Consider the following 115,343-nt stretch of genomic DNA (forward strand, 5'->3'; position numbering starts at 1 on the left):
TAATGCAAAATCAAATGTTAATTTTACAATTAAATTTTCTTTATCGTTTCTCATCTTCAAATTAAAGAATTGTCAAATTATTTTTGTCTTACTGTACGTTGCTCAATTCTTTTTTCAAACTTCTCTCCTTGGAAAATTCGGTTGACCATAATTCCCGGGATATGAATTTCATTAGGATCTAAGGTTCCTACAGGCACTAATTCTTCTACCTCGGCGATAGTGATTTTAGCTGCTCCGGCCATTGGTGCGTTGAAGTTTCGAGCCGTTCCTTTAAAGATTAGGTTTCCGGCTTCGTCGCCTTTCCAAGCTTTTACGATGGCAAAATCAGCCTTGTAAGCATGTTCTAAAACGTGCATTTTTCCGTTAAATTCACGTACTTCCTTCCCTTCGGCTACTTCGGTTCCATAACCGGCAGGGGTAAAAAAGGCAGGAATTCCCGCTTGTGCGGCACGGCATTTTTCAGCTAAGGTTCCTTGTGGAGTTAATTCTACTTCTAACTCTCCGGAAAGCATTTGGCGTTCAAACTCTGCGTTTTCGCCTACATAGGATGAAATCATTTTCTTGATTTGACGTTTTTGCAGTAGCAATCCTAAGCCAAAATCGTCTACTCCAGCATTGTTAGAGATACAGGTTAAATTTGTTACCCCTTTTTTAACCAATTCCGCAATACTGTTCTCTGGAATTCCGCATAATCCAAATCCGCCTAGCATTAGGGTCATGCCATTTTCTATGCCCTGAAGAGCATCTTGTACATTGTCTATTTTTTTATTTATCATCGCTAAAATCTGTTTTTTAATTTTCGAATAGTTTAAAAAAAACCGTCAAAATTGCTTTTGACGGAATTTATAAACTCAAAAAATAACCAACCAAACTATTTTATTGAGCACTCCAACCTCCATCTAAAGTGAAAGTGGTTCCTGTGATTGTTGTTGCATGGTCTGCTGCCAGTAGTAAGGCCATTGAAGCAATAGATTCAACAGAGATGAATTGTTTTACCGCTTGTTTTTTAAGCATAATTTTTTCAATGACTTCACTCTCTGAAAGCTGATGTGCTTTTGCTTGATCTTTAATCTGATTTTCTACAAGAGGGGTTTTTACATAACCTGGGCAAATTGCATTACAAGTGATGTTATACGGAGCTCCTTCTAGTGCCATTACTTTTGTCATACCTACTACTCCGTGTTTTGCTGTAACATATGCCGATTTGAATTCTGAGGCTCTGATACCATGAACGGAAGAAACATTGATAATTCGGCCAAATTTTTTAGCCTTCATGTGTTTCCAAGCAGCTTTCGAGGTATAAAACACAGAGTTCATGTTGATAGCAATAATCTTTTCGTACATTTCCTCTGGAAAATCTTCAATAGGAGCTACGTGTTGTATTCCAGCATTGTTGATTAACACATCTAATGAACCTAACTTAGAAATACTGTCTTCTATTAACCTTTTTATAGAATCAGAATCTAGGAGATTAGCATTGGAATAATCGGTTTTTACATTGTATTTTGCGCCTATAGCTTTTGCGATTTCAAGGCCATTGCTTTCAAGACCATGAAACATTACCTGATACCCATTTTTAGCAAAAGCTTCAGCAATACCTAAACCAATTCCGCTAGTACTTCCTGTAATAAGAACTGTCTTATTCATCTTTTAAAAACTTTAAAACGGCTTGATTGAAAGCCTCGTATTGATCCATTACTACACCATGTCTAGAATTGTTGATGACTGCTAAACTTGCATTTTGCATACGCGAAGTGTATTCTTGTTTGTATGAAATCGGCATATAATCCATGTCGGATCCAACAACTAATGTAGGGTGAGCAATGGTTTGCAGTTTGTCTCCTAATCCCCAATTCATTAGGGTCACAAAAGTATTATAATAAAGGTTAGGATCGTTTTTTGCACAACGTTCTTCAAATTCTATTTTTAATTTTTCCTGATGTGCTTCGGGAAACATGTTAAAAGAAATCTCTTTGGCTAATTCTTTTAATCCTTTAGTTTTTAAATATTCCGTTCTGTTTTTTAAAAGATCTTCTCCGGTTTTTCCCATATTGTTAAAATCCGGTCCACTATTAACGATTACTAGTTTGTCAACCAATTCTGGATGTGAAATAGCCATCTGAAAAGCTACAGCGCCTCCCATAGAAAAGCCAATAAAAGTTGCTTTATTGATGTTTAAGTCCTGTAGTAATTGATATACGTCTTCTGTGAGGAATTCAACCCCAAAGTCTTCGTTATGGCCAGATTGACCATGACCTCTAAAATCAGGAATAATCAATCGGTAATTAGTAGAAAAGACTGGGACTTGAAAGTCCCAATCTCTTTTTGTTGATCCTAAACCGTGAAGTAATACCAAAGTTTCTCCTTGGCCGATATCTTCATAATCTAGTGCAACGGTTTTCAGTAACATCTTAGTCATTACTTAAATTTTGATTTGTATTATTTTTTTTGAAAGAAATCGATAGTATATTTCATTTCAACATTTACCAATGTTTTGATAGCTGGTGAAGCTACGAATTCTCTAATTTCAGCATTCAATAAGTTAGTAGCGCTTACACCTAACGATAAACGTTCAGTGAAGTTATATCCTGCATTAGCATCGATTGTGAATCCGCCTAACTGACCATAATTCCAAGTTCTTCCGTTTTTAGCATTTTCTACTACATCATTTACTCCATCACCATTTAAATCTTGTGTTTTAGCAGCAATATTGATTCCTGAGAAGAAGTCATATTTTTGTACATATCTTCCGTAGATAGCTCCATAGAATTTGCCTTTGTTGTAGTGAAGACCTAAACTCATTTTGTGCGTTGGTGTGTTAATTGGTAAGTCAGTTTCTGTTACAACACCATTTTTGTCACCATCATTTCCTAAGTCATTTTTATCTAAATCTCTTCCAAAATAAGAGTAGTTAAGAGCAGCACGGAAAGCATCGTTGAAATAGTAGTTGAAGCCTAAATCAAATCCGTAAGTATCTACTTTACCAAAGTTTGAATAAGTCAATACATATGCACCGTTAGATCCCGGAACTACATCACCGATAGGTTTGTTTCCTACATGAGTAACTGTTCTTCCTCCAGTTGCAATATTGATTAATGGACTAATGAATTTGTCTGATTGGTTGTAGTAAGCATTAGCATCAATGAATAAACTTTTTGCTAATTGCCCTTTGTATCCTACTTCATAAGAATGAATAGATTCTACATCTAATCGTGCTACTTTGCTTCCATCAGATAAAGTAAATCCTTCAGCATTTCCTAATACTAAACCACCAAACATGTTAGCTTTCATGTTTAAGATAGACGGTACTGCCATACCTTTACCGTAAGTTAAACGGAAAGTTCCTTTGTCAAATTTTTTGGTAATCGCTGCTTTAGGAAGAACATTAGAACCATAGAAATCATGATTGTCTACACGTAATGCCGCTAAGAAATTCCATCCAGATTCTGGTAATTTGTATTCGAATTGTGAATAAACACCAGTTTGTGCGATATCAATTCCTCCATCATCTAAAAGGTAAGTTCCTTTAGAATCAGCCATATCTAACTGATATTGTACTCCTGCAGTAAGAAAAAAGTTTTTCCAGTTGTTGTTGTATTGACCTTCTGCATTGAAACGGTTTGAAGCATCTTTGAAAACAGCCCCTCTTTTTAAAGCGATACCTGCTGGTGCGAACCATTGCTCATAGTAAGATCTTCTTAATGATTCCTCTTCTGAGAATCCTGCATTTTTGAAAGAAACATAGTTTTGTGTTCTTTGGTTCATAGCATAAGTATCGTCTGTTTTACTCCAAGTATAATACGTATTTAAAAATACTCTTGGTGAAACGTATTTTAATTGTGCTACATCAATAGTCCAATCTTTAATTTGATTTCTACCTGCACTAGTAACACCAATATTGTTATTGTTGCTGTGACCGTAGTATCCAATTAATTCTGAATTGTCTGCAACTTTATAATGTAAACCTGCTCCGTATTTTTGAGTATCAAAATCGCGGTCTAATTCTAATTCTTTGTATCCTGTATTTCCTACATATACCGTATCTGTATATTTGAATTCTGTACCTTGTGATCTTTCGAAGTGGAATTTATAAGCAAATTTATCGCTAACTGCTTGCGCATGACGTAGACGAGTAGTGAACACATTTTGAGTTCCGCCTCCTAAAGCCAATGTAGTTCCTTGGTGTTTGAATGGACTTTTAGTAATAGAGTTTACCAATCCATTGTGTGCATTAGGACCGTATAATGTCCCGTTTGGCCCAAGAAGTATTTCTACACGCTCAGTATCGTCTTTGATTACCGTTTCCATAGTACCTAAAGGAAGTCCGGTAGCCACCAAAGTTGAAATACGGTCGTCGGTCATTTGAAGGTTTTTAGAGTTGAAAGCTGAGTTGAATCCACGGATGTTGATTCCTGTTCCTAGAACTCCAGCTCTTACGAAATCAACTCCTTTTTGTCTTGCAGCCAATTCTCCTAAGTTAAAGCTTGAAAATTGTTCGATGTCTTTAGCTTTAATAATGTTGATTGTAGCCGGTACATCGGTTATTTTTTGTGCTTTTTTGTTGGCTGAAACTGTGATTTCATCTAATTCGTTTACAGAAGATTTTAAGCTGATTTCTACTGTTGTAGATTTTCCGCTTTCAACTTTAACAGTTTGAATACTGCTTCCATAACCTACAAAGGTTACGGTTAAGGTATAATTTCCAACAGGGATATTTGTCATTAGAAATTTACCTTCATAATCTGTAGAGGTTGATTTTTTTAGTTCATCAATTTGAACGGAAGCTCCAGGTAATGAGGAGCCGTTTTCGTCGGAGATTCTCCCGGTTATTGAACCATTGTCCTGAGCATTCATCAGCTGAACAAATAGTAAAATGAAAAAGTAAAGAATTTTTTTCATGTGAATAAATGTTTTTGTTTTGGGTGCAAGCTATGAGGAATTGGGTAAGTAGGTTAAGTTATGGTTAACTTTTTTAAGTGTGACTTTTATCAATTAAAGTATCTTAAAAATATAGAATGTTTAATTTTAAAGCCTTTTATCTAATAATACTACAGGTGTGACTTTAATTTTGAAAAAGCTTCTGGAAGGTTTTTCGAAAGATGGTCAATTACCTGAATCATCAGATTTCTCCTGCTTTCCGTAAGAACAATTCCTTTTATGGGTTCTTTGATTTCTTGTAGTAATTTGGCAGAATTTATCTTGCCTTCCATGTATTTAGACAACGAAACACTCCAAGCAATGTTAGGCACGTAATTGCTTTTTTTGCTGTGGTCTATTTCTCTTTCTTTTAGTTTGTATTTTTGGAAGAGTTCTAAAACATCTTCATATTTTTCTTTGTAAATCAATACGTTAAAGAAAGAGGTGAAAAAGTGATGCCAACGGTATTTTAAAATCTCGTCTTCGTATTTTTTTAGAAATTGGCGCGCCATGGTCTCGGCTTGCGTCCATTGATTAAATTCCGTTAATAATCGTATGTGGTAAGAGGTATAACTGATTTTTTGATGGTAATTGTGTGTCGTTTCGGAAAGAGTTCTAAAACGCTCTAATAATTCTAATGCTTTTTGGGGTTTATTGTTCTTTAGCAAAATAGCGATGAGATTGTTCACATACATTAATGTATCATCGTTGTTTTGTCGGATAGAGAGGAAACCGAAATATTCAGCTTTGGCGAGTTCGTTTTCTTTGCTGTGCAATAAAACCCTATTGGCATAATAATTCGATAATAATCTGCGGGAATACATTTCTCCCTGACTGAAAAAAGAGTCGATATGATCGAATAATTTCTTTAAATTGTTGCTATTGTTATAATTGGTATACATAAAAGCCAACAGTACAAAGGCCTGATAGCGATTTCTACCATCTATAGTAGCCGTACTGAAAACTTTATACAACCATTTTTCCCAATATTTGGTTTCGTTATTGTTTAGGGTATACTGATTGGTAATTTCTCCTGTGGCCAGATAGAGCTTGTCTTGTATTTTCTTTGCTTTTTGGTAATGATTGGAATACTGGTTCAGAAAATCAGCAATAATTTGATGATCCTTGTACCGCATTCTAATTAGCAGATAGGCTCGGTATTCCCGAGCCAATTCGTATAAATTCTGAAAATTGTAGTCCAGATTTTTATAGTTTTCAATGTGATGTAAGAAATGTTGTTCCTCTTCGGCAGAAATGGTATCCGTTAAGATTTTTTTCTTGTAGAGCATAATCCATTCCGTGATCAGATCGACATCAATTTGGGATAACTTTTTTTCGACCCAATTTTTTATGTAGTTGTATTTTCTTTTGTCGATTTTCTCATCGAAAGGGGTAAAAGTGTTTTCGGATAAGGCATTTTCGACCAAAAGATTAAAAATTTCACGTTTTTCGGTATCTTGAAAATTACACACCGAGGCTAAGTATCTTGCTTCATGAGGCAAAATACTTTTACTGAGCTCTGTGAATTTTTTAAGTCTAACTTTCATTTTTGGTTAGGGTTTAGCCTTTAGCCAATTGCTAATGATTTGGTTTGTTTCTGTCGGTTTTTCAAATTGAACAAAATGACCACTTTGCGGAATAAAATGCAATGTACTGTTTTTTATGTTTTCTTTTGCGGTTTGTCCCACGGTAGTGACGGTTAGAGTTGGATGCAAGTAACGATTAGGAATCAGGTAGTCGTTTTCTCCAAAAATAATTAGCGTTTTATGGGTAATTCTATTCAATTGATGCTGAGTAGGATCGTCTAACATTCCTGCGATACTTTTTACTATGGCGTTGCAATGCTCTTGAAAATCAGTAGTTTCTTTGATGTTTTTACGATCAGTAATCATTTTTTCTGCTTCTTCGGGTAATTTGAAGAAGTTGAGTTGATAGTTTCTGACGATTTGTTCATCGGTGGTTTTGGCTACTGCGTCTACTGTAACTGCATTTTTCATGATCTGACTTTCTGTTGCCGTAAATGATTCTATACCGGCTGGAGCTACTAAAATTAAACTCTGAATTTTTTTAGGGTAATTTAAAGCCAGTTTTACTGCTGTTTGCCCTCCCATAGAATGTCCTACAACCGTTATATTTTTTAATTTTAATTGTTGGGTTAGTTTATAAGCTATTTCTGCGAAAAAACTAGGAGTATAAGCTGGAGCTACTTTAGTAGATTTTCCAAATCCGGGTAGATCGAGAGCCACACAAGTATAGTTTTCTTTGAGTGTTTCAATATTTCGATACCAAGCATCGGCATTACTGCTCAAGCCGTGAATGAATAACAGCGTTTGTTTTCCCTTGCCTTCTTTAACATAAGCAATTTCTAAATTGTCTATGTTGGTATAATGGGTGGGGAAAGCGTACTCTGAAGTGCTGTTCTTCATGGATTTTGTATTTTGTGAAAAAGTAATAGTGGTCAATAGAAAACAGATAAAAAAATAAATTTTTGTCATGATTTAGAAATTAAGGAGGTGTAATATTCGTAAAGTTTTTTACGGGATACTTTGCCTAAACTGGTTAAAGGGATTTCGTCAAGTATAAAAATGTATTTAGGATGTTTGTAATCGGCTAAATTGCCTTTTAAAGATTGTCTGATATTCTCTTCTGTTAGATCAGGATTCGATTTGGTTACAAAAGCAATTCCGCACGATCCCCATTTTTCATCTTTTACAGGAAGTACCAAAGCTTTTTTTATGCCTTCGATTTTTTCGATGCAGAGTTCTACCTCTTGTGGGTAAATGTTTTCACCCCCAGAAATATACATGTCATCTTTTCTTCCTTTGAGATAAAGATAGCCTTCGTTGTCATAACAAGCTAGATCGCCGGTATGTAACCATCCGTTTTTAATTTTGTCACGCGTAGCAACTGAATTGTTCCAATATCCTGGGGTAATAATATCTCCTTGAATACATAATTCTCCTACTTCATCGATGCCTACCTCTTTTCCGGAGTCATCTATAATTTTGATGGAAAGATAAAAATTAGGTTTACCGATAGAGTTCGGTTTTAATAATGTCATCGTATGATGCAGGGAAGTAATGCTTGGTCCTGCTTCGGTAAGACCATAACCGGGTCTGATATCGATGTTTTTTTCGTTCTTCCAATAGGAAACTAGTTCGTAGTTTACCATTTCTCCGCCTGAAATAATGTATTTCAGATGTTCTAATTTTACTTCACTAAAGATTGGAGACCTTTGCATCATGAGTAGCATGGTTGGTAAAGCCATGAACAACGTAGTTTTGTTTAATTCCAAAAGGCATAAGACTTTATCGGGATCAAACTTCTCTAACATGCCAATGTGGGCTCCTTTGTGTAAAAGAGGAGTCACAAAAATATTCCAGCCCGAAGTGTGATACGGCGGTAACGTGTTGATGGTTGAATCTTTGAATGTGATTCCTAATTGCATGGAGGTATTCAAACTATTCCAAAACAACATTTTGTTGGTATATAAAACACCTTTTGGAGTTCCTGTGGTACCCGACGTGTAAAAAAGAAACAAAGGATTATTTTCCTTGATTTCTTTTTGAAGGTTACATTTGGCAGGCGTATCAATTTTATACAATGTTTTCAGTTTGTTTACTGAAAATTGCGGAATATTAATAGTATCGGCCTCAATCTTATGTTGTTGTGACTTGCTGTAAATCAATAAAGAAGGTTGGCAATCGGTAATCAAATCATTTATTTCAGCATTAGAAAGGCGATAATTCAACGGTGTTAAGATAACGCCCATACGTTGACATGCAGAAAAAAGAACTAAATAATAAGGACCGTGTTCTGCTAAGATAGCAACACGATCCCCTTCTTGTATGTTTAGAGCAATCAGTTTATTGATAAGATGATTGGCATAATGATGAATAGCCTCATAGGTATATTGTTCGTGAGTATCATAAGAAGTCACGGCTACCTTATCTGGAGTATAATCTGCCCATTTGGCTATCCAATCTAATGTGTTCATTCCTGTAGAGTTTTTGAGGCTGCATCAAATTTATGCAAAATAATAGCAACTAGTACTGATGTTACAATCGCTATTGAAGCAGAAATACCTGGATTTTTAACAGGACCTTGCATGTAAGGAGTAAGTTCGAAAAAAGTTACAGAAAAGTGGGTTAGTAAGGCTACAACACTAGCAATAAAAACAGTTTTTACACGAACATTTTTAATGAAGGTACCGAAAAGAACTGGGACAAAGGCTGCAGCAAAATAGCCATAAACTCCATTTTGGGCAAATATCGCAACACTTAGTTTGGGATTACTGATTTGATTCCAACTTAAATAAAAACTAATTACAGCCATAGCTATAATTACCATGCGGTTGAGTATCACAGAGTTTTTTAACGATTCTTTTCCTGTTAGCGGTGCAATTAAATCAGAGGTAATCGTTGAAGAAATAGTCTGAATTAAACTCTCTAATGCTGCCAATCCAGCTGAAATCAAACCAACAACAACTAACATACTCATCCCTACTGAGAAATGCGTAACCACATAAGTAGGGATAATTTCATCCATTTTAAGAGGATTTCCTTTATAAGTTAAGTCTGGAATACTGATACGGGCATAAAAACCAACTAAGACTACCGAAAAATATACAATCAGGAAGGCGATAGCGCTAATCAAGAAGATGTTAATCTTTCTTTGGTCTTTTAATAAAAGCGATTTTGTGATAATGTGAGGTTGACAAACAATGGCTACTCCAATAATTATTTGAGAAAGAATAATTTCGTAATAGTCACGAAATAAGTAACTACTTTCGTTAGTAGGTTTGGTCAACGCAGGGTCTATAGTGTTGAGCTTGGTAATAAAACCACTCATCCCATCTGAGAAATAGTCGTAACCCGAACCAATGAGAACTACGGCAACTATAAATTTCAATACTGCCTGAATAGTATTAGTATACACCATCGAATTAGCCCCACCAAACATCATGTATCCAAAAACAAATACCACAATGCCCATTAAAACATAATAGGGCTCAACTCCAATGGCTTTAGATATAATTTGAGTTAAACCTACATTAATTAATACGATGAAAGTAATATGCAATAAGGCTACAAAAGCGAAAAACAACGAATAACTTTTACTGTTAAAACGATTACCCATCCATTGTGCCATGGTGGTTGCTTGTACGGCACTTCCGTATTTTGCAAATCCCTTGGTAAATACTACTAAGGAAACAAAGGAAGCAATAGGCATTACTATGGCAAAAGAAATGATGCCCGAAAATCCGTACAAGGCAATAAATCCAGGGTTAATGATAAATGTAGCTGCACTAGTCATAGAGGCAGCTAAGGAAAGACCAATAAACCATGCCGGGAAATTAATGTTGCCCAAAGCATAATCTTTCATGTTTTTTGTAGTTAATGCTCCTCGGATTACGAAGAATAAAATAACAAGAGCATACAATACCAATATGCTAATCATATAAAGGGTCCAATTTTCGGAATTTTTCATGAGTTTGTATTTGTTTGTCGCAAAAAAACAAAATAACCGTATTGTTGAATTCTGTAAGTTAACTAATTTTAATGTGACTTTTGTTGTTTAATGTCGATTAATTAGAAAATTATATCGAAAAACTTGATATTTTGAACCGTGTGACTTTAAAAAGCAATCTTAAGTTTTTTCTATAGGGTTTATGTCCTCAAAAATTCTAAGATAATATTCTAAGATGTTTTGATGAACTAACTCAAAACCTTTATATCTTTGTAATCTAAATTCAGTTTAAATAAAAGTAAACCAGTTGTATACTTTTTTAAATTTCAAATTTATACTCAAGCAATGAAATTAGATAGAAAAGAAATCCTGAAAGCTTTAGAAACGATTTCTATAGCTGGAGAAGGAAAGAATATGGTCGAAAGTGGGGCAGTTCAAAATGTGATTACTTTTGGTGATGAAGTGGTGGTTGATTTAGTGTTAACAACTCCGGCAATGCACATAAAAAAACGTGCGGAAGACGATATCCGAAAATTAATTCAGGATACATTTTCTAAAGAGATTAAGGTTAAAGTAAATGCTAAGGTAGAAGTTCCTGAAAAATCTAATGAGATTAAAGGGAAAGCCATTCCCGGAATTAGTAATATTATTGCCGTAGCTTCAGGTAAGGGAGGCGTTGGGAAGTCTACAGTTACAGCAAATTTAGCAGTAACTTTAGCTAAGATGGGGTTCAAAGTAGGGGTTTTGGATGCCGATATTTATGGTCCCTCTATGCCAATCATGTTCGATGTAGAATCTGAAAAGCCTATTTCTATCGAGGTAGACGGAAAATCCAAGATGAAACCTATTGAAAGTTTCGAAATTAAGTTACTGTCAATCGGATTTTTTACGGCTCCCAGCCAAGCCGTGATCTGGAGAGGTCCTATGGCTGCAAAAGCACTAAATCAAATGATTTTTGATGCTGCATGGGGAGAATTAGACTTTTTGTTGATTGATTTACCACCAGGGACCGGAGATATTCATTTGTCAATCATGCAATCGTTACCTATTACCGGAGCTGTAGTGGTGAGTACTCCACAGGCCGTAGCGTTAGCCGATGCTAAAAAAGGAGTAGCAATGTTTATGTCCGATAGTATCAATGTTCCCGTTCTAGGAATTATTGAAAATATGGCTTATTTTACACCAGAAGAATTGCCAAACAATAAATATTATATCTTTGGAAAAGAAGGAGCGAAGAATTTAGCCGAAGACCTACAAGTGCCTTTCCTTGGCGAAGTGCCTTTGGTACAAAGTATTCGTGAAGCAGGTGATTACGGTAGACCAGCCGCTTTACAAACAGGTTCTCCTTTAGAGGGTATTTTCGAGGGAATTTCGCGTAACGTGGTGCAAGAGGTGGTAAATCGAAACGAAAATTTACCGGCAACTGAAGCTATCAAAATAACAACAATGGCAGGTTGTTCTGCGGTTAAAAAATAATTTTCCAATCTGAAAAAGATGACAAACCAAGAATTAGAACAAAACATACTAAAGGCATTAGAAGAAATTAGGCCGTTTTTAAATTCAGATGGTGGTGATATTACCTTGATTTCCATTGAAGACCAAAAACACGTAAAAGTGCGTTTGGAAGGAGCTTGTACTAGTTGTAGTTTAAGCATTAGCACTCTTAAAGCAGGTGTGGAGACTACGATTAAGAAATATGCGCCTCAAATTGAAACGGTAGAGAATATCGCCTAGCTTTTATTGCTTTTAGAATAATTATCATAAAAATGTGTTTTTCCCATGGGTGAAACACATTTTCTGTAATGTGACAAAAATCATAAGTAAATAGTTTGGGTTTGCAGAACTTTGCGTTTCTGAAACCTGAACTTAAAACAAAATACCATGATCGAAACAGATATACTTATAATTGGAGCAGGTCCTACTGGACTTTTTGCTGTTTTTGAAGCCGGACTCTTAAAATTAAAATGCCATATCATTGATGGTCTACCGCAACCAGGTGGTCAGTTAACCGAATTATATCCCAAAAAACCGATCTTCGATATTCCTGGATTTCCATCGGTTTTAGCCGGAGATTTGGTTAACAATCTTATGGAACAAATCAAACAGTTCCAACCCGGTTTTACGTTGAACGAGGTAGCTGAAAAAATTCAAAAATTAGAAGATGGTACTTTTATAGTAACTACCAACAAAGGAACGGAACATCATGCAAAAGCAGTCGCTATTGCGGGTGGATTGGGAATTTTTGAACCTAGAAAACCGGTTTTAAAAGATTTAGAGTTTTATGAGCAAAATGATAGAGGAGTTGAATATTTTGTGAAAGATCCTGAAAAGTTTCGCAATAAAAAAATTGTGATTTCTGGAGGAGGTGACTCCGCTTTAGATTGGTCTATCTTTTTGTCTAATGTGGCTTCAGAAGTTACCTTGGTTCACCGACGTAATGAGTTCCGTGGAGCTTTAGACTCGGTTGAAAAAGTACAAGAACTAAAGGCACAAGGAAAAATTAAACTAATCACACCAGGAGAAGTGATAGGTTTCCAAGGAGCCGAAAGAATCGAATCGGTAGATATTCAGGTAGGGGAAGATCAAATGAATGTGGTTTGTGACTATTTTATTCCTTTATTTGGTTTGACTCCTAAGTTGGGACCAATTGCCAATTGGGGATTAGAAATCGAAAAAAATGCCATTAAAGTGAATAATGCCTTAGATTATCAAACGAATATTGAAGGGATTTATGCTATTGGCGATGTTAATACTTATCCTGGTAAATTGAAGTTGATTTTATGTGGTTTCCATGAAGCAACTTTAATGTGTCAAAGCGTTTTCAATAAGTTAAACCCGGGTAAAAAGTATGTGTTAAAATATACGACCGTTTCTGGTGTTGATGGATTCGATGGTACCCGTAAGGAAGCTGAAAAAGCAGTTGTAAAATCAATTGAATAAAACAAAAAAATAAGGGCACTAAAAAAGTGTCCTTATTTTTTACTTGCCAAATACACTCCTCCTAGAATGATTCCTGCACCTATAAACTGCATGAAATTCAACCTTTCACCATCCAATAATCCCCAGCTCATCGCTACCAACGGAATAAAATAAGTAACCGAAGAAGCAAATAACGGAGAGGTAATCTGTATGAGTTGGTAATATAAAATATTCGCAATTCCGGTGCCGATCATTCCAAGAATGATGATAAACAAAGTCGAATGAATAACTTCTGGTTGGGTCATGACTTCGGCATAACCATTCGAAAATAGAATGATTAGTGCGGGTATTAGTAATGTTAAAAAATTTCCGGTCGTAATCGCTAACGGACTCATATCTGAAAGATATTTCTTGATTAAATTAACATTCAAAGCATAACAAATGGTGGCGATGACTACTAGGAAAGCGAAAAAATAATTGGTTTCACCCGAAGTGCTTTTGCCGTAAAAAACTAACAGACTACAACCTAATAATCCCAAAATAACTCCAAAAACTTGGTTTCTCATAAAGGTTAATCCAAAAGCTAAAGCACCTATTAATAAAGTATACAGAGGAGTAAGTGAATTCAGAATTCCACTGATAGAACTTTTAAGTCCAGTTTGAGCAAAGGCAAAAAGAAAAACCGGGAGACCGTTCCCGAAAATCGATGTCAAAGCGACGTATTTCCATTTGTAAGATGGAATTTGAGTAAGCGATTTAAAGCCTATGGGTAACAGAAAAAAACAAGCGAATATTAAGCGTAATGCTCCCAATTGAAAAGGGTTTAGACCCACCAACCCTCTTTTGATTAATATGAAAGAACTGCCCCAAACCAAGGAAAGCAAGACTAATAAAAACCATTTGTTGTTTTTGGTAAACATGTTATGTTGTTTTATTTCCCAAAATTCTGTTATTTTTATGTAATACAATATGGTTTTTGAATAATTTTGTATAAAATTCTTTTAACTGTTTAAAACTCAGATTCAATGAAAAATATCAAATTATCTTTAGTAGCATTACTATTCGTAGGGGTTAACCTTGTGTCTTGCAAAAATGAGAATACCGAGGCGGCTGCATCTTCGGAAGTAAAATCGGAAACTACTAAAGCTGTTGCTAAGGCCGAAAAAACTACCTTTTCTATAGAAGGAATGACTTGTGCTATGGGTTGTGCTAAAGTAATAGAAAACAAATTGTCAGGTTTAGAAGGTGTTCAAAAAGCTACTGTAGATTTCGAAACCAAAACAGCTACAGTGGAATACGATGCTGAGGTTCAAACTCCTGAGAAATTAGTAGAAACAGTAGAGGCTGTTGCGGATGGTAAGACTTATAAAGTTTCAAATGTAAAGAATAGCGCGGATAAAGCTATGAATTACAATGATCCGAAAAAGGAAGGTAAAAAGGCTAAAAAAGCAGCTGAGGCTAATGCTAAAACTGGAGAAAAGAAAGCCGGTTGTTGTGCAGCTAAAAAATCTTGTTCTTCTAAAGAAGAAAAACCAGCGACTATCTAATTTTTCTATTAGAACATGATAAAAAGAGGGGATTTTAACAAATAGAAATCCCCTCTTTTTTTATGGTTTATTTTTTCCACTTCAATGACTCCATGAGCATCCTTAAATCATTCTTGATATAATGTGCCGCAGGTAAAACAGAATCAAAATTTGGTTTAGCATAAAAGTAAACAGATCCAACTAAGAAGTGTTTTGTGCTGTCAGTTAAATAAAATTGTGATTGTGATGCAGCATTTCCACCTACCTCATAAAACATACCATAAGTTTTTTGCTCTTTGTTCACGTAAGGTTGTTCTACAATACCATCAGCCTTAATTACGTGCTCGTACGTTAGTTTTTGTGCGTCACGCAATAATTTATCAATATTATTTTGAACTGGTTTGTAGGTTAAATATACGGTTGCCTTCAGTTTTGGATATTCAATATGAAAATTACAGTTTCCCTGATCTATAACTTTTCCAACGGTATTATAGTCAAAAGTATAACCGCAATTCTTATCGAATGTAAGGTATTTAGGTTCAGGATAATTTAAACTTAAATAGGCTTTAGGTTTTGGTAATACATCTTTTTTACAGCCAATAACACTAGCAGTTAGCGCTATAATAAAACAAAGACTTAAAATTTTTTTTGACATTTTTTGAAATTAAAAAGGTAAATCGTTTTCAATTGGGTTGTCAAAATTAGTGCTTTTTGGTGTTTCTGGAGTATTTTTTATGCCTTCCGGGTCTTTTTTAGTAGTTAAAAAAGTAAATTCAGTAACCTGAATTTCTGTTGTATATTTTGTACTGCCATCTTCTGCTTGCCATTGACGTGATTTAATTCGGCCTTCAACATAAATTTTATCTCCTTTAGATAAATATTTTTCACAAATTTCGGCTGCTTTATTTCTTACTACCACATTATGCCATTCGGTCGAGTTTATTTTTTCGCCGGTTGTTTTGTTAATGTATACGTCGTTTGTGGCAAGAGGGAAACGACCAATACAGTTGCCGCCTTCAAAATAGTGCATTTTTACTTCGTCACCCAAATGACCAATAAGTATTACTTTGTTCAATGTTCCGTTCATGGCTTATATTTTAAGTAGCATCAAATATACACAAAAATATTAATAGGCATTGTTTTCCAAGAAATTATGCAAAACAATAGGAAAAGGGAGTTGCATCAGTTCAGAATACGTAAAACCAACTTCAAACACCTTGTTTAGTTCTAGTTTCCAAAAACGAATATGAAGATGCTGATGGGATAGTTTATGTATTCTGTTTTCTGAATCCAGTAAGGTTATCGATTCTGTCTCAGGAAATTCATCTTTAATTTTAGAAATAATCACAGAATCGTTTTCGCTTTGCGTTGTTTCAATTAAAGGTAATTCATATAAATTCTGCCAAATTCCTTTTGAAGTTCTTTTGTTGGCAATGCTTTTGTTTTCGCTGTCAAGGATTAACAGATAATTAAGGTAGCGGTTTTTAATGGTTGTTTTTTTAAGTTTTACAGGAAGTTGGTCTACTTTTTTCATACCAAATGCCAAGCAACTGTTATTTAAAGGGCAATTTGCACAGTCTGGGCTTTTAGGAACACATTGTAATGCTCCAAATTCCATTATGGCCTGATTGAATAAGGCCGGTTGCTCTACATCGATGAGTTCGGTTGCTAACTGAGTAAATTCTTTTTTGGCTTTCCTGGAGGCAATATCGGTTTCTATGTTGAAATAACGAGACAAGACACGATATACATTACCATCAACAACCGGTACGGCTTCATTGTAGGAAAAGGAAGCGATAGCTGCAGCGGTATATTCGCCTATACCTTTTAATTTTAGTAATGCTTTATAATGATTTGGAAATTTTCCGTTTTCCTCGAATGCGACTTGTTTGGCTGTTGCATGTAGATTTCGAGCACGTGAATAATAACCTAAACCTTGCCAAAGTTTTAAGACTTGCTCTTCATCAGCGTTGGCTAAATCAAAAACGGTAGGAAAGGTTTTGGTAAATGCTAAAAAATACGGCAAACCTTGCGCAACACGCGTTTGTTGAAGCATAATTTCGGATAGCCAAATGTAATAGGCGTCGCTGGTATTTCGCCATGGTAAGTCGCGTTTATTTTGTAAATACCACGTAATTAATGTTTTGCTAAAGTTCATGGTTAAGTATTGGTTAGCAAAAATAAATCTTTATGTTATTAAATTTTAATTCGTTATAATTGAATTATTGTTTTTTTTATTTCTATATTTGCACTCTCAAAAAAATTAGATAAACTTAATTTATATAATAAAATGACAAAAGCAGATATCGTAGCTAAAATTGCTGACAAATTAGGCTTAGAAAAAGGAGATGTACAAGCTACAGTTGAATCTTTTATGGATGAGGTGAAAAACTCATTAGAAACAGGTGATAATGTTTATTTAAGAGGTTTCGGAAGTTTTATTGTTAAGACAAGAGCAGAAAAAACAGGAAGAAATATATCAAAAAATACTACAATTAAAATTCCAGCACACAACATCCCGGCATTCAAACCTGCTAAAGTGTTCGTAGAAGGAGTTAAAACAAATAACGAAGCAAAATAATTTACTAATCAATAAAACTACAAAGTTATGCCAAGTGGTAAAAAAAGAAAAAGACATAAGGTAGCTACTCACAAACGTAAAAAAAGAGCAAGAGCTAACCGTCACAAAAAGAAAAAGTAGTTCTTAAACTACTTTTTTCTTTTTAATCGTTCCTTGAAATCTCGGATTTCTAAAAATTGCAAAACAAACACCCTTAATAATCACAGTTATTTGTTAATATTGTGGTTAAGGATTCTGTTTTGGAATTCCCCTTATGGGTTATTGCCTGTAAAAAATGTTTAATCCATCCTTACATGAGTTGAGTGCTGAGAGTGAGCGGTTGTTAGCTTGTATAACAATCTGAACCCGCAACCCACAACCAAATTGTTTGGATAAAAATTTACACATGAATAAAGAATTAATTATTCGAACAAGTTCTGAAGCTGTAGATTTTGCCTTGTTAAAAGATGGAAAACTGATAGAATTACACAAAGAAGAAGAAAAAAGTAACTTTCAGGTAGGTGATATTTTTATTGCCAAAATCAGAAAACCAGTTGCTGGACTCAATGCGGCTTTTGTAAATGTAGGTTTTGAAAAAGATGCCTTTTTGCATTACCACGATTTAGGTCCAAATCTAGCTTCTCAGTTAAAATTTATCAAACTTGTAAGCGCAGGTAAACTTAAAGATTTCTCCCTTAAAAATTTTCCTTTTGAACCTGAAATTGACAAAGACGGGGCTATTGCCGATGTGCTAAGTGCGAATCAATCCATTTTAGTACAAGTGGTTAAAGAGCCAATATCAACCAAAGGACCAAGAATTAGTTCAGAACTTTCATTGGCAGGAAGATATATCGTTTTAGTCCCTTTTTCCGATAGGGTTTCTATTTCTCAGAAAATTGAATCTAAAGAAGAAAAAGATCGATTGAAACGTCTAGTACAATCTATCAAACCAAAAGGATTCGGCGTTATTGTACGAACAGTAGCCGAAGGCAAAAAAGTTGCAGAAATTGACAAAGACTTGCAAAATTTGTTGGACAAATGGACCGCAATGTGCAAGCGAATCCCAACAGCTCATCACCCTTCAAAAGTTCTAGGAGAGTTAAATAGAGCATCATCTATATTGCGTGATGTTTTTAATGATACTTTCAGTGGAATTATTACCGATGACAAAGAGCTGTTAAATGAAACCAAGGAGTATTTACAACAAATAGCTCCGGGAAAAGAATCAATCGTTAAACTCTATCATTCTAAAGACGTACCGCTTTTCGAAAAATACAATATTGAGCGCCAGATAAAAACGTCGTTCGGGAAAACAGTTTCAATGAGTAAAGGTGCTTATCTGATCATTGAACATACCGAAGCTATGCATGTCATAGATGTTAATAGTGGAAATCGCTCAAACAAAGCTTCTAATCAGGAAGAAACCGCCTTAGAAGTGAATTTAATTGCAGCAGCAGAAGTTGCTAGACAATTAAGACTTCGTGATATGGGCGGAATTATTGTCGTGGATTTTATCGATATGCAAAATCCTGACAATAGAAAAGTATTGTACGACTTCTTAAAAGAAGAGATGAGTGACGATAAAGCAAAACACAAAATATTGCCTCCAAGTAAATTTGGCTTAGTTCAAATTACGCGTCAAAGAGTGAGGCCGGAGGTTAATATCAAAACGAGTGAAGAAGATCCTAACAATGAAAAAGGCGAAATTGAAGCGCCTGTAGCCATTGTAGAAAAAATCTCTTCCGAATTAGGTAGTGTCATTAAGGAAAATAAAAAAGTACGATTAAACGTACATCCTTTTATCGCTGCATACCTTACCAAAGGTTTTCCATCAATACGCTCAAAATGGTTTTTTGAGCATAAAAAATGGGTGAAAATTATACCGAGAGACGCTTACACTTATTTAGAATACAAGTTTTTAGATGAAAACGGTAATTCTATAGAAGATTAAATTATTTCAAAAACCGCTAGGAGAAATCTTAGCGGTTTTTTTGTTTGTTGTTTAGAACGAATAAAAATAAGGCTTTTACGGTTCTTTTTTGGGATGAATTTCGATTTTATAATTGTTATTTAACTTAAGCCATTTATCTTTGTAGTTCGGATAAAATTATTCAAAACTATGCAAACAAATCAGTTAGATTTTTTACCCATCTTGATGCAGCTTGGTTTGGCGGTAGGATTCGTCGGAATTACCATCTTTGTCTCTGGGTTGCTAGGTCCTAAGCGTCATTCGGCCAACAAAGACAAAAACTTCGAGTGTGGTGTAGAATCGGTTGGAAATGCACGTGTTCCTTTCTCTGTAAAATATTTCCTAGTAGCTATTCTTTTCGTTTTATTTGATGTGGAAGTAATTTTCATGTACCCTTGGGCGGTTAATTTCCGCGAAATGGGATTAGAAGGATTAGCAAAAATGGGAATCTTTATGGCTTTATTGGTAGTAGGTTTTTACTACGTGATAAAGAAAAAAGGTTTGGAGTGGGAATAATCAATTTGTTTTACCTATGAATGAAGAATTACAATTAGTGTAATGAATGCATTCAAAATTCAAAATAATTCAAATGAGTGATACTTCTAAATACAAAACGGTAGACGCTCCAGAAGGATACGCTGGAGAAGGTTTTTTTGCTACAAAACTAAGTGATGTGGTAGGTTTGGCTCGTGCTAATTCGCTTTGGCCTTTGCCGTTTGCTACTTCTTGTTGTGGTATAGAATTTATGGCGACTATGGCTGCTCATTATGATGTGGCTCGTTTTGGTTCTGAACGTATGAGTTTTTCTCCCCGTCAGGCCGATATGTTGTTGGTAATGGGTACTATCTCTAAGAAGATGGCGCCAATTTTACGTCAGGTATACGAACAAATGTCTGAACCGAAATGGGTGATTGCTGTAGGGGCTTGTGCTTCTTCAGGAGGGGTTTTTGATTCGTATTCTGTTTTACAGGGTATTGACAAGGTGATTCCTGTTGACGTTTATGTGCCTGGATGTCCGCCAAGACCAGAACAAATTTTAGATGGTATTATGCGACTACAGGAAATTGTTAAAAACGAATCGGTACGTCGTCGTAGTTCAGACGAGTATAAAGATTTGTTAGCTTCTTATAACATTAAGTAATATGGCTTTAGAGAACGCTGTTATTCAAGAAAAATTAATTGGTCAATTCGGGATGAAAGTTTCCGAATTTGTTCAATTACACGATATATTAACTTTTGAGGTGGCTCCAGATGCTATTTTAGAAGTAATGAAATTTTTAAAAGAGGATGCTACACTTCGTTTTAATTTTTTGACCGATGTTTGTGGTATTCACTATCCAGAATACGATTCTAATCGTCAATTTGCTGTTGTGTATCACATGCATAATTGGTTAGACAGCGTACGTATTCGTATCAAATGTTTTCTTCCTGCAAACAATCCTGAAATAGATTCTGTGACTTCATTGTTCTTAGGTGCCAATTGGCAGGAACGTGAAACGTATGACTTCTATGGAATTACCTTCAAGGGACATCCGCAGCTAAAACGTATTTTAAATATGGATGAAATGGAAGTATTTCCAATGCGAAGAGAGTATCCATTAGAAGATGCAGGTCGTACTGATAAAGACGATCGTTTCTTTGGAAGAACACAAAACAATTGCTAATAAACCTGAAATACAACATCCATGTCAGAGTTATTATTACCACCAGAACAACGTTATGCTAACATCATCGAAAAAAGAAGAAACGAAGATGGAAGCGAACTTACTATATTAAATCTTGGGCCTACACACCCGGCTACTCATGGTATCTTTCAGAATATCCTTCTAATGGATGGAGAAAGAATCATTGATGGAGAAGGAACCGTTGGGTATATCCACAGAGCTTTTGAAAAAATTGCAGAAAATCGTCCTTTCTACCAAATTAATGTGTTAACGGATCGTTTGAACTATTGTTCGGCTCCTATTAACAACATGGGATGGTGGATGACTGTTGAAAAAGCTTTGGGTATAGAAGTGCCTAAAAGAGTGCAGTACATGAGGGTTATCGTAATGGAATTAGCTCGTATTGCTGATCATATTATCTGTAATTCAGTTTTAGGAGTAGATACTGGTGCTTTAACCGGTTTCCTTTATGTATTTCAATTCCGTGAAAGAATATACGAGATCTACGAAGAAATTAGTGGTGCTCGTTTAACGACAAATATGGGAAGAATTGGTGGTTTCGAAAGAGATTGGTCACCAGCAGTTTGGACTAAATTAGATGCTTTCCTTGAAGAATTCCCTGAAGTTTGGCAAGAGTTTGAAAATCTTTTGGTTCGTAACCGTATTTTTATGGACAGAACCATTAATGTAGGGGCGATTTCAGCTGAAAAAGCAATGAGTTATGGTTTTACAGGTCCTAACCTTCGTGCGGCTGGAATAGATTATGATATCCGTGTAGCGCAGCCTTATTCATCGTATGAAGATTTCGAATTTAATATACCGGTAGGGAAATCAGGAGATACTTACGATCGTTTCTGTGTTCGAAATGCAGAAGTTTGGGAAAGTATCAGCATCATAAAACAAGCTTTGGCTAAGATGCCTGAAGGATCTTATCATGCAGATGTACCAGAATATTATCTTCCTCCTAAAGAAGATGTTTATACTACTATGGAATCGCTTATTTATCATTTCAAGATAGTAATGGGTGAGGTTCCAGTGCCTTTAACCGAGGTATATCATCCGGTAGAAGGTGGAAACGGTGAGTTGGGCTTCTATTTGATTACTGATGGTAGTCGTACCCCATACCGTTTACATTTCAGAAGACCATGTTTTATATATTATCAAGCATTTAATGAGATAGTACGAGGGCAAAATTTATCGGATGCCATTGCTACTTTATCAAGTTTAAATGTGATTGCAGGCGAATTAGACGCATAATGAGTATGGAAACACATAATTACAAAGACCTAAAGCAAGAAATCAATATCACTCCTGAGTTGATGACTCGCATTAACGAATTAATCAGTCATTACCCGGAAGATAAACGTAAATCGGCCTTAATACCAGTATTACATGAAGTACAAGATGCTCATGACAACTGGTTGAGTTATGAATTACAAGATAAAGTTGCTGAAATTTTAGGTATTTTACCGGTAGAAGTATACGAAGTGGTCTCGTTTTATACGATGTTTAATCGTAGACCAGTTGGTAAATATATGTTTGAATTTTGCCAAACTTCTTGTTGTGCAACAAGAGGAGTGGAAAATTTAATGGATTATACTTGTGAAAAACTAGGGGTAAAAGTTGGAGAAACTACGTCCGATGGACTTTTTGAAGTACGAGGTGTAGAATGTTTAGGAGCTTGTGGTTATGCCCCAATGTTACAATTAGGTGATTTCTATCACGAAAATCTTACCAAAGAAAAAATTGACCAGCTTATCGATGATTGTAAAACTGGTAAAGTAACTTTATTAGATAAATAATACTATGGGAAGAAAAATATTATTAGAAAAAATAAATATTCCAGGTATTAAAACCTACGAAGTGTATCGCCAAAATGGTGGTTATGCTTCAGTGGAAAAAGCGTTAAAACAAATGACGCCAGACGAAATAACGGAAGAAGTAAAAACTTCAGGAATCCGTGGTCGTGGTGGTGCGGGTTTCCCAGTGGGAATGAAATGGAGTTTTATCGATAAAAAATCAGGAAGACCAAGACATTTAGTGTGTAATGCCGATGAATCAGAACCGGGAACTTTCAAAGACCGTTTCTTGATGGAGTATATCCCTCACTTATTGATTGAAGGAATGATCACATCTTCATATGCATTAGGCGCTAATTTATCTTATATCTACATCCGTGGAGAATATATGTGGGTTTTCAAAATCCTCGAAAGAGCTATTAAAGAAGCTTATGCTGCGGGTTGGTTAGGAAAAAATATTTTAGGAACCGGATACGATTTAGATCTTCATGTACATTGTGGAGCTGGTGCTTACATTTGTGGTGAAGAGACTGCTCTTATCGAATCGTTAGAAGGTAAAAGAGGAAATCCACGTATTAAACCTCCTTTCCCAGCGGTAAGCGGATTATGGCAAAACCCTACGGTGGTTAACAACGTAGAGTCTATTTCTGCTGTGCCTTGGATAGTTTTGAATTCAGGAGAAGAGTACGCTAAGATTGGTATTGGTCGTTCAACAGGAACTAAATTAATTTCTGCTTCAGGACACATCAAAAATCCTGGGGTATACGAGATTGAATTAGGTTTGTCTGTTGAAGAATTTATGAATTCAGATGAATATCTAGGAGGAATGATAGACGACCGACCTCTTAAAGCATTGGTTCCAGGAGGTTCTTCAGTGCCTATTCTTCCAGTTAATTTGATTTATAAAACAGCTAATGGTGATGACCGTTTAATGACTTATGAATCTTTGGCAGACGGTGGATTTGCTACGGGATCAGCTATGGGATCAGGTGGATTCATAGTATATAACGATACGACTTGTATTGTTCGTAACACTTGGAATTTCTCACGTTTCTATCATCATGAATCTTGTGGACAATGTACTCCTTGTCGTGAAGGAACAGGATGGTTAGAAAAAATCCTTTGGAGAATAGAAAATGGACAAGGTCGTGAAGAAGATATTGAACTATTATGGAGTATTCAATCTAAGATAGAAGGAAATACCATTTGTCCTCTAGGTGATGCTGCTTCTTGGCCTGTAGCTGCTGCTATTCGTCACTTCAGAGAGGAATTTGAATACCATATTCGTTTCCCAGAAAAAATTAAAAATAGAGATCACTTTGTTGCTGAGCCTTTCGAAAAAGTAAGACACTTAGTAACAAAACAAACAGTATAATACTACAATGAAAGTAACCATAGACGGACAAAGTATAGAAGTAGAACCAGGAACAACCATCCTGCAGGCTGCTCGTATGATAGGGGGAGAAAGTGTGCCTCCTGCCATGTGTTATTATTCTAAGTTGGAAAAAACAGGAGGAAAATGCCGCTGTTGTTTGGTTGAAGTAACCAAAGGTAGTGATGCAAATCCTACTCCAATGCCAAAATTGGTAGCTTCTTGTGTTACAGGAGTGATGGATGGTATGGAGGTGAATAGTAAAAATTCGACGAGAGTTGAAGAAGCTCGTAAATCGGTAACAGAATTTTTATTGATCAATCACCCTCTAGATTGTCCTGTATGTGACCAAGCTGGAGAATGTGATTTACAAAACTTAAGTTTCGAACACGGAAAGTCAGAAACACGTTATATTGAAGAAAAAAGAACTTTTGAACCTGAAAATATAGGTCCATACATACAATTGCACATGAACCGTTGTATTTTATGTCAGCGTTGTGTAGCCGTTGCGGATCAATTAACAGACAAACGTGTTCACGGAGTTATGGATCGCGGAGATCATGCAAATATTTCTACTTGTATTTCAAAAGCTATCGATAACGAAATGTCTGGAAATATGATCGATGTATGTCCGGTAGGTGCATTGACTGACAAAACTTTCCGCTTCAAGTCTAGAGTATGGTTTAGTAAACCTTACAACGCTCACAGAGATTGTGACAAATGTTGTGGTAAGACTACAGTTTGGATGTTTGGAAACGAAATTCAACGTGTAACGGGAAGAAAAGATGAATTCCACGAAGTAGAAGAGTTTATCTGTAATACTTGTCGTTTCGAGAAAAAAGAGGTGAACGACTGGACTATTGAAGGTCCTCGTAAATTCGAAAAATATTCGGTAATCAACCGAAACAAATATGCGGTTCATCCACCAAAAGTGGAAATCAATACCGAAGCTCAAATACTTCTAGGTAGAGAGCAGGATCGTAAGAAAATTAGTATGACCAATGTTCCTTTAGAGAACACTGAAAATTCAAAACAATAAGAAATGGACAGTGCTTTAATTATAGAAAAAGGAATTTTTATTGTAGTAATATTTGCTATTACCATGTTAATGGCTATGTATTCTACTTTAGCAGAACGTAAAATAGCGGCTTGGTTACAAGACCGTATTGGTCCTAACCGTGCTGGTAAAGGAGGAATTTTACAACCTTTAGCCGATGGTTTGAAACTTTTCGCTAAAGAAGAGTTCATGCCTGATACCCCAAATAAGTTCTTGTTTATTTTGGGTCCAGCAATCTCCATGACTATGGCGCTATTGACTAGTGCTGTTCTTCCATGGGGCGATAAATTAGAAATTGCAGGACATACTGTGATTCTTCAAGCTACCGATATTGATGTAGCAATGCTATATGTATTTGCTGTTTTATCCGTAGGAGTCTATGGAATCATGATTGGAGGTTGGGCTTCTAACAATAAATATTCCTTAATGGCAGCACTTCGTGCGTCTTCTCAGTTAATTTCTTATGAAGTTGCAATGGGTCTATCGATTGTAGCCTTGATTATGATGAGTGGTACGATGAGTTTAAGAGAAATTGCTGCTCAGCAAGAGGGTATGAATTGGAATGTTTTCTATCAGCCACTAGGATTTATAATCTTCTTGGTTTGTTCTTTTGCCGAAACCAATAGAACACCTTTCGATTTAGCAGAATGTGAAGCAGAGCTTATTGGAGGTCACCACACCGAATATTCTTCAATGAAAATGGGATTCTATTTGTTTGGTGAATATGCAGCAATGTTTATTTCATCAGCTATTTTAGCTATCTTGTATTTTGGTGCTTACAATTATCCAGGTATGAGTTGGGTAGCAGAGAATTGGGGAGCCAATATGGCTAACATCTTAGGTATTGTAGTTTTGTTTATAAAGATTTGTTTCTTTATCTTTTTCTACATGTGGGTAAGATGGACTATTCCTCGTTTCAGATACGATCAATTAATGAATTTAGGTTGGAAAATGTTAATTCCATTGGCGATTGCAAATATCGTATTAACAGGAGTTATCATTATTATAGCTGATAAATACTTATAATAAAATGTCATTAGATACCATTTCATTATCAGGAAGAAAAAAAGAAGTTTCTAATAAAAAGATGAACTTCTGGGAGAGTATATACCTTGTGGCTATACTTAAAGGATTAATGATTACTATTAAGCATTTGTTTAAACGAAAAGTAACGATTAAATATCCAGAACAAATAAGAGAGTTTAGTCCCGTATACCGTGGTCAGCATATGTTAAAGCGTGACGAAAAAGGTCGCGAAAACTGTACGGCATGTGGAATGTGCGCTGTAGCTTGTCCAGCTGAAGCTATTACTATGACAGCTGCTGAGCGTAAGCCAGGAGAAGAGCATTTGTACCGTGAGGAAAAATATGCTTCGGTTTATGAAATTAATATGTTGCGTTGTATTTTTTGTGGTTTGTGTGAAGAAGCTTGTCCAAAAGACGCTATTTACCTAACCGAATCTAAAGTGATTGTAAAATCTGCTTCGCATCGTGAGGATTTTATCTATGGGAAAGATAAATTAGTTATGCCATTAGAAATGGCTATTAAAAATTCTAAATCACTTAACTAACATGTCGTTACTAACTATATTTTATATTCTAGCTGCAGTAACTCTAGCGACTGGATTTATGACGGTTATCAGTAAGAACCCTATTCATAGTGCTATTTACCTAGTTTTGTGTTTCTTTAGTATTGGAGGTCACTACTTACTTTTTAACGCACAGTTTTTGGCCTTGGTTCACATTATTGTATATGCCGGAGCCATCATGGTATTGATATTGTTTACCATCATGTTGATGAATTTGAATAAAGAAAACGAGCCGATTAAGTCAATTGCTTCCGTGCTAGCAGCCGTAGTTGCCTTTGCCTTATTGTGTTTTGTTATGTTAGCTGTTTTCATCAAAGCAATGCCTCAAATTGAGAACTATCAATCTTCTGGACAGGATTATCAATCTATTAAAGTTCTAGGGAAAGTATTGCTAAATGAGTATATGGTGCCTTTTGAATTCGTGTCTATCTTGTTATTAGTAGCCATGATTGGTGCTGTATTATTGTCTAAGAAACAAAAAACTGTAGAATAAGATGGAAAATATACTTCAGGCTATAGGAATAGAAAACTACATTTTTTTGAGTGTAATGTTATTTTGTATAGGAGCTTTTGGTGTTTTATACAGACGTAATGCTATCATTATGTTTATGTCAATTGAAATTATGTTGAATGCTGTAAACTTGTTGTTGGTAGCTTTTTCTACATTGCATCAGGATGCGGAAGGTCAAGTATTCGTGTTTTTTTCGATGGCTGTAGCAGCGGCAGAAGTAGCTGTAGGTTTAGCCATTTTGGTTTCTATTTTTAGAAATACGGGTTCGATTGATATAGATAATTTAAAGAATTTAAAAGGATAAATACTAATGGAAAAAAATATAGCTTTAGTATTAGTATTAGCACCGTTTTTCGGGTTTTTATTTAATGTTTTCTTTGGAAAGAAAGCAGGGAAAACATTAGTAGGATTGGTAGGCACTGCATCAGTTTTGGTGTCGTTTTTGTCAACTTTGTTTTTCTTTTCTGCTTTAAATGCAAATCCGTCACAACCAGTAGTTGTGGACTTATTTCAATGGATTTCGTTAGAGAAATTTAATGTGAATTTTTCGTTCCTTTTGGATCAATTATCAGTTTTATGGTTGTTGTTCGTAACAGGAATTGGTACCTTAATTCATCTGTATTCTATCAGTTACATGCACGATGATGAGAATATGAATAAATTCTTTGCTTACCTAAACTTATTCGTGTTCTTTATGATCATGTTAGTGATGGGTAGTAACTTAGTGATTTTATTCATCGGATGGGAAGGAGTAGGATTGTGTTCTTATCTTTTAATTGGATTTTGGTACAAAAATCAAGATTATAACGATGCAGCCAAAAAAGCTTTCATTATGAACCGTATTGGGGACTTAGGTCTTTTAGTTGGATTGTTTATTGTAGCTTACGTTTTTGGTAGTTTAGATTATAAAGTAATCTCCGAAGGAGCTTATAATACACAACTTGTTTCTAATAATTCAGGTTTAATTGCATTGGCAGCACTTTGTTTGTTCATTGGAGCAACAGGTAAATCGGCGCAAATTCCTTTATACACTTGGTTACCAGATGCTATGGCGGGACCAACTCCTGTTTCTGCCTTGATCCATGCTGCAACCATGGTAACGGCAGGTATTTTCATGGTGACTCGTATGCATTTCTTATTCGATTTAGCTCCTCAAATTCTAGATTTGATTGCAATTGTTGGTGCTGCAACGGCTGTTTTAGCGGCTTCCATCGGATTAGTTCAAAATGATATTAAAAAAGTATTGGCTTATTCTACAGTGTCTCAGTTGGGATTAATGTTCTTAGCCTTAGGTTTAGGGGCTTATGAAATCGCTGTTTTCCATGTAATAACGCATGCTTTCTTTAAAGCTTGTTTATTCTTAGGTTCGGGTTCTGTGATTCATGCTTTGCACGGCGAACAAGACATGCGCAATATGGGTGGTTTACGCAAAGTAATGCCTATTACCTTCTGGACAATGATGATTTCTACTTTAGCTATTTCAGGTATCTTCCCGTTATCTGGTTTCTGGTCAAAAGATGAAATTTTATTGACAGCTTTCCATTCAAACATTCCTTTGTGGATAGTAGGTTCTATAGCTTCAATCATGACTGCTTTTTACATGTTCAGATTAATGTATTTAACTTTCTTTGGAGAATTTAGAGGAACTGAAGAGCAAAAACATCATTTACACGAAAGTCCAGCATTGATTACTTTCCCATTGATTGTTTTAGCTATTCTTGCGGCTGTAGGTGGTTTAATTAGCTTACCAGGCAACAGTTGGTTGAATCATTATTTAGCGCCATTATTTAGAAAAGCTCATGAAGCACATCATTTAGATGCAACAGCTTATGCTTTGATGGCTGTGGCTACTGTAGGTGCTTTGATTGGAATTGGAATAGCTTATTCAAAATATATCAAAAAACAAGAAGTACCGGTTCAGGATGCTGAGATGAAAGGATTTGCTTCTGTTTTGTATCATAAATATTATGTTGATGAAGCTTATGACGTTGTTGTAGTTACTCCGTTAAAAAAATTATCACATTTCTTCAGAAATTACTTTGAAGTAGCTTTTTCTGAAACTGTCTTTGCTTTTGGAAAAATAGCCAATGCCATTGGAACGCAAGGTAAAGTATTGCAAAATGGTAGCGTAGGTTTCTATTTGTTGGCTTTTGTGATCGGAATGGCTTCGATTTTAGTTTATTTATTTTTAGTTTAATAATTACGCATAATGAACGTTTCAATTATACTCATCATTTTATTATTTGGAGCTTTAGCAACGTATTTTGCTGGAGATAAATTAGCTAAAACTGTGGCTTTAGTAATCAGTTTGGCCTCTTTTGTAGCTTCGGTTGCTATTTTAAACCAACATAACGCTGGCATAAGTTCTGACTTTATTTATAAATGGATTTCAAATCCTAATATTTATTTGGCATCTAAAGTTGATGGTTTAGCAATTGCTATGATGCTTCTTACGACTGCACTGACTACTATTATTGTATGGTCTTCCTTTGCGAATCAATTCAAAAATGCTAAAGGTTTTTACGCTTTGGTATTGTTCATGTCTTTTGCAATGGTTGGCACATTTGTGAGTGCGGATGCTTTCTTGTATTACATTTTTTGGGAGTTAGCATTAATTCCAATTTATTTCATCGCCTTAGTTTGGGGTAATGGAGATGTAGAAGAGCGTAAAAGAGCTATCGTAAAGTTCTTTATATACACGTTAGCAGGTTCATTATTCATGTTAACGGCTTTTATTTATTTGTTTTCAAAAGCAGGAAGTTTATTGATTGATGAATTGTACTTGTTACGTTTAACAGAGCAGGAACAATTTTGGATTTTCGGTGCTTTCTTTTTGGCTTATGCAATTAAAATTCCAATTTTCCCTTTTCATACTTGGCAAGCGAATACGTACCAATTGTCTCCATCGGTGGGAACAATGTTATTGTCTGGAATCATGTTAAAGATGGGATTATACAGTGTTATTCGTTGGCAATTGCCTTTAGCACCTTTAGCGGCTAAAACGTATATGAATATCTTTTTGGTATTGAGCATTATCGGGGTGGTTTATGGTTCTATCGTTGCGTTAAAACAACACAATCTAAAAAAATTATTGGCATACTCATCTTTAGCACACGTTGGATTAATTGCAGCTGGGGCTTATACTTTGTCACTTGATGGTTTAAGAGGTGCTGTTTTACAAATGATTGCTCATGGTTTTGTAGTAGTCGGATTGTTTTTCGCGGCAGAGATAATTGAAAGAAGATTGAACACTCAAGAAATAGCGCAAATGGGCGGTATTCGTATTTTAGATACCAAATTTGCTTCTATGTTCATGATTGTTATGGTAGCTTCAGTTGGTTTGCCAGGAACATTCAATTTTATCGGAGAGTTTTCTCTTTTATATAGTTTGTACAATGTAGATATTTGGTATGCTGTAATTGGAGGAACTACCATCATTTTAGGAGCAGTTTATATGTTAAAGATGTTTCAAAACGTGATGTTAGGTGAGGCTAATGCAAAACCTTTTGCTGCAATAACCTTACAGGAATCTTTAGTTTTTGTGATAATCATAGCGGTGTTATTGTTCTTTGGTTTATACCCAAAACCAATCAACGATTTGATAACTCCAGCTTTACAAGAAATAGTAGCTAAAATTAACAGAGTATAATAAAGAGTTTGGGATTTAAGATTTGTATCTATAATCTCTAATTTCAAATTTCAAATTTTTAAGGATGAATACATTAATAGCGATATCAATATTAGGGGTTTTAACTCTTATAGCTGAAATTTTTAACGGAAGGAAATTAATTGTACCTGTGGCAGTAGTGGGACTTTTAGGCATCTTAGGATATACCATAAGTCCATACAATGCTTATGATTTTTTCTTCAATAATATGATGGTTGTAGATAAATTTTCTGTAGCCTTCTCAAGTCTTTTTATTGTAATTACCATTTTGTTGATTTTATTAAGTCACGAGTTTTATAAAGATGTGCCTTCAACAATTTCTGATTTTGTTGCCATAAAAATCTTTCTTCTAGCAGGTGCTGTTGCTATGGTTTCTTTCGGAAATTTAGCTATGTTTTTCCTTGGAATTGAGATTTTATCAATAGCTCTATATGTTTTAGCAGCTAGCAAACGTTTAGATTTACGAAGCAACGAAGCGGGTATGAAATATTTCTTGATGGGATGTTTTGCTTCAGGAATCATACTTTTCGGTATTACATTAGTTTATGGATCAACAGGTACTTTTGATACTATTGCTATTTATCAAATTAGTCACTCTACAACTTTCCCTTTGTGGTTTTACATCGGTTTAGTGATGTTGTTAATTGGAATGTTGTTTAAAATTGCTGCCGTTCCATTCCATTTTTGGGCTCCAGATGTTTATGAAGGTGCTCCTGGACTAACAACAGCTACTATGAGTACGTTTGCAAAGATTGTTGCTATGGCAGCTTTGTTTAAGTTGATCACGATCTTATTGCCTTCTAAATTGTACGAGTTGGATTTGACTATAGTTGTAGTTGCTGCTTTGTCGATGTTAGTTGGAAATATCATGGCTTTACGTCAAAATAATGTGAAGCGTATGTTTGCCTTTTCGGGTATTTCACACGCCGGTTTTATGTTATCAACTTTATTGATATCTAACAATTCTGCGAACGTATTGTTTTATTACGCCACGGCTTATGCTGTTGCGGGATTAGCCTTTTTTGCGGTTGTTTTATATGTTACTAAAAACAAAAAACACGAAACTATCGATGCTTTTAACGGTTTAGGAAAAACACATCCTTTATTGGCATTAGTGATGACGGCTTCATTATTATCAATGGCTGGTATTCCTATTCTTTCAGGTTTCTTTGCGAAGTTTTTCTTATTGAATGAACTAGTTCAAGCCAATTGGTTAGTATTGGTTATCATTGCAATTATAGCTTCAATCATAAGTGTGGGCTATTACTTCAAAATTATTTTAGCTATGTACACTAAGTCTTCTGAAGAAGAACTGCCTTCAGTTCCTATGATATATGCTGTTGTTGCTGTTTTAGGACTAATTATCAATATTGGTATAGGATTAGCGCCAAGTTTTATTTATGACTTATTAGGTTAATTAGAATTATATTTTTTGGATTTATTGAAAAAGAGGCTGACTCAGTTGCGAGACAGCCTCTTTTTTAGTATTATTTTTTTAACCAATAAATGAATTACTTGTATGGTAGTATTTATTGATTATCATCTGCAAACCATTCAGCAAAAGATGTCTCTGTTTCTTGTAAACGAAGCGAATGAAGTTTGATGTCTTGAGGTAATCTACTATTAATCTTTTTAGCAAAATCTATCACCATATTTTCACTTGTTGGTTGATAATCAACTAGTATTACATGATGTCCTCTCGATTTTAATTCGTTGGCCAATTCTAGGTGAGGAGTCGTGGCATTGAATACTGTCGCATGATCGAAAATATCTACAATTTCTTCTTTGACAATGGTCTTTAAATCTCCAAAGTCTATAACCATTCCAAATTTTACATTATTTCGATCGGTAATTGGTGTCCCGATAACGGTTACAGAAAGCTTATAACTGTGTCCGTGCACATTCTTACATTTTCCGTCGTAACCATATAAAGCATGGCCAGTTTCAAAAGTAAATTGTTTTGTAATGCGTATTTTGCTCATAACTATATTTTATACTGTAAAGATACATTTAATGTTTGTGAAGTTGTTCTATGAATTGAGCCGTTTGTTCTAAGATGAAATCGGGCTGTTCTTTATGTGGAGTATGTTTAGCATTAGGAACGATTAATGCTTTTGCCAAAGTATTTTTTAATATACTTTTAATCTGCTCTTCTGTACCAAATTCATCATATTCACCTTGTAAGACTAATATTGGACATTGTATTTTTGGAATAAACTCTTCAATGTTCCAGTCTCTGAAGGAAGCATCTAACCAAGTTTCGGTCCATGCTTTAAACATCGACTCTGTTTTAGCACCATGATATTTTTCTAGTTTTCTTTTCAAATCGTTATTTTGATAAGCTTCCAGAGCATCCTGAATCCCTTTGATGGTGATTTCCTCTACAAATAGATGGGCACCTTCGGTTATAATAGCTTTAATGGTTGCGGGATATTTGGCTGCTGCAAGTAAAGCAATAGAACCACCATCGCTATGTCCGAAAAGAATAGGATGTTTGATGTTTAATTTTTCAAGTAGTTCTTGCAAAAGATCTGCTTCAAGTTCAAGGTAGTCTTTTTCTCTTTTAGAATAACTAAAATCACAAGATTGACCATAACCTTGCCGGTCATAGACTAAAATGTTGCATTGTGTTCGTGTTGCTAAAAGTGAGGGGAAGTCTCGCCATAAGGTAATGCAACCTAATGAATCATGAAGAAACACCAATGTAGGTAACTCTGGGTTTTTAATCTCTTGGTAGTAGGCTATAGGTCCTACAGATAAGTCGATTTTTTGAATCATTTTGTTTAAAGCATAAAAAAACGCTCAAAAAATGAGCGTTTTAATGTTTTACTTGTTCTGTTAAAGACTAAGCTTCAAATGGAACTACAGAAACGAATGACTTGTTGTCACTTTTTTTCTGGAATTTCACAACACCGTCCACTTTAGCATGTAAAGTGTGATCTTTACCCATGTAAACATTTTCACCTGGGTTGTGTTTAGAACCTCTTTGTCTTACAATGATGTTTCCAGCCATAGCAGCTTGACCACCAAAAATCTTAACGCCTAAACGTTTCGATTCTGATTCTCTACCATTCTTAGAACTACCGACACCTTTCTTGTGAGCCATGATGTTATCTTTTAAATATTATTCTTCAGTTTTTGTTTTTTTAGTTGCTTTCGCTTTTGGTTTTGCTTCTTCAGCACCTTCTGCTACTTCAACATCAGCTTTTTTAGTCGCTTTTTTCTTAGCTCCTGAAGCTGAAATACCCTCAATTAAAATTTGAGTTAATGATTGTCTGTGACCGTTTCTTTTTTTGTAACCTTTTCTTCTTTTCTTTTTGAAAACGATTACTTTATCACCTTTTAAGTGTTGTAACACTTTGGCTTCTACTGAAGCACCTTCTACAGCTGGGGCGCCTAAAGTGATGTTCCCATTGTCATCTAATAAAAGAACTTTGTCAAAAGTAACATTAGTTCCTTCTTCTGATGCTAAACGGTGAACAAAAACTTTTTGGTCTTTGCTTACTTTAAATTGTTGCCCTGCTATCTCTACGATTGCGTACATAACAATAATGTTTATTAAAATTTTAAGGTTGCAAATATACAATTATTTATTTAGTAGTCAAGCATATCGAATAAAAAATACTTTAGGTTTTTAAATTTTCATTCTTTATAGGAGTAGTTTTCTTTTTTCACAGATTCAATCTACCTTTGTCTTTTAATTTTTGACATGTTTTTAATCGATACTCATACCCATTTATATTCTTCTCAATTTGCTGAGGATAGAGATCTTTCTATTCAGAATGCGATTCAAAATGGAGTAACACGTTTTTTTATTCCCGCTATCGATTCATCCTACACCTCTCGTATGTATGAATTGGAAGTGCAATATCCAGAAAATGTCTTTCTTATGATGGGATTGCATCCTTGTTATGTGAAGGAAAATTATCTGGAAGAATTAGCCCATGTTGAATCGGAATTGGCCCGTAGGAAATTTTATGCTGTAGGTGAAATTGGCATCGATTTGTATTGGGATAAAAGTACTTTAGAAATTCAAAAAATTGCCTTTCAACGTCAAATTCAATTAGCCAAGAAATATCAATTGCCTATCAATATTCATTGTCGAGATGCATTTGATGAAATTTTTGAGGTTTTAGAATTGGAAAAAGGAGAAGACTTATACGGTATTTTCCATTGTTTTACTGGAGATTTAGAACAAGCTCAGAAAGCCATTTCTTATGGACTTAAATTAGGTATTGGTGGTGTGGTAACTTTTAAAAATGGTAAAATTGATCAGTTTCTCCATGAAATCGATTTGAAACATATTGTTTTAGAAACCGATGCGCCTTATTTGGCTCCAGTTCCTTATAGAGGGAAACGAAATGAAAGCGCATACATATCGTTGGTAGCTCAGAAATTAGCTAGTATTTATAATTTACCTGTAGAAGAAGTGGCGCGTATTACCACTCAAAACGCGTGTTCGATTTTTGGAATATAACGTTGTATTTACAGCGGTTTCAAAAATTATTCGTTCTTTTGTAATAGTAAAAGTATTCTGAAATGTCAAAATTTGATGCCATCCGACCGTATTATGATGCCGAAGTAAATCAAGCTATTCAAATGGGAATTAATCATCCTATCCTGAAAGCCATGATGCAATTCACTTTTCCTGAGGTTGACGAAGAAATTTGGAAAGCTCAACTTAAGAAAACGCATTCTATACGCGATTTTCAGTGTAATTTTATTTATGAATCCATTCAAAAAGTGCTTCAAAAAAGTTCCGATGGATTAACGACTTCTGGTTTTGAAAAGTTAGAACCAAATACAGCGTATCTATTTATTTCGAATCATCGGGATATTATTTTAGATACCTCGTTACTTAACATTTCTTTGTTCGATCACGGATTAGTCATGACAGCCTCGGCTATTGGTGACAATTTAGTGAAAAAAGATTTCCTTCGTTCATTGTCTAAATTAAACCGCAATTTTATTGTACAACGTGGATTGTCACCAAGAGAATTGTTGCAAAGTTCACAACTTCTATCTGAATATATTGAACAATTATTATTGCGTGAAAATCGTTCTGTTTGGATTGCGCAGCGTGAAGGAAGAACCAAAGATGGTAATGACGCAACCCATACCGGTGTGCTAAAGATGTTGTCAATGGCATCGGGAGGAAGTGATATCATGGATTATTTTAAAAAGTTGAAGATTGTCCCGGTGGCAATTTCTTATGAATATGATCCAACTGATGCTCTAAAGATGCCGCAACTGATGGCCGAAGCCAATAAAGAAGTTTATGTAAAAAGTTCTAACGAAGATTTTAATAATATTCTAGGTGGAATTTTGGGGCAAAAAAAACGAATCCATATTCATGTGAGTGATGTTTTAGAGAACGAATTGGATTTTATCAAACAGGAATTCACAAATCCTAATAAACAAATTCAAGCCTTGGTTCAGGTTGTTGACGAAGCAATCCTAAAATCATATCATTTATGGCCAACGAATTTTATTGCTTATGATATTTTGAATAATACGAATCGGTTCACCGAAAAATATACCGAACATGAAAAATCGTTGTTTGAACGTCGATTAGAAATGAGAATTGATAGTCACAATCAACAAATGAAAGAAAGTTTCCTAGCCATGTATGCTAATCCGGTACTGAATAAGTTAAAATATGATGATCAACTCTAAGCCAAAAATCCTTCTGATTTATACCGGTGGTACTATCGGTATGGTAAAAGATTTTGCAACCGGTTCGTTGAAGGCTTTCAATTTTAGTAAACTCCTCAAGAACATTCCAGAATTAAAATTGCTGGATTGCGAAATTGCAACGGTCTCTTTCGAAATTCCTATCGATTCATCTAATATGAACATTCAGGAGTGGATTAAAATGGCGGAGATTATTAAGATCAATTACGAAGCTTACGATGGCTTTGTGGTGTTACATGGTTCAGATACCATGTCTTATTCGGCTTCTGCTTTGAGTTTTATGCTTGAAAATTTAGCGAAGCCCGTTATTTTTACAGGATCTCAGTTGCCAATAGGTGATTTGAGAACGGATGCCAAAGAGAATTTGATTACGGCTATTCAAGTCGCATCATTACAACATAAAGGAAAACCAGTCATTGCCGAAGTGTGTTTGTATTTTGAATATAAATTATACCGTGGTAATCGTACGACCAAAATTAGTGCAGAACATTTCAATGCTTTCACTTCGCCCAATTTTCCTTGTCTAGTTGAATCTGGAGTACATTTAAAAGTAAATGAAGAATTGCTTTTGCCGTCTTCAGTTAAAAAATTAGATGTGCATACCAATTTTGATGATAATGTAGCCATAGTAAAAATCTTTCCAGGTATTAATTCGAATGTTGTAAAAGCCATACTTTCCGCTCAAAATCTAAAAGGAATAGTTTTAGAAACGTATGGTGCGGGTAATGCTCCCACAGAAGAATGGTTTGTTGATTTGTTGCAAGAAGCTATTGATAAAGGAATTTATATTGTGAATGTGACACAATGTTCGGGAGGAAGTGTAAATATGGGGCATTATGAAACGAGTTCACAATTAAAGAAAATTGGGGTGATTTCAGGAAAAGATATAACTACCGAAGCGGCGATTACTAAATTGATGTATTTATTAGGACAAAATGTTGCAGGGCCTGTTTTCAAAACTATTTTTGAAACTTCACTCAGGGGTGAGATGAGTTAGGATAAAGGTGTTGAAGTAGTTTTTTTTGAATTTTCTTGAAATTTATATTTTAAAATTCGTTCTTTGCAAAACAAAATAGAGAGGTGTCCGAGTGGTTGAAGGAGCAAGCCTGGAAAGTTTGTATGTGGGTAACTGCATCGAGGGTTCGAATCCCTTCCTCTCTGCACAAAAAAAACCGGAATTTAAGTTCCGGTTTTTTTTATCTATTTATTATTCGCTTTTTTCTTCTTTAGGCGCTTCATTCAATGGAGATCCTACCGGTGTTCCGCAAACATGACCCGGTTGCCCGTGCGGGGGATTCATGCCTGGTTTTGTTTCAGTAGCCGAAGTACTCAATAATGCAGGAGTGCTGCTTTGTGCTGGTGTTGTGGAGTAATTTGTTGTAGAACCATTAGTATTAGTGGTATTGGTTGTTGTTGGATTAGGTTTTGAATTCAAAGGTTGACCAACCGCAATATCACATCGGTGCCCGGGTTGACCGTGTGGAGGATTCAATCCTTTAGCCGTTTTAGCAGCTGTCGTTGTCATTTGTGGGGTCACTTGGATATTTTGTGTGCTAACATTATTTTGGGTTTGCCCTGTATTTTGATTAGCGGTTGTTGTTTGATTTGAATTTAATGGAGCTCCCACAGCAATATCGCATCGGTGGCCGGGTTGGCCATGTGCTGGATTTAATGGGCCTGTCGCCTGATTTTTACCGTTGTTTGACGGAGTTGAATTTGTGGTTTGCGTAGGATTCGAAATGGTAGAACTTGTGTTTTGTTCTGCTCGTATCGCTTTTGAAGTTTCTTGTGGTTGTAAATCTTCCTTACAAGAAAGTAAAGCAATGCTTAAAAGGAGACTGTAATATTTAAAAGCCATAATTTTATATTTGATTTTCAAATATACTCTAAAATTTATTCAAAAAAAATCTCAGTTTTAACTGAGACTATTTGTTTGGTTTTACCAAAAATGCATTTGGATATTTTTTCTTCAACTCAGCGAGTTTTTTCTCGGCATCAATTCTTTTTTTGTAATTCCCAACCCATACTTTATATATTGGAGTGTTAAAAACAATAGTTGCATCAACATTTCTATTGTTTTTTCTAAATTCTATTAGCGTTTTTTTGGCAGGTTCACTTTCTCCAGTAAATATCTGAATTTTGAATCGATCGTTTACATTTAGAGAGCTGTTGATCTTTCTTTTTTCAGATAACAATTGCTCAAATTTTGGATCTTGTTTGATAGTGGTTTTGTCTTCTTGAGAAAAGCAATTGATTGACAATAAAAGGGTTAAAATAGTGATAATAGAGGTGTTTAAAAAATTTAAAATTTTCATAAAGGTTAATTTTTAATACAAATGTACACTATTGCAATTAAAGCTATTGGCGAAACATTATTTAGAATAATTATAAATTGGTATTTAAGGTATGTTTAAGGTTTTGAGAATAGTTGATTAGTTGTATTTTTGTCGGAGTTTTTAAATGGCATATACCGTTTAGTACACAAAAAGTATTGAAAAAATTGTGCCAAACTTAGATGTTAATCATTTAATATATGAAAAAAGTGGGAAACCATAAATCGATTTTTAAAGTAGTAACGTTAAGTTTATCGTTATTATTATCTGTGTCTTTAAGTTCATTTGCTCAGGACCCTGCTGCTTCGGCTCCTGCTCCTGACGCTGCCGCTGCCGCCGCTCCTGCTGCAGGAGGTGATGCTGCTGCTGGTAAAACGTTGTTTAATGCGAATTGTGCTGCTTGTCATAAGTTAGATGATAAAATGACAGGGCCTGCTCTACGAGGTGTTGCTGAACGCAGAGATAGAGCTTGGTTGATAAAGTGGATTAAAGATTCGAAAGCTTTGATTTCTTCGGGTGATGCTGATGCAGTGAAGGTTTTTGAGGAGTACAACAAAGTTCCGATGACTGCTTTTCCTCAGTTATCAGACGTTGATATTGATAATATCTTAGCGTACACTTCTCAGCCTAAAGAAGAGCCAAAAGCTGCTGCTGCAACTCCAGGTCAGCCAGGTCAGGCTGCTGAAGGAGGTTTGTCTAACTCGGTTGTGTTAGGTTTATTAGCGGTTGTTTTAGCTGTTTTGGTGGTAATGTTGTTAATGGTTAACAATGTGTTGACTAAAATTGCACGTGCCAACGGTGTTGATGTTGCTGATAAGAAATTTTCAGTGATGCCTTTGGTGAAAGCCTTTGTTAAAAATCAGTTCTTAGTTTTAGTATCTACAATTTTAATGCTGTTGATTGGGGCTTACTTTGCGTACGGTTATTTAATGCAAATTGGAGTTGATCAAGATTATGCGCCTATTCAACCTATTCATTATTCTCACAAAATTCACGCTGGTGATAATGGTATTGATTGTAAATACTGTCACTCTGCAGCTAGAACTAGTAAAAATGCAGGTATCCCTTCATTGAATGTTTGTATGAACTGTCACAAAAACATTTCAGAGTTCCAAGGTGATCCAGATTCAACTTATGTAGAATACACTAAAGAATTCTATACTGCTGAAATTCAAAAATTATACGATGCAGTAGGATGGGATAAAACAGCTCAAAAATATACTGGAAAAACTAAACCGGTTAAATGGGTTAGAATTCACAACTTACAAGATTTTGTGTATTTCAATCACTCACAACACGTTTCGGTTGCGGGAATCGAATGTCAGACTTGTCACGGACCTGTTGAAACGTTTGAGGTTATGAAACAACATTCTCCATTAACAATGGGATGGTGTATTAACTGTCACCGTGAAACTAACGTGAAAGTAGAAGGTAATGCTTACTACGAGAAAATTCACGCAGAACTTTCTAAGAAATACGGTGTAGATAAGTTAACTGCTGCACAAATGGGAGGTTTAGAATGTGGTAAATGTCACTACTAATTATTTATTAAGAAGCTAATATTTATATACAATATGTCATCAAACAAAAAATACTGGAAAAGTGTTGAGGAGCTAAACGAAAATAGCTCTATTGTTGAGACGCTTAGAAATAACGAGTTTGTAGAAGAAATCCCTACGGATGAATTCTTAGGTGATGCTGCATCGTTAGCATCTTCTAATACAACACGTCGTGATTTTCTTAAGTATGTTGGATTCAGTACTGCAGCAGCTACTTTAGCCGCTTGTGAGGGTCCAGTGCATAAGTCAATTCCTTATGTAGTTCAACCGGAAGAAATCATTCCTGGTGTGGCGGATTATTATGCTACATCTTTTTCGGATGGTTTCGATTTTGCTAATGTTTTAGTAAAAACTAGAGAAGGTCGTCCTATCAAAATTGAAAATAATAAAATTGAAGGAGCAAACTTTCATGCTAATGCACGTGTTCACGCGTCGGTTTTGTCTTTATATGACAGTCTTCGTTTGAAAAATGTGAAAATTGCTGGTAAAGATGCTTCTTGGAATGAAGCGAATTCTAAAATCAAAGAAAGCGTTGCGGATGCAAAAGCTAAAGGAGCAAAAGTTGTGTTATTAACTAATACTACGGCTTCTCCTTCAACTGACAGATTAATTGGTCAGTTCTTGGCTCAAAATCCAAATGCAAAACATGTTGTATATGATGCTGTTTCTTCATCAGAAGCTTTGGATGCTTTCCAAATGGTTTATGGAGAAAGAGCTTTAGCAGAATATGATTTTTCAAAAGCTAATGTAATTGTTTCTGTTGGTGCTGATTTCTTAGGAGATTGGCAAGGTGGAAACTATGATGCGGGTTATGCTCAAGGACGTATTCCTCAAAACGGTAAAATGTCGCGTCATTTCCAATTTGAGTCTAACATGACATTATCTGGTGCAGCTGCTGATAAGCGTGTTCCAATGACTGTTGCGACTCAAAAATTAGCATTGGTTAAAATATATAGTATAGTAACTGGTGCTGCTGTAGCTGTTGGTAAATTCGATGGTGAAGCAGAAGTTATTAAAGCGGCTCAACAGTTAAAAGCTGCTGGAGCTAAAGGTGTTTTAGTTTCTGGTATTGAAGATAAAAATGCACAATTGTTAGTATTAGCGATTAACCGTGCATTGACAAGTGAAGCTTTCAATCCAGCTAACTCACGTCAAATTAGAAAAGGAAATACAGCTGAAGTAAAACAGTTAATTGCTGACTTAAAAGCTGGAGCGGTTCATACTCTTATTATGAGTGGTGTTAACCCAGTATATTCTATGCCTAATGGAAAAGAGTTTGCAGAAGCATTAAAGAAAACAAAACTTTCAGTTTCTTTCACTATGAAGGAAGATGAAACAGCGTTATCTTCTACAATTGCTGTTGCTGCTCCTCATTATTTAGAATCTTGGGGCGATGTAAGTATAGTAAAAGGGCAATATGCCATTACACAACCTACTATTCGTCCTTTATTTAGTACAGTACAATTCCAAGATGCTTTATTGTCTTGGACAGGTAATGTTCAAACGTATTACGATTATATCCGTTCTTCTTGGTCTGGTGCTAAATCATGGAATCAATTGGTGCACGATGGTGTAGTTTCAATGGAAGTTGGTGCTGGAGCAGGTACAGGTGCAGATTTCAATGCAGCTGCAACGGTGTTAGCGGGTACTAAATCTACCGGAACAGAATTAATTTTATATACTAAAACCGGAATGGGTGATGGTCAACAGGCTAACAACCCATGGTTACAGGAGTTCCCAGATCCGATTACTCGTGCTTCATGGGATAACTACTTAACAGTTTCGAAAAGCGATGCTCAGGCATGGGGATTAGAGAACTGGAATGTTGCTAATGGTGGATTGAACGGAAGTTTAGCTACTTTAACAGTTAATGGAGTTAAATTAGAAAACGTACCGGTAATGATCCAACCAGGTCAAGCAAAAGGAACTGTTGGTTTAGCTTTAGGATACGGTCGTAAAGCGTCATTAAAAGAAGAAATGCAAGTTGGTGTTAATGCTTATGCGTTGTACCAAGGTTTCAATAATGTACAAACCGTTACTGTTGCCAAAGCTGATGGAGAGCATGAATTTGCTTGCGTACAGTTACAAAAAACATTAATGGGTCGTGGAGACATCATTAAAGAAACTTCATTAGAAATTTTCAATACTAAGGATGCTGCAGAATGGAATATTATGCCAGTGGTATCTTTAGATCATAAAGAAGTTCCTGCAAAATCAGTAGATTTATGGGAGTCTTTTGATAGATCAATTGGTCACCATTTCAACTTGTCAATCGATCTTAATGCTTGTACCGGATGTGGTGCTTGTGTTATCGCTTGTCACGCTGAAAACAATGTACCAGTAGTAGGTAAATCTGAGGTGAGAAGAAGCCGTGATATGCACTGGTTGCGTATTGATAGATACTATTCTTCTGAAACTACTTTTGCTGGTGATAATAAAGTGAAAGGTGAAAGCGATGGATTAATCGATACGATTTCTACACTTAGCGGTATGGAAGATCCTTCAGAAAATCCACAAGTTGCTTTCCAACCAGTAATGTGTCAGCACTGTAACCACGCTCCATGTGAAACGGTTTGTCCGGTAGCTGCAACTTCTCACGGTCGTCAAGGTCAAAACCAAATGGCTTACAACCGTTGTGTAGGTACTCGTTACTGTGCAAACAACTGTCCTTACAAAGTTCGTCGTTTCAACTGGTTCTTATACAACCAAAATGATGAATTCGATTTCCATATGAACGATGATTTAGGACGTATGGTTATCAACCCTGATGTGAATGTACGTTCTAGAGGGGTTATGGAAAAATGTTCTATGTGTATTCAAATGACACAAGCTACTATCTTAAAAGCTAAAAACGAAGGTAGAGAGGTTAAAGATGGTGAATTCCAAACTGCTTGTTCAAGTGCATGTACCTCTGGAGCTATGATATTTGGTGATGTTAATGATAAAGACTCTAAAGTTGCTAAATTAGTAGAGGACAGCAGAGCTTATCATTTATTAGAGCACATTGGAACAAAACCAAATGTGGTTTACCAAGTAAAAGTTAGAAATTAATATTAATAAGAAATAAGATAAAGGATTATGTCGTCTCATTACGAAGCACCTATCAGAAAACCTTTGGTACTTGGAAGTAAAAGCTACCACGATGTAACCGTGGATGTGGCACGTCCGGTTGAAGGTAAAGCTAATAAACAATGGTGGACAGTATTTTATATAGCTCTTGCTGCCTTTTTATGGGGATTGAGCTGTATGATTTATACCATTACCGAAGGTATCGGTACATGGGGATTAAATAAAACAGTAGGTTGGGCTTGGGATATCACTAACTTCGTTTGGTGGGTAGGTATCGGTCACGCTGGTACGTTAATCTCAGCTGTATTGTTGTTATTCCGCCAAAAATGGAGAATGGCTATTAACCGTTCTGCAGAAGCTATGACTATCTTCTCGGTAGTTCAGGCAGGTTTATTCCCAATCATTCACATGGGTCGTCCATGGTTAGGTTACTGGGTATTACCTATACCAAATCAATTTGGTTCATTGTGGGTAAACTTTAACTCTCCATTATTGTGGGACGTATTCGCAATCTCAACGTATTTATCGGTTTCATTGGTTTTCTGGTGGACTGGTTTATTACCTGACTTTGCAATGCTACGTGATAGAGCGGTAACTCCATTTACAAAACATATTTATTCTGTATTATCATTCGGATGGACAGGTAGAGCTAAAGACTGGCAACGTTTCGAAGAGGTTTCTCTTGTATTAGCTGGTTTAGCAACACCATTGGTACTTTCAGTACACACTATCGTATCATTCGACTTCGCTACTTCTGTAATTCCAGGATGGCATACTACAATCTTACCTCCTTACTTCGTTGCAGGTGCGATTTTCTCTGGATTCGCAATGGTAAACACATTGTTAATCATCATGAGAAAAGTTTGTAATCTTGAAGATTATATCACAATCCAGCATATTGAATTAATGAACATCGTAATCATGATTACAGGTTCTATTGTAGGATGTGCTTATATTACAGAACTTTTCGTTGCTTGGTATTCTGGTGTTGAATATGAACAATACGCTTTCTTAAATAGAGCAACTGGTCCTTACTGGTGGTCATACTGGGCGATGATGACATGTAACGTGTTTTCTCCACAGTTTATGTGGTTCAAAAAGTTAAGAACTAGTATTATGTTCTCTTTCATCATCTCAATTGTTGTAAATATTGGAATGTGGTTTGAGCGTTTCGTAATTATCGTAACTTCTTTACACCGTGATTACTTACCATCATCATGGACAATGTTCTCTCCTACATTTGTTGATATCGGTATCTTTGTGGGTACTATTGGTTTCTTCTTTGTATTATTCTTATTGTACTCAAGAACTTTCCCTGTAATTGCTCAGGCAGAGGTAAAAACTATCTTGAAGACATCGGGAGATAACTACAAAGCAGATAGAGAAAAAGCAGGTCATAATCACGATAATCACTAATACGTCATGAGTAATAAAGTAATACATGCACTATATAATGATGATGATGTTTTAATGGATGCCGTTAAAGCAACTCGTAAAGCTCACCATCATATTGAAGAAGTCTATACGCCTTTCCCAGTTCACGGTTTAGACAAAGCTATGGGATTAGCACCAACAAGAATCGCTATTTGTGCTTTCTTGTATGGTTTGACAGGATTAACTTTTGCTACTTGGTTGTTAAATAATATCATGATTAGTGATTGGCCACAAGATATTGGTGGTAAACCAAGTTTTAGTTACCTTCAAAACATGCCTGCATTCGTGCCGGTAATGTTTGAAGAAACAGTTTTCTTCGCAGCTCACTTGATGGTAATCACTTTTTACATGAGAAGTAAATTGTGGCCATTTAAAAAAGCTGAAAATCCAGATGTTCGTACCACAGATGACCATTTCTTAATGGAAGTTTCTGTTAATAATAATGAAGATGAACTAACTTCTTTCTTACAAAGTACTGGAGCGGTAGAAGTTAAAGTAGTTGAAAAGCATTAATAATATTATGAGAAGAGTAGTATATTCACTTACAGCTTTAATGGGGTTATCTTCATTACTGTTTTCATGTAAAGATGATCAAAAACCGAATTATCAGTTCTTTCCGAACATGTATGAGTCGGTTGCTTATGAAACTTATTCGGAATCAGATGCTTTTAACTCACCGAATGGATTGAAACGTAAAGAAGGACAATTACCGGCTGAAGGTACAATTAAAAGAGGTTTTGAAGTTTACGATTTGCCAAATACCCCTGAAGGTTATGAGGCTTCTAAATCTTTACAATCTCCTTTAGATTCTTTGTCTTCAAACATGGAAAAAGGTAAAGAATTGTACAATATTTACTGTCTTTCTTGTCACGGAGATAAAGGTGACGGAAAAGGTAAATTGGTACAAAGAGAAAAATTCTTAGGTGTACCAAGCTATAAAGACAGAGCTATCACTGTTGGAACTGTTTTCCACGTAGAAACTTACGGTCTAAATGCAATGGGTTCTCACGCTAATCAATTGTCTAAAAAAGAAAGATGGCAAGTGGCAGAATACGTGATGAAGCTTAAGTCTGAATTATAATTGTAAAACACACGATATATAAGTTATGTATACATTATCAAGCAAAATAAAAAACCTTTCAATTGTCCTTATGGTTTTAGGCCTATTAGGAATTGGTTATGGTTTTTTCAGTGCACCAAAGAATACTGAAGATGTAGAAAAAATATTAGCTGCTGATGCTCATGGAAGTCATCATGGTGCAGTTGCTTCTCATGAAGCAGCACCTGCTTCTGCTGAGAAGAACGAAACTCACCATGAATCAGTGACAGTAAAAGATACACTTGCAACTCAAGAACATGCAGTAGATTCTGTTATTGCTCATGCGGAAGCACCTGTAGCGGATCATGCTAAAAAAGCACACGATGCAACGAGTCATGAGGCTCACGCTGATGAGCATGCAGAACACGTAGAGCATGTTTTACATCAATTGCAAAACAAACCATGGTCAGCATTGTACATAGGAGCATTGTTTGTGTTCTTAATCTCTCTTGGAGTGTTAGCTTTCTATGCAATTCAATGGGCTGCTCAGGCTGGTTGGTCTCCTGCTTTATTTAGAGTAATGGAAGCTATTACTGCTTATTTGGTTCCAGGAGGTATCATAGTGTTTGTTATTTTGGTTTTATCTGGAGTACATATCAACCATTTATTTGTATGGATGGATCCTGAAGTAGTTGCTGAAGATCATTTAATACAAGGAAAATCTGGATATTTGAATGTTCCTTTCTTCTTGATTAGAGCTGCTGTATATTTAGCTGGTTGGATTTTATACCGTTCATACACTCGTAAAAATTCAATAGCTTTAGACAATACTGGTGATTTATCTTTCTACAAAAAGAATTTTAAAGCTTCAGCTGCGTTCCTAGCGTTTTTCTTAGTCTCTGAGTCTATGATGGCTTGGGATTGGATTATGTCAGTTGATCCTCACTGGTTCAGTACATTATTCGGATGGTATGTATTTGCTAGTTTCTTTGTGAGTGGTATCACTGTAATTGCTTTGATAACTTTACATTTAAAATCTAATGGATATTTAGAGTTTGTCAACAACAGTCATTTTCATGATTTGGCTAAATTTATGTTCGGTATTTCTGTATTCTGGACTTATTTATGGTTCTCTCAATTTATGTTGATGTGGTATTCTAATATCCCAGAAGAGGTGACTTATTTCAAAATGAGAATTGAACATTTCAATTTACCTTTCTTTGGTATGGTTGTAATGAACTTTGTATTCCCATTATTGATTTTAATCAACACAGATTTCAAACGTGTTCCTTGGATTATCACAATGGCAGGTATCGTTATTTTATGTGGTCATTATTTAGATTTCTATAATATGATTACTCCTGCTACAGTTGGTGAAAATTGGTTTATTGGTGCCGCTGAGATTGGTTCGGTAGCATTCTTTGGAGGATTGTTCTTATTTGTTGTATTTAATGCTTTAACTAAAGCTCCTTTATTAGCAAAAGGTAATCCACTAATTGAAGAAAGTAAGCATTTCCATTATTAATATTTAAACAAGAAAACAGATGACAAGTTTGTTGGTGATAACAGTTTTAGTTTTATTATCAATTGCTATTTGGCAAATGACTAAAATTTTCGACTTAACTCAAGTAGGCGCTTCAAAAGAAGATTCGCAAATTGCTACTGACAATGATAATAATGTACAAGGATATTTAATGTTCGGTTTTCTTGCATTCCTATATATCTTCATGATATATGGTTTGTTTAAATGGGGACCATTAGTTTTGGGTACTCCGGCATCGGAACACGGTCCTGATTACGATAACTTGATGTATATTTCCTTAGCAATTATATTTTTAGTACAAGCTATTACACAGGTTTTATTACATTATTTTGCTTTCAAATATAGAGGGGCTAAAGATAAAAAAGCGTTGTATTATGCTGATAATGACAAATTAGAATTTATCTGGACTATTATTCCTGTAGTAGTATTAGCTGGTTTAATTCTTTACGGTTTATACACATGGACTAACATTATGTTTGTTGATGAAGATGAAGATGTAATGGTGGTTGAATTGTATGCTAAACAATTTGGATGGGAAGCTCGTTATGCTGGAAAAGATAACGTTTTAGGAAAAGCTAACGTACGTTTGATTGAAGGTGTAAACACCATGGGAGTTGACATTAACGATCCGAATGCTCAAGATGATATTGCAGTTTCTGAATTGCATATACCTAAAGGGAAAAAAGTATTGTTTAAAATGCGTTCACAGGATATCATTCACTCGGCTTATATGCCTCATTTTAGAGCGCAAATGAACTGTGTGCCTGGTATGGTTACTCAGTTTGCTTTCACTCCTACTTTGACTACAGACGAGATGCGTCAAGATCCTAATATTATTGCAAAAGTTGATAATATTAACAAAATTCGTTCTGCTAAAAGTGCTCAGTTAGTAGCTGAGGGTAAATCTCCTCTTGATCCTTACACTTTTGATTACTTATTATTATGTAACAAAATTTGTGGTGCTTCTCATTACAACATGCAAATGAAAATTGTAGTGGATACACCTCAAGAATTTCAAAATTGGTTAAAAGACAAAGGAACTATTGTTAAAGCTGTAAAAGAAGAAAAAGCAGCTAAAGAAGCTGAGAAAAATGCTGCTAAAGCACCAACTCAAGCCAAAGTAGCTGACACTGCATTAGTGGCTACAGCAGATGACAAAGTAGTAGTTAATAAATAATTAAATTTAAAATTAGATAAATAATATGGGAGCAGCAGCACACGACCACGATCACGCACACGATCACGATCACGCACATCACCATAAAGATACATTCATCACCAAATACATTTTTAGTATTGACCATAAAATGATTGCCAAACAATACCTAATCACTGGTATTATCATGGGAATTGTTGGTGTAGTGATGTCATTATTGTTCAGAATGCAAATCGCATGGCCTGAGGAGTCTTTCGGTATTTTCAAAGCTCTTTTGGGAGAAAAAATGGCTCCAGGTGGAGTTATGCGTAACGATATTTACCTTGCTTTAGTGACGATTCACGGTACTATCATGGTATTCTTCGTATTAACTGCTGGTTTGAGTGGTACTTTTAGTAACTTATTGATTCCTTTGCAGATTGGAGCTCGTGATATGGCTTCTGGATTTATGAACATGGTTTCTTACTGGTTATTCTTTTTGTCATCAGTAATTATGATTTCATCATTATTCGTTGAATCTGGACCAGCTTCTGCAGGTTGGACAATTTATCCTCCATTATCAGCTTTACCACAAGCTATTCCTGGATCAGGAACAGGTATGACTCTATGGTTAGTTTCTATGGCTATATTTATTGCTTCCTCTTTAATGGGATCTTTAAATTATGTGGTAACAGTTATCAACCTTAGAACTAAAGGTATGTCTATGACAAGATTACCTTTGACAATTTGGGCGTTTTTCATTACCGCTGTTATTGGTATTGTTTCCTTCCCAGTATTATTATCTGCTGCTTTGTTGTTAATCATGGATAGAAGTTTCGGTACTTCTTTCTTCTTGTCAGATATCTTTATTTCTGGTGAAGTTTTACACTATCAAGGTGGTTCTCCAGTTTTATTCGAGCATTTATTCTGGTTCTTAGGTCACCCTGAGGTATATATTGTATTATTACCTGCATTAGGTATTACTTCTGAGATTATTGCTACGAATTCTCGTAAACCAATTTTCGGTTACCGTGCGATGATTGCGTCAATTCTTGCTATTGCTTTCTTGTCAACAATCGTTTGGGGTCACCATATGTTCATTTCAGGTATGAATCCGTTCTTAGGTTCGGTATTTACCTTTACAACATTATTAATTGCGATTCCTTCAGCTGTAAAAGCTTTCAACTATATTACTACGTTGTGGAAAGGTAATTTACAAATGAATCCTGCTATGTTATTCTCTATTGGATTAGTTTCTACTTTTATCTCTGGTGGTTTAACAGGTATAATTTTAGGGGATAGTACTTTAGATATTAACGTTCACGATACTTACTTTGTAGTAGCACACTTTCACCTTGTAATGGGTATTTCTGCTCTATATGGTTTCTTTGCTGGAGTTTATCATTGGTTCCCTAAAATGTATGGAAGAATGATGAATAAGAACCTTGGATATATTCACTTCTGGGTAACTGCTATCTGTGCTTATGGTGTATTCTATCCAATGCACTTCATCGGTATGGCTGGATTACCACGTCGTTACTACACTAACTCTAATTTTCCTTTATTTGACGATTTAGCTGATGTGAATGTATTGATTACTGTCTTTGCTTTAGTAGGTGCAGCATTCCAATTACTATTCTTGTGGAATTTCTTCTATAGTATTTTCTACGGTAAGAAAGCGGAGCAAAATCCATGGAAATCTAACACTTTAGAGTGGACTACACCAGTTGAGGCAATTCACGGAAACTGGCCAGGTGAAATTCCTACAGTACACCGTTGGCCTTATGACTACAGTAAACCAGGTCATGATGATGATTATGTACCTCAAACTGTTCCAATGAAAGAAGGTGAAGAAGAATTACATCACTCATAAATTATATATAAAAGGCCTTTCAAACGAAAGGCTTTTTTTATTAACTTTATTCAAAGATTTTTTATGAAGGCATTTTTTCTCTTTTTTTTTCTTTTCTTTTTTTCTAGTTCTTTTTCGCAAGATACCATCGATTTTGAGGCTATAGATTCGCTTTACAGGGAAGATCAATTTTACGTTGGGATTACTTATAATTTTTTAAATAATAAACCCGATGGTGTGTCTCAAAACTCCTTTTCAGCTGGTTTTACTCTTGGGTTTTTGCGAGATTTTCCAATCAATAAAAATAGAACTTTTGCTATTGCTCCCGGTTTAGGATTGACCTATAATAATTATAAGGACAATGTTGTTATTTCGGAATCTAATAATCAAATTTCATATAATATTGTTCCTTCAACTGATTTTGATAAGAATAAATTAGGACTTTATTTTCTGGATTTGCCTATTGAATTTCGTTGGAGAACGTCAACTTTTGACTCACATAAATTTTGGCGCGTTTATACAGGTGTTAAGCTGAGTTATTTGTTGCAAAGTAAGTCTAAATTTGTTTCTGGTCCAGACACAATTAAATTGTCTAATAATCCGGACATTAATAAGTTTCACTATGGCGCATATGTTTCTGCCGGTTATAATACCTTTAATGTATACGCTTATTACGGATTACAAGATTTTTTTAAGAATGGGAATTTAAACGGAAAACCTCTTGATTTGAAGACTATAAATATAGGGTTGATGTTCTATATTTTATAACCACAATACAAGAAATAGAAGTTGTGGTAAAGCTCCAATTATGTAGCCCAAATAGAGCTCGATAGGCGTGTGGGCTTTCATGTACAAACGAGATGTAGCTACTAAACCATTAATTAATAATAGAGCAGCCATAAGTAAGGGAATTTTGTACTGAAAATGGATGCTACAAGCAAAGCAAAAGACGGTTAAAGAAGCTATTCCTAACATGTGTAGGCTAGCTTTTTTCTGGAACAATGCTAATACCAACGCTAAAAATGTACTAACTATACTTCCTAAGTAGAAATAATATAATTCTGGTAATAGATCTAAGGTAATACTTTTATAGGTCAGAGAAGTTAGTAAAAGAGCTTGTAAAAATAGCGGGATTTTACGTTGTTCTACTTTAGTAACCATAATGGAATCTATTTTATTTAGAGTGACCAATAAATAAAAACACGCTATTGGAATAAATACGGTTACGATTAATATTTGGATTATGTAAAGGTAAATTCTTTCGTATTCGTAATAATTGGGTGTACTGATAAAATAGAACAAAGCTGCCATTACCGATATGAAAATAGGGTGAAAGGCATAAGAAAAAAAAGGAAGTATTTTTTTCAAGTGTTATATTTTTTTTCGCATTCTCGCAACAGGAATGTATAGTTGTTCGCGATATTTTGCAATAGTTCTTCTTGCAATAGGATAGCCTCTTTCTTTAAGAATTTCAGCCAATTGATCATCTGGAAGCGGTTTTCGTTTATCTTCTTCTGCAATGACTTGTTCGAGTATTTTTTTAATTTCTATGGTAGATACTTCTTCTCCCTGATCATTGATCATGGCCTCGCTGAAAAAATCTTTTAATAATTTTGTACCATAAGGAGTATCCACATATTTACTATTGGCAACACGAGAAACCGTTGAAATATCTAAACCAATCATGTCTGCAATATCTTTCAAGATCATTGGTTTTAATTTAGTTTCGTCACCATCTAAAAAATACTCTTTCTGGAAATGCATGATGGCATTCATCGTTACATATAAAGTTTCCTGACGTTGTTTGATAGCATCAATGAACCATTTTGCAGAGTCTAACTTTTGTTTGATGAATTGAACGGCATCGCGTTGCGCATTCGATTTATCTTTAGAATCCTTGTAGGTTTTCATCATATCCTGATAATCCTTTGACACATGAAGTTCTGGAGCGTTGCGACCGTTAAGTGTTAACTCCAATTCATCTTCCACAATGCGTATCATAAAATCAGGAACAATGTGTTCTGTAACTTTTGCACTTCCTGTAAAAGCCCCACCTGGTTTCGGGTTCAGTTTTTCAATTTCTTCAATAGCTTTTTTCAATTGGTCTTTAGTAACCGCGTATTTTTGAAGTAATTTCTCGTAGTGTTTTTTGGTAAAAGCATCAAATTGTTCTTCAATAATCTTGATGGCCAATTCTACTGCTTCTGTAGGTGTTTTGTGCTTTAATTGAAGTAATAAACATTCTTGCAAATCACGAGCGCCAACCCCAGAAGGTTCAAGTTCATGAATGATACAAAGAATTTTTTCTACTGTTTTTTCATCGGTATAAATACCTTGGGTAAAAGCCATATCGTCTACAATATCCTGAATACTGCGACGGATATATCCCATGTCGTCGATACTTCCTACAAGGAATTCGGCTATTTCTCGTTGTTCGTCAGTTAAAATAAAGGTGTTTAACTGATTGATTAGATCTTGATGAAAACTTACAGGAGCCGCGAAAGGCGTTTCTCTGTCTTCATCATCATCACTATAATTATTGGATTGAGTTTTATAATCTGGAGTTTCGTCGTTACTAAGGTATTCGTCGATATTAATTTCGTTGGCATCAATGCTTTCACTATCGTTAAAATCATCGAATTCGTCACCATTGTCAAATTCGTCTTTTTCAAACTTATCATCTTCCGTATTACCACTTTCCAAAGCTGGATTTTCGTTCATTTCTTCCATTAAGCGTTGTTCAAAAGCCTGCGTAGGTAATTGAATAAGCTTCATCAACTGAATTTGTTGAGGAGAAAGTTTTTGTGATAATTTAAATTGTAAGTTTTGTTTAAGCATTGTTGTTTTGTTTAAGGTTTTTCGGTTTAAAGTTCAAAGTGCCGTTAAGTACTTTGAACTTTAAACGTTTAAACTTAGAACGTGATATTAAAATTCGGCGTTTTGAGGAGTTCTTGGGAAAGGAATTACGTCTCGGATATTAGTCATACCTGTTACGAATAGCACAAGGCGTTCGAAACCTAATCCGAAGCCAGAGTGAACTGCAGATCCAAAACGACGGGTGTCTAAATACCACCATAATTCTTCTTCGTCAATTCCTAATGTTTTCATCTTTTCAATCAAAACATCCAGACGTTCTTCTCTTTGTGAACCACCAACAATTTCTCCAATACCAGGGAATAAAATATCCATAGCGCGTACGGTTTCTTTTCCAGGTTCGGTATTATCATTCAAGCGCATGTAAAAAGCCTTGATTTTTGCTGGATAATCGAATAAGATTACCGGTGATTTGAAATGTTTCTCAACCAAGAAACGTTCGTGCTCACTTTGTAAATCGGCACCCCATTCTTCAATAAGATATTGGAATTTTTTCTTTTTGTTTGGAGTTGAATCTTTTAAAATATCAATCGCTTCGGTATAAGAAACACGTTTGAAGTTATTGTCTAATACGAAGTTTAATTTTTCTAATAATGTCATTTCACTGCGTTCCGCCTGAGGCTTTTGCTTTTCTTCATCGGCTAAACGGCTTTCTAAGAATTTCAAGTCATCTGCACAGTTATCAACAGCATATCTGACCACGTATTTGATGAAATCTTCAGCCAAATCCATATTATCAGCCAAATCATTAAAGGCAACTTCAGGTTCAATCATCCAGAATTCGGCTAAGTGACGAGAAGTGTTAGAATTCTCTGCACGGAAAGTAGGGCCAAAAGTATATACTTGTCCTAAGGCCATAGCATAAGTTTCGGCTTCCAATTGACCAGACACAGTTAAATTGGTTTGTTTACCAAAAAAGTCTTCTTTGTAGTTTACTTTTCCTTCTTCAGTTCTTGGTGTGTTGTCAAAAGGAAGCGCACTTACCTGAAACATTTCTCCGGCACCTTCGGCATCTGAACCCGTAATGATTGGGGTATTCACATACACAAAACCTTTTTGCTGAAAATATTGATGCACCGCAAACGATAAGGCAGAGCGAACACGCATAATAGCACCAAAAGCATTGGTTCGAATTCTTAAATGTGCATTTTCACGTAAAAATTCCAATGAATGTTTTTTGGGTTGCATCGGGAATTTTTCAGGATCACTGTCGCCTAAAATTTCCAGTTTTTTTACTTGAATCTCATATTTCTGACCGGCACCTTGACTTTCTACTAAGTCTCCAGACACACAAATAGCTGCTCCTGTAGTAATTCTTTTTAAAATGGCTTCTGGTGTGTTTTCAAAATCTACAACACACTGAATATTATGAATTGTTGAACCGTCGTTCAACGCAATAAACTGATTGTTTCTAAAAGTTCTTACCCATCCTTTTGCGGTTACTTCTTGAAGTATTTTCGTGCTGTTTAGTAAGTCTTTAACTTTTGTATGTTTCATCTTAAATTTAGAATTTAGAGTTTAGAATTCAGCATCTAAACCAAAAAATTGATATCAATTGCAAATATAGAGGATTTGAAGGAAAAGAGAAAATCTGTTAATAGGTGTAATTACGTTTATTTTCTTAAATATATGCATTAAAAAAACAGCCTCGATTGTTTTATTTGAATCGAGGCTGTGATAGTACATCAAAAATTATGGCGTTTGATCAGTTTGTTTTTTCTCCACGGCATCGACCTCCTCGTCGGTTGGTTCCAAAATGTCTATAGTTGGTTCCAAAAATTCTTGTTGGTTTGCTAATGTTTTGTTTAATGATAATACCAATGAAGGCAATAAGACAAGATTAGAAAGCATACCAAAACTGAGTGTTAGTGCCACTAATCCGCCTAAGGCAACAGTACCTCCGAAACTAGATAACATGAATACTGAAAATCCGAAGAACAATACAATTGAAGTGTAAAACATACTGATACCGGCATCATCAAACGTAGCAAACACCGATTTCTTTATTTTCCAGTCGTTGCGAGACAGTTCCATTCGGTATTGTGCTAAAAAGCGTAAAGTATCGTCAACGGACATTCCAAAAGCGATTCCAAAAACCAAGATTGTAGAAGGTTTCAAAGGAATATTTAGGAATCCCATTAGACCTGCAGTCATTAATAATGGTAATAGATTTGGAATAATGGAAACCAAAACCATTTTAAATGAACGAAACATGATTGCTACTAATCCTGCTGTTAAACCAAAAGCCATCAGTAATGACGAAAGAAGATTGTCTAACAAATAATGGGTTCCTTTTTGAAAGACTGAAGGTTTTCCAGTAATGATTACTTCATAGCGAGGCGAAGGGAAAACTTTGTCGGCTTTGGCTCTGATTCGAGCTTCGATCTCCTCCATTTTTTCGCCGTTTTCGTCTTTTATGAATGTTGTAATTCGGGCGTATTGACCTGTGGAGTCAACATAGCTTTTCATTAAGTTTTCTTTTGAGTTTTTCGTAGCATTTTTAGCATAAGACAAGATAAAAGCTTGTTCTTGGGCTGTTGGTAACTCGTAAAAGTCAGGGTTGTTGTTATAATACGCTTGTTTAGAGTATTTGACCAGATTAACAATCGAAAGAGGTTTCGATAATTCTGGTATTTCCATGATGGTCTCCTCAAGCTCTTCCATACGTTTTAAGGTGGACAATTTCATAACCCCTTTTTTACGTTTGGTATTAATCATAATTTCCAGAGGCATTACGCCATCAAATTCTTTTTCGAAGAAACGAATGTCTTCAAAAAAAGCTGTTTTTTTAGGCATATCTTCAATGATACTTCCTGAAATTCTCATCTTATGGATTCCAATCATTCCGATAATGAGTAATGAAATGGCTACCATATAAACGCCCACGCGGTTGTATTTTACGGTATTGACAATCCATTGAAAAAAAGAAGTTAAATACTCTCTTTCTAAATGCCCTAAATGCCTTGGAATAGGAGCTGGAATGTAACTGAAAAATATAGGTAGAATTAATAAGCAAAGTAAATAAATAGCCAAGATATTAATAGAGGTCACCACACCAAATTCCGTCAATAAAACATTGTTGGTTGCAATAAAAGTAGCAAAACCCAATGCTGTCGTGATATTGGTCATTAAGGTGGCCGTTCCAGTTTTGGTAATAACTCGTTGAAGAGCTTTGGCTTTGTTAGAATGTTTGTGGTATTCCTGATGGTACTTGTTGATTAAAAAGATACAATTAGGAATTCCGATAACAATAACTAGAGTAGGGACCAATGCGGTTAATACGGTAATTTCATAATCGAGTAATCCCAATAAACCGAAAGACCACATAACACCAATAATCACAATAATTAACGAGATTAAAGTGGCTCTAAACGATCGGAAAAAGAAAAAGAATATAAGTCCAGTGACTAATAGAGCGGCGCCAATAAATAATCCAATTTCATCGATGATGGTTTTCGAATTCAGTGTTCGGATGTATGGCATTCCGGAGGTATGAAGATCGATTCCAGTGTCTTTTTCGAATTTTTCAATTTCCGGAATTAGATCGGAAAGAATGTAATCTTTTCTCGCTTTGGTATTGACAATTTTTTTGTCGATATAAATAGCCGATCGGATAGCTCCGGTTTTTTTGTTGAACAATAATCCTTCGTAAAAAGGTAAATTTTGAAGGAGTTCTGTTCGAATTTCTTGAAGATATTTTGGATCCTGAATTTTATTTGGATTGACCAGATTGGTTAACTGAAACGATTGTAAGGTATCGTTTTTTGTTAGCGTCTTTAAATTATCTACCGAAATAACTAGGTCAACTTCTTTATGTTTGTTGATGTTTTGCATCATCGTTGACCAAGCCTGGAAAACTTTTGGAGTAAAAAGTTTCGGATCTTTGGTGGCAATAAGGATTAGGTTTCCTTCTTCTCCGAATTTATCGAGGAAATGATCATAGTCTACATTGACTTTATCATCGGCAGGGATAAGATTGGCTTCCTTTTGGGTAAAACGGATGTTTTTCCATTGAAGTGCAAAAAAAATGGTGATAAGAATAACACCGAGAATAACTGTAATTCTATTTCTTAAGATGAGTCGGGCTATTAATTCCCAAAAACCTAAACTGAATAACTTTTTCATACAAATAAAATGGGTACCAAAGGTAAGTAAAAGCTAATGAATTAAGAAGTAATGACGGTTTTTTAAATGCAATTGTGTTTCAATTTTAAATTAAGGTCACTATTTAGTTTGATATTTTCAAAACCGTAGATATTTTATCATCTTTGTAGAGTATTATACATTTCAGACAATGAATAAAGTAAGAAATACTATATTTTATTTTACAGTTACAGGCGTTTTTATCACACTGATGTACTGGGTGGTTCAGCAAGGAAAGAATCTAGAAATTGGCAGAAAAATCATAGCCCCAACTTCTAATGATTCTAAATGGACTCAGTTTTTGGAAGGTTTGTTTCATAATGTAGAACACCCGTTGGCGATTTTATTGGCGCAAATCATTACCATTATTATCATAGCCCGTTTTTTTGGATGGATCTTCAAAAAGATTGGACAGCCGTCTGTAATTGGTGAAATAATAGCCGGTATTTTCTTAGGACCTTCTGTCGTAGGAATGTATTTTCCAGAATTTGCCTCTTTTTTGTTTCCGGTAGATTCCTTAGGGAATTTACACTTTTTAAGTCAAATAGGTTTGATTCTTTTCATGTTCGTCATTGGTATGGAATTAGATTTGAAAGTACTTAAAAATAAAGCCAATGACGCTGTAGTAATCAGTCATGCTAGTATAGTAATTCCTTTTGCTTTAGGAATTTCTTTGGCCTATTTTGTTTATCATAAGTTTGCCCCTCAAGGAGTAGAATTTCTCTCGTTTAGTTTATTCATGGGAATCGCCATGAGTATTACCGCTTTTCCTGTTTTAGCACGTATTGTTCAGGAAAGAGGTTTGCACAAAACAAGATTAGGAACTATTGTGATTACCTGTGCGGCGGCAGATGATATAACGGCTTGGTGCTTGTTGGCGGCAGTTATTGCTATTGTTAAAGCAGGTACGTTTCTGAGTTCTTTGTATGTTATTGCGTTGGCATTTATTTATGTTCTAGCCATGCTTTTTCTAGTAAAACCGTTTTTGAAACGTGTTGGAGAATTGTATAAAGACAACGAAAATTTAAGCAAACCGGTTGTAGCCATTTTCTTTTTGACTTTGATCGTTTCTTCTTATGCTACTGAAGTTATAGGGATTCACGCTCTTTTTGGAGCTTTTATGACGGGTGCAATTATGCCTGATATTTCAAAATTCAGACATGTTTTTATTGAAAAAGTCGAAGATGTTTCTGTGATTTTATTATTACCTTTATTCTTTGTCTTCACTGGTCTTCGTACACAAATTGGACTTATTAATGACCCTTATCTTTGGAAAGTAACGGGGTTCATTATTTTGGTAGCGGTTCTAGGTAAGTTTGTTGGTAGCGCTTTAACAGCCCGATTTGTAGGCCAAGATTGGAAAGATAGTTTAACCATAGGTGCCTTGATGAACACACGCGGACTAATGGAACTCGTAGTTTTGAATATTGGGTATGATTTGGGAGTTTTAACATCGGAAATATTTACCATGATGGTGATTATGGCATTGGTAACTACTTTTATGACTGGTCCAGCACTTGATTTGATAAATTGGGTGTTCAAATCTAAAGAAGTAGTTATTCCAAAAGAAGTGGTCGAGGATAGTAACAAATATAAAATTCTAATTTCTTTCGGAAATAATGAAAAAGGAAAGTCCTTATTGAAGTTAGCGAATAGTTTGGTTAAAAAACAAAAAGAAACTTCTTCAATAACGGCTATGCATTTGTCGGTAAGTGATGAAATTCATGGTTATAATATTGAGGAATACGAGAAAGAAACTTTCGTTCCAATTATAGAAGAATCCAAAGCGCTCAATCAGGAGATTAACACCTTGTACAAAGCAACTACTGATATTGAAAATGATATTGCTGAAATTGCTTCTAGAGGAGATTACGATTTATTATTGGTCGGTTTAGGAAAATCTATTTTTGAAGGGACGCTTTTAGGTAAAGTAATTGGCTTCACCACTCGAATCATCAATCCGGATCGATTGATGGATAAACTTACCGGAAAAGAAGGGTTGTTTGCTAATTCTATTTTCGATGAAAGAACGCGTCAGATTATTTCCAAAAATAAAACTCCATTAGGGATTTTTGTGGATAATGATTTGAGAAACTCGGATAAGGTTTTTGTTCCGTTTTTCTCTTCAGAAGATGCTTTCCTGATAGATTATGTTCAAAAATTCATCTTCAACAACAATTCGAAAGTGAATGTGTTGGATGTGGAAAATCAAATAGAAAATCATTTTCTTATTAAAAGCGCTATAGATACCTTAGAGCAACAATATCCAGACAATATCACTTTGGTTGGGGAAGAAGAAATCAATCATGCGTTTTTGATCAAGCAGGATTTAATGTTGATTAGTCTAGATAGCTGGAAAAAGTTAATCGATTCTCAGAGTCTTTGGCTGAATGATCTTCCTTCGGTTTTAATTATTAAACCCTAAATCAATTTGAACACTGAGTTTTAAAGCGATATTGTCTTCAAAATTCGGTAGTTGATTTGGTCCATAACGATAAAAGGCTGTAAATCCTACTATTTTAAATAGTTGATTTAGTTCGAAACCTGATTCCATAAAACCTTTTTCAAGGGTTTTAAAAGCGAAATCCTTGTGTCTTTCCTTGTGATCTAAATCCCCTATACCATAGCGAGTAACTAATGAAAACACAGGTTTTAGTTGTCGGCTAATGTATAATTTTGGGAATTGGTGCTCTAATTGAAAAAATGCAAGTTTGTTGGAGAAAAATTCATTAAAATACATCGTTTCAAAACTATCTCGTCCTGCAAAAGTGATTCTTTTAAGAATTTTATCCTTGTTTAAATTGTTCGGAGAATGGTTGTATAAATGGGTGAGTGGTACCTCTCCGAAGGCATATTGTGCTTCAGCTAAAAAGAGTATTTTGTGATTTGAATTGAATTTTTTCTGAAGATCAAACCTAAAATCAATTTTTCCAAAATCAAAATTGTTTCGCCACAAACCCGGTAACGATTTTGTGAATTGAAACGTGAATTTAGGATATCTTTTTTCGATTTCAATTTTACCTCTAGGCGTTTGCATGTAATTACTGAATGGATTCCACTGAACGGAAGCAGTCACTAAGGTTGTTCGAAAATCGGTGTATAGTTTTCCGTGGTTCTCAAAACTGTAATTAAATTTTGGCTCGATATAACTTTGTGTGATTTGAAAAACACTTTCTGTTTTAGGAATAATTTTACTTTCCACAAATCCTCGCCAAGTTTCATGATTGTAGAAGGTACTGATGTTAAAGGGTCTTGGATCGTAAATCTTAAAAACTTTTTTATCGATTTCGAAGTTTGTATTGGCAATTTCAGAAACATCATCTTTATAGGAAACACCAAGCCAGGTTTCTGATTTTTTATGCAATCGAACCACATTAGAAATCATTCCTTTGAAAAAACCATCTTTGGTACCATAAGCAAGATAACCCTCTATTTTATAATCTTTGGAAAGTTTTTCATTGGTAACACCACCTAAACCAAATCGAATGCCTTCATAGTTGTTGTATTTGAAGAGATAGCGTAGGTCAAAATCGAAAAAGGAAAGCGGATAATATCCTTTGATGATTTTTCGACCTATGGTGATTTTGTTTTCAATGCGTTTGGCTTCGACTAAACTGTCTATGGATACATAGGTTGGATTGCTTCGTAGATCAATAGTGTCTTGTAAATGTTCTTGCCAGATTGCTTCTCTTTTTTCTGTTGATTTTTCACTTACTTCCACAGAAATTCCATCTCGAAATATTTTTTTGATCGAGTCTGTTCTTAGTTTATAGTAATTCGTTTTAGATTTGATTTCGATGTAATCTGAAACGGTTCTTTTTACTTCTGGATCAAATAAGTCTTCGGTATTGTCGAATGTAATCAATTGACCAAAGATTTTTATAGGCGTTTTGTTCTTTCCTTTTTTTATGGTTAGCGCCGACTTTAACGGAAGCCAAAACTGTTTTTCTTCATTGTATTGGTAATCATGTACGGCTTTAACATTGATGATTCCTTCGGATTGCAATTCTAACTTAGCTAGGTTAAATTGCTTTTCATCTATGTAAAGTTTACCACTTAACTTATTGTTTTTGTTTGATGCTTTTGGTTTAAAAGCGATAACAATGATTTTTCGTTGATTAAGTATTGTATTCTCGAGACGAGTATAGTCGTATTGGGTTAATCCTCTTTTGGAAATTGGACTTATAAAATCCTTTTCCGCAAGGGTAAACTTTTTTTCGTAACCGGTTAGAGGTTGAAGATGAAGTGCAAAATATTCATAAATGGGTTCTTTAAATCCAGCCATCCTTGTTGCTAGGATGATTTCTTTATTTTGACGATTTACGATGCTGTATTGTGAAATCTTTTCGGTTTGATAAAGATGTTGTTTCGAAATGATTTTTTTGAAATTATATTCAGAAGAATCGATTTTTTTTAGTGTTTTTTTTCTTCTTTTTGTGATAAATATGGAATCAATTTTACCTTTAATCAATTCTGGATTGGCTGTAACGATTACTTTGTTGTAGGCGGTAAATTCGAAATTTTTGACAGTAGTACCTTCTTTTAACAGAATGGTTTTTTTAATGATTTCTTGCGCGGGAATCGTTTGTTCCTGAGCTTTTATTTTGGTTGAACCACCAATTAAAGCCGTAAATACTATAAAGAAAAACTTTCTAAAAATCATCGATATCAATTAAACACCAAAAATAGGGACTACAAAGATAATTCTATTCTGAAAACAAAATCAGTATTATCTTATTTTTAGCATATTGCCTTAATTTTTAATTGCTTTTTAGTCTGTACAATAAGAATTAAGTTTACTTTTTGTTTCAATGTTTATGAAATAGCAATAGATCCGATAGATTAGAAGGTGGTCTTGTGAAAAGGATTTCATAGAAATTTATAGTATACAAAAAAATCCTCACGAAAATAAGAGCTTTAGAAAACGAAATACATCTACTTTTCTGATTGTACTTATAAAGTACAGTCTCTTTTCGTGAGGAATTTTTAATAGGTTACAGAAACAGTTTTAAATGGATTTCTGTAGTTCACTTTTTAGTATACTTTTTTTACTTTTTCAGAACGATCCGCAATGTATGAAACCAACCAAGCGATTTGTCCTTCTTTAGCAAAATATAATTTCTTTTCGTTGATATGTGGGACTGCTTCCAAACAAACCAATAAGATATTACTTCCAGATATTAAGTATTTTTGAGAGTATGTTTTTAGCACTCGCTCCACATCTTTATCTGTTTTGGCCATCTCTTCGAACTTTTTAAAGTTGTTTTTCAAAATGGCATCGTAGTTAATAACATCTTCTAGTTTAAACTCATTGAAAGTTTCTTTAGCTACACCATTATATAAGGTGTAAAAAGCCCACACCGCTCCGCCAGATAGGTAAATCTTTTCTTTTTTCAATGCAACCGGTCTTGAATTGTACATCGCGGTTACTTGTTCTCTCAATACAGGTAAGTAACCAAAAGATTTGTTGTTGTATTCGCTGATATCGTTATTTCTGGTTTTTTTGTTCACAGCTTCTGTAAGTGTGATCGTACCATAGTTAAGATTTAAAGGGAAAAACACAAAGTTTTCATTATTCAAGATGTCAACATAGCCACCTTTCGTATTTCCCCCTCCAATATCCAATACCATTGAATTTTCATAATCAATAGGAGGAATACAACCTTTCAAAAGCATTTTACCTTCTGTTTGTGCATCGATGAAATCTAAATCTTTTTGGGTTAAAAGTTTCACTTTATCGGTTAGATCTTTTGTGTTTTTTGCCATGGCAACTCCTGAAGAACCTACGATGAATATGTTTTCATCGGGTACTTTTAACTCGTCTTTAATTTTTTTATAGTTGGCTAGAACCACAGCAGCACCTCTATCAATATCTTCTTTTGCTAGAGTGCTGTCAATCGATATATTTTTAGCAATTCCAACATTTTCAGACCAATAGGTTTTAATTGTAAAATCACCTTTTTTGATATTGTTAATATCTAAAACGGTCATTTTTATCCCTTTACTACCGATTTCTATTCCTGCGAATAGATTTTTGTTTCCTTGTGCAAAGTTGTTGGTCTGAATGAACAAAAATGCCAACAAGAACACTACTAAATTTGTTTTTTTCATGTGGTCAAGTTTTCTTTTGGAAAGACAATGTTTTTTACTTTCCAAAAATTAATTTATTAAAATAAAGAACTTTTATCCAGAAAAATTGCTGTTTTAGGGAATCTACAGTAATTTCACTGTGGCAAAAGTTATACTTTCATGATTTCAGCTTCTTTAACTACCAAAAGATCCTCAATTTTTTTGATATAAGTATCGGTTAGTTTTTGAACGCTTTCTTCGGCTGTTTTACAAATATCTTCAGAAGTACCTTCTTTTTCTAGTTTTTTAATATCTGTATTAGCATCTTTTCTTGCATTTCGGATTCCGATTTTAGCTTCTTCCGATTCTGCTTTGGCTTGTTTTACCAAGTCTCTACGACGCTCTTCCGTTAAAGGAGGTACAGATATGATGATATTATCGCCATTGTTCATTGGATTAAAACCTATATTGGCTATCATGATGGCTTTTTCTATGGGTTGTAGCATACTTTTTTCCCAAGGAGTAACTGTAATAGTTCTAGCATCAGGAACGTTGATGTTTGCTACTTGTGAAAGCGGTGTTTGTGATCCATAATAATCTACAAATACCCCTCCTAACATTTGAGGGGTTGCCTTTCCTGCTCTAATATTTAAAAATTCTTTTTCTAAGTGTGCAATAGAACCTTCCATTGATTCTTTGGTACTGTCAAGTATAAAATTAATTTCCTCAGTCATCTTTAGAATTGTTTTTTATTATAATGTTTGCTTTTAAAATTATAATCGTTTTATGCTAAGTTTAGATGTTTACTATTGTTCCAATATTTTCTCCTTTGCAAATTTTTAAAAGGTTACCTTCTTTGTTCATATCAAAAACAATTATTGGCAATTTATTTTCTTGGCTCAAAGTAAACGCTGTTGTATCCATAACATTTAATCCTTTTTTGATCACATCGTCAAATGAAATATAATCAAATTTAACAGCATCAGGGTTTTTTTCTGGATCTACATTGTATACTCCGTCCACTCTTGTTCCTTTTAAAATAACATCGGCGTCTACTTCGATTCCTCTCAATACTGCAGCGGTGTCGGTTGTAAAATACGGATTTCCGGTTCCTGCTCCAAAAATTACAATGCGTCCTTTTTCTAAGTGGCGAACAGCTCTACGTTTAATATAAGGTTCCGCAATAGCTTCAATTTTTAAAGCAGTTTGCAAGCGAGTTAGCATTCCCTTTTCCTCTAGAGCTCCTTGAAGCGCCATACCGTTGATTATGGTAGCTAACATACCCATGTAATCTCCTTGCACTCTATCCATTCCATTGCTGGCACCAGCCACACCTCTAAAAATATTTCCTCCGCCAATTACAATTGCAATTTCTATGCCTAAATCATGAATTTGTTTAATTTCATCGGCATATTCACTTAATCTTTTAGGATCAATACCGTATTGACGGTCTCCCATTAAGGCTTCACCGCTTAGTTTTAGGAGTATTCTTTTATATTTCATGTTGCTTTTATAGCTTTTATTTTTTGTCACAAATATACTATAAACTTTATAGAAAATTATAATCTTGATTTTTTATGCATTAGTTAATTTTTTGCAACCTATTTTATGATAATATTTGTTTATTTAAAATATCTTTAAAAGATTTTTTATCTTTAAAAGATGTAAAATTACAACTTTTTTAAGTTTTAAAACATTTTTTAAAGATAATTTATTTAACAAATTTTAATTTTTTTATAATTAAATTATCATTAATTTTGTTGAAAAATAAATTTACATTATGGAAAAGCCGATACCTGTTGATGAAGCAGTTGTTTGGGATACTTCTTTGACAATTGTCAGTAAAACTGACTTATTTGGAACAATAGAATACATTAACGATGTATTCGCTGAAGTTTCAGGTTACACAGAGCCTGAATTAGTAGGACAACCTCACAATATCATTAGACACCCTGATATGCCTAAGGTTATTTTTAAGACCATGTGGGATCACATCAAAAAAGGGTATAAATTTCACGGAATAATTAAGAATTTAGCAAAATCAGGTAAGCATTACTGGGTTATTACAGATTTTGATTACATTGTGGATGATAACGCAAAAATCCAAAAGTACATTGCAAGACGTAAAGCTATTTCTGATGATGTGGTAAAGAAAATAGAAGCGCTTTACAAAAAATTATCAGACATTGAGGCAGTAAGTGGTATAGAAGCCAGTGAGAAGTATTTAGTTGGTTATTTAGAAGATATTAATTTAAGTTATGTTGATATGATTACTAAATTAATGCTAGATGATGCTAAGTCTAAAGATTTTGAAACAGCTACCTCTGATGTAGAGAAAGAAAATGTTAAGAAAGGTTTCTTTAGTAAATTTTTCGGACACAATTAGTTTTTTTAGTACAATTTTTCACCCCCAAATACACTTAAGATATGCTTAATCGTTACTTAATGAATTTTAAAAATTTTCCCAGAGAAATATGGATTCTTGCTTTAGTTTCTTTGGTGAATAGAATTGGTGCTGTAGCGGTTCCATTCTTGTCCAAATATCTTAAAGACGAAGCGAATTTAACCTATTCCCAAGTGGGTTGGGTTATGGTTTGTTTTGGTGTTGGATCTTTGTTTGGTACTTTTTTAAGTGGTAAACTATCGGATATCTTTGGATCTTACAAAGTCATGGTTTTTAGTTTGTTTACTAGTGGATTGATTTTTATTTCTCTCCAATATGTAAAAACCTTCGAACTTTTGTGTGTTTCTGTATTTGCCTTAACTTCTATAGCGGACATGTACAGACCCGCCATGATGCTCAGTCTTAACAATTATGTGAGTAAAGACATGCGACTGAAGGCCTTATCTTTACTCCGAGCTGCAACTAACTTAGGTTTTGTGGTTGGTCCCGTTTTAGGTGGTTTCCTGATAGTTAACTTTGGATATAGTGCTTTGTTAGTTGTTGATGGAGCCACTTGTATTATAGCGATTTTGATTTTTGTACTTTTTGTACGCGAGAAAAAATTATTATACAAGATGACCTTCAATACGGCTAATTTAGATAAACTAGCGCCTTTTAAAGACATTCCATTTGTTATCAATTGGATAGTAGCTTTAATCACTGGATATTTGTTTTTCCAAGTATTCTCGATCATGCCAATTTACCACTCTGAAGTGTATAAATTAACAGAATTTGATAGTGGTCTATTTTTGAGTTTTAGTGGAATTATTTTAGCTCTTTTCGAGATCTCTGTAGTTAATTTTGTTCAGAGAAATAAAATTGTTGACCTTTTTGCGATTATTTTCGGGTTGTTGTTAATAGGTTTTTCTTATGTCTTACTGTTTTTAGTACATGAACCATGGGTATTTTGGATTTTTATGGTTTTCATTTCTTTTGGAAACATGCTTACATTCTCATTTGCCAGTGGTTTCGTGATGAATAGAAGTCATAAAAACTTAGAAGGTTATTTCATGTCTATTTTCCAAATGAGCTACGGTTTTGCCCATGTTTTTAGTTCTAAGACGGGTTTAACAATCATTCAAAAATATAGTTATGATACGAATTGGTTATTTAATGGAATATTAGCATTTGTTGCAGCTATAACCACTTATTTCGTTTTGAAATTAATCAGAAAAGAAAAAGAAAAAGTAGATGATTTGATAACCTTGTTTTAAGGTTGTATATATATTTAAAAGTAAAAAGGAGGTATTTATTACCTCCTTTTTTAATTTCAAGATTTAAGATTTTAAATTCTTAGATATCTCTTTAATGCTTTTGTTGAGTAATGCTCTGGTGAACGCTAAGTTTGCCTTAGAAGCGTTTACAACTAGATAAATGAAGTAATCATTGTTCTCAGACATTTTTAAAATTTGTAATTGGTCAGAAAGCATGACAACAATGTCTTCAATAGTTTGATTTTTTCCTAAGGTATAATTTGCATTCAATTGGGCTCTGATGATTTCTAGAGCAAATCTAGAAGCGTGTTCTAAATCGAAATTCTTATTACTATTTTTTGAAAAAAAAGTAATACCACTTTTCACTTCAATAATACTGATAGAGATGAATCCTGGCATTTCCTTCGCTATGGTGTCTCCAAATAATTTTAAATAATCCGCCATTGATTGTAAATATAAATTAGAATGTAAATTTAATTATTTTTTGTTAAACCTTTTTGTAAATAATTATTTATAATTGTATGCCCTACATAGATGAGAGGTGTCAGTGTAATGGCTAATCCTAGTTTGAAGATGTAGCCTGTTAGCGCTGAAGTGATAAATGTTTCAAAATTAATTTTTCCAGGTAACCAAAAGGCGATTCCAAGGACAATAAAGGAATCGATGAGTTGAGAGAAAATTGTAGATCCGGTAGCTCGTAGCCATATTTTTTTATTGCCTGTTTTTCTTTTGAAATAGTTAAAGATCATCACATCTGTTAATTGAGATAGTAAAAATGCGGTAATACTTCCGACAATTATCCACATACTTTGCCCAAATACAGCGGTGAACTGTTCGTCATTAACTGGGCTAATTCCTCTTGCTGCAGGAATGGTTAAGGCCATAAACAAGATTAAAAACGCATATAAAATTAAACCAGCGGTGATAAACGAAAGTTTTTTAACCCCTTTTTTTCCAAAATATTCGTTGATTAAATCGGTGGTTAGAAAAACTATAGGCCAAGGCAAAATTCCAATACTCATGACAAATGGACCTATTTGTATTAGTTTTCCGCCAATGAGCTCAGCCACTATTGCATTGGTGATGAATATTCCTGATAGAATTATGAAAACATAATCTTTTCTAGATTCAAACATAGTCTTTTTTTCAAAGATAGGAATAAAATAAAAAAAGCTGCTCCCACGGGAACAGCTTTTAAAGTATCTTTATCGACTGATTAGCCTAAAGCAACTCTTCTGAAACCTGTTACAGTTAAACCACCATCAACAGTTTTAACGTAAGCAGCAACACTCATAGAACCATCTTTAATGAAATCTTGGTTTACTAAAGTATTGTCTTTGAAGAAACGGTTTAATTTTCCTTTAGCAATGTTGTCTAACATAGCTTCTGGTTTACCTTCAGCTCTTAATTGATCTTTAGCAATTTCGATTTCTTTTTCGATAGTTGCAGCATCAACACCAGCTTCGTCTAAAGCGATTGGGTTCATCGCAGCCGCTTGCATAGCAACGTTTCTTGCTGCTTCTTCAGCACCAGCAACGTTAGCAGATAATGCAGCTAAAGTAGCGATTTTGTTACCAGCGTGAATGTAAGATCCTACGAAAGCACCTTCTAAACGCTCGAAAGATCCGATTTCAATTTTTTCACCAATAACACCTGTTTGCTCGATTAATTTCTCAGCAACTGTAATTCCACCAAAGTCAGAAGCTAAAAGCTCTTCTTTAGTTGTGAAGTTTAATGCTTGGTTAGCTAAATCAGTAGCTAATTTAACGAAACCTTCATTTTTACCAACGAAGTCAGTTTCACAGTTTAAAGTGATAACTACTCCAGCAGTTTTATCAGCATTTACAGCAGCAATAGCAGCACCTTCTGTAGATTCTCTGTCAGAACGGTTAGCCGCTACTTTTTGTCCTTTTTTACGTAAGTTTTCGATAGCTAAATCGAAATCTCCATCAGCCTCAACTAATGCTTTCTTACAATCCATCATACCAGCTCCGGTGATGGTTCTTAATTTATTTACGTCTGCAGCAGTGATTGTTGCCATAGTGTTTTATAATTTAATTTTATTGTTTTTAAAAGAAAAAATTCCAAACCCCAAATTTTCAAGCCCAATTCTATTGCTAAAATCAAGGTGTTTTGAAATTTTGAGTTTGGAATTTAAATTATTTATTCTTCTGAAGCGGCAGTTGTAGTTTCAACTTTTGCTCCTTCAGTAGCTTCTGCTTCTTTATCTGAAGTTCTGTTTGACAAACCTTCAGTGATAGCTGCAGTAACTAAAGATAATACTTTATCGATTGATTTTGAAGCATCATCGTTTGCAGGGATAACATAATCAACTTGACGTGGGTCAGAGTTAGTATCTACCATTGCGAAAACTGGAATGTTTAATTTTTGAGCTTCTTTTACTGCGATTTGTTCAGCTTTGATATCTACTACGAATAATGCAGCAGGTAATCTTGACATATCAGCGATAGAACCTAAGTTCTTCTCTAATTTTGCACGTAGACGCTCAATTTGTAATTTCTCTTTTTTAGAAAGAGTATCAAATGTACCGTCTTTCTTCATTCTGTCGATAGAAGCCATTTTTTTAACAGCTTTACGGATAGTAACGAAGTTTGTTAACATACCACCTGGCCATCTTTCAGTGATGTAAGGCATGTTTGCAGCAGTTGCTTTTTCAGCAACGATGTCTTTAGCTTGTTTTTTGGTAGCTACGAAAAGTACTTTTCTACCAGAGGCAGCGATTTTTTTCAAAGCTTCATTAGCTTCTTCAATTTTAGCTGCAGTTTTATATAGGTTGATAATGTGGATACCATTACGCTCCATATAGATGTAAGGAGCCATGTTTGGGTCCCATTTTCTAGTCATGTGTCCGAAGTGAACACCTGCTTCTAGTAATTCTTTAACTTCTACTTTATTTGCCATTTTGTAATAGTTTACGTTCTGTTGAATTAGCAATGGGTAAGTAGCGATTTTAAATCAGGTCTTAACCATTTAGATGCTAAACTAATCTCCGGCCTCAGCACGGAAAAGCAACAATAACTTAGTTTTTGTAATAAATAATAATAAATATTAACGTTTAGAGAATTGGAATCTCTTACGAGCTTTCTTCTGACCGAATTTTTTACGCTCAACCATACGAGGGTCACGTGTTAATAATCCTTCAGGTTTTAAGATTGCTCTGTTTCCTTCTCCAACTTCGCACATAGCTCTTGCAATTGCCATACGTACAGCTTCTGCTTGACCTGTTGTACCACCTCCGTAAACATTGATTTTTACGTCAAAGTTAGAAGCGTTTTCAGTCATAGCAAGAGGTTGCATTACTTTGTACTGTAAAGTTGCAGTAGGGAAGTAAGCATCAAATGCTTTTTTGTTTACAGTGATGTTTCCTGTACCTTCAGATACATAAACACGTGCCACGGCACATTTTCTTCTACCGATTTTGTGAATAACTGCCATTACTTAAGATCGTTTAGATTAACGGTTTTAGGTGTTTGAGCAGCATGTTTGTGCTCTGGACCTACATTTACATTTAAATTACGGAATAATTGAGCTCCTAATTTGTTTTTAGGTAACATTCCTTTTACAGCTTTTTCTACTAATAATGCAGGATTTTTTTGTTGCATTACCTTAGCTGTTAAAAATCTTTGTCCTCCTGGGTAACCTGTATGACGAACGTAAGTTTTGTCTTCTAATTTGTTACCAGTTAGATTAATTTTTTCTGCGTTGATAACAATTACGTTATCACCACAGTCCACGTGCGGTGTATAACTTGGTTTGTACTTACCTCTTAAAAGCATCGCAACTTTTGAAGCAAGACGACCTAAGTTATGACCTTCAGCATCAACAACGATCCACTGTTTATCTGCAGTAGCTTTGTTTGCCGAAATTGTCTTGTAGCTTAATGTGTTCACAATAATTACTTTTTAATTAAACATTCCATTCCCAATTAAGGGAGTGCAAAAGTACAATTATTTATTTATAAAGCAAATAGCAAGTTTAAAATTCTTTTATAATTGCTTTTCAATGGGTTACGGAATTATGGGTTACTTTTAGTTTAATATTAACCAAATCCAGTGGTTCTGTGTTTGTTTTCTAGGTTACTGGCAATTAAATTTTTAAAGTTAATAGTTCTTTTATAATTTAAACTTTTGTTTGCTATTTTTACCAATCCTATGAGATTATACAAATGAAGTCTAAAGCCACATTAAAAGAAATAGCAAAAGATTTAGGTGTTTCGGTATCTACAGTGTCAAAAGCGTTGAGCGATAGCCCTGAGATTAGTGAGTCGACTAAAATCAGAATCAAAGAATTTGCAGCTATCCGAAATTACAAGCCTAACAGCATGGCTCAAAACCTCAAGAGGCAGCGAACGAATACTATAGGTGTTATTATTCCTAATATTTTGAATCCTTTTTTTGCAAAGGTCTTCAGTGGAATTGAAAAGTTTGCTAACAGCAAAGGATATAATGTGATTACTTATATTTCTAATGAGTCATTCAGTAAAGAAAAGCAAGCGATTGATTTATTAAGCAATGGTACTGTAGATGGATTTATCTTATCTATTGCTGAAGAAACGCAAAAAAGAAATGAAACAACTCATTTTAAAGAAGTCATCAGTGAAGGAGTGCCTATTGTGATGTTCGACCGAATTTCGGAAATTGTGAATTGTGATAAAGTGGTGGTCGATGATTATGATTCGGCGGTTCATGCGATTCAACATTTAATCACTACGGGTTCTAAACGAATTGCCCTGCTTACCTGTGAGGCTAATTTGAGTGTATCGCAATTGAGAATTAACGGTTACTTGGATACGTTAAAAGCAAATGGTATAGCGTTGGATAGTGAATTAATCATTGCGGTGAATTCCGTGGAAGAGTTTGATGATAAATTGACTAATTTAATCGCGAATATCGCTGTTGATGGTATTTTCGCTCTTGATGAACACGCATCTACTTTAGCTATGAAATTGGCGGTTAAGAAAGGAATTAAAATACCTGAAGAGTTATCCATCGTTGGTTTCGCAGATGGTGCTTGGTCTCGTAGGTTAACGCCAAGTTTGGCTACAATCAGTCAACATGGACCTCAAATTGGCGAAGAAGCGGCAAAACTTCTCATTGACCGTATCGAGAAAAAATCGGAGAACAACGTTTACAAAACCACTGTGATTAAAACAGAATTGCGATATCGAGATTCGGTAAAGAAGCCTATTTCTTAAAAAGTTTATTATATTCTAAATAAGAATACGCTATTGGAATAATGCTAACAACGGCAACAATGCTCATGAAAGTATAAAACTGTATTTGAGGCTCAAGAACAATAGTAGCCATGATTAATAAACCTCCCAAAAACCACAATTTTCCTCCTAGGATATGTGTCTTTTTCCAAATATCTTCACTTTCTAATGTCCAAGGCGTTCTGATACCAATAAAATAGTTGGGTTTCATGGTTTTCATATAATTCCCAAGAAATGCGAATAGAAATCCAATCATTGGGAAAATTAATGTAGGTTTTGTATTTGGATTCTGAATGGTATACAAAATGTAGATCGCTAAAGCCGATAAAAAAAGCGTTAAAGCCAATCGAAGACTAGTGAATTTTTTGCCCATTTTTTGAAATTGTTGTTTAGGATCAATTTTCGGAAGATAGAGAAAGAGTAAATAGGTAAATCCTGTGAGCATGAAGATCATAAATATTAATTCGGTTTTATTTCCCCATCGATCAACCTCTCCATTAATTTTCATATGCATAGGCACTTTTTCGGGTAGTTCGTTCCAAATAAAAGCTAAGTAAATAAAAGGTAGTGTGGCAATACTTAGGTATGGGATTTCTTTTTTAAATTTTTCCATGATTATTTTTTTAAGCTAATGATCCATTTTATAATATCGTCTACGATGGTTGTGTTGAGTGAATACACTATAAATTGTCCTTTTTTTTCCGAAGAAACTAAATCGGCTCGTTTTAAAATATCCAAATGATGTGAAATGCTTGGTTTAGAAATGTCAAAAGCATCGGCTATTTCTCCTGCAGTCATATCCTTTTGTCGAAGTAATTCGAGAATACTTCTTCGGGTTTCATCATTCAGCGCTTTAAAAATCGAATCCATTAATTTAGATATTTAGACAAATGTCTAAATAATATTTGAAATAACAAAAAAAACCTCTCATTTTTTTGAGAGGTTTGTTTGATTTTGAATTTCTTTTAGTTTGAAAATCAGTATTAATGAGCTTCCAACCAATCTTTTCCTAAACCAATTTCTACTTCTAACGGAACAGCCATTTTGAAAGCGTTTTCCATTTCATTTTTAATCATCGGTTGAATTTTTTCTAGTTCCGAATTATGAACATCAAAAACTAATTCGTCATGCACTTGAAGTAACATTTTTGATTTGTAGTTTTCGGCTTTTAATCGTTTGTGAATGTTAATCATTGCAATTTTAATAATGTCGGCAGCACTTCCTTGAATAGGAGCGTTTACGGCATTTCGCTCGGCACCACTGCGAACTACGGCGTTTGCCGAATTGATGTCTTTAAGATAACGTCTTCTCCCGGAAATGGTTTCAACATAACCGTGTTGTCTAGCAAATTCGACTTGTTCCTTGATGAACGATTTTAATCTAGGGTAAGTATTATAATAGGCTTCAATCAATTCGGCACTTTCTTTGCGAGAAAGCGAAGTTTGGTTAGACAATCCGAATGCAGAAACACCATAAATTATTCCGAAATTAACGGTTTTGGCATGGCTTCGTTGTTCTTTGGTTACTTCTTCCAGCGGAACACCAAAGACTTTAGCCGCAGTACTTTTGTGAATATCTTCATGGTGTTTGAAAGCTTTTATCATGTTTTCTTCACCACTTAAGGCAGCAATAATGCGCAATTCAATTTGAGAGTAATCGGCAGAAAGTAGTGTGTAATTTTCATCACGTGCAATAAATGCTTTACGGATTAGACGCCCTCTTTCGGTACGGATTGGAATATTTTGTAAGTTCGGGTTGTTAGAACTCAAACGGCCCGTAGCGGCAACGGTTTGCATGTAATCCGTATGTACGCGCTGGGTTTTCTTATCTACTTGATTCGGCAGTGCTTCAATGTAAGTGCTCTGTAATTTTACCATTTGACGCCATTCTAGTATGTCGCGAACAATTTCGTGTTCGTTGGCCAAATAACTCAATACTTCTTCTCCGGTAGCGTATTGTCCGGTTTTAGTTTTCTTTTGTTTGGTACCACCAATTTTTAGTTTGTCGAAAAGAATATCACCCAATTGTTTTGGAGAAGCCAAATTGAATTTCTCTCCTGCAGTCTCGTATATTTTTTCTTCAATTTTTTTGATTTCTTGATCCATTGAACCTGACATCGATTTAAGAAAAGCGGTGTCCAAACGAATACCTTCCATTTCCATGTCGGCCAAAACAGGAACCAATGGAATTTCAATTTCATCGAACAATTTTTTGGTGCCTACTTTTTCTAAAATAGGCTGAAAATGTTCTTTTAGTTGTAATGTTATATCAGCATCCTCTGCAGCATATTCCTTAATATCTTCTAAGGCTACATCACGCATCGATTTTTGATTTTTCCCTTTTTTGCCGATTAAGGTTTCAATAGATTTGGGTGAATATTTCAAATAAGTTTCACTTAAAATATCCATGCCATGACGCATGTCTGGATTAATTAGATAATGAGCAATCATTGTATCGAATAATTGTCCTTTCACTTCAATGCCATATTGCGCCAATACTTTTAAGTCGTATTTCATGTTTTGACCTATTTTTTCGATTTTCTCGTTTTCGAAAAAAGGTCTGAATTTATCAATGAGGATTTGGGCTTCTTCTTGGTTTTCCGGGAACGGCACATAAAAAGCTTTTCCTTTTTCCCAAGACAACGCCAATCCTACTAATTCGGCATTCAGTGCATCAATACCGGTGGTTTCGGTGTCAAAACAAACCGAAGATTGATTCATAAGGTTTTGCATGAGTAATTTTACCGGTAAATCGCCTTGAACCACTTGGTAGAAATGTTCCGTGTTTTCTAAAGTAGCGTAAAAGGAATGAGGTTTGGGTTCGTTGTTGTTTTCATCGGTAAAACCAAACAAATCAAATTGATTTTCATTTTTTGGAGTGGCTTTTTTAACCGTTTTTTCGTTCTCTGTATCGATTTCGTCATAATCTTTTCCAGTACCGAATAATTTATCGAATTGCGCTTTCATTTGTCGGAATTCTAATTCCTGAAATAAAGCATCGGTTTTTTCTACATCTGGTTTCGAAAGTTCGTAATCATTGGCATCAAAAGTAACCGGACAATCGAGTAGGATAGTGGCCAATTTTTTAGACAGTATTCCTTTTTCTTTGTTGGCTTCGATGTTTTCTTTCATCTTTCCTTTTAGTTTATCGGTATTAGCCAAAAGATTTTCCATAGAGCCAAATTCGGCTAATAATTTTTTAGCGGTTTTTTCACCTACGCCCGGTAAACCAGGAATATTGTCTATGGCATCTCCCATCATACCCAAAAAATCGATAACTTGTAGCGGGTGCTCAATCTCGAATTTTGCTTTCACTTCCTCTACACCCCAAATTTCGATGTCATTTCCCATTCGGGCAGGACGGTACATGAAAATATTTTCAGAAACTAATTGTCCAAAGTCTTTATCTGGAGTTACCATATATACTTTGTATCCTTCTTTTTCGGCTTGTTTCGCTAATGTTCCAATTAAATCATCAGCTTCGTAACCAGGTTGCTCAATAATAGGAATATGCATGGCGCGAAGTAATTCCTGAATGTAAGGAACAGCAATTTTTATGGCTTCGGGAGTTTCGTCACGGTTTGCTTTGTACTCGGTAAACATCTCAGAGCGGTACACGCTTCCACCATTATCGAAAGCTACGGCCAAATGATCCGGTTTTTCGCGGCGAATCACATCCATTAAAGAATTCATGAATCCCATAATGGCTGAGGTATCCATGCCTTTAGAGTTAATTCTTGGATTTTTAATAAATGCGTAATAACCTCTGAATATTAAGGCGTATGCGTCGAGTAGAAATAAGCGTTTTTGTGACATTTTTCTCTAAAAATTTAGACTGTAAAAATAGTCAATCATAACCGAATTTGGTCGACGTTAGTTAAATTTTGATTAACAAAACGCTGTAGTGTTGACTTTCTTCGTTATTTTGTCTTAAAATATACCAAAATGTTATATCGATTTCTATTTTTAATCGCTTTACTGCTTTTTGTCGAAATATATTCTTTTCAGGCTTTTAGAACCGTAATTAAAAGCAAATGGATTTTGTATGGTTACTTAATTGTGAGTATAGGAGTTATTGTTTTTGTGACTTATACAATCTCAAATTATGATAGAAGAGTAGGACAAACCCAGCAATCCTTGTTGGCTTTAGGTTTTATGTTGATGATGTTAGTGCCTAAACTAATGATCACTTTTTTCATGATGGGCGAAGATATATACCGATTGTTTTCGGGTATTTCTACCTACTTTTTTGCTAACGACAACAGCGAGACTTTTTTACCGGAGAGGCGAAGGTTCATTAGCCGAATGGCCTTAATTGTGGCAGCCATCCCTTTTACTTCACTGATTTATGGAATTACCAAAGGGCGATACAATTTTAAAGTAATCAAACAAGATATCTTTTTTCCTGATTTGCCCGAAGCTTTTCACGGATTTACTATTACACATATTTCTGATGTGCATTCCGGTAGTTTTGACAACCCGGACAAAATTAATTATGCCATCGATTTAATTAATGAGCAAGGTTCAGATGTCATTTTGTTTACGGGAGATATTGTTAATGCTAGGGCCGATGAAATGCATCCGTGGATAGATACTTTCAATCGTTTAAAAAAGCCTGCATTCGGAAAATTTTCGGTTTTAGGGAACCATGATTATGGTGCTTATTTAGAATGGGAATCTGAAGCAGCTAAAGCTAAAAATTTTGAAGATATAAAAGACTTACATCGTCAAATCGATTTTAAACTATTGATGAATGAACATGTGAAAATCGAAAAGAACGATCAGCAAATTGCTTTGGTAGGTGTAGAAAACTGGGGTAAGCATTTTGCGAAATTAGGTGACCTGGAAAAGGCTTCCGATGGATTAGCAAAAGAGGATTTTAAAATCTTGATGAGCCATGATCCAAGTCATTGGGAAGATGTGGTGCAACATCATGAAAAACATTTTCATTTAACGTTAAGTGGTCATACCCATGGAATGCAGTTTGGCATTGAAATTCCGGGATATTTCAAATGGAGTTTGGCGCAGTACGTGTACAAATGTTGGGCAGGATTATATGAAAATGCAGGTCGTTACATCTATGTGAATCGTGGTTTTGGATTTCATGCGTATCCAGGACGAGTTGGAATTATGCCTGAAATAACGGTTATTCGACTAAATAAAGGTAAAAAATTAGCGTAATTTGTTAAAAATAGTATATTTGTAGTATAAAGTCTAATTTAAATTAGCGTGTTATGTCAAAATTTGGAGAACTAATCAACGCACAAGTACCGGTTTTAATCGACTTTTATACCGATTGGAATGAACCTTCGCAATCTATGCATCCTGTGATTAAAGATGTTGCGGCGGCATTGGGAGATAAGGCTAAAGTAATCAAAATAGATGTCGACAAAAACCAAGAATTGGCTGAAGCACTTCGCATTAAAGGCTTGCCAACATTGATGATCTATAAAGGAGGAGAAATGAAATGGCGTCAATCAGGTGAGTTAGATGCTAATACGTTGATTACATTGGTTCAGGATCAGCTTTAGGAGATTATATCGAATTTTAATCCTTTTTCTTTATAAAAATCAATTGCTTTGGGTAAAGCATATTGTAAATTTTTAAAAGCTTTCACACTATCGTGAAACACTATAATACTTCCACTTTCTACTTTGTTGGTGCTGTTTTCAAAACATTCTTGAGGTGAGATAGTAGAATCAAAATCAGCGCTTAAAATATCCCACATGATAATTTTATATCCCAGCTTTCTTGTAGCTTTCGATTGGGATGGTGTTAGTTTGCCATAGGGCGGACGAAAAATTTTACTTTCCTCAGCTTTTTCTTTTGCTATTTCGGTTTGGCATTGCTCAATGTTTTTTAAATAATTTTTTGTTGAGGTTTTCCATCCTAAAACATGATTATGGGTATGGTTACCTACAGAATGTCCTTCTGCAATGATTCTTTGAAATAGTTCAGGATATTTTTGGATGTTTTGTCCAATGCAGAAGAACGTAGCTTTTACATTATGTTTTCTTAAAACATCTAAAACCCAAGGAGTGATTTCTGGCGTAGGACCATCGTCAAAAGTTAGAAAAACTTTGTTTTGAGTGTTGGGAATAAACCAAATTTGGTTATGAAATAACCATTGAACTAATTTATTTGTTTTGGTCCAGTAAAACATATTGTAAAAATAAAGCTTTCGAAAAAAATCCGAAAGCTTTATTGATGATTATTCTTTTTAAATTTTATTGTAATTCGATGCCGAATCGCTCAAATCGTTGAGCAAAACCGTTAAATGAAGGTTTTAACTCATTATAAAAAGCATTGTCTTTATTGTCATAAGCAATTAAAAGCAATCCTCTGTATCGTTCAATGCTAGTCACAATATCTACGGCGAAATCGTTTTGTTCACTAGGGTTTAATGAAGTGAAGTATTTCAATTCGTCTTGATATTTTGCAACCAATTGTTTGAGTAATTTTTGGGCTTTCTCTTTTTTACCTAGTTTGTAATAATTATCCGCAAAAGGATCTACTAAACTGTAAAATTCGTAATAGTCTAGAGGTAATTTAGCAATAGCCATATCCACTACTTTCTCCGCTTTGTCAAATTTTCCTTCGGCAATTAAAGCTTTGGCTAATCTATTGAAATTGGTTCGGTAGGAAATACTGTTTTTTCTAGTTTCAGGATCGTGATAAATATCGGTTCTTTCCCCATTACCCCAAGTCCATTTCATCACGTTGTTATACATTACATTAGTATCTATTCTTCCCATTTCAAAGCTGTAAGACTCTTTGTTTATGGGTGTTCTTAGAGGAACCAAACGATAAATCATTCCGTCAAGTTGTAAGTATTCTTTCATCCAGATATAATCGTCATCAGCAAAAGCTCCTGGAGAGAAATAAATTGGACGTTTCCAGTTGTTATTTCTCACAATGTCTAACATCATTAATCTGTTTTTGTAGATAGCGTCTCCTTTAATATCGATGTCTATGTGAGGTACGATAGAATCAGCCAATTTAGGGTTAACTACTTTGTTGGCTAGAACAGCTTTCTTATCTACAGGAATACGAAGTTTATTGGTCGGATAAAATTGAATTTTATGTCCGTTACGCATTTCAATTAAAGTTCGAGGATCATCACTAGAGATGAAATCGAAAAATTCATTTACATCCATACGAGCATCGGTGGCTTTGTCGAAAATAAGATAATCTCTTTTTTCGCCCACGTAATCCTTATGTTCAAAAGAAATAGGCATTGGATCCGAATCATATGCTTTACGTTTCATCGAATCGATATACCAATCCGTCATCAATAAACTAGTGTTTACAATGCGTACATCGGTTCTGTAACCCTCTATTTCTTGCAGATACCACATTGGGAAAGTATCATTGTCTCCAATAGTGAACAAGATGGCATTTGGAGCACAAGAATCTAAATACGCTTTAGCAGAAGAAACAGCAGTGTATTTGTTTGAGCGATCATGGTCGTCCCAGTTCTGAGAAGCCATTAAAACCGGTGCTGCTAATAAACAGGCTCCTATGGCTATTGGTCCGGCAACTTTTGGAGTAATAAATGCTTTGATTGTGTCATAAATAGCATAAACACCAATACCTATCCAAATGGCAAAAACATAGAAAGAGCCTACTAAGGCGTAATCGCGTTCGCGAGGTTCAAAAGGTCTTTCGTTTAAGTATATTTTAAGAGCCAATCCGGTAAAAATGAATAAAGCTAGTAAGACATAGAAACTTTTAATGTCTTTTTTAGCGTGGAAGAAAAATCCAATAAGGCCAATGATAAATGGTAAAAAGAAATAAGTGTTTCTTCCTTTATTGTTTTTCCAATCCGCCGGTAGATTGTCTTGAGAACCTAGTCGAATAGAATCTAAAAAGTTGATACCGCTAATCCAGTTTCCATCTTTTAAATCGTATTCACCTTGTTTGTCGTTTTGTCTTCCGGTGAAATTCCACATTAGGTATCTCCAATACATGTAACCAAATTGGTATTCAAACATGAATTGTAAATTATCTAGTGTCGAAGGTTTTTCTATGATTAGATAACGACCATAAGCTCTCAAAAACTTGTCATAATCTTCCATGTCTAGCTTTCCTGAAGCAAAAGAAGCTCTGAATTCGGAAACAATTTGGGTCATTTGTTGTAATTCACTCTCGTCTTCAAAAGCATTGTGATTGATAGTGAATTCTAATGGACTAGTGAAACGCATGTAATTTACATTGTGGTCTCCACTCCACATACGAGGCAAAATAGCCTTGTGATTGTCATCAGAATTTTGTTTTCCGTTTTTGTAATTATTAACAATTACATATTTTCCGGTTTTATAATCACGCTCATAATTTGGTTTGTCATCAGTATACGGGTTGTCTTCATCTAATCCAGCGTACACATCTGAAAACTGAGGCCCATAAAACAATTTTTGTTCCCCATATTGTTCGCGGTTGTAATACGCTAAAACTTCTCGGGCATCAGAGGGTTTGTTTTCGTTGATTGGTGTATCAGCATTCGCGCGGATAGGTAACATGATCCAAGTCGAGAATCCTATTAAAATGAAGAGAACACACAAAAGAATGGTGTTGTAGAAAACTTTTCCGTTTTCGCGAGTATATTTTAATCCGAAGTAGAAGAAAGCAATCAAAAGAATGCTCACAAAGATACTTCCAGAGTTAAAAGGTAGTCCTAGACTATTTACCATAAAAACTTCAGTAGCTCCGAAGAACGTCATGATCCATGGTAATAGTAATTTAAAGATGAACAATAATATAGAAACAACTACAATATTGGCTACTATGAAGTTTTTAATCGTTACTTTCTCGTATTTTTTGAAGTAATACAAAAATCCAATGGAAGGAATGGTTAGCAAAGCCATGAAGTGAACACCGAAAGAGAGTCCAACAACTAAAGCAATAAGTAATAACCATTTGTTTCCTCTAGGTTCATCCATTTCTTGTTCCCAGCGAAGGCCTAACCAAAACAACAAAGCAATTAAAACGGTTGCCATAGCGTATACTTCAGCTTCTACAGCATTATACCAGAAACTATCTGAAAAGGTAAAAGCCATTGCGCCTACAAAAGAAGCGCCTAAAATAACGATAGCATTGTTGTTGTTTATTTCTGTGAATGCCTTAACTATTTTTCGTAATAATATGGTAGAAGACCAAAATAAAAACAAAATAGTGAAAGCACTTGAGAATACAGACATCATATTAACCATTAGGGCAATATTTTCTTTGCCAATAGCGAACATAGAAAAGAAAGCACCCATCATTTGGAATAGAGGGGCACCCGGTGGATGGCCTACTTCTAGGTTAGCAGCCGTTGCAATGTATTCTCCACAATCCCAGAAACTCATTGTAGGTTCTACGGTTAAAGAGTAAACTAAAAGGGAAATAAAAAAGGAAACCCAACCCAATATGGTGTTCCACTTGTTGAAATTGAATGACATAGATATGTATTTCGGTTTGTATTTTTGCAACACAAAGAAACTATTTTTTTATCTAAAGAAAAGGTTAAAAAAAATTTTTTTAAAAATTTTTAAAAAAAACTTGCAGAAATAAAAAATGGTTGTAAATTTGCACTCGCATTAAGGAATTAACGCAGGTTTAATGGTCCATGGTGTAATGGTAACACTACGGTTTTTGGTGCCGTCTTTCTAGGTTCGAGTCCTAGTGGACCAACAAATAAAAGCTCTGATTTTCAGGGCTTTTTTGTTTTATGTTTTTTATGATGTGATAAAAAAAGCCTTGATTTATGTCAAGGCTTTTTTTGTGATATGGCTATAACCATTTCTTTTCTTGGTTAGTGGCGTCTAAAACATCAATTTCTAATATGAATTTCATTTTGTCCGCAATACGGAAAGCTTCTTCTTTGTCGGTTGTTTTATAAAAGGTAATATGTTTATTTCCGTTATAAAATAAATTTAAAAGAATTGTATCATTTGTAAAAGAGGTACTAGCAGTAATCACTCTCACGGTTTGTTTTTCTGTAGTTTTAAAAACGGAAACATATTCGAATTTGGGACAAGGAATCCATTTTCCAAACTTTATACCAAAAATCGATTTTACATTTCTATAGGTTTTGTTATCTAAATTAATTTCAGACCCTTCTTTGGTGATAAAGCCTAGTCCAATTGCAATAAATATGGACGCCAAAACAATGTTTTTGAAGAATCCTAAAATACCTATCGTTAAAAAGAAGTACCCTATTATATTTTTCGGTAAAGGGTTTTCTTTTACATAACTTACAATACTCATTACTTACGTTCTCTCATGAATTCTTCTGCTTTTTCTACCATGTTGAAACTTCCGCAGAAAAAAGGAACGCGTTGGTGTAATTCTGTAGGTTGGATTTCCATGATGCGTTGGTAACCATCAGATGCTTTTCCACCTGCTTGTTCCGCAATAAAAGCCATAGGATTACATTCGTATAGTAAACGAAGTTTCCCTTTTGGAGCTTTAGAACTGGTAGGATACAAATAAATACCACCTTTAATCATGTTTCGGTGAAAATCAGAGACTAAACTACCAATATATCTTGAAGTATAAGGACGATCTCCTTCTTCTGTTTGACAGTATTTAATATAATCTTTTACGCCTTGTGGAAAATGAATGTAATTCCCTTCATTAATCGAATATATTTTCCCGTTTTCAGGATATTTCATATTAGGATGAGACAAATAGAAGGTTCCAATAGCAGGGTTTAGCGTAAAACCATTTACACCATGTCCCGTGGTGTACACTAACATGGTTGAGGTACCGTAAATTACATAACCTGCAGCAACTTGATTAACGCCCGGTTGAAGAAAATCTTCTGTTTGCACGGGTGTTCCTAATGGAGTGATTCTTCTGAATACTGAAAATATAGTTCCTACCGAAACATTCACATCAATATTAGAAGATCCATCCAAAGGATCCATCAAGACTACGTACTTGTTGTTGTGGCTTTTGTCGGAACCGGCTACGGTGATAAAATCATCGTTTTCTTCGGAGGCAATTCCACAAACAATTTCGCGGTTAATTAAAGTTTGGATAAAAACTTCATTTGCGTAAACATCTAATTTTTGCTGATCTTCACCTTGAATGTTTTGGTCTCCAGCAGCTCCTACAATGTCAACCAAACCTGCTTTGTTCACTTTATAGTTCACCACTTTTGCAGCCAATCGGATGGAGTTGATAATTCTAGATAGTTCACCTGAAGAGTATTGGAAATCATTTTGTTTTTCAATAATGAATTCGCCAAGGGTTTTATTGCGTTCTTCCATGTAAGAAATCGTTGTAGTTAGTGGTACAAATATCATGATTTATTTTCAAAGGTAAACCATCATTTAATTTGAAATTTTTCTGATAAAATTCTCTCTTGAAATAACAAAAAAGTTCCAATTGAGTTATATTTATCACTTTAAGTTATTTTATCTTTGTTTAAAAATTTACACAACTATGAAAGCAAGAAAAATTGTCTATTTATTGGTCTTATTGGGAAGCGGGTCGTTACAGGCTCAAATTAATTTGGGTGAAAAAGCTCTAGGAGCACTTCAAAAAGGAGTGACTAGTTTCACATTTAGTGATGAAGATGCTGCCAATTTATCAAAGGAAGCCGTGGCCAAGATGGACAAAGAAAATGAAGTGGCAGGTCCTAAAGATCCCTATACTATTCGTTTGAATCGACTTTTTGGAAAGCATAAAAACGAAAATGGTTTAGTGTTGAATTATAAAGTATATAAAGTTAAAGAAGTTAATGCTTTTGCAACGGCCGATGGTAGTGTTCGTGTTTTTTCTGGTCTTATGGACATTATGGACGACAATGAATTATTAGCCGTAATTGGTCACGAAATCGGTCACGTAGCAAATCATGATTCAAGAGATGCCGTGAAAGCAGCGTATCGAAATGAAGCATTGTTAGATGCTGTAGCTTCTCAATCCGATAAAGTAGCCAAAGTAACAGATGGTCAGTTAGGAAAAATAGGTACAGCTTTGCTTTCGAACGCTCACAGTCGTAAGCAAGAATCAGATGCTGATATGTTTTCTTATGATTTTATGAAACGCAACGGTTATAATGTTAATGCAGTCGAGTCGGCTTTTAGCATTTTAGCGAAATTGAGTGAAGGAACCGAATCCAACGTGATTACCCGAATGATGAGTTCGCATCCAGATCCAAAAGATCGCGCGTTAAAGGCAAAAGAGAGGGCAGTTGCAGAAGGTTTATACAAACCATACGTGAAGGTGACTAAGAAGACAACGACCAAAAAAACAACCACTAAAAAGAAAAAATAAAATGATTATTCGTAGAGGTACAAAAAATGATATGCCACAGGTTCTGGAACTTATTCGTGAGCTGGCTATATTCGAAAAAGAACCCGATGCCGTAGTAGTAACTGTAGCCGATTTAGAGCGCGATGGTTTTGGTTCTAATCCTTTATTTTACACTTTTGTTGCAGAAGAAAAGAACGAAATTATAGGTATGGCGTTATACTATTATCGCTATTCTACTTGGAAAGGTAAGACCATTCACCTTGAAGATCTTGTGGTAAAGGAAAGTAAACGCGGAACGGGTGCCGGTTTTGCTTTGTATAAGGAAATTATCAAGCAAGGGAAAGAAGATCAAGTGCGTCGTATCGAATGGAATGTGTTGGATTGGAACCAAAATGCGATTGATTTTTATGAAAAATCTGGTGCGAAGGTTTTAGACGATTGGCGCGTAGTTCAGATGGATGAACAAGGAATAGATGAATTTTTAAGTAAAGTATAATTAATAGCAAAAAATTACTCGAAACAGTGATTTGTAATTTTTTAAGATATGAGAATTTTTAAATTCGGTGGTGCATCAGTAAAAGATGCGGCCGGTGTAAAAAACGTTTTCGACGTTTTGCAAAAAGTAGGTTATGAAGAAGTTTTATTGGTGATTTCCGCGATGGGAAAAACGACCAATGCTTTGGAGGTGGTGATTAAGAATTATTTCGATAAATCACCTCAATTGAATGCTTCTGTTCAGGAAATCAAGAAATACCACAATGAAATTCTTCTCGATTTGTTCGAAAATGAAGAACATGAAGTTTTTCTGGATGTTCGTGACCATTTTGCCGATTTAGAATATTTCTTACGCAGTAACAAATCTCCTAATTATAATTTTGTCTATGACCAGATTGTGAGTTACGGAGAAATTATCTCTACAACCATTGTAAGTCACTACATGAGTTACAAAGGCATTCAAACAGAATGGATAGATGTTCGTAACTATATTAAAACAGATAATACCTATCGAGATGCTAATGTGAATTGGGAAACCACTCAAAAGGCGATTTCAAAAATTGCTAAAAAGAAATCACTTTTCGTTACGCAAGGTTTCGTTGGAGCCGATGAAAATGGGTTTACAACAACATTAGGACGCGAAGGATCAGATTATACCGCGGCGATTTTTGCGTATTGTCTTAATGCTGAAAGTGTAACAATCTGGAAAGATGTGCCTGGTGTAATGAATGCCGATCCTCGTTATTTTGAAAATGCCACGCTATTGCACCAAATTTCGTATCGAGAAGCTATAGAATTGGCTTTTTATGGCGCGAGTGTGATTCATCCTAAAACCTTGCAACCTTTACAAAGAAAAGAAATACCATTGTTTGTAAAGTCATTTATCAATCCGTTATTGCCCGGAACAAGTGTTTCCAAAGGAAAAGACTTAGAGCCTAAACTACCTTGCTTTATTGTTAAAAAAGACCAATTGTTGTTGTCTTTATCTTCAATTGATTTCTCTTTTATAATGGAAGAAAATATCAGTGAGATTTTTGCTTTATTACATCAATACAAGATTAAAGTAAGCTTAATTCAGAATTCGGCAATTAGTTTTTCGGTTTGCGTAGAAGATAAATTTGGCAATTTTAAAGAATTGGTCAAAGTGCTTTCTAAAAAATTCAAAGTGTCCTACAATGAAAATGTTTCCTTGTATACAATTCGTCATTTTGATGATAACGCGATGAAAATGGTAGAAAAAAATAAAACGGTTTTATTGCGACAAATGAGCCGTGAAACCTTACAAGTGGTAACAAAAGAATAATTTAATATTTTAATTCTTTACAATAACCAACGGAATATTGGTGTTCTCTCTTTTTTAAAATTGTCTTCTCTGTAAAGTTTAAAACACTTTCTTCGAGATGATTTTGGAGATATCATCACAATTCGGTTGGTTATTTTTTTATAAAAGAGAATACTTGTTTCTTGATAGTTTTAGTTGATAGAAAGCGTTGAAACCTATTTCCTTAGTCAATTGAAATTCAGCATAGCATTTTTAACTGAATTACAATATCTTTGACAGATTGGAGTTTTTGCTATATGTCTAAAAAACGTATTTTTTATTTGGTTTTTATCGTTTGTTTTTTCTCGCTAAAGAGTTGGGCACAAGGAACTCCGTACCAATTCAAAAAAATCCTTGCCACTCGTGATACCATTCAAATTGATAGCGTAAGTATTAATCAGAGTTTTTTTAAATTACTAAATTCCCAAGGTGAAGCAATCGATACCAGTTATTATAAGGTCGATTTTCAAAAGAGTATTTTAGTTTTTACAAAAGGATTCAAACCACAAGATTCGCTAACGGTAAGATATCTGAAATTCCCCGATTTTATAACACGAGAATATACTATTTATGACAAAAGCCGGGTTGTGAGTAATGATAACGGCTTGACAAAATTGTATAGAATCTCCAATCAGTCTACTAAGAAATTTATTCCTTTTGATGGTTTAAATACTTCTGGGAGTATTTCACGCGGCATTACGGTAGGAAACAATCAAAATGCTTCGGTCAATTCTAATTTAGATTTGCAAATTACCGGTAAATTATCCGATAAGGTTTCGCTCAGAGCTTCAATTCAAGATAGTAATATTCCTCTACAAGAAGGCGGTTATTCACAACGATTGGATGAGTTTGATCAGATTTTCATCGAATTGTTTTCAGACCAATGGAATATTCGAGCAGGGGACTTATTTCTTGAAAATCGAAAATCAAAGTTTCTGAATTTTTCTAAAAAAGTACAAGGAATAGCTTCCCACAACACGTTTGGTTTCCCAGAAAAGAAGACCGAAGTGTATGCCTCTGCTGCTTTAGTCCGCGGGCAATATGCTAAAAGTACTTTTGTGGGTCAGGAGGGAAATCAGGGGCCTTATAAATTAAAAGGACCCAACGGAGAGTTGTATATCTTGGTGATTTCTGGGTCGGAACGGGTTTATGTGAATGGAATTTTACTTCAAAGAGGAGAAAATAACGACTACACGATCGATTATAATGCCGGAGAAGTGGTGTTTACGTCTTTGTATCCAATAACTTCCGAAATGCGAATCACAGTGGAATACCAATATTCGGATCGGAATTATACTCGTTTTGTGACCTATGCGGGTGTTAATCATGAACAGGAAAAATGGAGTTTGGCAGGTTATGTGTATTCCGAAAACGACGTTAAAAACCAACCTGTTCAGCAAGATTTATCAACGGAACAAGCGATGATTTTAGCCAATGCCGGCGATGATATTACCTTAATGAGTGCGCCCTCTGCTGCAGAAGAACCTTATTCGGAAAATAAGATTTTGTACAAAAAAACGAATAATAATGGAGTTGAGATTTACGAGTATTCAACAGATTCCAATGAGGTATTGTACAACGTAAAATTTAGTTTGGTAGGAAATCAACAAGGGAATTACGTATTAAAAAATACCATAACTAACGGCCGTGTTTTTGAATATGTTGCGCCAATTAACGGTGTTCCGCAAGGTAATTATGAGCCTGTGATTCGGTTAGTGGCTCCAACCAAGATTCAAATAGCGACTATTCTCGGCAAATACAATCCTAGCGAAAAAACCAATTGGGATTTTGAAGTAGCCGTTAGTAATAATGATAAAAACTTGTTCTCGGAGTTAGATGACTTCAATAATAAAGGATTGGCGGGAAAAATCAACTTCAAACAACGATTATGGACTAAAAAGTGGACAACAGATCTCTTTGGGAATTATCAATTCATCCAGAAAAAATTCAAACCCATTGAGCGATTGTTTACTGTGGAGTTTGATCGGGATTGGAATTTACAAAATCCTTCGGGCAATCAAAATTTGGCTACAGTGGGATTACTTTTTTCCTTGGGGAATCGGTCTCTTTGGAAATATCAGTTTGAAAAGTTAGATTTCTCAGAAACTTTTTCAGGTAGCAGAAATATTTTAAATGGATTTTACCAATCTAAAAATTGGTTTCTTTCGAATGAAGGAAGTATTATGAATGCCGAATCCAATCAATCTTCTTCTCGATTCTTACGAAATCAAATTCTTACCAAATGGCATTTTAAAAAGAATTGGATAGGAGGAAGTGTAAGGGCAGAAGACAATAGAGAGAAGAACAAAATTACTAATCAGTTATCTAGTTTGAGTCAAAAGTTTACCGAGTTGGGCGCTTTTGTAGGAAGAGGCGATTCAACGAAGGTATATGCAGAAATTGGTTATTTACACAGAGTGAACGATAGTTTGCAGTCCGGCAGGCTACAAAGAGTAAACACGTCTAAGTCTTACTACATCAAATCGAAACTGATTCAAACTGACCAAAGAGATCTCTCCTTATTTGTGACCTATCGTAATTTGAAGTTTAAAAATGGTCGCGAAGAAGAACCTTCACTCAATTCTAGAATATTGTATAATGATCGTTTTTTTAATCAATTTATTCAGATTTCCACGGCATACGAAACCACCTCAGGAACAATTCCACAACAAGAATTTACCTTTTTAGAGGTCGAAGCCGGACGAGGAATTTATGCTTGGAATGATTATAATAATAACGGAATTCAGGAAATTCAAGAGTTCGAAGTTGCTTTGTTCCCTGATCAAGCAAAGTATGTCAAAATCTTTTTACCTAATCAGATTTTTGTTAAAACCCATCAAAATAAATTTTCTCAATCCGTGTTGCTTAATCCTATTCAATGGCAGAATAAAAAAGGAGTTAAAAAATTCTTGTCTCGTTTTTACAATCAAACATCGTATGTTATTGAGCGCAAGATCAGGCGACAAGGAAATCAATTCGATTTGAATCCTTTTTCTAAAGAAAACGAAGGCTTTTTGGGTTTTAATTCGAATTTTAGAAACAGTTTGTTCTTCAATAGAGGAAAACAACATCATTCTGTAACTTATACTTTCATTGCCAATAAATTAAATAGTTTTCAGTCTTCAGGAATACAAAAGTCTGAAAACAGTTCGCATCAAGTACAATACTTGCATTTGCTCAAGAAGTCATGGTTATTTTCTGTTTCAGGAAAATCTTTTGAGACTGGAAATAATTCCGAAAATTATGTTACTAGAAATTTTAAGATCAAAGGAAGTCAGTTCGAGCCTAAAATATCGTATTTGTTTAATAAAAACGCTAGTTTAGATGTGTTTTACGAGTATAAGAACAAAACCAATCAACTAAACAATTTCGAAACCTTAAAGCAAAACAGATTTGGGACATCTTTTAACCTCGCATTAGAAAAAAAGCTGACGGTTAATGGTGAAATTTCAATGGTAAATAATCTTTTTTCAGGCAATGAATTTTCACCCGTAGGATTTCAAATGTTGGAAGGGTTGCAATCAGGAAAAAATACGACTTGGAGATTGCTCTTGCAGAAGAATTTAACACAGTTTCTGGATATTAATATCAATTACCAAGGACGAAAAAGCGAAACTATTACAGCAATTCACACTGGAAACATTCAGTTGCGTGCTTATTTTTAACACAAAATATGTTTTTTGCCTAAAAATCAGTAACTTTAGACTACAATCTTAATAAACAAGAAAATGAAAAAGTTATTAGTATTATGTGGAGTATTACTTTTGTCAACTACTCTTTTTGCACAAGAAACAGAAACGGAGACTAAATCAAAAAAGGTAAAGGAGAAAACAGAAAAAACCAAAGAGGCAACCAAAGAAAAAAAAGAGGCAACCAAAGAAAAAGCAGAAGCTACCAAAGAGAAAGCAAAAAAGGACAAAGCTAAAAAAGAAGCCGAAGTAAAAGAGAAAGCAAACAAAGCTTCAGAAACTGGTAAAGCAAAATCGACTGCAGGAAAAACAAAAGCTGCAGCAAACAAAGCAGATGCTAAGGTAAAAGAGGAGGCCGAAGAAGCCAAAACGAGAGCAAAAAAATCAGCGGTTAAAAAAGAACGAGAAACAAGAGAGAAAGCAGATCCTAATACCAAGGACAAAGTCGTTGGAAAATACAACGATAAAAAAGTATTTGAAGGTCCAAGAGGTGGTAAGTATTACATTAACAAGAATGGCAATAAAACGTACATTGATGATGATCAAGTAAAATAATCAAGCTTTTTTTTAGACAAAATGCCCGAATAATACTCGGGTGTTTTTTGTTTAAAAGTAGTGGAACCATCAAAAAAAGTGACGAGGCAGTACGTTAGGCAAAATATTATGAATAAAAATAGTTTAAAAAGATGTTGAAAATTGGTCATCGCGGAGCAAAAGGACATGTGGCAGAAAATACCATTGAGTCATTTCTGAAAGCGTTTGAACTCGGTGCCGACGGAATTGAACTCGACATACATCTCTCTGCTGATCAAGAAGCGATAGTCATTCACGATGAAACAGTAGACAGAACCATAAAAAATGCTGCTGGTTTTGTGAGAGAGTTTTCTGTTGCAGAATGCCAGAAGTTAGGAATACCAACTCTGGTTGAGGTTTTTCATATCTTACCTGAACATGCTTTTTTAAACATAGAAATTAAAACCCCGGAAGCGACTCAAATCGTCGTAGAAGAAATTGAAAAATTTGTCCGGTTACAAGAAATAAAAATTCAAAATATTGTTGTTTCTAGTTTCGATTGGGAAACCCTTAAAAGAATCAAATCCATAAATCCCGAGATACGATTAGGCGTTTTAACTGAATCAAATTTAGAAGCAGCTTTTGTTTTTGCCCAAGAATTAAATGCTTTCAGTATTAATCCTTATTTTAAGTTGCTTACCAAAGATTTTGTTCAAAAAGCGCAACAAAAGGGATTCCAAATTCACACGTGGACAGTAAATTCGCTAGAAGATATTACCTTTGTCAAGAATTTAGGCATAGATGCTATAATTTCTGATTTCCCTGATAGATTATGATTTCAAATTACGATGTAGTGATTGTGGGTGGTGGCGCCGCTGGATTTTTTACCGCTATTAATATTGCTGAACAAGCACCAAAAATGAAGATAGCTATCCTCGAAAGAGGAAAAGAGGTGCTTTCTAAAGTTCGAATCTCTGGTGGTGGTCGTTGTAATGTAACTCATGCTTGTTTTGTGCCTAACGATTTGGTTAAGTTTTACCCAAGAGGAGAAAAAGAACTCAAAGGACCGTTTCATCAGTTTTGCTCTGGCGATACAATTGAATGGTTTGAAAAACATGGTGTAACACTAAAAATTGAAGAAGACGGTCGTATGTTCCCCATAACCGATTCTTCACAAACTATTATCGATTGTTTCCTCAATGCTACTCAAAAATTAGGAATAGCTGTTTTAACAGGACAAAGCGTTCAATCGGTTTTTAAAGGCGAAAATTATTGGAAAGTAGAAACCAATCAACAGTCATTCAAATGTGAAAAATTGGTCATGACCACGGGGAGTAATCCTAAAATTTGGGAAATGCTTCAGGAATTCGGTCATACCATTATTGCGCCAGTACCTTCTTTATTTACTTTCAATATTAAAGACAATCGAATCAATGATTTAATGGGAGTTTCGGCAGTGGCTTCAGTAAAAGTGAAAGATACGAAACTGAAAGCTTCTGGCCCTTTGTTAATTACACATTGGGGAATGAGTGGCCCCGGAATCTTGAGACTTTCCGCTTGGGGAGCCAGAGAATTGGCAACCAAAAATTATCAGTTTACGTTACAAGTTAATTGGCTCAATGATTTAGATTTTGATACCGTTTTGGAAGATCTAAAAACAATCAAAGAGGAGAATAGTAGAAAAATTGTTTCTAAATTTTGCCCTTTTGATTTCCCGAAACGATTGTGGGAAAGTTTATTGTTGGCTTCTGGAATCAGTTTAGAGACTAAGTGGGCCGATGTTTCTAAAAAACAACTCACAGAATTGGTACAGCAACTTACCAAAGGTCAGTTTCAGGTAAATGGTAAAAGCACCTTTAAAGAAGAGTTTGTTACGGCGGGAGGTATCGATTTAAAAGAAATCAATTTTAAAACCATGGAAAGTAAACAGCACCAAAATCTGTATTTCGCTGGAGAAATTTTAAATATTGATGCCATTACCGGAGGTTTTAATTTTCAAAATGCTTGGACAGGAGGGTTCATCATAGCCCAACACATTACCTCTGAAAGTTAATTGTTTTTAACGGTTCAAATACCAAATGCTACCGTTTAAAATTGTGGCAAAACTGACCCAAGCCAAATAAGGAATGAGTAATTTGCTCGCAAGGCCATCTATTTTACGGAACGATTTGATAGCTTCGTAGATTACTAACCAAAGCAAAATAATTTCGATAAAGGCCAATAGCGGATTTTTTAAGCCAAAAAACAATAGAGACCAAAGGGCATTAAGCAGTAATTGAAAAACAAAAACTTGAAGGGCATTTTTCACTTCGGCATTATTTTTCTGGTATTTCGACCAGACTATTCCCAAAGCAATTCCCATCAGGATGTACAAGGAAGACCAAACTGGAGCAAACAACCAGTTCGGAGGGTTGAAAAATGGTTTTTCTAAAGTAGAATACCAATTCGTAATCGCGGAACGCGTAATAAAACTAGATAAATATCCTACCGAAAGACAGGCTACTACGGCTATGACCGTTTTGGTCCAATTAATATTTTTCAAATTTTAAATTTCTTTAATTTGTTTAAGTGTAAATTTAAAACTTTCCACAACAAAAAAAGTATCTTTGTCCAAATTTTAATTCTATGATTTCTGAAAAGGATTTTATTGCTTCTGATTATTCCAATGTGGTTGAAAAGGGAAGTTTTCAATGGAGTGCGCCCAGTAATATTGCTTTAGTAAAATATTGGGGTAAAAAAGAAAACCAAATTCCTGCGAATCCTTCTGTTAGTTTTACGTTGAATCATTGTAAAACCATTACACAATTAGGATTTGATAAAAAACAAAATGATGGCGTTTTTTCCTTCGATTTGTTGTTTGAAGGTCAACCCAAAGAAGATTTTAAACCTAAGATTCAGAAATTTTTCGAACGAATTTTTGAATATTGCCCGTATTTGAAAGATTTTCATTTTACGATAGATACCAGAAATACTTTTCCACACAGTTCCGGGATTGCTTCTTCCGCTTCTGGAATGGCTGCTTTAGCCATGAATATCATGAGTTTGGAAAAAGCCTTGAATCCAACAATGACCGATGAATATTTCCATCAAAAAGCATCTTTTTTAGCCAGATTGGGCTCGGGAAGTGCTTGCCGAAGTATAAAGGGACAAGTGGTGGTTTGGGGAAATCATGCAGAAATTAACGGAAGTTCCAATTTATTTGGTGTCGAATTCCCTTCGGTTCTTCATGAGAATTTTAAAAACTATCAAGATACCGTTTTGTTAGTTGATAAGGGAGAGAAACAAGTTTCGAGTACGGTAGGGCATGACTTGATGCACAATCATCCCTTTGCGGAAAGACGATTTGAGCAGGCGCATACGAACCTTTCTAAAATAAAATCAGTTTTAGCATCTGGTGATCTTGAAGCATTTATTAAGATTGTAGAAAGTGAAGCTTTGACCTTACATGCTATGATGATGACTTCGATGCCGTATTTTATCTTGATGAAACCTAATACGCTAGAGATTATTAATAAAATATGGAACTTTAGAAACGAAACGCAAATTCCGGTTTGTTTTACCCTAGATGCTGGGGCTAATGTGCATGTTTTGTATCCTGAAAATAGCAAGGAAATAATTTTACAATTTATTAAGAACGAATTAGTTGGCTATTGTCAAAATGGTCAGTACATTTGTGATCAAATTGGTGTTGGCGCACAAGCTATTTAATTTGTATATTTATAAAATTAATTAATCGACTATTATCGTATGAAAGGACCTCTATTCTACTCAAAAATCCTACTTTTCGGAGAGTATGGAATCATTAAGGATTCTAAAGGTTTAGCTATTCCTTATAGTTTTTACAATGGCGCTCTGAAAATTGAAGAAAACCCTTCAGCAGATGCTATTAAATCTAACGATAGTTTGAAACGATTTGCAGCATATTTAGAAACATTGCAATCAGAACAACCGGAGTTGGTTACTTTCAATATAGAAGCGTTAAAAGCCGATGTAAATAGAGGAATGTATTTCGATTCTAGTATTCCTCAAGGTTACGGAGTAGGAAGTAGTGGTGCCTTGGTAGCGGCAATATATGATAAGTATGCAGATAATAAAATTACGGTTTTAGAAAATCTTACTCGCGAAAAACTATTGCAATTGAAAGCGATTTTTTCTCAAATGGAATCTTTCTTTCATGGTAAAAGTTCTGGTTTAGATCCGCTAAATAGTTATTTGAGTATTCCAATTTTAATCAATTCTAAAAATAATATTGAAGCTACGGGAATTCCGACACAAAGTACCAATGGTAAAGGAGCGGTATTTTTGTTAGATTCAGGTATCGTAGGCGAAACAGCTCCTATGGTGAATATTTTTATGGAAAACCTGAAAGAAGCAGGATTCCGTAAAATGTTGAAATCACAATTTATCAAATACACCGATGCTTGTATAGAAAATTTCCTTCATGGAGACGTGAAATCATTATTCTCGAATACGAAGAAATTGTCAAAAGTGGTTTTAAATAACTTTAAACCCATGATTCCAGAACAGTTTCATCAGGTTTGGCAAAACGGAATTGATACCAACGACTACTACCTAAAATTATGCGGCTCTGGTGGTGGAGGTTATATATTAGGTTTTACAGAGGATTTTGAAAAAGCTAAAAAATCGTTAAAAGACTATAAACTGGAGGTAGTATATCAGTTTTAATGTTTTATTTTGAGAAAGTTTAACCGCTTTCAAACTTTAAATAGCCATGATGTTCACAAGAAAAACAAAATTATTACTGATGAAAATTTTCAGTTTGTTTTCTGTAGTTCGAGGCTATAATATTCTAATTATTGTCATAGCGCAATATTTATCTTCAATTTTTATACTTGCCCCCGAAAGAAGAGCTCTAGATGTAATTCTAGATTGGCGCCTATTTATTTTGGTTATTGCTTCCACTTTAACCATTGCTTCGGGTTATATCATTAATAATTTCTACGATTCGGAAAAAGATCTGATCAATCGTCCTAATAAATCTATGTTAGATCGATTGGTGAGTCAGCAAACGAAGCTTAAGGTATATTTTGGTCTCAACTTTCTTGCGGCTGTTTTGGCGTTAATTATCTCATTTCGCGCGGCGATGTTTTTTGCCGTTTACATCTTTTTGATTTGGTTTTATTCTCATAAACTTAAAAAATATCCCATCATAGGAAATTTGACCGCTTCATTTTTGGCAGTTTTACCTTTTTTTGGAATTTTATTGTATTTCAAAAATTTCTATCACGTAATTTTTGCTCACGCCACCTTTCTTTTTCTGTTGATTTTAATTCGTGAAATGATTAAAGATTTAGAAAACATCAAAGGAGATGTGGCTAATAATTATCAGACGATTCCGGTGCGTTATGGAGAAAAAACTTCTAAAAAAGTCATAACGGTACTCACCATTTCAACAATCATTCCGGTGTATATTTTGATTGAAAAATTCGATGTGGGTTATATGGATGTTTACTTTTATGTAGCATTTTTGGCGCTCATCGCTTTTCTGGCTAAACTATGGCAGTCTAATTTGCATTCAGACTATGTGCATCTTCACAATGTACTCAAAGTGCTTATTGTTTCAGGAGTTTTCTGCATAGTACTCATTAACCCAATGGTTTTGGTTCATGGTAGGGCTATTTTAAGAATTTGAACTTAAATCCAAAATCTACACGCTAAATCTAAAATCTGTCCTATCTTTGCAAAAATATTTTTAAAATGAACAACGGTAGAGGAAACAGTAAACGCAATACAGCAGGAAAATCAAATTCGGGAGGTAAAAGACCTAATGCTGCGGCAAAAGCAGGTTTCAAAAAAAATCAAGATAAATCAGGTTTTTCTAAACCAAAACCTATTTTTGATAAACCCAAAAAAGCAGTAAAAACTGAAAAGTCTGAAGATATTCGTTTAAATAAATACATTTCCAATTCTGGGGTTTGTTCCCGCCGTGATGCCGATATTTACATTCAATCGGGTAATGTTAAAGTAAACGGTGAAGTTGTAACCGAAATGGGATACAAGGTGAAACCGGGTGATGTGGTGAACTTTGATGGAAGTGTAATTACGCCTGAGAAAAAAGAATATGTTCTTTTAAATAAACCAAAAGGCTTTACAACCTCTAAAGACGAAGAGACCAGCGCCAATAATGTTTTGGATTTAGTACGTAACGCTACCAAGGCTAAGTTGCAACCTGTGGGACGTATGGATAAGACCACAACAGGTTTGTTGCTTTTTACGAACGATACGGATATGATCCGAAAGTTTACAGAGCCGAACCAACGTTCATCAAAGGTGTATCAAGTTTCTATTGACCGAAATTTGAAATTTGAAGATTTAGAAAAAATCCAATCGGGGATTACGATAGACAATCATAAAATTTATGTTGAAGAGATTTCGTATGTAGAAAATGCACCGAAATCCGAAATAGGCATAAAGATGAAAACCAGTAATGTAAAAGTGGTACGTAATATTTTTGAGCACCTTGGCTACAATGTGTTAAAAGTGGATCGTGTTGTTTTTGCTGGTTTGACCAAAAAAAATATAGGACGCGGTTATTGGCGTTTCCTAACAGAACAAGAAGTGATTAATTTGAAAAATAGTTAATCAAAAAAATTTCTAGCAAAAGGGCTGTATCAAACAATCGATACAGCCCTTTTTGTTTCGTTTTAAGGAAGAATTATTCTAATTGAAAGCGTTCGCATAAAAAAAACTATAATGGTTTAATAAAGCTTTAATGCGATTGGATGTTATTTGGTGGTTGAATGGAATCTAAATGTAGAATATGAAATGAATTTTCTGAGAGGTCTACTTTGTAACTTAGATTTAGTTCTAAAACAAAAAACCCTCAAAAACGTAGTGTTTTCAAGGGTTGTAAGTGGTACCTCCAGGAATCGAACCAGGGACACACGGATTTTCAGTCCGTTGCTCTACCAACTGAGCTAAGGTACCTTTCGGTTGCTTTCGTTAAGCGTGTATTGCTTGTTGATTGCGGGTGCAAATATAGAACCATTTTTCATTTATCCAAAACATTTTTTTAAAAAAATCTATTTGTACCTTAGCCTCGTTAATATTTAGAGGTATGATTTTAGCTATCGATGTCGGGAATACAAGAATCAAAAGTGCTGTAATTGAGAAAAATACAATTATTGAAACGGCTTTTTTTTCGTATTCAGAGTTTCAAAATTCAATTGAAAAAATTTTAAAAAAAAATATAGAAGTTGAGGTTTTAGTAGTGGCTTCGGTCGGAAAATTAGAAAAAACGGCTTTCGAAATTTTTTCAGATAGGGTGAAAATATACTATATCGATCGAAAAAAACCGTTTCCATTCAGTAATCAGTATGCAACTCCCGATACTTTGGGAATAGATAGAGCTGTTTTGGCTTCGGGTTCGGTTTTGAAATATCCGAATCAAAATCGATTAGTGATTGATGTTGGAACTTGCGTGACGTATGATTTTATAGACGATCAAGATGTGTATTATGGTGGAGCTATTTCGCCCGGTTTGCGTTTACGATATGAATCGATGCATCATTTCACAGCAAAGTTGCCCTTGTTGCAGCCACAAGAACCTACGGCTGTTATCGGAAACTCTACACAAGAGTCGATGCATTCCGGGGTTGTGAATGGATTAACATTTGAGATCGACGGTTATATAGAGGCTTTAAAGGCTCAAAAAGAAAACTTTATCATAATTTTAACGGGCGGTGATGCTAATTTTTTGGCTAAACGATTAAAAAATACCATATTTGCCAATTCAAATTTTCTTTTGGAGAGTTTGGGTAATTTATATCAATATCAAATCAACAATGATTAAGAAAATAATTCTAGGAAGTGCTTTCCTTTTTTCATTACATACTTTTGCTCAGGAAGGAACCGCTTCGCCTTATTCTTTTTATGGTTTAGGTGAAACCAAATTTAATGGAACAATAGAGAATAAATCGATGGGGGGAATGTCGGTTATCAATGATAGTTTGCGTATCAACTTACAAAATCCAGCCGATTTAACTTCTTTAAAACTAACAGGTTTTGCTGTTGGAGGAAGTTTTGTAGCTACCAAATTAAAAACAGATCAAGATACCGAAAAAGCGCAAAGAACCACTTTTGATTATTTAGCTATGGCTTTTCCGGTTAGTAGTAAAATGGCATTTAGTTTAGGATTGATGCCTTATTCGTCTGTTGGATACAAAATCATAAATATTACAAACGATGAGGGAACGCGTTTCAACGGTGTTGGAAATATCAATAAGTTTTTTGTTGGCGCGGGTTATCAGATTAATAAAAATTTCAGTATTGGTGCTGATGTGTCGTACAATTTTGGTAGAACAGAGAAAAGTGCTTTGTATTTAAGATCGGATATCCAATACGGTACAAGAGAACAAAATATTGCAACAATCAATGGTTTGGCCTTTAAAACAGGTTTGACGTATAAGGCTAAGATCAATAAATACGATTTTACAACCGGTTTAATCTTTGCTCCAGGATCTGTTTTAAAATCAGACAACACCAGAAATATTGCTAAAATAACGTACACTTCTTCTGGTTCAGAAATTGTATGGGAAGTGAATGATGTTGAAATACCAAATTCAGAAATACGTTTACCTTCTAAATTTACGTTAGGTTCGGGTTTTGGTTTGGATAAAAAATGGTTCGTTGGTGCAGAAGCTACTTTGTCAAGTAAAGGAAATTACGGAGATAACTATGCAGGTGCCGAATATGAAAAAGCGACTAAGTTTGCTTTTGGAGGATATTACATTCCAAAATATAATTCTTTCTCTAGTTATTTCGACCGTGTTTCTTACAGAGCTGGTTTAAGATATGAAAATACAGGCTTGGTACTGAAATCGGAATCTATTAAAGATAGAGCGCTTACCTTGGGATTAGGATTGCCTTTGTATGGTTCTACTTTGAACGTAGGTATGGAGATGGGAAAAAGAGGAACGACTAATGCTGGATTGATCCAGGAAAACTACATGGGTTTTTCAGTTGGTTTGTCGTTTAATGACAGATGGTTTGTTAAACGTAGATTCGATTAATTCGTGAAATTATTTTTCAATATACAAAATCAAAAAAAGGTGCTGTTGTTGATTGCAACAACACTTTTTTTAGTTTCGTGTGAAAGCAATTTTAAAGAAGTACAAAAAATTAATATTACCGAATTAAATCCGGTAGGTGAAGCGCAGGATTTTAATTTAAAATATACTGATTCGGGCAAAATCAAAGCGGTTTTAGAATCACCACAAATGCTTGATTATTCCCATCTCGAATTTCCGTTTACCGAATTCCCTAAAGGAGTCAATGTGACAATCTATGACGATATGGGGAATAAGAACTTCGTGACCTCTAATTATGCCGTATCTTACTCAGGATCCAATATTATAGAGTTACAAGGAAATGTGGTTATTACAACTTACGATGGTAAAAAATTAGAAACAGAGCAGTTGTATTATGACCAGAAAAATGAGTGGTTTTTTACCCAAAAGCCTTACCGTTTCATCGATAGAGGAAGTGTTATCAACGGTGTTGGGATAGATTTTAGTAAAGATTTCAAAGATTTAGATACACAACAAATAAAAGGAACTTATAGTCTTTAAATACAAACAAAATGAATTATTTAAAATACACACAATACGCGTATCTTGTAGCGGGCGCTTTGTTTTTGGCAGATGGATTTATTAAGTTAGGAGATAGTACGCAAAATCCTTACCTCAGTTTTGCTTTTGGAGCAGCGGCTGTAGGGATGTTCTTTTTTCGTAGAAAATTTGCTAAAAAATTCGAAGACAGAAATAAGAATCAATAAAAAATTAAACTTTCTATTAAAATAAAAGCGAACATCTTTTATTATTTCGTAGATAATTGTATTTTCGCCCACTGAATAAAAAAACAATATAATATAATGGCAGTTTTATCTAAAATTAGACAACGTTCATTACTGGTAATCGCTATTGTGGGGTTATCTCTATTTGCATTCATTATTGGTGCTTTAATCGAAAATGGAGGTTTTGGTACGGGTTCTAGAAACGCAGGTACTATTAATGGAGTTGATATTCCTTTTGAAGACTTTAGAGTTAAAGTAGACAATGCTCAAAAGAGTCAACAAGGAGTTTCTTTGATGCAAGCTACAAATGGAGTTTGGGAACAAGAGGTAAGAAGAGTATTGTTAGAAAACCAATTTGAAAAATTAGGATTGCGTTTAGGAGACGATCAGTTGATTAAAGTGATTGAAGATGATCCGCAATTTGCTCAATTTAAAGGACCAAACGGTAAATTTGATAAGGCAGGTTTCAATGAAATGGTAGCTTCTTTCAAACAATCACCAGAAAGATGGCAACAATGGTTAAACTACGAAAAATCGTTATCTCAATTTGCTACAGAGCAAATGTACAATACGATTGTTAAAGCAGGTTTCTACACTACTCAAGCGGAAGGAAAATTCAACTATGAGTTAGAGAACAACAAAGTAACTTTCGATTTAGTATCAGTTCCTTATTCTACTATTGATGATAAAAAAGTAGAATTAACAGATGAGGAAGTAATTGCTTACATGAAAAAGAACGAGAAAAAATACAAAGCAGAAGAATCTCGTGAGTTAGAGTTTGTATTAATTGAAGATAAACCATCTGCTGAAGATGAAAAAGCAATTAAAGATAAAATATCTTCTTTATTAAACGCTTCTGTGGTTTACAATGCTGCAACGGGTAAAAACGATACTGTAGCTGGTTTCCGCAACACTAATAATGTAATTGAATTTGTTAACGCTAATTCAGATATCAAATACGATTCAACGTATATTGCTAAAAAAGATTTGCCTTTAGAGCATGCTGAAGCACTTTTCAACAGTGCGCCAGGAGCTATCTATGGACCATATGTTTTTGGAGATTACTATTGTATTTCAAAATCTATGGGTAAAAAATCAGGAATCAATGCTAAAGCTAGTCATATCTTAATCTCTTACAAAGGATCTGCAGGACCACAATCTAACAGAACTAAAGAAGAGGCACAAGCTAAAGCGAATGAATTATTAAAAGAAGCACAAGCTAACCCAGGTTCTTTTGCCATGTTAGCATTTACAAATTCTGATGATACTTCTAAACAACAAGGTGGGGATTTAGGTTATTTTTCAAAAGGACAAATGACTAAAAACTTCGAGAACTTTGTTTTCGGTAATCCGGTAGGTAAAATTGGTTTAGTTGAAACAGAATTTGGTTTCCACATTATCAACGTAACCGACAAACAAGACGGTATCCGTTTAGCAACGATTGCTCAAAGAATTGTAGCTTCTGAAGCTACTAGCGATGCAAGTTTTACTAAAGCAACGCAATTTGAGATCTTAGCTAACGAAAAAGATTTTGCAACTGCTGCAAAAGAAAGTAAATTAACAATTGCACCAGCCGCTAAAGTATTAGCTATGGATGAAAATGTTCAAGGTGTTGGACCTCAAAGAGAAATTGTTCGTTGGGCTTTTGACGCAAAAGAAGGTGATGTTAAACGTTTCAATACTTCAGCGGGTCACGTTGTAGCACGTCTGAAAAAAGTAAATGAAAAAGGTTTAATGCCAGTTGAAGATGCAAAAAGCATGTTTGGTTATAAACTTAGAAATGAGAAGAAAGCTAAATTAATTGAAGAGAAAATGTCTGGTGCTACACTAGAGGCTGTTTCAAAAGCAACAGGTTCTCCAGTTAAAGAAGCTAAAGATATTACAGCTGCTGGTTCATTCATTGAATCTATAGGTCCAGAGCCAAAAGTGGTAGGTACAGCATTCTCTTTAAAACAAGGAGTTGTTTCAAAAACAATCGCTGGAAACTCAGGAGTTTTCAAAATCAAAGTAAAATCAGCTTCTAAAGCACCTGCTGCTAAAGATTACAAAGAAGTAGTATCTAGAGTAGCTGCGCAAGCAAAAGGTTCTGCTGCAGGAAGAGTATATGGAACATTAAGACAAAACGCTGATATCAAAGATAACAGAGCAGAGTTTAATTAATCGAACATAAAAATATAATATAAGAAAGCCGGGTAATCCCGGCTTTTTTGTGCTATTATATAAATGATTATGGTAAGTCTTTTTTACAAAATCATTTCTTCGTAAGGAATTACAGTGGAGTAACCTTTGCTTTTAAAATAGTCAGTAGGATTTTCTTTGGAGACTGCTAATATGAAATCACCTCCCCAGGCACCTAAACTTTTTATTGTGCCGTTAAAATCGTGAAAAAGCGCTTCTTTTATTGTTTGAGTTTCCAGTAGGTTACTCATTTCAATTTCATGTTTTTGTAAGGCAAGCGCAAACGTATTTACATCTTTTGCAGAGACAACCTCATTGGTAAGAGAATTAATAACAGGGATAGTTTTATACAAATCTCCACGTCTGTTAAAATAGTTGGCTATGGCTTCTTTACTATTTTGTTTTTTGTTTAGGTATACAAAATAAATCGTATTAGTGAATTTTGGATGAAATACCACTGGCGTCACCACCGGCTGTTCCTCTACCAACTGATAGATAATAGGAGTGCAATGTTGTGCACAGGCAATATCGTAGCCGCTTCCTCCGAAACTGTTTTTAAGCAGTGTAAAAGCGTTAATTTCCAGCCACTGTGCAATGTTGTTAATTAACGTAGAAGAAGTTCCTAATCCCCAAAACTTAGGAAAGGTTAATGTTGTAGTAATCGTATAACCGTCTTTTTTTTCTAGAAATTTTGGGTTGAGTAATAAAGCATGATGCAAGATTTCAACAAGCGTTGATTTTATTTTGTCTCCTTCAAAAGATTGTTTGTTTCGTATCGCTTCAAAAGTGATCGTAGATTCAAACCAAATGGATCCATCACTATCATAGCTTTTCCAATCTATTTGTTGGTTTTGACCGTTTTCTACTATTAAGTTTTGACCAAATCTGGTGGGTAGGGCAAAAGCTTTGGCACCATCGAGAACCACATATTCACCGGTAATTAATAGTTTGCCGTTACTGTAAAAGGTTTGTTTCATGATGTAAGAAAGATGTTTTCTGCCTAGCTTCGTAAACTTTCCAAATAATCTACAACAGCACTGTGTGAAACCGTATTTTTTTCAAAGTGTTTAATTACCTTTTTGCGCTCTTCCTGATTTGCTTGAAATTGATTTAAAATATTCATCAGGTGCATTTTCATGTGGCCTTGTTGTATACCTGTGGTTGTCAAACTGCGTAAGGCCGCAAAGTTTTGTGCCAAACCAGCCACAGCAACAATTTGCATTAATTCTTGCGCCGAAGGTTTTCCTAGCATTTCTAATGCAATTTTTACCATAGGATGTAAACTAGTTAAACCTCCTACGGTTCCAAGGGCCAAGGGAACTTCCATCCAAAATCTAAAAATACCGTCTTTAATTTCTGCATGCGATAAACTAGCATATTGTCCTTCTCGCGAGGCATAAGCATGTACACCGGCTTCAACAGCTCTAAAATCATTTCCAGTAGCCAATACCACAGCGTCAATTCCGTTCATGATACCTTTATTATGGGTCACTGCTCTATAAGGTTCTATTTCTGCAATACGAACCGCTTGCACGAATTTTTCAGCAAATTCTTGAGGGTTTTCGATGTGTTTTTCGGCTAAGTCTTCTATTTTGCACGAAACTTCGGCACGAACCAAACAATTTGGAACATAATTGGAAAGAATACTCATCACCACAACGATATTTTTTTCATCTGTAGTAAATTCTTCAAAATCTAGCGCCTCATTTTTTAAAGTCTTGGCAAATTGTTCTAGACAAGAATTAATGAAATTAGCACCCATCGAATCTTTTGTCTCGAAGGTAGCATGAAGTTGGTAGTAATTTTCTAAAGCACTGGTTTTATCTCTTAATTCTATATCTAATATTCCACCACCTCGTTTCTGCATATTTTTTGTAATGCTTTCTGTTTCGGTGAAAAATTTAGGTTTAATTTGTTTGAAAAAAGTTTCTAATTTTAATTTATCGCCCTTGTAGATAAAATGCACCTGACCAATTTTTTCGGTATTGATAATAGTTGCTTTAAATCCACCTCGACTTCCCCAATATTTAGCGGCTTTACTAGCTGCAGCCACCACACTGCTTTCCTCTACAGCAAATGGAATGGTGTAGTCTTTGCCATTGATAGTAAAATTGGGAGCTACTCCTAGTGGTAGATAAAAATTAGTAATGGTATTTTCGATGAATTCATCGTGTAATTTCTGTAAATCAGTATCTTGATTCCAATATTTTTTAATGGTAGAGATTGCTTCTTCAGCATTTGAAAAATAGGTAGAAGCGATCCAATTAATTTTTTCTTCTTTAGTTAATTTTGAAAAGCCGGAAATGGTTTTGGTCATGGTATTCTAAAATTAGGAATTACAAAGATAAAACTAGTGTATGAATTTTATTCCATGTATTGACTTTTAAATTGCGATTCACTTTACAAATAGGCTATTTAACAAAAAAATAAGTGGGTATGTGGGTTTTTTTTACTAAAATTGGGCAATTTTTTACATCAAAAATTATGAAAAATAAATTTTTTGCAGTTATGTTCTTCGTAATTGCTTCGATTTCAGCTTTCGGGCAACAGCAATTAACGTTAGAAGAAATTTGGGGTGGTGCATTTCGAGCTAAAGGAATGGAAGAACTCAACGCCATGAAAAACACCAATCAATATACGGTTTTAAATTTTGATCGAAAAACCAATTCCGCTCAAATCGATTTATACGATTTTGCGACATTGAATAAAGTGGCCACTTTATTAGATTCTAAAAATTTCCCAGCTTTACAAGGAATAGATAGTTATACTTTTAGTAAAGACGAAAAGAAGATATTAATAGCCAACAACAGCGATCAAATTTTTCGTCATTCATTTGTAGCGGATTATTTTATCTACGACACCACATCTAAATCGTTAACTAAACTGGCTGACTATAAAGTTCAGGAGCCTACTTTTTCTCCTGATGGAAGTAAAATTGCGTATGCTTATCAGAACAATATGTATGTTTATGATTTGACATCCAAAGTACATACACCAATTACTTCAGATGGGAAGAAAAATGCGATCATCAATGGAGTAACGGATTGGGTATACGAAGAAGAATTTTCTTTTGTAAGAGCTTACGATTGGAATGTGGGTTCTGACAAGATTGCTTTTATTCGTTTTGATGAAACCGAAGTTCCTGAGTTTTCTATGGACATGTACAATCAAGGGTTGTATCCAACGCAAAACGTATTTAAATATCCAAAAGCAGGAGAGAAAAATGCTTTAGTGTCTTTGCATATCTATGATATTAAATCAGGAAAATCTCAAAAGATTAACTTAACTTCTTATAATGATTTCTACATAGCACGCATCAAATGGACTAACGATGCCAATACGTTGAGTGCACAGGTATTAAATCGTCATCAAAATAATTTGGACCTTTTGTTTGTTGACGCCAATTCAGGAACAACTAAAATTGTTTTAAACGAAAAAGACAAAGCGTATGTTGATGTAACTGATAACTTGACTTTTTTGAAAGATAACAGTTTTATCTGGACTTCTGAAAAAGATGGTTTCAATCATATTTATCATTACGATAAAACAGGGAAACTTAAAAATCAAATTACCAAAGGAGCTTGGGAAGTAACCAACTATTATGGTTTTGATGATAAAAATGGTATAGTATACTACCAATCGGTAGAAAATGGTTCTATTAACCGCGATGTGTATTCTATTAAATTAGATGGAAGCGGTAAAAAACGATTAACTCTTCAAACGGGTACTAATAATGCAACGTTTAGTCCAAACTTTCAGTACTTCATAAACTCATATTCAAGTGCGAAAAACGCAACAAAATATACACTAAATAACTCTAAAACAGGAAAAGAGATAAAAGTAATTGTTTCAAATGAGGAATTAGAGGCTAAGCTTCAAAAGTATAATTTACCTTCGAAAGAATTTTTTGAGTTAACAACAGAAAAAGGGCATAAATTAAATGCTTGGATGATTAAGCCAAAAGATTTTGATCCTTCTAAAAAATATCCGGTATTTATGTACCAATATTCAGGGCCAGGTTCTCAACAAGTAGATAATGCTTGGAATGGTACCGATGATTATTGGTTTATGATGTTAGCACAACAAGGTTATATCGTTGCTTGTGTAGATGGAAGAGGTACAGGTTATAAAGGTGCTGAATTTAAAAAATGTACGTACAAAGAATTGGGTAAATACGAAGTAATCGACCAGATTGATGCGGCTAAAGTATTCGGAACGTATTCGTATGTTGATAAATCTAGAATTGGTATCTTTGGCTGGTCATACGGAGGATTCATGGCTTCTAACTGTATTTTTCAAGGAGCCGATGTTTTTAAAACCGCTATTGCAGTAGCACCGGTGACTTCTTGGAGGTATTATGATAGCATCTATACAGAGCGTTACATGCAAACACCACAAGAAAATGCAGGGGGTTACGATAACAATTCGCCAATCAACCACGTAAGTAAGTTAAAAGGTAATTTCTTATTGATTCATGGTACGGCTGATGATAATGTGCATGTACAAAATACTATGAAAATGGTAGAAGCTTTAGTTCAGGCGAACAAGCAATTTGATTGGGCTATTTATCCAGATAAAAATCATGGAATCTACGGAGGAAAAACTAGACTTCAGTTGTATACCAAAATGACCAATTTTATTAAAGAAAAACTATAATTTTTAATATTTACTAACCAAAAACAAATATATGAGCGAAATTTCAAAACAAGGACATCCTAAAGGATTGTACTTCCTGTTTTTTACAGAAATGTGGGAGAGATTTAGTTATTACGGAATGAGAGCTATCTTCATTCTTTTTATGACTAAAGTGTTATTAATGAAAGATGCAGAAGCATCTGAAATCTACGGAAGTTATACCGGTTTGGTATATCTAACACCCTTATTAGGAGGTTATTTGTGTGATAAATTTTTAGGAAACAGAAGAAGTATTGTTATCGGAGGATTGTTAATGGCAATTGGTCAGTTCTTCATGTTTTTTAGTGCTTCAGTAGGAGCAAATGGAGGAGTTTCTTTAATGTGGATGGGATTAACAGCAATTATCATAGGAAATGGATTCTTTAAACCGAACATTTCTACAATGGTAGGTCAGTTATATCCTGCTAATGATAGAAGAATTGATAGTGCTTTTACTATTTTCTACATGGGAATCAACCTTGGTGCATTTTTCTCGCCATTAGTTTGTGGTTCTGTAGATTTTAAATGGGGATTCTTCATTGCTGGAGTTGGTATGTTAATTGGATTGGTAGCTTTTGTTTTGTTCCAGAAAAAATATTTAATTTCTGAAGAAGGAAAAGAAATTGGATTACCTGTCAAGAAATTAGATGCTAAAAGTATAGCAATGATTATTGGTTCTATAGCGATTATTTTCTTCATGTTGAATTTCAAACAAATGTTCAAGAGCGATGTAGATATTATCAGTTACTTGATTTATGGAGCAATGATCCTAATGCCAGTTTTAATTTTAACAGACAAGAGTTTGACTAAAGTAGAAATGCAACGAATCATTGTGATTTTCATTTTAGCATTTTTCGTAATATTCTTCTGGGGAGCTTTTGAACAAGCAGGAGCTTCACTAACATTGTTTGCCGATAGACAAACAGACAGAAATCTTTTCGGATGGGAAATGCCAGCTTCTTATTTCCAATCGGTGAATCCATTGGCGGTTATTGCTTTAGCACCATTGTTTTCTATTATCTGGGGTTTTTTGTATATTAGAAAGTTAGAGCCTTCATCTCCTAAAAAAATGGCCATCGGTTTGACTTTGGTAGCGTTAGGATATCTTGTAATCGCTATTGCAGTGAAAGGTTTAGGAATGGAAGATAAAGTTTCTATGTGGTGGTTAATTGGTTTATACATTATTCATACTATGGGAGAATTGTGTTTATCGCCAATTGGTTTATCAATGGTTTCTAAGTTAGCTCCACTACGTTTATCTTCTTTAATGATGGGGACATGGTTTTTGGCCAATGCTGCTGCTAATAAATTTGCAGGAACATTAAGTGCTTTAATTCCTCCAACACCAGAAGCAGGATCAACAGAACCTATAGCTTATCCTTCATTCTTAGGATTTCAAATCACTAACTTATACGAGTTCTTCATGTTATTCATCGTAATGACTGGGGCAGCAGCAGCTATCTTATTCGTATTGAGTTCTTGGCTTCAGAAAATGATGCACGAAGGACACAAAGAAGGTGTTGATTTATCGGTTGAAAACAGATAATTCCATTTTAAAATAATTTCATATCTTTCAAGCCTGTAACTTAGTTGCAGGCTTTTTTAATTATAAAGAATTGAATTATGTGGAAAAATCATCCTAAAGCTTTACCTTTTTTATTCTTATCTGAAATGTGGGAGCGTTTCGGTTATTATTTAATGATTGGTATTTTTACCTTATACCTTAAAGATGTAGAAACCGGTTATGCCATGACCGAAAAAGAAGCATCCGATTTATACGGAACATTCATTGCCTTAGTTTTTCTAACTCCGTTTCTGGGAGGTCTAATAGCCGACAGATATTGGGGCTATAAAAAATCGATTGTTATAGGAGGGCTTCTAATGGGTATAGGTTATATGCTGATGGGAGTTCACGATAAAACGGTTCTTTACGTGGCCATGACCTTAGTAATTGTGGGTAACGGATTCTTTAAGCCGAATATTTCAACATTGTTGGGTAATTTTTATTCGGAAGAGAAATACAAAGCACAAAAAGACGAAGGATACAACATTTTCTACATGGGGATTAATATCGGTGCCTTTGTGTGTAACTTCTTCGGTGCTGTTTTTGAAAATCTTTTCGGATGGACTGCTGCCTTCATGGTTGCCGGAGTGGGAATGTTTATTGGTGTTTTGGTATTTGTGTTAGGGACAAAACATTATGGAGATAAGGTGGAAAAAAAGGGAGTACAGCCTGGAGATATGCCTTTCTCTAAAATTGTGATGTTTATTTTGTTACCATCCGTAGTTTTTGGATTCATCGGTTGGTTAATTAAAGGAGTAGCTTCCGATGCGAATCCAGATGCTTTTATTTTCGGTTCGGATAGCACGGATGCTTTTATTTTTGCTTGTATTCCGGTAGTATTGTTTTATTCTAGTTTGTATTTCAAAGCAAAAGAAGAAGACAAAAGACCTATAGGGGCGTTATTGGCTATTTTTGCTGTAGTTATTTTGTTCTGGGGAGTATTCAAACTGAACGGTTCTGCCTTAAACAATTGGGGTGATAAATATACTGATAGAGAAGTAACCGGTGTGGCAAAAACGATCACGGATAAAATTTATCTAACCAAGGAATTAACCTATTCTAAAGACTCTGTTGCGGTTTACGATGAGGCTTTCCGAATTAAAAAAGAAAATGGGGAAGTAGTAAAAGAAGTTAACTACCCATTATATTTCAGAAATGTTGCTAAAGACAAACTTCCAGAAGAAGGAAATACAATTTCGGTTTGGGCTTCCAATTTAAGTCAATCTATCAATCCTTTTTGGGTTATCGTATTAACACCTTTGGTAGTAGCCTTTTTTACCTTTTTAAGAAACAGACAAAAAGAACCATCAACACCAACAAAAATTGCTTTTGGATTGTTAATTTCAGCTTTGTCTGTATTAGTAATGATTTTTGCAGTTAAAGCAGGAAGCAACGGTTCGGAAAAAGTAAGCGTATTTTGGTTATTTGCTAACTACGGAGTAATTACTATAGGTGAATTGCTTCTTTCTCCAATGGGATTGTCAGTGGTTTCAAAATTAAGTCCTGCCAACATTACTTCATTAATGATGGGCGGATGGTTCCTATCAACCTCTATTGGAAATAAATTATCGGGAGTGTTAGCCTCAATGTGGGATTCTTACGATAACAAAGAGGATTTCTTCTGGATTAATTTTGGATTGTTAATGTTTGCGACTTTATTGATGTTTGCTTTGCTAAGAAGCTTAAATAAAGTTATGAAAGAAAAAGGAATCAACTAAGATGGCTATTACGATAGAAGAAATACAAGGTTTTAAAGGTAAATACCCCAAACAATTATGGTATTTGTTTTTCAGCGAGATGTGGGAACGTTTTTGTTTCTACGGGATGCGCGGAATGCTGACTTATTTCATGGTGTATCATCTAATGATGGACAGCAAGCAAGCCAACTTGCAGTACGGAGCCACTCAAGCTTTTGTTTATGCATTTACTTTTATTGGAGGCTTATTTGCGGATAAAATTTTAGGTTTTAGAAAGTCTTTGTTTTGGGGTGGTTTGTTGATGATTTTAGGAAGTGTCCTTTTGGCTATTAATCCCAAAGAGTTTTTCTTTTTAGGGATTAGTTTCAATATTATCGGAACAGGTTTCTTTAAGCCGAATATTTCTTCTATGGTCGGAATGTTATACAAAGAAGGAGATGTTAGAAGAGACGCTGGCTTCTTATTGTTTTATTCTGGAATTAACTTAGGTGCTTTCTTGGGAGGTTATGTGGTAGCTGTTGGAAAAGGAACATTGTTTGGAAGTTTTGTGCCTCAGGAATATACTTGGAATTTTGCTTTTGGACTAGCTGCTGTTGCAATGACAATTAGTTTGTTGACGTTTTTATTTACTCGAAAAAAGTTAGCGACTATTGGTCTCTCTCCTTTGGAGATAAATGATCAAGGAAATTCAAAAAAATGGATTGAATATTCTGTATACATTGGAACTTTTGCCATTATCCCATTGATTATGATTATGGTTTCCAATACGGATTATACTAATTATTTTATGTATGCCATTGGACCATTCAGTTTGTTGTATTTGTTTTATGAAATGACAAAGAATACTGTTGCTGAGAATAAAAAATTAATAGCAGCTTTATTCTTTATCTTGTTTTCAGTTGTTTTCTGGGCTATTTTCGAACAAGCCGGAGGTTCTTTGAGTTTGTTTGCAGCGGAGAATCTTAGCGATAAATTACTTTGGTTTTCTGCCGACCCGAATGCTGTCAATAACTCTGTCAATTCATTTTTTGTAATTGTTTTTGCACCAATTATTGGTATTTTATTTATTGCCTTAAGCAAAAGAAAATTAGAGCCCAACTCAATGGTTAAATTTGGCTTAGGCTTTTTATTGTTAGGAATTGCTTTTTATTTGTTTTATACTATCCGATTAACAGCTTCACAAGAAGGTTTAGGTTCATTAAACATCTTTGCTGTTGCTTATTTGGTAGTCACTTTTGCAGAATTATTCCTTTCACCGATTGGTCTTTCACTAATGACAAAATTATCGCCTTATCGCCTACAGGGATTAATGATGGGAATGTGGTTTTTAGCCAGTGCTTATGGTCAATACGTAGCGGGCTTGTTTGGAGCGAGTATAACTCCTGAAGATACCGATTCAAAAATGCAAAAAATGATTACTTACACAGAAGGGTACAAAGATTTTGCTCTATACGCTATTATATCGGGTATAATCCTTATCGCAATAGCTCCCTTGATTAAGAAATTGATGCAAGAAGTAAAATAATTTTGTAATTTCGGCATTGTTTTTGAAGTACAGAACATAAAAAATGAATGATGAAAAAGTTACTTTTAGCCTTTTTTTTGGTTTTAGGAGTATTTACAGTAAATGCGCAGGAAGTACGTTGGATGTCGTTAGATGAAGCATTGGCTAAACAAAAGAAAAATCCAAAGCCTATTTTTCTGGAAGTATGTACAGATTGGTATTCTCAATGTAAAATGTTTGAGAACAATACACTTCAAAATGCTGAAGTTGCCGACTTTATAAACCGCAATTATTACGCTGTAAAGTTTAATGCAGAAGGAAATTCAGTTGTGCATTTTAAAGGAAATAGTTTTAATAATCCAAATTACGATCCCAATAGAAAAGGTCGAAATAGCGCCCATGAATTAACCTCCTTTTTGAAAGTTGAAGGATATCCATCCATTTATATTATTGGTAAAAATGGAGAAGTTCAGGAAAAAACGACTGGGTTCAAATCGTCAGAAGAATTGTTGAAATTTTTGAAATAAAATAATGAAAAATTTAAAATACCTCTTATTATTACTACCCGCTCTTCTTATTTTTAGTTTTACTGAAAATGTGAAACCGGTAGAGAGCCTAAAGTGGCATACTAATGTAAAAGAAGCTGCTGCGGTAGCGCAAAAAACTAATAAACCGATGCTTTTGTTTTTCACAGGAAGTGATTGGTGTGGTTGGTGTATTCGTTTGCAAAAAGAAGTTTTCAAAACTCCAGAGTTTGAAAAATGGGCTACTGACAATGTAGTGTTGGTAGAATTGGATTTCCCAAGAAGAGTACAACAAAGCAATGAGTTGAAAATGCAAAATGCACAATTGCAACAAGTGTTTGGCATTAGAGGGTATCCAACAGTTTGGATCGTGAAAGCTAAAAACAATAATGGCAATATCAATTTTGAGCAGTTAGGCAGTACAGGATATGTAGCAGGAGGACCTAATGCGTGGTTAGCAGGAGCTAATCAGATGGTAGCAAAATTTGAACCGTATACCAAAAAAGAACAACAAGATTCTAAGAAGTCTAAATAATTCTTAATTAAAATTTATAGAATCCCTTTTCATAAGTACTATGGAAAGGGATTTTATTTTTGACACAAGTCGCTTTCCATGTCAAGATAGAACTTTTGTAATTCGAAGCATCGGCGATTATCATTTCTGGTTGTTGGGATTGCAACAGCCTTTCGAGATTTATTTTTGGAGCATGTGAAAGGATAATGATATCGGCCTTTTCCAAGGGTTGGAAAATTGCAGATTCGTCAATCACCAATATTTTTTTATTTTCAAAATACATACAATTATTCAAAGGTTCTTTGATGATAGTAGAACAAAAATTAGCTGTAGCATACGTTTGTATCAATTTGTCTTCAAAACTGTTTTTAACAATGGTGTCTCGACTCAGTAATCTAATGGTATTTCCTGTTTTTTGTGCTATCATTGTTTTTTGCAAAGCATTAAACACTATGAATTCAGAGTTAGTCCTGCTGCTCCATACCGTGGATAAATAGACTATTTGGAAAGCAATAATATTGGACAATAACCAAACGATTTTTTTAAAACTAGGTTTTCTACATACAATTGTTCCGCTTATTATTATTGCGTAGCCAAGGATCATCAAGGAAAAATTCAAAGGAATTTCAGTCCAAATAAAGTTTTCTATTGAAGCAACCCAATGGATAAATTGATTCATGTAGGTTATCGCCAGTTCCAAGGGTTTTGTCAGTAGCTCAGGTGTAAAGTTGAAAAAGGCCAATAATACAACAACAGTTCCCAAAGACATAATTCCAACCAAAGTAGGAATAAGTACTATATTAGTGATAAAGAAGAGCCCTGGGAATTGATGAAAATAGTAAATACTCAAAGGAAGAGTGCCAATTTGAGCGGCAAAAGACACCGTAATAATGTCCCAAAAGTATTTTATAATACTGTTTTTTGGGTGCCATATTCTTGAAAGTGCAGGTTGTAACCAAAGAATGAAAAATACTGCTAAGTAACTCAATTTAAATCCGATATCGAATAAAAAGAAAGGATTAAAAAGTAGTATCAAGAACATGGAGGCAATGATAGTATGAAATGGATTGGTTGCCCTATTGATGAAGTTACCAATAGCTAGAAAACTGAACATAGTCGCCGAGCGAACCACTGAAGGAGAAAGTCCTGCGATTAATGCAAAAAGCCAAAGCGATAACAAAATGAGGATAATTCGTGTGGTATTACCAGTTTTTGTGTTAGGTAATGGTTTTAGCAAAAGTGTAACAAAAAGCATAATGAATCCCACATGCAGTCCGGAAACGGATAAAATATGTATGGCTCCGGCAAATTGATAATCTTTTAAGATTTCAGAGGAGATGTCTTGTTGCTGACCTAATATTAAAGCGAGTACAATGGCCAATTCGTCTTTCTTGAAACCGGAATGGGCTAAGTTTTCAACGATAGTGTTACGAAATTGAGAAGTATAATACCAAATGTCTTTTGAAATCCGATTACTGACTTTAATTTGACTGCTTTCTGTGAAAATCTGAGCGTATATTCCTTTGGTTTCTAAATAATGACCGTAGTTAAATTGATTGGGGTTATTGGGTTTGAAATTTGACACGAGTTGGTCTTCAATTCGTATGATATTGCCCGTTATTAGATCCTTTTGCTGCGGTTGCTTCCGTATGTTCAAGATTGCTTTTCCGCGGGATATTTGTCCTTCAATTTGGGCTATTTCAATTACATAGCGGTTGTATTTTTCTGTGTTTTTAAGTTTATCAATTACGGTAGCCTCAATGGTTGTGGTTCTTTCTAAATTTCTGGGGTTTTGAGTGTAATGATTTTGTTTCAGGTTATCTTTATGAATGATTATCGAATGAATTCCGAAACTAAAAAAAAGAAAATATAAAGCTATCGAAAACCATTGGTTGTTTTTTAGTTTTCGATGATTTGTGATGAACACAAAACTAAAAAGAGATATAGCAACCAGTAAAATTA

103 protein-coding genes and 3 tRNA genes (1 of these 106 running past the window's edge) are annotated in these 115,343 nt (G+C 34.9%); 62 read left to right on the forward strand and 44 right to left on the reverse strand.

From position 1 onward, the window contains the following. Positions 1–77: 77 nt before the first annotated feature. The 8 genes from NAT50_RS07610 to NAT50_RS07645 form a co-directional block, all read right to left on the reverse strand. On the reverse strand, positions 78–776 hold the full coding sequence (locus tag NAT50_RS07610; RefSeq protein ID WP_250592630.1) for a CoA transferase subunit A: 699 nt from the start codon (positions 774–776) through the stop codon (positions 78–80). Positions 777–876: 100 nt separating this feature from the next. Then, a complete protein-coding gene (locus NAT50_RS07615; protein ID WP_250592631.1) occupies positions 877–1,647 on the reverse strand; it encodes a 3-hydroxybutyrate dehydrogenase in 771 nt (256 codons plus the stop codon). Continuing rightward, entirely contained in the window at positions 1,640–2,419 is a 780-nt protein-coding gene (locus NAT50_RS07620) for an alpha/beta fold hydrolase (protein ID WP_250592632.1), read from the reverse strand. The genes NAT50_RS07615 and NAT50_RS07620 overlap by 8 nt, the downstream gene beginning before the upstream one ends. Before the next feature lie 20 nt (positions 2,420–2,439). Then, positions 2,440–4,899: a TonB-dependent receptor gene (locus NAT50_RS07625; protein WP_250592633.1), complete on the reverse strand. Its 2,460-nt coding sequence runs from the start codon at positions 4,897–4,899 to the stop codon at positions 2,440–2,442. Between the two features lie 149 nt (positions 4,900–5,048). Further along, the gene (locus NAT50_RS07630; protein WP_250592634.1) at positions 5,049–6,464 is read right to left on the reverse strand and encodes a hypothetical protein; all 1,416 of its coding nucleotides are present in this window, start codon (positions 6,462–6,464) and stop codon (positions 5,049–5,051) included. A 6-nt stretch (positions 6,465–6,470) separates the two neighbouring features. Then, positions 6,471–7,343, reverse strand: a complete 873-nt coding sequence (locus NAT50_RS07635) for an alpha/beta fold hydrolase (RefSeq protein ID WP_250592635.1) — start codon at positions 7,341–7,343, stop codon at positions 6,471–6,473. Between the two features lie 65 nt (positions 7,344–7,408). Next, positions 7,409–8,914: a class I adenylate-forming enzyme family protein gene (locus NAT50_RS07640; RefSeq protein WP_250592636.1), complete on the reverse strand. Its 1,506-nt coding sequence runs from the start codon at positions 8,912–8,914 to the stop codon at positions 7,409–7,411. After that, positions 8,911–10,407 (reverse strand): sodium:solute symporter family transporter, encoded by a 1,497-nt coding sequence (locus NAT50_RS07645; protein ID WP_250592637.1) that lies wholly within the window; start codon positions 10,405–10,407, stop codon positions 8,911–8,913. Before NAT50_RS07645 ends, NAT50_RS07640 begins: the two co-directional genes overlap by 4 nt. 324 nt (positions 10,408–10,731) lie before the next feature. Here NAT50_RS07645 and NAT50_RS07650 point away from each other — a divergent pair, with 324 nt between their 5' ends. The 3 genes from NAT50_RS07650 (at position 10,732) to NAT50_RS07660 (ending at position 13,326) form a co-directional block, all read left to right on the forward strand. Beyond that, positions 10,732–11,862 carry an Mrp/NBP35 family ATP-binding protein gene (locus NAT50_RS07650; RefSeq protein WP_250592638.1) on the forward strand — a complete coding sequence of 377 codons (1,131 nt, stop codon included), beginning with the start codon at positions 10,732–10,734 and terminating at the stop codon, positions 11,860–11,862. An 18-nt stretch (positions 11,863–11,880) separates the two neighbouring features. Then, positions 11,881–12,120, forward strand: a complete 240-nt coding sequence (locus NAT50_RS07655; RefSeq protein WP_250592639.1) for a NifU family protein — start codon at positions 11,881–11,883, stop codon at positions 12,118–12,120. 147 nt (positions 12,121–12,267) lie between these two features. Next, complete coding sequence (locus NAT50_RS07660; protein WP_250592640.1) at positions 12,268–13,326, forward strand: NAD(P)/FAD-dependent oxidoreductase; 1,059 nt, start codon at positions 12,268–12,270, stop codon at positions 13,324–13,326. 32 nt (positions 13,327–13,358) lie between these two features. On the opposite strand, the gene NAT50_RS07665 is transcribed toward NAT50_RS07660, so the two are convergent. Then, a complete protein-coding gene (locus NAT50_RS07665) occupies positions 13,359–14,225 on the reverse strand; it encodes a DMT family transporter (RefSeq protein ID WP_250592641.1) in 867 nt (288 codons plus the stop codon). Positions 14,226–14,330: 105 nt separating this feature from the next. On the opposite strand from NAT50_RS07665, the gene NAT50_RS07670 reads away from it, so the two are divergent. Then, positions 14,331–14,852, forward strand: coding sequence for a cation transporter (locus NAT50_RS07670; protein WP_250592642.1), 522 nt, complete (start codon positions 14,331–14,333; stop codon positions 14,850–14,852). A 67-nt stretch (positions 14,853–14,919) separates the two neighbouring features. Here the strand turns inward: NAT50_RS07670 and gldD are convergent, their stop codons facing one another. Genes gldD through mutY form a run of 3 tightly spaced genes read right to left on the reverse strand, consistent with a single transcriptional unit; the run spans position 14,920 to position 16,989 of the window. Beyond that, on the reverse strand, positions 14,920–15,486 hold the full coding sequence (gene gldD, locus NAT50_RS07675) for a gliding motility lipoprotein GldD (RefSeq protein WP_250592643.1): 567 nt from the start codon (positions 15,484–15,486) through the stop codon (positions 14,920–14,922). A 9-nt stretch (positions 15,487–15,495) separates the two neighbouring features. Continuing rightward, the gene (locus tag NAT50_RS07680) at positions 15,496–15,918 is read right to left on the reverse strand and encodes a single-stranded DNA-binding protein (protein ID WP_250592644.1); all 423 of its coding nucleotides are present in this window, start codon (positions 15,916–15,918) and stop codon (positions 15,496–15,498) included. Positions 15,919–15,957: 39 nt separating this feature from the next. Beyond that, on the reverse strand, positions 15,958–16,989 hold the full coding sequence (mutY, locus tag NAT50_RS07685; protein WP_250592645.1) for an A/G-specific adenine glycosylase: 1,032 nt from the start codon (positions 16,987–16,989) through the stop codon (positions 15,958–15,960). 132 nt (positions 16,990–17,121) lie between these two features. Between mutY and NAT50_RS07690 the strand changes: the two genes are divergently transcribed. The 16 genes from NAT50_RS07690 (at position 17,122) to NAT50_RS07765 (ending at position 32,435) form a co-directional block, all read left to right on the forward strand. Further along, positions 17,122–17,412, forward strand: coding sequence for an HU family DNA-binding protein (locus tag NAT50_RS07690; protein WP_073308587.1), 291 nt, complete (start codon positions 17,122–17,124; stop codon positions 17,410–17,412). 385 nt (positions 17,413–17,797) lie between these two features. Then, complete coding sequence (locus NAT50_RS07695; RefSeq protein WP_250592646.1) at positions 17,798–19,342, forward strand: Rne/Rng family ribonuclease; 1,545 nt, start codon at positions 17,798–17,800, stop codon at positions 19,340–19,342. 168 nt (positions 19,343–19,510) lie between these two features. Beyond that, positions 19,511–19,876 carry an NADH-quinone oxidoreductase subunit A gene (locus NAT50_RS07700; RefSeq protein ID WP_250592647.1) on the forward strand — a complete coding sequence of 122 codons (366 nt, stop codon included), beginning with the start codon at positions 19,511–19,513 and terminating at the stop codon, positions 19,874–19,876. 73 nt (positions 19,877–19,949) lie between these two features. Next, positions 19,950–20,501: an NADH-quinone oxidoreductase subunit B gene (locus NAT50_RS07705; protein ID WP_250592648.1), complete on the forward strand. Its 552-nt coding sequence runs from the start codon at positions 19,950–19,952 to the stop codon at positions 20,499–20,501. 1 nt (position 20,502) lies between these two features. Next, on the forward strand, positions 20,503–21,024 hold the full coding sequence (locus NAT50_RS07710) for an NADH-quinone oxidoreductase subunit C (protein WP_250592649.1): 522 nt from the start codon (positions 20,503–20,505) through the stop codon (positions 21,022–21,024). A 21-nt stretch (positions 21,025–21,045) separates the two neighbouring features. Further along, positions 21,046–22,281, forward strand: coding sequence for an NADH-quinone oxidoreductase subunit D (locus NAT50_RS07715; protein ID WP_250592650.1), 1,236 nt, complete (start codon positions 21,046–21,048; stop codon positions 22,279–22,281). 5 nt (positions 22,282–22,286) lie between these two features. Beyond that, positions 22,287–22,826, forward strand: coding sequence for an NADH-quinone oxidoreductase subunit NuoE family protein (locus tag NAT50_RS07720; protein ID WP_250592651.1), 540 nt, complete (start codon positions 22,287–22,289; stop codon positions 22,824–22,826). Between the two features lie 4 nt (positions 22,827–22,830). Then, positions 22,831–24,198 carry an NADH-quinone oxidoreductase subunit NuoF gene (nuoF, locus tag NAT50_RS07725; protein WP_250592653.1) on the forward strand — a complete coding sequence of 456 codons (1,368 nt, stop codon included), beginning with the start codon at positions 22,831–22,833 and terminating at the stop codon, positions 24,196–24,198. 7 nt (positions 24,199–24,205) lie between these two features. Continuing rightward, positions 24,206–25,234 carry a 2Fe-2S iron-sulfur cluster-binding protein gene (locus NAT50_RS07730; RefSeq protein ID WP_250592654.1) on the forward strand — a complete coding sequence of 343 codons (1,029 nt, stop codon included), beginning with the start codon at positions 24,206–24,208 and terminating at the stop codon, positions 25,232–25,234. A gap of 3 nt (positions 25,235–25,237) precedes the next feature. Next, positions 25,238–26,278: an NADH-quinone oxidoreductase subunit NuoH gene (gene nuoH / locus NAT50_RS07735; protein ID WP_250592656.1), complete on the forward strand. Its 1,041-nt coding sequence runs from the start codon at positions 25,238–25,240 to the stop codon at positions 26,276–26,278. A gap of 4 nt (positions 26,279–26,282) precedes the next feature. Further along, entirely contained in the window at positions 26,283–26,822 is a 540-nt protein-coding gene (locus NAT50_RS07740; RefSeq protein WP_250592657.1) for a NuoI/complex I 23 kDa subunit family protein, read from the forward strand. A gap of 1 nt (position 26,823) precedes the next feature. After that, a complete protein-coding gene (locus NAT50_RS07745; RefSeq protein ID WP_250592659.1) occupies positions 26,824–27,333 on the forward strand; it encodes an NADH-quinone oxidoreductase subunit J family protein in 510 nt (169 codons plus the stop codon). Between the two features lies 1 nt (position 27,334). After that, positions 27,335–27,655 (forward strand): NADH-quinone oxidoreductase subunit NuoK, encoded by a 321-nt coding sequence (gene nuoK / locus NAT50_RS07750; protein ID WP_250592660.1) that lies wholly within the window; start codon positions 27,335–27,337, stop codon positions 27,653–27,655. A gap of 6 nt (positions 27,656–27,661) precedes the next feature. Next, a complete protein-coding gene (gene nuoL, locus NAT50_RS07755) occupies positions 27,662–29,548 on the forward strand; it encodes an NADH-quinone oxidoreductase subunit L (RefSeq protein ID WP_250592661.1) in 1,887 nt (628 codons plus the stop codon). 12 nt (positions 29,549–29,560) lie between these two features. Beyond that, the gene (locus NAT50_RS07760; RefSeq protein ID WP_250592662.1) at positions 29,561–31,000 is read left to right on the forward strand and encodes a complex I subunit 4 family protein; all 1,440 of its coding nucleotides are present in this window, start codon (positions 29,561–29,563) and stop codon (positions 30,998–31,000) included. Positions 31,001–31,064: 64 nt separating this feature from the next. After that, positions 31,065–32,435, forward strand: coding sequence for an NADH-quinone oxidoreductase subunit N (locus NAT50_RS07765; RefSeq protein WP_250592663.1), 1,371 nt, complete (start codon positions 31,065–31,067; stop codon positions 32,433–32,435). Between the two features lie 112 nt (positions 32,436–32,547). On the opposite strand, the gene NAT50_RS07770 is transcribed toward NAT50_RS07765, so the two are convergent. The 4 genes from NAT50_RS07770 to rplU all read right to left on the reverse strand — a co-directional run bounded on the left by NAT50_RS07770 (position 32,548) and on the right by rplU (position 34,562). Then, positions 32,548–33,000 carry a 6-pyruvoyl trahydropterin synthase family protein gene (locus tag NAT50_RS07770; protein ID WP_250592664.1) on the reverse strand — a complete coding sequence of 151 codons (453 nt, stop codon included), beginning with the start codon at positions 32,998–33,000 and terminating at the stop codon, positions 32,548–32,550. A gap of 28 nt (positions 33,001–33,028) precedes the next feature. Next, the gene (locus NAT50_RS07775; protein WP_250592666.1) at positions 33,029–33,796 is read right to left on the reverse strand and encodes an alpha/beta fold hydrolase; all 768 of its coding nucleotides are present in this window, start codon (positions 33,794–33,796) and stop codon (positions 33,029–33,031) included. A 67-nt stretch (positions 33,797–33,863) separates the two neighbouring features. Then, entirely contained in the window at positions 33,864–34,124 is a 261-nt protein-coding gene (rpmA, locus tag NAT50_RS07780; RefSeq protein ID WP_250592667.1) for a 50S ribosomal protein L27, read from the reverse strand. A gap of 18 nt (positions 34,125–34,142) precedes the next feature. Next, entirely contained in the window at positions 34,143–34,562 is a 420-nt protein-coding gene (gene rplU / locus NAT50_RS07785) for a 50S ribosomal protein L21 (RefSeq protein ID WP_250592668.1), read from the reverse strand. Positions 34,563–34,727: 165 nt separating this feature from the next. Between rplU and NAT50_RS07790 the strand changes: the two genes are divergently transcribed. From NAT50_RS07790 to NAT50_RS07805, 4 genes are all read left to right on the forward strand, one after another. Further along, positions 34,728–35,495: a TatD family hydrolase gene (locus NAT50_RS07790; protein ID WP_250592669.1), complete on the forward strand. Its 768-nt coding sequence runs from the start codon at positions 34,728–34,730 to the stop codon at positions 35,493–35,495. 62 nt (positions 35,496–35,557) lie between these two features. Then, positions 35,558–36,694, forward strand: coding sequence for a 1-acyl-sn-glycerol-3-phosphate acyltransferase (locus NAT50_RS07795; RefSeq protein WP_250592670.1), 1,137 nt, complete (start codon positions 35,558–35,560; stop codon positions 36,692–36,694). Further along, a complete protein-coding gene (locus tag NAT50_RS07800; RefSeq protein ID WP_250592863.1) occupies positions 36,684–37,709 on the forward strand; it encodes an asparaginase in 1,026 nt (341 codons plus the stop codon). Before NAT50_RS07795 ends, NAT50_RS07800 begins: the two co-directional genes overlap by 11 nt. 77 nt (positions 37,710–37,786) lie before the next feature. Then, positions 37,787–37,873, forward strand: a tRNA-Ser gene (locus NAT50_RS07805). 46 nt (positions 37,874–37,919) lie between these two features. Here the strand turns inward: NAT50_RS07805 and NAT50_RS07810 are convergent. Then, a complete protein-coding gene (locus NAT50_RS07810; RefSeq protein ID WP_250592671.1) occupies positions 37,920–38,570 on the reverse strand; it encodes a hypothetical protein in 651 nt (216 codons plus the stop codon). 67 nt (positions 38,571–38,637) lie between these two features. Then, on the reverse strand, positions 38,638–39,027 hold the full coding sequence (locus NAT50_RS07815; RefSeq protein WP_250592672.1) for an SPOR domain-containing protein: 390 nt from the start codon (positions 39,025–39,027) through the stop codon (positions 38,638–38,640). Positions 39,028–39,245: 218 nt separating this feature from the next. Here NAT50_RS07815 and NAT50_RS07820 point away from each other — a divergent pair, with 218 nt between their 5' ends. The 9 genes from NAT50_RS07820 to NAT50_RS07860 all read left to right on the forward strand — a co-directional run bounded on the left by NAT50_RS07820 (position 39,246) and on the right by NAT50_RS07860 (position 51,444). After that, the gene (locus NAT50_RS07820; RefSeq protein WP_250592673.1) at positions 39,246–40,586 is read left to right on the forward strand and encodes a c-type cytochrome; all 1,341 of its coding nucleotides are present in this window, start codon (positions 39,246–39,248) and stop codon (positions 40,584–40,586) included. Positions 40,587–40,619: 33 nt separating this feature from the next. Then, positions 40,620–43,655 carry a TAT-variant-translocated molybdopterin oxidoreductase gene (locus NAT50_RS07825; RefSeq protein WP_250592674.1) on the forward strand — a complete coding sequence of 1,012 codons (3,036 nt, stop codon included), beginning with the start codon at positions 40,620–40,622 and terminating at the stop codon, positions 43,653–43,655. A gap of 27 nt (positions 43,656–43,682) precedes the next feature. After that, complete coding sequence (nrfD, locus tag NAT50_RS07830) at positions 43,683–45,089, forward strand: NrfD/PsrC family molybdoenzyme membrane anchor subunit (RefSeq protein WP_250592675.1); 1,407 nt, start codon at positions 43,683–43,685, stop codon at positions 45,087–45,089. 6 nt (positions 45,090–45,095) lie between these two features. Continuing rightward, a complete protein-coding gene (locus tag NAT50_RS07835; protein ID WP_250592676.1) occupies positions 45,096–45,620 on the forward strand; it encodes a DUF3341 domain-containing protein in 525 nt (174 codons plus the stop codon). A gap of 7 nt (positions 45,621–45,627) precedes the next feature. Continuing rightward, a complete protein-coding gene (locus NAT50_RS07840; protein WP_250592677.1) occupies positions 45,628–46,188 on the forward strand; it encodes a c-type cytochrome in 561 nt (186 codons plus the stop codon). A 25-nt stretch (positions 46,189–46,213) separates the two neighbouring features. After that, a complete protein-coding gene (locus NAT50_RS07845; RefSeq protein WP_250592679.1) occupies positions 46,214–47,671 on the forward strand; it encodes a quinol:cytochrome C oxidoreductase in 1,458 nt (485 codons plus the stop codon). Positions 47,672–47,690: 19 nt separating this feature from the next. Beyond that, positions 47,691–48,866 carry a cytochrome c oxidase subunit II gene (locus tag NAT50_RS07850; protein WP_250592681.1) on the forward strand — a complete coding sequence of 392 codons (1,176 nt, stop codon included), beginning with the start codon at positions 47,691–47,693 and terminating at the stop codon, positions 48,864–48,866. Between the two features lie 25 nt (positions 48,867–48,891). Then, positions 48,892–50,697, forward strand: a complete 1,806-nt coding sequence (locus NAT50_RS07855) for a cytochrome c oxidase subunit I (RefSeq protein WP_250592682.1) — start codon at positions 48,892–48,894, stop codon at positions 50,695–50,697. A 63-nt stretch (positions 50,698–50,760) separates the two neighbouring features. Further along, positions 50,761–51,444 carry a porin family protein gene (locus NAT50_RS07860; protein WP_250592683.1) on the forward strand — a complete coding sequence of 228 codons (684 nt, stop codon included), beginning with the start codon at positions 50,761–50,763 and terminating at the stop codon, positions 51,442–51,444. Here NAT50_RS07860 and NAT50_RS07865 read toward each other — a convergent pair. The 4 genes from NAT50_RS07865 to NAT50_RS07880 all read right to left on the reverse strand — a co-directional run bounded on the left by NAT50_RS07865 (position 51,439) and on the right by NAT50_RS07880 (position 57,675). Beyond that, positions 51,439–52,044, reverse strand: a complete 606-nt coding sequence (locus tag NAT50_RS07865) for a hypothetical protein (RefSeq protein WP_250592684.1) — start codon at positions 52,042–52,044, stop codon at positions 51,439–51,441. The two genes, NAT50_RS07860 and NAT50_RS07865, sit on opposite strands and share 6 nt — an antisense overlap. 3 nt (positions 52,045–52,047) lie before the next feature. After that, positions 52,048–53,514 carry an RNA polymerase factor sigma-54 gene (rpoN, locus tag NAT50_RS07870; RefSeq protein ID WP_250592686.1) on the reverse strand — a complete coding sequence of 489 codons (1,467 nt, stop codon included), beginning with the start codon at positions 53,512–53,514 and terminating at the stop codon, positions 52,048–52,050. An 87-nt stretch (positions 53,515–53,601) separates the two neighbouring features. Beyond that, positions 53,602–55,047: an asparagine--tRNA ligase gene (gene asnS / locus NAT50_RS07875; protein WP_250592687.1), complete on the reverse strand. Its 1,446-nt coding sequence runs from the start codon at positions 55,045–55,047 to the stop codon at positions 53,602–53,604. A 195-nt stretch (positions 55,048–55,242) separates the two neighbouring features. Next, positions 55,243–57,675, reverse strand: coding sequence for an efflux RND transporter permease subunit (locus NAT50_RS07880; RefSeq protein ID WP_250592688.1), 2,433 nt, complete (start codon positions 57,673–57,675; stop codon positions 55,243–55,245). A gap of 169 nt (positions 57,676–57,844) precedes the next feature. Here NAT50_RS07880 and NAT50_RS07885 point away from each other — a divergent pair, with 169 nt between their 5' ends. Continuing rightward, the gene (locus NAT50_RS07885) at positions 57,845–60,118 is read left to right on the forward strand and encodes a cation:proton antiporter (protein WP_250592690.1); all 2,274 of its coding nucleotides are present in this window, start codon (positions 57,845–57,847) and stop codon (positions 60,116–60,118) included. Here NAT50_RS07885 and NAT50_RS07890 read toward each other — a convergent pair. The 4 genes from NAT50_RS07890 to pyrH all read right to left on the reverse strand — a co-directional run bounded on the left by NAT50_RS07890 (position 60,101) and on the right by pyrH (position 65,265). Further along, entirely contained in the window at positions 60,101–62,356 is a 2,256-nt protein-coding gene (locus NAT50_RS07890) for a DUF5686 family protein (RefSeq protein WP_250592691.1), read from the reverse strand. The two genes, NAT50_RS07885 and NAT50_RS07890, sit on opposite strands and share 18 nt — an antisense overlap. A 371-nt stretch (positions 62,357–62,727) precedes the next feature. Next, a complete protein-coding gene (locus tag NAT50_RS07895; RefSeq protein ID WP_250592692.1) occupies positions 62,728–63,804 on the reverse strand; it encodes a Ppx/GppA phosphatase family protein in 1,077 nt (358 codons plus the stop codon). Between the two features lie 128 nt (positions 63,805–63,932). Then, complete coding sequence (gene frr / locus NAT50_RS07900; RefSeq protein WP_250592693.1) at positions 63,933–64,496, reverse strand: ribosome recycling factor; 564 nt, start codon at positions 64,494–64,496, stop codon at positions 63,933–63,935. A gap of 61 nt (positions 64,497–64,557) precedes the next feature. Beyond that, complete coding sequence (pyrH, locus tag NAT50_RS07905; RefSeq protein WP_250592694.1) at positions 64,558–65,265, reverse strand: UMP kinase; 708 nt, start codon at positions 65,263–65,265, stop codon at positions 64,558–64,560. Positions 65,266–65,542: 277 nt separating this feature from the next. Between pyrH and NAT50_RS07910 the strand changes: the two genes are divergently transcribed. Both NAT50_RS07910 and NAT50_RS07915 read left to right on the forward strand, forming a co-directional pair. Beyond that, a complete protein-coding gene (locus NAT50_RS07910; protein WP_250592695.1) occupies positions 65,543–66,148 on the forward strand; it encodes a PAS domain-containing protein in 606 nt (201 codons plus the stop codon). A 59-nt stretch (positions 66,149–66,207) separates the two neighbouring features. Beyond that, the gene (locus NAT50_RS07915; RefSeq protein ID WP_250592696.1) at positions 66,208–67,419 is read left to right on the forward strand and encodes an MFS transporter; all 1,212 of its coding nucleotides are present in this window, start codon (positions 66,208–66,210) and stop codon (positions 67,417–67,419) included. A gap of 63 nt (positions 67,420–67,482) precedes the next feature. Here NAT50_RS07915 and NAT50_RS07920 read toward each other — a convergent pair whose 3' ends face one another. The 6 genes from NAT50_RS07920 to rplM all read right to left on the reverse strand — a co-directional run bounded on the left by NAT50_RS07920 (position 67,483) and on the right by rplM (position 71,330). Continuing rightward, the gene (locus tag NAT50_RS07920; RefSeq protein ID WP_250592698.1) at positions 67,483–67,863 is read right to left on the reverse strand and encodes a hypothetical protein; all 381 of its coding nucleotides are present in this window, start codon (positions 67,861–67,863) and stop codon (positions 67,483–67,485) included. A gap of 29 nt (positions 67,864–67,892) precedes the next feature. Beyond that, entirely contained in the window at positions 67,893–68,555 is a 663-nt protein-coding gene (locus NAT50_RS07925) for a queuosine precursor transporter (RefSeq protein WP_250592699.1), read from the reverse strand. 80 nt (positions 68,556–68,635) lie between these two features. Next, the gene (gene tsf, locus NAT50_RS07930; protein WP_250592700.1) at positions 68,636–69,460 is read right to left on the reverse strand and encodes a translation elongation factor Ts; all 825 of its coding nucleotides are present in this window, start codon (positions 69,458–69,460) and stop codon (positions 68,636–68,638) included. 122 nt (positions 69,461–69,582) lie between these two features. Further along, the gene (rpsB, locus tag NAT50_RS07935; RefSeq protein WP_250592701.1) at positions 69,583–70,341 is read right to left on the reverse strand and encodes a 30S ribosomal protein S2; all 759 of its coding nucleotides are present in this window, start codon (positions 70,339–70,341) and stop codon (positions 69,583–69,585) included. Between the two features lie 147 nt (positions 70,342–70,488). Then, the gene (gene rpsI, locus NAT50_RS07940; protein ID WP_250592702.1) at positions 70,489–70,875 is read right to left on the reverse strand and encodes a 30S ribosomal protein S9; all 387 of its coding nucleotides are present in this window, start codon (positions 70,873–70,875) and stop codon (positions 70,489–70,491) included. Then, complete coding sequence (gene rplM / locus NAT50_RS07945) at positions 70,875–71,330, reverse strand: 50S ribosomal protein L13 (protein WP_250592703.1); 456 nt, start codon at positions 71,328–71,330, stop codon at positions 70,875–70,877. The genes rpsI and rplM overlap by 1 nt, the downstream gene beginning before the upstream one ends. Before the next feature lie 275 nt (positions 71,331–71,605). Between rplM and NAT50_RS07950 the strand changes: the two genes are divergently transcribed. Further along, positions 71,606–72,634 (forward strand): LacI family DNA-binding transcriptional regulator, encoded by a 1,029-nt coding sequence (locus NAT50_RS07950; RefSeq protein WP_250592705.1) that lies wholly within the window; start codon positions 71,606–71,608, stop codon positions 72,632–72,634. Here the strand turns inward: NAT50_RS07950 and NAT50_RS07955 are convergent. From NAT50_RS07955 to polA, 3 genes are all read right to left on the reverse strand, one after another. Then, positions 72,624–73,265 (reverse strand): SdpI family protein, encoded by a 642-nt coding sequence (locus NAT50_RS07955; protein ID WP_250592706.1) that lies wholly within the window; start codon positions 73,263–73,265, stop codon positions 72,624–72,626. The genes NAT50_RS07950 and NAT50_RS07955 overlap by 11 nt on opposite strands. A gap of 2 nt (positions 73,266–73,267) precedes the next feature. Further along, positions 73,268–73,522 carry an autorepressor SdpR family transcription factor gene (locus NAT50_RS07960; protein ID WP_250592707.1) on the reverse strand — a complete coding sequence of 85 codons (255 nt, stop codon included), beginning with the start codon at positions 73,520–73,522 and terminating at the stop codon, positions 73,268–73,270. Between the two features lie 113 nt (positions 73,523–73,635). After that, positions 73,636–76,467 (reverse strand): DNA polymerase I, encoded by a 2,832-nt coding sequence (gene polA, locus NAT50_RS07965; protein ID WP_250592708.1) that lies wholly within the window; start codon positions 76,465–76,467, stop codon positions 73,636–73,638. 129 nt (positions 76,468–76,596) lie between these two features. Between polA and NAT50_RS07970 the strand changes: the two genes are divergently transcribed. Both NAT50_RS07970 and NAT50_RS07975 read left to right on the forward strand, forming a co-directional pair. Next, positions 76,597–77,832, forward strand: coding sequence for a metallophosphoesterase (locus tag NAT50_RS07970; protein WP_250592709.1), 1,236 nt, complete (start codon positions 76,597–76,599; stop codon positions 77,830–77,832). 53 nt (positions 77,833–77,885) lie between these two features. Further along, positions 77,886–78,182: a thioredoxin family protein gene (locus NAT50_RS07975; RefSeq protein WP_250592710.1), complete on the forward strand. Its 297-nt coding sequence runs from the start codon at positions 77,886–77,888 to the stop codon at positions 78,180–78,182. Here the strand turns inward: NAT50_RS07975 and NAT50_RS07980 are convergent. Both NAT50_RS07980 and NAT50_RS07985 read right to left on the reverse strand, forming a co-directional pair. Further along, the gene (locus NAT50_RS07980; RefSeq protein ID WP_250592711.1) at positions 78,179–78,814 is read right to left on the reverse strand and encodes a polysaccharide deacetylase family protein; all 636 of its coding nucleotides are present in this window, start codon (positions 78,812–78,814) and stop codon (positions 78,179–78,181) included. The genes NAT50_RS07975 and NAT50_RS07980 overlap by 4 nt on opposite strands. Positions 78,815–78,878: 64 nt before the next feature. Next, a complete protein-coding gene (locus tag NAT50_RS07985) occupies positions 78,879–82,091 on the reverse strand; it encodes a DUF2723 domain-containing protein (protein WP_250592712.1) in 3,213 nt (1,070 codons plus the stop codon). Between the two features lie 161 nt (positions 82,092–82,252). Here NAT50_RS07985 and NAT50_RS07990 point away from each other — a divergent pair. Continuing rightward, a tRNA-Gln gene (locus NAT50_RS07990) sits at positions 82,253–82,323 on the forward strand. Positions 82,324–82,422: 99 nt separating this feature from the next. On the opposite strand, the gene NAT50_RS07995 is transcribed toward NAT50_RS07990, so the two are convergent. Both NAT50_RS07995 and fbp read right to left on the reverse strand, forming a co-directional pair. Next, positions 82,423–82,899 carry a hypothetical protein gene (locus NAT50_RS07995; protein ID WP_250592713.1) on the reverse strand — a complete coding sequence of 159 codons (477 nt, stop codon included), beginning with the start codon at positions 82,897–82,899 and terminating at the stop codon, positions 82,423–82,425. After that, entirely contained in the window at positions 82,899–83,906 is a 1,008-nt protein-coding gene (gene fbp / locus NAT50_RS08000) for a class 1 fructose-bisphosphatase (RefSeq protein ID WP_250592864.1), read from the reverse strand. Before fbp ends, NAT50_RS07995 begins: the two co-directional genes overlap by 1 nt. Positions 83,907–84,081: 175 nt before the next feature. On the opposite strand from fbp, the gene NAT50_RS08005 reads away from it, so the two are divergent. The 7 genes from NAT50_RS08005 (at position 84,082) to NAT50_RS08035 (ending at position 92,965) form a co-directional block, all read left to right on the forward strand. Then, a complete protein-coding gene (locus NAT50_RS08005) occupies positions 84,082–84,915 on the forward strand; it encodes a M48 family metalloprotease (RefSeq protein ID WP_250592714.1) in 834 nt (277 codons plus the stop codon). A 1-nt stretch (position 84,916) separates the two neighbouring features. Beyond that, positions 84,917–85,390 carry a GNAT family N-acetyltransferase gene (locus tag NAT50_RS08010; protein WP_250592716.1) on the forward strand — a complete coding sequence of 158 codons (474 nt, stop codon included), beginning with the start codon at positions 84,917–84,919 and terminating at the stop codon, positions 85,388–85,390. A gap of 48 nt (positions 85,391–85,438) precedes the next feature. Then, positions 85,439–86,692 (forward strand): aspartate kinase, encoded by a 1,254-nt coding sequence (locus NAT50_RS08015; RefSeq protein ID WP_250592717.1) that lies wholly within the window; start codon positions 85,439–85,441, stop codon positions 86,690–86,692. A 275-nt stretch (positions 86,693–86,967) separates the two neighbouring features. Continuing rightward, a complete protein-coding gene (locus NAT50_RS08020; RefSeq protein ID WP_250592718.1) occupies positions 86,968–90,375 on the forward strand; it encodes a hypothetical protein in 3,408 nt (1,135 codons plus the stop codon). A 63-nt stretch (positions 90,376–90,438) separates the two neighbouring features. Next, entirely contained in the window at positions 90,439–90,954 is a 516-nt protein-coding gene (locus NAT50_RS08025) for a hypothetical protein (protein ID WP_250592719.1), read from the forward strand. Positions 90,955–91,085: 131 nt separating this feature from the next. After that, the gene (locus NAT50_RS08030; RefSeq protein ID WP_250592720.1) at positions 91,086–91,748 is read left to right on the forward strand and encodes a glycerophosphodiester phosphodiesterase; all 663 of its coding nucleotides are present in this window, start codon (positions 91,086–91,088) and stop codon (positions 91,746–91,748) included. Beyond that, on the forward strand, positions 91,745–92,965 hold the full coding sequence (locus tag NAT50_RS08035; RefSeq protein WP_250592721.1) for a BaiN/RdsA family NAD(P)/FAD-dependent oxidoreductase: 1,221 nt from the start codon (positions 91,745–91,747) through the stop codon (positions 92,963–92,965). Before NAT50_RS08030 ends, NAT50_RS08035 begins: the two co-directional genes overlap by 4 nt. A gap of 6 nt (positions 92,966–92,971) precedes the next feature. On the opposite strand, the gene NAT50_RS08040 is transcribed toward NAT50_RS08035, so the two are convergent. Further along, positions 92,972–93,454: a TspO/MBR family protein gene (locus tag NAT50_RS08040; protein ID WP_262918629.1), complete on the reverse strand. Its 483-nt coding sequence runs from the start codon at positions 93,452–93,454 to the stop codon at positions 92,972–92,974. Between the two features lie 83 nt (positions 93,455–93,537). On the opposite strand from NAT50_RS08040, the gene NAT50_RS08045 reads away from it, so the two are divergent. The 4 genes from NAT50_RS08045 (at position 93,538) to NAT50_RS08060 (ending at position 97,515) form a co-directional block, all read left to right on the forward strand. Continuing rightward, the gene (locus tag NAT50_RS08045) at positions 93,538–94,620 is read left to right on the forward strand and encodes a diphosphomevalonate/mevalonate 3,5-bisphosphate decarboxylase family protein (protein WP_250592723.1); all 1,083 of its coding nucleotides are present in this window, start codon (positions 93,538–93,540) and stop codon (positions 94,618–94,620) included. A gap of 39 nt (positions 94,621–94,659) precedes the next feature. Further along, a complete protein-coding gene (locus tag NAT50_RS08050) occupies positions 94,660–95,598 on the forward strand; it encodes a mevalonate kinase family protein (protein ID WP_250592725.1) in 939 nt (312 codons plus the stop codon). 49 nt (positions 95,599–95,647) lie between these two features. Next, positions 95,648–96,565 (forward strand): geranylgeranylglycerol-phosphate geranylgeranyltransferase, encoded by a 918-nt coding sequence (locus NAT50_RS08055; protein ID WP_250592866.1) that lies wholly within the window; start codon positions 95,648–95,650, stop codon positions 96,563–96,565. Between the two features lie 65 nt (positions 96,566–96,630). Next, on the forward strand, positions 96,631–97,515 hold the full coding sequence (locus NAT50_RS08060; protein ID WP_250592726.1) for a pseudouridine synthase: 885 nt from the start codon (positions 96,631–96,633) through the stop codon (positions 97,513–97,515). Between the two features lie 272 nt (positions 97,516–97,787). Here NAT50_RS08060 and NAT50_RS08065 read toward each other — a convergent pair. Next, positions 97,788–97,860: transfer RNA gene (locus NAT50_RS08065), tRNA-Phe, on the reverse strand. A gap of 130 nt (positions 97,861–97,990) precedes the next feature. On the opposite strand from NAT50_RS08065, the gene NAT50_RS08070 reads away from it, so the two are divergent. The 5 genes from NAT50_RS08070 to NAT50_RS08090 all read left to right on the forward strand — a co-directional run bounded on the left by NAT50_RS08070 (position 97,991) and on the right by NAT50_RS08090 (position 102,886). Further along, positions 97,991–98,725 carry a type III pantothenate kinase gene (locus NAT50_RS08070; RefSeq protein WP_250592727.1) on the forward strand — a complete coding sequence of 245 codons (735 nt, stop codon included), beginning with the start codon at positions 97,991–97,993 and terminating at the stop codon, positions 98,723–98,725. Next, a complete protein-coding gene (locus NAT50_RS08075; protein ID WP_250592729.1) occupies positions 98,718–99,944 on the forward strand; it encodes an outer membrane protein transport protein in 1,227 nt (408 codons plus the stop codon). Before NAT50_RS08070 ends, NAT50_RS08075 begins: the two co-directional genes overlap by 8 nt. Before the next feature lie 39 nt (positions 99,945–99,983). After that, entirely contained in the window at positions 99,984–100,502 is a 519-nt protein-coding gene (gene lptC / locus NAT50_RS08080) for an LPS export ABC transporter periplasmic protein LptC (RefSeq protein ID WP_317236678.1), read from the forward strand. An 11-nt stretch (positions 100,503–100,513) separates the two neighbouring features. Further along, a complete protein-coding gene (locus NAT50_RS08085; protein WP_250592732.1) occupies positions 100,514–100,708 on the forward strand; it encodes a hypothetical protein in 195 nt (64 codons plus the stop codon). Positions 100,709–100,804: 96 nt separating this feature from the next. After that, on the forward strand, positions 100,805–102,886 hold the full coding sequence (locus NAT50_RS08090) for a peptidylprolyl isomerase (RefSeq protein WP_250592734.1): 2,082 nt from the start codon (positions 100,805–100,807) through the stop codon (positions 102,884–102,886). Between the two features lie 83 nt (positions 102,887–102,969). On the opposite strand, the gene NAT50_RS08095 is transcribed toward NAT50_RS08090, so the two are convergent. Beyond that, positions 102,970–103,881, reverse strand: coding sequence for a GYDIA family GHMP kinase (locus NAT50_RS08095; protein WP_250592736.1), 912 nt, complete (start codon positions 103,879–103,881; stop codon positions 102,970–102,972). A 23-nt stretch (positions 103,882–103,904) separates the two neighbouring features. Further along, the gene (locus NAT50_RS08100; RefSeq protein WP_250592738.1) at positions 103,905–105,221 is read right to left on the reverse strand and encodes a hydroxymethylglutaryl-CoA reductase, degradative; all 1,317 of its coding nucleotides are present in this window, start codon (positions 105,219–105,221) and stop codon (positions 103,905–103,907) included. 167 nt (positions 105,222–105,388) lie between these two features. Here NAT50_RS08100 and NAT50_RS08105 point away from each other — a divergent pair, with 167 nt between their 5' ends. The 6 genes from NAT50_RS08105 (at position 105,389) to NAT50_RS08130 (ending at position 113,402) form a co-directional block, all read left to right on the forward strand. Further along, positions 105,389–107,560 carry a S9 family peptidase gene (locus tag NAT50_RS08105; protein ID WP_250592739.1) on the forward strand — a complete coding sequence of 724 codons (2,172 nt, stop codon included), beginning with the start codon at positions 105,389–105,391 and terminating at the stop codon, positions 107,558–107,560. A gap of 31 nt (positions 107,561–107,591) precedes the next feature. Continuing rightward, entirely contained in the window at positions 107,592–109,124 is a 1,533-nt protein-coding gene (locus NAT50_RS08110) for a peptide MFS transporter (RefSeq protein ID WP_250592740.1), read from the forward strand. A 77-nt stretch (positions 109,125–109,201) separates the two neighbouring features. Continuing rightward, positions 109,202–110,860 carry a peptide MFS transporter gene (locus tag NAT50_RS08115; protein ID WP_250592741.1) on the forward strand — a complete coding sequence of 553 codons (1,659 nt, stop codon included), beginning with the start codon at positions 109,202–109,204 and terminating at the stop codon, positions 110,858–110,860. 1 nt (position 110,861) lies between these two features. After that, on the forward strand, positions 110,862–112,364 hold the full coding sequence (locus NAT50_RS08120) for a peptide MFS transporter (RefSeq protein WP_250592743.1): 1,503 nt from the start codon (positions 110,862–110,864) through the stop codon (positions 112,362–112,364). A gap of 50 nt (positions 112,365–112,414) precedes the next feature. Then, a complete protein-coding gene (locus NAT50_RS08125; protein WP_250592744.1) occupies positions 112,415–112,870 on the forward strand; it encodes a thioredoxin family protein in 456 nt (151 codons plus the stop codon). A gap of 4 nt (positions 112,871–112,874) precedes the next feature. Beyond that, the gene (locus tag NAT50_RS08130; protein WP_250592745.1) at positions 112,875–113,402 is read left to right on the forward strand and encodes a thioredoxin family protein; all 528 of its coding nucleotides are present in this window, start codon (positions 112,875–112,877) and stop codon (positions 113,400–113,402) included. Positions 113,403–113,409: 7 nt separating this feature from the next. Here the strand turns inward: NAT50_RS08130 and NAT50_RS08135 are convergent, their stop codons facing one another. After that, positions 113,410–115,343, reverse strand: the 3' portion of a protein-coding gene (locus NAT50_RS08135) for a ComEC/Rec2 family competence protein (RefSeq protein ID WP_250592746.1). The gene runs 100 nt beyond the window's last position; 1,934 of the gene's 2,034 nt are visible here — the last part of the coding sequence; the start codon falls outside the window, past its right edge; it ends in the stop codon at positions 113,410–113,412.

The sequence above is a fragment of the Flavobacterium luminosum genome (genome assembly GCF_023635005.1).
In the GTDB taxonomy this organism is placed as follows: domain Bacteria; phylum Bacteroidota; class Bacteroidia; order Flavobacteriales; family Flavobacteriaceae; genus Flavobacterium; species Flavobacterium luminosum.

Coding starts and splice junctions, on each gene's coding strand:
- NAT50_RS07610 (WP_250592630.1), bottom strand. CDS start 776: ATGATAAATAAAAAAATAGACAATGTACAAGATGCTCTTCAGGGCATA.
- NAT50_RS07615 (WP_250592631.1), bottom strand. CDS start 1,647: ATGAATAAGACAGTTCTTATTACAGGAAGTACTAGCGGAATTGGTTTA.
- NAT50_RS07620 (WP_250592632.1), bottom strand. CDS start 2,419: ATGACTAAGATGTTACTGAAAACCGTTGCACTAGATTATGAAGATATC.
- NAT50_RS07625 (WP_250592633.1), bottom strand. CDS start 4,899: ATGAAAAAAATTCTTTACTTTTTCATTTTACTATTTGTTCAGCTGATG.
- NAT50_RS07630 (WP_250592634.1), bottom strand. CDS start 6,464: ATGAAAGTTAGACTTAAAAAATTCACAGAGCTCAGTAAAAGTATTTTG.
- NAT50_RS07635 (WP_250592635.1), bottom strand. CDS start 7,343: ATGAAGAACAGCACTTCAGAGTACGCTTTCCCCACCCATTATACCAAC.
- NAT50_RS07640 (WP_250592636.1), bottom strand. CDS start 8,914: ATGAACACATTAGATTGGATAGCCAAATGGGCAGATTATACTCCAGAT.
- NAT50_RS07645 (WP_250592637.1), bottom strand. CDS start 10,407: ATGAAAAATTCCGAAAATTGGACCCTTTATATGATTAGCATATTGGTA.
- NAT50_RS07650 (WP_250592638.1), top strand. CDS start 10,732: ATGAAATTAGATAGAAAAGAAATCCTGAAAGCTTTAGAAACGATTTCT.
- NAT50_RS07655 (WP_250592639.1), top strand. CDS start 11,881: ATGACAAACCAAGAATTAGAACAAAACATACTAAAGGCATTAGAAGAA.
- NAT50_RS07660 (WP_250592640.1), top strand. CDS start 12,268: ATGATCGAAACAGATATACTTATAATTGGAGCAGGTCCTACTGGACTT.
- NAT50_RS07665 (WP_250592641.1), bottom strand. CDS start 14,225: ATGTTTACCAAAAACAACAAATGGTTTTTATTAGTCTTGCTTTCCTTG.
- NAT50_RS07670 (WP_250592642.1), top strand. CDS start 14,331: ATGAAAAATATCAAATTATCTTTAGTAGCATTACTATTCGTAGGGGTT.
- gldD (WP_250592643.1), bottom strand. CDS start 15,486: ATGTCAAAAAAAATTTTAAGTCTTTGTTTTATTATAGCGCTAACTGCT.
- NAT50_RS07680 (WP_250592644.1), bottom strand. CDS start 15,918: ATGAACGGAACATTGAACAAAGTAATACTTATTGGTCATTTGGGTGAC.
- mutY (WP_250592645.1), bottom strand. CDS start 16,989: ATGAACTTTAGCAAAACATTAATTACGTGGTATTTACAAAATAAACGC.
- NAT50_RS07690 (WP_073308587.1), top strand. CDS start 17,122: ATGACAAAAGCAGATATCGTAGCTAAAATTGCTGACAAATTAGGCTTA.
- NAT50_RS07695 (WP_250592646.1), top strand. CDS start 17,798: ATGAATAAAGAATTAATTATTCGAACAAGTTCTGAAGCTGTAGATTTT.
- NAT50_RS07700 (WP_250592647.1), top strand. CDS start 19,511: ATGCAAACAAATCAGTTAGATTTTTTACCCATCTTGATGCAGCTTGGT.
- NAT50_RS07705 (WP_250592648.1), top strand. CDS start 19,950: ATGAGTGATACTTCTAAATACAAAACGGTAGACGCTCCAGAAGGATAC.
- NAT50_RS07710 (WP_250592649.1), top strand. CDS start 20,503: ATGGCTTTAGAGAACGCTGTTATTCAAGAAAAATTAATTGGTCAATTC.
- NAT50_RS07715 (WP_250592650.1), top strand. CDS start 21,046: ATGTCAGAGTTATTATTACCACCAGAACAACGTTATGCTAACATCATC.
- NAT50_RS07720 (WP_250592651.1), top strand. CDS start 22,287: ATGGAAACACATAATTACAAAGACCTAAAGCAAGAAATCAATATCACT.
- nuoF (WP_250592653.1), top strand. CDS start 22,831: ATGGGAAGAAAAATATTATTAGAAAAAATAAATATTCCAGGTATTAAA.
- NAT50_RS07730 (WP_250592654.1), top strand. CDS start 24,206: ATGAAAGTAACCATAGACGGACAAAGTATAGAAGTAGAACCAGGAACA.
- nuoH (WP_250592656.1), top strand. CDS start 25,238: ATGGACAGTGCTTTAATTATAGAAAAAGGAATTTTTATTGTAGTAATA.
- NAT50_RS07740 (WP_250592657.1), top strand. CDS start 26,283: ATGTCATTAGATACCATTTCATTATCAGGAAGAAAAAAAGAAGTTTCT.
- NAT50_RS07745 (WP_250592659.1), top strand. CDS start 26,824: ATGTCGTTACTAACTATATTTTATATTCTAGCTGCAGTAACTCTAGCG.
- nuoK (WP_250592660.1), top strand. CDS start 27,335: ATGGAAAATATACTTCAGGCTATAGGAATAGAAAACTACATTTTTTTG.
- nuoL (WP_250592661.1), top strand. CDS start 27,662: ATGGAAAAAAATATAGCTTTAGTATTAGTATTAGCACCGTTTTTCGGG.
- NAT50_RS07760 (WP_250592662.1), top strand. CDS start 29,561: ATGAACGTTTCAATTATACTCATCATTTTATTATTTGGAGCTTTAGCA.
- NAT50_RS07765 (WP_250592663.1), top strand. CDS start 31,065: ATGAATACATTAATAGCGATATCAATATTAGGGGTTTTAACTCTTATA.
- NAT50_RS07770 (WP_250592664.1), bottom strand. CDS start 33,000: ATGAGCAAAATACGCATTACAAAACAATTTACTTTTGAAACTGGCCAT.
- NAT50_RS07775 (WP_250592666.1), bottom strand. CDS start 33,796: ATGATTCAAAAAATCGACTTATCTGTAGGACCTATAGCCTACTACCAA.
- rpmA (WP_250592667.1), bottom strand. CDS start 34,124: ATGGCTCACAAGAAAGGTGTCGGTAGTTCTAAGAATGGTAGAGAATCA.
- rplU (WP_250592668.1), bottom strand. CDS start 34,562: ATGTACGCAATCGTAGAGATAGCAGGGCAACAATTTAAAGTAAGCAAA.
- NAT50_RS07790 (WP_250592669.1), top strand. CDS start 34,728: ATGTTTTTAATCGATACTCATACCCATTTATATTCTTCTCAATTTGCT.
- NAT50_RS07795 (WP_250592670.1), top strand. CDS start 35,558: ATGTCAAAATTTGATGCCATCCGACCGTATTATGATGCCGAAGTAAAT.
- NAT50_RS07810 (WP_250592671.1), bottom strand. CDS start 38,570: ATGGCTTTTAAATATTACAGTCTCCTTTTAAGCATTGCTTTACTTTCT.
- NAT50_RS07815 (WP_250592672.1), bottom strand. CDS start 39,027: ATGAAAATTTTAAATTTTTTAAACACCTCTATTATCACTATTTTAACC.
- NAT50_RS07820 (WP_250592673.1), top strand. CDS start 39,246: ATGAAAAAAGTGGGAAACCATAAATCGATTTTTAAAGTAGTAACGTTA.
- NAT50_RS07825 (WP_250592674.1), top strand. CDS start 40,620: ATGTCATCAAACAAAAAATACTGGAAAAGTGTTGAGGAGCTAAACGAA.
- nrfD (WP_250592675.1), top strand. CDS start 43,683: ATGTCGTCTCATTACGAAGCACCTATCAGAAAACCTTTGGTACTTGGA.
- NAT50_RS07835 (WP_250592676.1), top strand. CDS start 45,096: ATGAGTAATAAAGTAATACATGCACTATATAATGATGATGATGTTTTA.
- NAT50_RS07840 (WP_250592677.1), top strand. CDS start 45,628: ATGAGAAGAGTAGTATATTCACTTACAGCTTTAATGGGGTTATCTTCA.
- NAT50_RS07845 (WP_250592679.1), top strand. CDS start 46,214: ATGTATACATTATCAAGCAAAATAAAAAACCTTTCAATTGTCCTTATG.
- NAT50_RS07850 (WP_250592681.1), top strand. CDS start 47,691: ATGACAAGTTTGTTGGTGATAACAGTTTTAGTTTTATTATCAATTGCT.
- NAT50_RS07855 (WP_250592682.1), top strand. CDS start 48,892: ATGGGAGCAGCAGCACACGACCACGATCACGCACACGATCACGATCAC.
- NAT50_RS07860 (WP_250592683.1), top strand. CDS start 50,761: ATGAAGGCATTTTTTCTCTTTTTTTTTCTTTTCTTTTTTTCTAGTTCT.
- rpoN (WP_250592686.1), bottom strand. CDS start 53,514: ATGCTTAAACAAAACTTACAATTTAAATTATCACAAAAACTTTCTCCT.
- asnS (WP_250592687.1), bottom strand. CDS start 55,047: ATGAAACATACAAAAGTTAAAGACTTACTAAACAGCACGAAAATACTT.
- NAT50_RS07880 (WP_250592688.1), bottom strand. CDS start 57,675: ATGAAAAAGTTATTCAGTTTAGGTTTTTGGGAATTAATAGCCCGACTC.
- NAT50_RS07885 (WP_250592690.1), top strand. CDS start 57,845: ATGAATAAAGTAAGAAATACTATATTTTATTTTACAGTTACAGGCGTT.
- NAT50_RS07890 (WP_250592691.1), bottom strand. CDS start 62,356: ATGATTTTTAGAAAGTTTTTCTTTATAGTATTTACGGCTTTAATTGGT.
- NAT50_RS07895 (WP_250592692.1), bottom strand. CDS start 63,804: ATGAAAAAAACAAATTTAGTAGTGTTCTTGTTGGCATTTTTGTTCATT.
- frr (WP_250592693.1), bottom strand. CDS start 64,496: ATGACTGAGGAAATTAATTTTATACTTGACAGTACCAAAGAATCAATG.
- pyrH (WP_250592694.1), bottom strand. CDS start 65,265: ATGAAATATAAAAGAATACTCCTAAAACTAAGCGGTGAAGCCTTAATG.
- NAT50_RS07910 (WP_250592695.1), top strand. CDS start 65,543: ATGGAAAAGCCGATACCTGTTGATGAAGCAGTTGTTTGGGATACTTCT.
- NAT50_RS07915 (WP_250592696.1), top strand. CDS start 66,208: ATGAATTTTAAAAATTTTCCCAGAGAAATATGGATTCTTGCTTTAGTT.
- NAT50_RS07920 (WP_250592698.1), bottom strand. CDS start 67,863: ATGGCGGATTATTTAAAATTATTTGGAGACACCATAGCGAAGGAAATG.
- NAT50_RS07925 (WP_250592699.1), bottom strand. CDS start 68,555: ATGTTTGAATCTAGAAAAGATTATGTTTTCATAATTCTATCAGGAATA.
- tsf (WP_250592700.1), bottom strand. CDS start 69,460: ATGGCAACAATCACTGCTGCAGACGTAAATAAATTAAGAACCATCACC.
- rpsB (WP_250592701.1), bottom strand. CDS start 70,341: ATGGCAAATAAAGTAGAAGTTAAAGAATTACTAGAAGCAGGTGTTCAC.
- rpsI (WP_250592702.1), bottom strand. CDS start 70,875: ATGGCAGTTATTCACAAAATCGGTAGAAGAAAATGTGCCGTGGCACGT.
- NAT50_RS07950 (WP_250592705.1), top strand. CDS start 71,606: ATGAAGTCTAAAGCCACATTAAAAGAAATAGCAAAAGATTTAGGTGTT.
- NAT50_RS07955 (WP_250592706.1), bottom strand. CDS start 73,265: ATGGAAAAATTTAAAAAAGAAATCCCATACCTAAGTATTGCCACACTA.
- NAT50_RS07960 (WP_250592707.1), bottom strand. CDS start 73,522: ATGGATTCGATTTTTAAAGCGCTGAATGATGAAACCCGAAGAAGTATT.
- polA (WP_250592708.1), bottom strand. CDS start 76,467: ATGTCACAAAAACGCTTATTTCTACTCGACGCATACGCCTTAATATTC.
- NAT50_RS07970 (WP_250592709.1), top strand. CDS start 76,597: ATGTTATATCGATTTCTATTTTTAATCGCTTTACTGCTTTTTGTCGAA.
- NAT50_RS07975 (WP_250592710.1), top strand. CDS start 77,886: ATGTCAAAATTTGGAGAACTAATCAACGCACAAGTACCGGTTTTAATC.
- NAT50_RS07980 (WP_250592711.1), bottom strand. CDS start 78,814: ATGTTTTACTGGACCAAAACAAATAAATTAGTTCAATGGTTATTTCAT.
- NAT50_RS07985 (WP_250592712.1), bottom strand. CDS start 82,091: ATGTCATTCAATTTCAACAAGTGGAACACCATATTGGGTTGGGTTTCC.
- NAT50_RS07995 (WP_250592713.1), bottom strand. CDS start 82,899: ATGAGTATTGTAAGTTATGTAAAAGAAAACCCTTTACCGAAAAATATA.
- fbp (WP_250592864.1), bottom strand. CDS start 83,906: ATGGAAGAACGCAATAAAACCCTTGGCGAATTCATTATTGAAAAACAA.
- NAT50_RS08005 (WP_250592714.1), top strand. CDS start 84,082: ATGAAAGCAAGAAAAATTGTCTATTTATTGGTCTTATTGGGAAGCGGG.
- NAT50_RS08010 (WP_250592716.1), top strand. CDS start 84,917: ATGATTATTCGTAGAGGTACAAAAAATGATATGCCACAGGTTCTGGAA.
- NAT50_RS08015 (WP_250592717.1), top strand. CDS start 85,439: ATGAGAATTTTTAAATTCGGTGGTGCATCAGTAAAAGATGCGGCCGGT.
- NAT50_RS08020 (WP_250592718.1), top strand. CDS start 86,968: ATGTCTAAAAAACGTATTTTTTATTTGGTTTTTATCGTTTGTTTTTTC.
- NAT50_RS08025 (WP_250592719.1), top strand. CDS start 90,439: ATGAAAAAGTTATTAGTATTATGTGGAGTATTACTTTTGTCAACTACT.
- NAT50_RS08030 (WP_250592720.1), top strand. CDS start 91,086: ATGTTGAAAATTGGTCATCGCGGAGCAAAAGGACATGTGGCAGAAAAT.
- NAT50_RS08035 (WP_250592721.1), top strand. CDS start 91,745: ATGATTTCAAATTACGATGTAGTGATTGTGGGTGGTGGCGCCGCTGGA.
- NAT50_RS08045 (WP_250592723.1), top strand. CDS start 93,538: ATGATTTCTGAAAAGGATTTTATTGCTTCTGATTATTCCAATGTGGTT.
- NAT50_RS08050 (WP_250592725.1), top strand. CDS start 94,660: ATGAAAGGACCTCTATTCTACTCAAAAATCCTACTTTTCGGAGAGTAT.
- NAT50_RS08055 (WP_250592866.1), top strand. CDS start 95,648: ATGTTCACAAGAAAAACAAAATTATTACTGATGAAAATTTTCAGTTTG.
- NAT50_RS08060 (WP_250592726.1), top strand. CDS start 96,631: ATGAACAACGGTAGAGGAAACAGTAAACGCAATACAGCAGGAAAATCA.
- NAT50_RS08070 (WP_250592727.1), top strand. CDS start 97,991: ATGATTTTAGCTATCGATGTCGGGAATACAAGAATCAAAAGTGCTGTA.
- NAT50_RS08075 (WP_250592729.1), top strand. CDS start 98,718: ATGATTAAGAAAATAATTCTAGGAAGTGCTTTCCTTTTTTCATTACAT.
- NAT50_RS08085 (WP_250592732.1), top strand. CDS start 100,514: ATGAATTATTTAAAATACACACAATACGCGTATCTTGTAGCGGGCGCT.
- NAT50_RS08090 (WP_250592734.1), top strand. CDS start 100,805: ATGGCAGTTTTATCTAAAATTAGACAACGTTCATTACTGGTAATCGCT.
- NAT50_RS08095 (WP_250592736.1), bottom strand. CDS start 103,881: ATGAAACAAACCTTTTACAGTAACGGCAAACTATTAATTACCGGTGAA.
- NAT50_RS08100 (WP_250592738.1), bottom strand. CDS start 105,221: ATGACCAAAACCATTTCCGGCTTTTCAAAATTAACTAAAGAAGAAAAA.
- NAT50_RS08105 (WP_250592739.1), top strand. CDS start 105,389: ATGAAAAATAAATTTTTTGCAGTTATGTTCTTCGTAATTGCTTCGATT.
- NAT50_RS08110 (WP_250592740.1), top strand. CDS start 107,592: ATGAGCGAAATTTCAAAACAAGGACATCCTAAAGGATTGTACTTCCTG.
- NAT50_RS08115 (WP_250592741.1), top strand. CDS start 109,202: ATGTGGAAAAATCATCCTAAAGCTTTACCTTTTTTATTCTTATCTGAA.
- NAT50_RS08120 (WP_250592743.1), top strand. CDS start 110,862: ATGGCTATTACGATAGAAGAAATACAAGGTTTTAAAGGTAAATACCCC.
- NAT50_RS08125 (WP_250592744.1), top strand. CDS start 112,415: ATGAAAAAGTTACTTTTAGCCTTTTTTTTGGTTTTAGGAGTATTTACA.
- NAT50_RS08130 (WP_250592745.1), top strand. CDS start 112,875: ATGAAAAATTTAAAATACCTCTTATTATTACTACCCGCTCTTCTTATT.